Annotated in this window: 82 protein-coding genes, 1 rRNA gene and 1 pseudogene (1 of these 84 cut by a window edge); 36 read left to right on the top strand and 48 right to left on the bottom strand. The window is 63.7% G+C overall.

The genetic code is table 11. From position 1 onward, the window contains the following. Window positions 1-177, bottom strand: a 16S ribosomal RNA gene (locus BSG09_RS08495); the annotation flags it as partial. A gap of 890 nt (window positions 178-1,067) precedes the next feature. On the opposite strand from BSG09_RS08495, the gene BSG09_RS08490 reads away from it, so the two are divergent. Continuing rightward, entirely contained in the window at window positions 1,068-1,445 is a 378-nt protein-coding gene (locus BSG09_RS08490; protein ID WP_092932093.1) for a winged helix-turn-helix domain-containing protein, read from the top strand. Further along, the gene (locus BSG09_RS08485; RefSeq protein ID WP_092932091.1) at window positions 1,442-1,738 is read left to right on the top strand and encodes a DUF7521 family protein; all 297 of its coding nucleotides are present in this window, start codon (window positions 1,442-1,444) and stop codon (window positions 1,736-1,738) included. The genes BSG09_RS08490 and BSG09_RS08485 overlap by 4 nt, the downstream gene beginning before the upstream one ends. A gap of 15 nt (window positions 1,739-1,753) precedes the next feature. Here BSG09_RS08485 and lpdA read toward each other — a convergent pair whose 3' ends face one another. From lpdA to nrfD, 5 genes are all read right to left on the bottom strand, one after another. Continuing rightward, entirely contained in the window at window positions 1,754-3,205 is a 1,452-nt protein-coding gene (gene lpdA / locus BSG09_RS08480; protein ID WP_092932089.1) for a dihydrolipoyl dehydrogenase, read from the bottom strand. Window positions 3,206-3,324: 119 nt separating this feature from the next. Further along, window positions 3,325-5,157: a phage tail protein gene (locus BSG09_RS08475; protein ID WP_223174693.1), complete on the bottom strand. Its 1,833-nt coding sequence runs from the start codon at window positions 5,155-5,157 to the stop codon at window positions 3,325-3,327. A 464-nt stretch (window positions 5,158-5,621) separates the two neighbouring features. Further along, window positions 5,622-6,797: a lamin tail domain-containing protein gene (locus BSG09_RS08465; RefSeq protein WP_223174694.1), complete on the bottom strand. Its 1,176-nt coding sequence runs from the start codon at window positions 6,795-6,797 to the stop codon at window positions 5,622-5,624. Window positions 6,798-6,978: 181 nt separating this feature from the next. Further along, entirely contained in the window at window positions 6,979-8,205 is a 1,227-nt protein-coding gene (locus BSG09_RS08460) for a putative manganese transporter (protein ID WP_092932083.1), read from the bottom strand. Between the two features lie 179 nt (window positions 8,206-8,384). Then, the gene (gene nrfD / locus BSG09_RS08455; RefSeq protein WP_092932081.1) at window positions 8,385-9,719 is read right to left on the bottom strand and encodes an NrfD/PsrC family molybdoenzyme membrane anchor subunit; all 1,335 of its coding nucleotides are present in this window, start codon (window positions 9,717-9,719) and stop codon (window positions 8,385-8,387) included. 193 nt (window positions 9,720-9,912) lie between these two features. Here nrfD and BSG09_RS08450 point away from each other — a divergent pair, with 193 nt between their 5' ends. Next, a complete protein-coding gene (locus BSG09_RS08450) occupies window positions 9,913-10,272 on the top strand; it encodes a hypothetical protein (RefSeq protein ID WP_092932079.1) in 360 nt (119 codons plus the stop codon). Window positions 10,273-10,369: 97 nt separating this feature from the next. On the opposite strand, the gene BSG09_RS08445 is transcribed toward BSG09_RS08450, so the two are convergent. The 5 genes from BSG09_RS08445 to BSG09_RS08420 form a co-directional block, all read right to left on the bottom strand. Then, on the bottom strand, window positions 10,370-10,852 hold the full coding sequence (locus BSG09_RS08445) for a GNAT family N-acetyltransferase (RefSeq protein WP_092932077.1): 483 nt from the start codon (window positions 10,850-10,852) through the stop codon (window positions 10,370-10,372). Window positions 10,853-10,954: 102 nt separating this feature from the next. Further along, window positions 10,955-11,434 (bottom strand): GNAT family N-acetyltransferase, encoded by a 480-nt coding sequence (locus tag BSG09_RS08440; RefSeq protein ID WP_092932075.1) that lies wholly within the window; start codon window positions 11,432-11,434, stop codon window positions 10,955-10,957. 78 nt (window positions 11,435-11,512) lie between these two features. Further along, the gene (locus BSG09_RS08435) at window positions 11,513-11,809 is read right to left on the bottom strand and encodes an SUI1 family translation initiation factor (protein ID WP_092932073.1); all 297 of its coding nucleotides are present in this window, start codon (window positions 11,807-11,809) and stop codon (window positions 11,513-11,515) included. A 552-nt stretch (window positions 11,810-12,361) separates the two neighbouring features. Continuing rightward, complete coding sequence (locus BSG09_RS08425; RefSeq protein ID WP_092932069.1) at window positions 12,362-14,104, bottom strand: excinuclease ABC subunit C; 1,743 nt, start codon at window positions 14,102-14,104, stop codon at window positions 12,362-12,364. A 26-nt stretch (window positions 14,105-14,130) separates the two neighbouring features. Beyond that, on the bottom strand, window positions 14,131-14,829 hold the full coding sequence (locus tag BSG09_RS08420; protein ID WP_175542173.1) for a hypothetical protein: 699 nt from the start codon (window positions 14,827-14,829) through the stop codon (window positions 14,131-14,133). A gap of 172 nt (window positions 14,830-15,001) precedes the next feature. Here BSG09_RS08420 and BSG09_RS08415 point away from each other — a divergent pair, with 172 nt between their 5' ends. The 5 genes from BSG09_RS08415 to BSG09_RS08395 all read left to right on the top strand — a co-directional run bounded on the left by BSG09_RS08415 (window position 15,002) and on the right by BSG09_RS08395 (window position 18,584). Further along, window positions 15,002-15,271: a hypothetical protein gene (locus BSG09_RS08415; RefSeq protein WP_092932067.1), complete on the top strand. Its 270-nt coding sequence runs from the start codon at window positions 15,002-15,004 to the stop codon at window positions 15,269-15,271. 114 nt (window positions 15,272-15,385) lie between these two features. Next, on the top strand, window positions 15,386-16,318 hold the full coding sequence (locus BSG09_RS08410) for an ABC transporter ATP-binding protein (RefSeq protein ID WP_092932065.1): 933 nt from the start codon (window positions 15,386-15,388) through the stop codon (window positions 16,316-16,318). Continuing rightward, window positions 16,315-17,274 (top strand): ABC transporter permease, encoded by a 960-nt coding sequence (locus BSG09_RS08405; protein WP_092932063.1) that lies wholly within the window; start codon window positions 16,315-16,317, stop codon window positions 17,272-17,274. Before BSG09_RS08410 ends, BSG09_RS08405 begins: the two co-directional genes overlap by 4 nt. A gap of 91 nt (window positions 17,275-17,365) precedes the next feature. Beyond that, a complete protein-coding gene (locus BSG09_RS08400) occupies window positions 17,366-18,337 on the top strand; it encodes an ArsA family ATPase (protein WP_092932116.1) in 972 nt (323 codons plus the stop codon). A gap of 58 nt (window positions 18,338-18,395) precedes the next feature. Then, window positions 18,396-18,584: a multidrug transporter gene (locus tag BSG09_RS08395; RefSeq protein WP_092932061.1), complete on the top strand. Its 189-nt coding sequence runs from the start codon at window positions 18,396-18,398 to the stop codon at window positions 18,582-18,584. 41 nt (window positions 18,585-18,625) lie between these two features. On the opposite strand, the gene ligA is transcribed toward BSG09_RS08395, so the two are convergent. The 3 genes from ligA to BSG09_RS08380 all read right to left on the bottom strand — a co-directional run bounded on the left by ligA (window position 18,626) and on the right by BSG09_RS08380 (window position 22,578). Beyond that, window positions 18,626-20,710 (bottom strand): NAD-dependent DNA ligase LigA, encoded by a 2,085-nt coding sequence (gene ligA / locus BSG09_RS08390; protein ID WP_092932059.1) that lies wholly within the window; start codon window positions 20,708-20,710, stop codon window positions 18,626-18,628. Between the two features lie 93 nt (window positions 20,711-20,803). Further along, window positions 20,804-21,169 carry a 2Fe-2S iron-sulfur cluster-binding protein gene (locus BSG09_RS08385; RefSeq protein ID WP_092932056.1) on the bottom strand — a complete coding sequence of 122 codons (366 nt, stop codon included), beginning with the start codon at window positions 21,167-21,169 and terminating at the stop codon, window positions 20,804-20,806. Between the two features lie 8 nt (window positions 21,170-21,177). After that, the gene (locus BSG09_RS08380) at window positions 21,178-22,578 is read right to left on the bottom strand and encodes a selenium-binding protein SBP56-related protein (protein WP_092932054.1); all 1,401 of its coding nucleotides are present in this window, start codon (window positions 22,576-22,578) and stop codon (window positions 21,178-21,180) included. Window positions 22,579-22,723: 145 nt separating this feature from the next. Between BSG09_RS08380 and rio1 the strand changes: the two genes are divergently transcribed. The 6 genes from rio1 to BSG09_RS08350 all read left to right on the top strand — a co-directional run bounded on the left by rio1 (window position 22,724) and on the right by BSG09_RS08350 (window position 29,977). After that, window positions 22,724-23,599 carry a serine/threonine-protein kinase Rio1 gene (rio1, locus tag BSG09_RS08375; protein WP_092932052.1) on the top strand — a complete coding sequence of 292 codons (876 nt, stop codon included), beginning with the start codon at window positions 22,724-22,726 and terminating at the stop codon, window positions 23,597-23,599. A 230-nt stretch (window positions 23,600-23,829) separates the two neighbouring features. Further along, entirely contained in the window at window positions 23,830-25,050 is a 1,221-nt protein-coding gene (locus BSG09_RS08370) for a tryptophan--tRNA ligase (RefSeq protein WP_092932050.1), read from the top strand. 103 nt (window positions 25,051-25,153) lie between these two features. Beyond that, on the top strand, window positions 25,154-25,711 hold the full coding sequence (locus tag BSG09_RS08365) for a KH domain-containing protein (protein WP_092932048.1): 558 nt from the start codon (window positions 25,154-25,156) through the stop codon (window positions 25,709-25,711). A gap of 350 nt (window positions 25,712-26,061) precedes the next feature. Next, complete coding sequence (gene thsA, locus BSG09_RS08360; protein WP_092932046.1) at window positions 26,062-27,723, top strand: thermosome subunit alpha; 1,662 nt, start codon at window positions 26,062-26,064, stop codon at window positions 27,721-27,723. Between the two features lie 422 nt (window positions 27,724-28,145). Next, complete coding sequence (locus BSG09_RS08355) at window positions 28,146-28,913, top strand: methyltransferase domain-containing protein (protein WP_092932044.1); 768 nt, start codon at window positions 28,146-28,148, stop codon at window positions 28,911-28,913. 71 nt (window positions 28,914-28,984) lie between these two features. Next, the gene (locus tag BSG09_RS08350) at window positions 28,985-29,977 is read left to right on the top strand and encodes an ornithine cyclodeaminase family protein (RefSeq protein ID WP_092932042.1); all 993 of its coding nucleotides are present in this window, start codon (window positions 28,985-28,987) and stop codon (window positions 29,975-29,977) included. A gap of 11 nt (window positions 29,978-29,988) precedes the next feature. Here the strand turns inward: BSG09_RS08350 and BSG09_RS08345 are convergent, their stop codons facing one another. The 4 genes from BSG09_RS08345 to BSG09_RS08330 all read right to left on the bottom strand — a co-directional run bounded on the left by BSG09_RS08345 (window position 29,989) and on the right by BSG09_RS08330 (window position 34,726). After that, window positions 29,989-30,750, bottom strand: coding sequence for a YqjF family protein (locus BSG09_RS08345; protein ID WP_092932040.1), 762 nt, complete (start codon window positions 30,748-30,750; stop codon window positions 29,989-29,991). A gap of 195 nt (window positions 30,751-30,945) precedes the next feature. Beyond that, on the bottom strand, window positions 30,946-33,603 hold the full coding sequence (gene leuS / locus BSG09_RS08340; RefSeq protein WP_092932038.1) for a leucine--tRNA ligase: 2,658 nt from the start codon (window positions 33,601-33,603) through the stop codon (window positions 30,946-30,948). Window positions 33,604-33,788: 185 nt separating this feature from the next. Further along, entirely contained in the window at window positions 33,789-34,208 is a 420-nt protein-coding gene (locus BSG09_RS08335; protein ID WP_092932036.1) for an Hsp20/alpha crystallin family protein, read from the bottom strand. 62 nt (window positions 34,209-34,270) lie between these two features. After that, window positions 34,271-34,726 (bottom strand): peroxiredoxin, encoded by a 456-nt coding sequence (locus BSG09_RS08330; protein WP_092932034.1) that lies wholly within the window; start codon window positions 34,724-34,726, stop codon window positions 34,271-34,273. Window positions 34,727-34,867: 141 nt separating this feature from the next. Between BSG09_RS08330 and BSG09_RS20765 the strand changes: the two genes are divergently transcribed. After that, window positions 34,868-35,026, top strand: a complete 159-nt coding sequence (locus BSG09_RS20765) for a hypothetical protein (RefSeq protein ID WP_175542172.1) — start codon at window positions 34,868-34,870, stop codon at window positions 35,024-35,026. A gap of 33 nt (window positions 35,027-35,059) precedes the next feature. Here BSG09_RS20765 and pheA read toward each other — a convergent pair whose 3' ends face one another. Together pheA and BSG09_RS08320 are read right to left on the bottom strand one after the other, a co-directional pair. Then, window positions 35,060-35,875 (bottom strand): prephenate dehydratase, encoded by an 816-nt coding sequence (pheA, locus tag BSG09_RS08325; protein WP_092932032.1) that lies wholly within the window; start codon window positions 35,873-35,875, stop codon window positions 35,060-35,062. Window positions 35,876-36,054: 179 nt separating this feature from the next. Continuing rightward, complete coding sequence (locus BSG09_RS08320; protein ID WP_092932030.1) at window positions 36,055-36,363, bottom strand: non-histone chromosomal MC1 family protein; 309 nt, start codon at window positions 36,361-36,363, stop codon at window positions 36,055-36,057. Between the two features lie 192 nt (window positions 36,364-36,555). On the opposite strand from BSG09_RS08320, the gene BSG09_RS08315 reads away from it, so the two are divergent. After that, window positions 36,556-36,753, top strand: coding sequence for a hypothetical protein (locus tag BSG09_RS08315; protein ID WP_004215684.1), 198 nt, complete (start codon window positions 36,556-36,558; stop codon window positions 36,751-36,753). A gap of 311 nt (window positions 36,754-37,064) precedes the next feature. On the opposite strand, the gene pheT is transcribed toward BSG09_RS08315, so the two are convergent. From pheT to BSG09_RS08255, 13 genes are all read right to left on the bottom strand, one after another. After that, a complete protein-coding gene (gene pheT / locus BSG09_RS08310) occupies window positions 37,065-38,777 on the bottom strand; it encodes a phenylalanine--tRNA ligase subunit beta (protein ID WP_092932028.1) in 1,713 nt (570 codons plus the stop codon). Beyond that, window positions 38,777-40,303 carry a phenylalanine--tRNA ligase subunit alpha gene (pheS, locus tag BSG09_RS08305; RefSeq protein WP_092932026.1) on the bottom strand — a complete coding sequence of 509 codons (1,527 nt, stop codon included), beginning with the start codon at window positions 40,301-40,303 and terminating at the stop codon, window positions 38,777-38,779. Before pheS ends, pheT begins: the two co-directional genes overlap by 1 nt. A 134-nt stretch (window positions 40,304-40,437) precedes the next feature. Next, window positions 40,438-40,584, bottom strand: coding sequence for a hypothetical protein (locus BSG09_RS20760; protein ID WP_175542171.1), 147 nt, complete (start codon window positions 40,582-40,584; stop codon window positions 40,438-40,440). 93 nt (window positions 40,585-40,677) lie between these two features. Further along, window positions 40,678-41,886 carry a hypothetical protein gene (locus tag BSG09_RS08300; protein WP_092932024.1) on the bottom strand — a complete coding sequence of 403 codons (1,209 nt, stop codon included), beginning with the start codon at window positions 41,884-41,886 and terminating at the stop codon, window positions 40,678-40,680. Window positions 41,887-42,025: 139 nt separating this feature from the next. Beyond that, the gene (locus tag BSG09_RS08295) at window positions 42,026-43,606 is read right to left on the bottom strand and encodes a tryptophan--tRNA ligase (protein ID WP_092932022.1); all 1,581 of its coding nucleotides are present in this window, start codon (window positions 43,604-43,606) and stop codon (window positions 42,026-42,028) included. Window positions 43,607-43,671: 65 nt separating this feature from the next. After that, window positions 43,672-44,817, bottom strand: coding sequence for an FtsZ/tubulin family protein (locus tag BSG09_RS08290; protein ID WP_092932114.1), 1,146 nt, complete (start codon window positions 44,815-44,817; stop codon window positions 43,672-43,674). Window positions 44,818-44,932: 115 nt separating this feature from the next. Continuing rightward, the gene (gene endA / locus BSG09_RS08285) at window positions 44,933-46,000 is read right to left on the bottom strand and encodes a tRNA-intron lyase (protein WP_092932020.1); all 1,068 of its coding nucleotides are present in this window, start codon (window positions 45,998-46,000) and stop codon (window positions 44,933-44,935) included. A 181-nt stretch (window positions 46,001-46,181) separates the two neighbouring features. After that, complete coding sequence (locus tag BSG09_RS08280; RefSeq protein WP_092932018.1) at window positions 46,182-46,958, bottom strand: endonuclease NucS domain-containing protein; 777 nt, start codon at window positions 46,956-46,958, stop codon at window positions 46,182-46,184. A 46-nt stretch (window positions 46,959-47,004) separates the two neighbouring features. After that, window positions 47,005-47,235, bottom strand: coding sequence for an Lrp/AsnC ligand binding domain-containing protein (locus BSG09_RS08275; RefSeq protein ID WP_092932016.1), 231 nt, complete (start codon window positions 47,233-47,235; stop codon window positions 47,005-47,007). 65 nt (window positions 47,236-47,300) lie between these two features. After that, window positions 47,301-47,987: a hypothetical protein gene (locus BSG09_RS08270; protein ID WP_092932014.1), complete on the bottom strand. Its 687-nt coding sequence runs from the start codon at window positions 47,985-47,987 to the stop codon at window positions 47,301-47,303. A 162-nt stretch (window positions 47,988-48,149) separates the two neighbouring features. Continuing rightward, a complete protein-coding gene (locus BSG09_RS08265; protein ID WP_092932012.1) occupies window positions 48,150-49,268 on the bottom strand; it encodes a helix-turn-helix transcriptional regulator in 1,119 nt (372 codons plus the stop codon). Between the two features lie 233 nt (window positions 49,269-49,501). Continuing rightward, the gene (locus BSG09_RS08260; RefSeq protein WP_092932010.1) at window positions 49,502-49,873 is read right to left on the bottom strand and encodes a hypothetical protein; all 372 of its coding nucleotides are present in this window, start codon (window positions 49,871-49,873) and stop codon (window positions 49,502-49,504) included. 10 nt (window positions 49,874-49,883) lie between these two features. Further along, on the bottom strand, window positions 49,884-50,549 hold the full coding sequence (locus BSG09_RS08255) for a hypothetical protein (protein WP_092932008.1): 666 nt from the start codon (window positions 50,547-50,549) through the stop codon (window positions 49,884-49,886). A gap of 103 nt (window positions 50,550-50,652) precedes the next feature. On the opposite strand from BSG09_RS08255, the gene BSG09_RS20125 reads away from it, so the two are divergent. The 3 genes from BSG09_RS20125 to BSG09_RS08245 all read left to right on the top strand — a co-directional run bounded on the left by BSG09_RS20125 (window position 50,653) and on the right by BSG09_RS08245 (window position 52,091). Beyond that, window positions 50,653-50,916 carry a hypothetical protein gene (locus tag BSG09_RS20125; protein WP_139246195.1) on the top strand — a complete coding sequence of 88 codons (264 nt, stop codon included), beginning with the start codon at window positions 50,653-50,655 and terminating at the stop codon, window positions 50,914-50,916. Then, entirely contained in the window at window positions 50,913-51,563 is a 651-nt protein-coding gene (locus BSG09_RS08250; protein ID WP_092932006.1) for an HAD family hydrolase, read from the top strand. The genes BSG09_RS20125 and BSG09_RS08250 overlap by 4 nt, the downstream gene beginning before the upstream one ends. 309 nt (window positions 51,564-51,872) lie before the next feature. After that, complete coding sequence (locus BSG09_RS08245) at window positions 51,873-52,091, top strand: hypothetical protein (protein WP_139246194.1); 219 nt, start codon at window positions 51,873-51,875, stop codon at window positions 52,089-52,091. A 116-nt stretch (window positions 52,092-52,207) separates the two neighbouring features. Here the strand turns inward: BSG09_RS08245 and BSG09_RS08240 are convergent, their stop codons facing one another. The 3 genes from BSG09_RS08240 to BSG09_RS08230 form a co-directional block, all read right to left on the bottom strand. After that, window positions 52,208-54,562 (bottom strand): DEAD/DEAH box helicase, encoded by a 2,355-nt coding sequence (locus BSG09_RS08240; protein ID WP_092932002.1) that lies wholly within the window; start codon window positions 54,560-54,562, stop codon window positions 52,208-52,210. A gap of 52 nt (window positions 54,563-54,614) precedes the next feature. Beyond that, a complete protein-coding gene (locus BSG09_RS08235) occupies window positions 54,615-55,214 on the bottom strand; it encodes a hypothetical protein (protein ID WP_092932000.1) in 600 nt (199 codons plus the stop codon). Between the two features lie 75 nt (window positions 55,215-55,289). Beyond that, complete coding sequence (locus BSG09_RS08230) at window positions 55,290-55,805, bottom strand: PH domain-containing protein (RefSeq protein WP_092931998.1); 516 nt, start codon at window positions 55,803-55,805, stop codon at window positions 55,290-55,292. 210 nt (window positions 55,806-56,015) lie between these two features. On the opposite strand from BSG09_RS08230, the gene lipA reads away from it, so the two are divergent. The 4 genes from lipA (at window position 56,016) to BSG09_RS08210 (ending at window position 60,873) form a co-directional block, all read left to right on the top strand. Beyond that, entirely contained in the window at window positions 56,016-56,981 is a 966-nt protein-coding gene (gene lipA / locus BSG09_RS08225) for a lipoyl synthase (RefSeq protein ID WP_092931996.1), read from the top strand. Window positions 56,982-57,205: 224 nt separating this feature from the next. Then, window positions 57,206-58,312: a pyruvate dehydrogenase (acetyl-transferring) E1 component subunit alpha gene (pdhA, locus tag BSG09_RS08220; protein ID WP_092931994.1), complete on the top strand. Its 1,107-nt coding sequence runs from the start codon at window positions 57,206-57,208 to the stop codon at window positions 58,310-58,312. Between the two features lie 4 nt (window positions 58,313-58,316). Continuing rightward, window positions 58,317-59,312, top strand: coding sequence for an alpha-ketoacid dehydrogenase subunit beta (locus BSG09_RS08215; RefSeq protein WP_092931992.1), 996 nt, complete (start codon window positions 58,317-58,319; stop codon window positions 59,310-59,312). Window position 59,313: 1 nt separating this feature from the next. Further along, window positions 59,314-60,873, top strand: a complete 1,560-nt coding sequence (locus BSG09_RS08210; protein WP_092931990.1) for a 2-oxo acid dehydrogenase subunit E2 — start codon at window positions 59,314-59,316, stop codon at window positions 60,871-60,873. A gap of 37 nt (window positions 60,874-60,910) precedes the next feature. On the opposite strand, the gene BSG09_RS08205 is transcribed toward BSG09_RS08210, so the two are convergent. Beyond that, window positions 60,911-61,564, bottom strand: coding sequence for a hypothetical protein (locus BSG09_RS08205; protein WP_175542170.1), 654 nt, complete (start codon window positions 61,562-61,564; stop codon window positions 60,911-60,913). Window positions 61,565-61,595: 31 nt separating this feature from the next. Here BSG09_RS08205 and BSG09_RS08200 point away from each other — a divergent pair. From BSG09_RS08200 to BSG09_RS08180, 6 genes and pseudogenes are all read left to right on the top strand, one after another. Continuing rightward, window positions 61,596-62,909: pseudogene (locus BSG09_RS08200) on the top strand (phage tail sheath family protein); the annotation flags it as partial. A 53-nt stretch (window positions 62,910-62,962) separates the two neighbouring features. Further along, window positions 62,963-63,421, top strand: a complete 459-nt coding sequence (locus BSG09_RS08195; RefSeq protein WP_092931988.1) for a phage tail protein — start codon at window positions 62,963-62,965, stop codon at window positions 63,419-63,421. Further along, window positions 63,418-63,582 (top strand): hypothetical protein, encoded by a 165-nt coding sequence (locus tag BSG09_RS20755; protein WP_175542169.1) that lies wholly within the window; start codon window positions 63,418-63,420, stop codon window positions 63,580-63,582. The genes BSG09_RS08195 and BSG09_RS20755 overlap by 4 nt, the downstream gene beginning before the upstream one ends. Beyond that, window positions 63,579-64,139 carry a hypothetical protein gene (locus BSG09_RS08190; protein WP_092931986.1) on the top strand — a complete coding sequence of 187 codons (561 nt, stop codon included), beginning with the start codon at window positions 63,579-63,581 and terminating at the stop codon, window positions 64,137-64,139. Before BSG09_RS20755 ends, BSG09_RS08190 begins: the two co-directional genes overlap by 4 nt. A gap of 5 nt (window positions 64,140-64,144) precedes the next feature. Then, entirely contained in the window at window positions 64,145-64,399 is a 255-nt protein-coding gene (locus BSG09_RS08185; RefSeq protein WP_223174695.1) for a DUF6760 family protein, read from the top strand. 51 nt (window positions 64,400-64,450) lie between these two features. Then, complete coding sequence (locus BSG09_RS08180; RefSeq protein WP_092931984.1) at window positions 64,451-64,906, top strand: phage tail protein; 456 nt, start codon at window positions 64,451-64,453, stop codon at window positions 64,904-64,906. Between the two features lie 34 nt (window positions 64,907-64,940). On the opposite strand, the gene uvrB is transcribed toward BSG09_RS08180, so the two are convergent. Further along, the gene (gene uvrB, locus BSG09_RS08175) at window positions 64,941-66,998 is read right to left on the bottom strand and encodes an excinuclease ABC subunit UvrB (RefSeq protein WP_092931982.1); all 2,058 of its coding nucleotides are present in this window, start codon (window positions 66,996-66,998) and stop codon (window positions 64,941-64,943) included. Between the two features lie 98 nt (window positions 66,999-67,096). Further along, the gene (locus BSG09_RS08170) at window positions 67,097-67,813 is read right to left on the bottom strand and encodes a DUF4397 domain-containing protein (RefSeq protein WP_092931980.1); all 717 of its coding nucleotides are present in this window, start codon (window positions 67,811-67,813) and stop codon (window positions 67,097-67,099) included. Between the two features lie 276 nt (window positions 67,814-68,089). On the opposite strand from BSG09_RS08170, the gene BSG09_RS08165 reads away from it, so the two are divergent. Next, on the top strand, window positions 68,090-68,362 hold the full coding sequence (locus BSG09_RS08165; protein WP_092931978.1) for a DUF7553 family protein: 273 nt from the start codon (window positions 68,090-68,092) through the stop codon (window positions 68,360-68,362). A 67-nt stretch (window positions 68,363-68,429) separates the two neighbouring features. Here the strand turns inward: BSG09_RS08165 and BSG09_RS08160 are convergent, their stop codons facing one another. Continuing rightward, window positions 68,430-69,560, bottom strand: coding sequence for an ORC1-type DNA replication protein (locus BSG09_RS08160; protein ID WP_092931976.1), 1,131 nt, complete (start codon window positions 69,558-69,560; stop codon window positions 68,430-68,432). Between the two features lie 127 nt (window positions 69,561-69,687). Next, window positions 69,688-71,673 (bottom strand): MutS-related protein, encoded by a 1,986-nt coding sequence (locus BSG09_RS08155; RefSeq protein ID WP_092931974.1) that lies wholly within the window; start codon window positions 71,671-71,673, stop codon window positions 69,688-69,690. A gap of 243 nt (window positions 71,674-71,916) precedes the next feature. On the opposite strand from BSG09_RS08155, the gene BSG09_RS08150 reads away from it, so the two are divergent. Next, the gene (locus tag BSG09_RS08150) at window positions 71,917-72,876 is read left to right on the top strand and encodes a DUF368 domain-containing protein (protein ID WP_092931972.1); all 960 of its coding nucleotides are present in this window, start codon (window positions 71,917-71,919) and stop codon (window positions 72,874-72,876) included. A 6-nt stretch (window positions 72,877-72,882) separates the two neighbouring features. Here the strand turns inward: BSG09_RS08150 and BSG09_RS08145 are convergent, their stop codons facing one another. Together BSG09_RS08145 and BSG09_RS08140 are read right to left on the bottom strand one after the other, a co-directional pair. After that, complete coding sequence (locus BSG09_RS08145; RefSeq protein WP_092932110.1) at window positions 72,883-73,224, bottom strand: hypothetical protein; 342 nt, start codon at window positions 73,222-73,224, stop codon at window positions 72,883-72,885. An 89-nt stretch (window positions 73,225-73,313) separates the two neighbouring features. Beyond that, window positions 73,314-73,874 carry a hypothetical protein gene (locus tag BSG09_RS08140; protein WP_092931970.1) on the bottom strand — a complete coding sequence of 187 codons (561 nt, stop codon included), beginning with the start codon at window positions 73,872-73,874 and terminating at the stop codon, window positions 73,314-73,316. Window positions 73,875-74,021: 147 nt separating this feature from the next. Between BSG09_RS08140 and larE the strand changes: the two genes are divergently transcribed. Further along, window positions 74,022-74,867, top strand: coding sequence for an ATP-dependent sacrificial sulfur transferase LarE (larE, locus tag BSG09_RS08135; RefSeq protein ID WP_092931968.1), 846 nt, complete (start codon window positions 74,022-74,024; stop codon window positions 74,865-74,867). A gap of 212 nt (window positions 74,868-75,079) precedes the next feature. Further along, window positions 75,080-75,436: a hypothetical protein gene (locus tag BSG09_RS08130; RefSeq protein ID WP_092931966.1), complete on the top strand. Its 357-nt coding sequence runs from the start codon at window positions 75,080-75,082 to the stop codon at window positions 75,434-75,436. A 111-nt stretch (window positions 75,437-75,547) separates the two neighbouring features. On the opposite strand, the gene BSG09_RS08125 is transcribed toward BSG09_RS08130, so the two are convergent. The 3 genes from BSG09_RS08125 to tatC all read right to left on the bottom strand — a co-directional run bounded on the left by BSG09_RS08125 (window position 75,548) and on the right by tatC (window position 79,022). Next, entirely contained in the window at window positions 75,548-75,832 is a 285-nt protein-coding gene (locus tag BSG09_RS08125) for an amphi-Trp domain-containing protein (protein WP_092931964.1), read from the bottom strand. A gap of 53 nt (window positions 75,833-75,885) precedes the next feature. Beyond that, window positions 75,886-77,982 (bottom strand): assimilatory nitrate reductase NasA, encoded by a 2,097-nt coding sequence (gene nasA / locus BSG09_RS08120; protein WP_254799173.1) that lies wholly within the window; start codon window positions 77,980-77,982, stop codon window positions 75,886-75,888. 116 nt (window positions 77,983-78,098) lie between these two features. Continuing rightward, complete coding sequence (gene tatC / locus BSG09_RS08115) at window positions 78,099-79,022, bottom strand: twin-arginine translocase subunit TatC (RefSeq protein ID WP_092931962.1); 924 nt, start codon at window positions 79,020-79,022, stop codon at window positions 78,099-78,101. A 140-nt stretch (window positions 79,023-79,162) separates the two neighbouring features. Between tatC and BSG09_RS08110 the strand changes: the two genes are divergently transcribed. After that, a complete protein-coding gene (locus BSG09_RS08110) occupies window positions 79,163-81,517 on the top strand; it encodes a twin-arginine translocase subunit TatC (RefSeq protein ID WP_092931960.1) in 2,355 nt (784 codons plus the stop codon). Window positions 81,518-81,578: 61 nt separating this feature from the next. Beyond that, a complete protein-coding gene (locus BSG09_RS08105) occupies window positions 81,579-81,755 on the top strand; it encodes a hypothetical protein (protein ID WP_008013290.1) in 177 nt (58 codons plus the stop codon). Here BSG09_RS08105 and BSG09_RS08100 read toward each other — a convergent pair whose 3' ends face one another. Then, window positions 81,756-82,532 carry a 23S rRNA (uridine(2552)-2'-O)-methyltransferase gene (locus tag BSG09_RS08100; protein ID WP_092931958.1) on the bottom strand — a complete coding sequence of 259 codons (777 nt, stop codon included), beginning with the start codon at window positions 82,530-82,532 and terminating at the stop codon, window positions 81,756-81,758. 213 nt (window positions 82,533-82,745) lie between these two features. Between BSG09_RS08100 and BSG09_RS08095 the strand changes: the two genes are divergently transcribed. Beyond that, window positions 82,746-83,645, top strand: a complete 900-nt coding sequence (locus BSG09_RS08095) for a polysaccharide deacetylase family protein (protein WP_092931956.1) — start codon at window positions 82,746-82,748, stop codon at window positions 83,643-83,645. Between the two features lie 21 nt (window positions 83,646-83,666). Here the strand turns inward: BSG09_RS08095 and BSG09_RS08090 are convergent, their stop codons facing one another. Further along, window positions 83,667-83,832: the 3' end of an asparaginase gene (locus BSG09_RS08090; RefSeq protein ID WP_092931954.1), read on the bottom strand. Its footprint extends 806 nt past the window's final position; 166 of the gene's 972 nt are visible here — the last part of the coding sequence; the start codon falls outside the window, past its right edge — the gene reads right to left on this strand; the stop codon is at window positions 83,667-83,669.

The following is an 83,832-nucleotide window of genomic DNA, read 5'->3' as shown; positions in this document are numbered from 1 at the left end:
CCATTTCCAGGCTGAGAGCCGTATTCCGGATTAGCCTCAGTTTCCCGAGGTTGGCCGGATCCATAGGGTAGTTTGGCCACGTGTTACTGAGCTATCTGCTACGAGTACAAACTCGTGCAACTAGCATGGCTAAATCGGACTCCAATAGCAATGACCTCCGGCAGGATCAACCGGAATGTAATGCTCTTCCCCAGCAAAGCTGGGGGAGTTGGCGGTGAATGTTAAGATACACTCACACATGGGTCCACACGTTCGCTGACGCAGATCGAATAACCGATCGGGCGTCACCGAACTACCAAGGCTAACATCAGATCCCATCTGTACGGCGGACCGCAGGGGTAGGATCCTCATTTCCTTCCGGACGTATTCATAAGCCATCGGGGGTACATAACCCCTTCGGACCCGAACCGTCCGGGACGAGATGACGGACCGGATTGAACGGCCCGTCAATCACGCGTTCTTCGCGTTTACACCCAACCACCCTGAGACATATAAGGGCGTCGGATCGCCCCCACGCCGGAAACCGTAGCCGGCGTGGGTGTGTGCGATCACAACTGAGTGCCCTGCCACATATAAGGCCACTGGATCGTCACGATCGGAAACCGATCGTGACACAGCCAGTAGTCTGAGCTGTGACAGCCGTCGAGTTGAATCAACGACTGTCCCGAGAGTGGGGGTATAATCCAACCTCCGTGCCGGGAAACGGCCGGAGGGGACGTGGCCGCGTGGGCCACGTCGTTCGCATTCATATCGAGTGTCGGGTGTATATATAAGGCCGTCGAACGAGACCGGTACCAGAATCCAGTTGCATGGAACATCTTTCTACGAGGATAGCATGCCAGAGGCTAGTGGCCAGACGGACAACTCAGAGGTCGAGTCAGCACAGCGAAACTGTCACGCGGGCGGAGGTCGGCCGATCATCCCGCCCTCGAAGGCATGGTCTGGCCGGATGATACCCGCGTGTGTCCTACTCGATGTCCCATGCGCAAGAAGGTATCGCGTTGCGGGTCGTCAAATGGGGGACGCATCGATGCCGATAAACCACACGCGTTGTAAGAGAAAGACGAATGGTCCGGGACCCGTTCGCTTCGGAGTCGACACCGTCCGCAGCGGAGATCTGCGCTGCGCTGGACGATCCCGACTGCCGTGAGATTATCCAAAATCTCGAGGAGCCAATGACGGCGTCCGAGCTAACGAAGCGATGTGAGATCCCGCAGTCGACGCTGTACCGAAAGTTGGAGCTGTTGACCGAGGCGACGCTGCTCGAGGAGTCGACGGAGATTCGACAGGATGGGCATCACGCGAGCAAGTATTCGATCGCGTTCGACGAGATTTCATTCGGATTGGACGATGACCTGTCGCTGTCAGTTCAGATCGATCGGCCGGCACAGACGGCGGACGAGCGGCTTGCGGACCTGTGGTCGGAGGTGCGAAAAGAAACATGAATCCGCTTCTTGCCGGACCGGTAGAGATGACACTCGCGCTCGCGCTCGTCAAGACGCTCGTTCTTATCGTCGGCAGCGTAATCACGTATTTTTCGTTCAAGGCGTACCGACGGACCAGACAGCGAGCACTCGGCTGTCTCACGCTCGGGTTCGGCCTCGTAACGCTCGGGTTCGTCCTTGCCGGGATGCTATACGAGTTGCTCGAGGTGCACCTCGTGACGGGGATTCTCCTCGAGAGCCTGCTCGTGTTGGCTGGCTTCCTCGTGATCGCGTATTCGCTGTACGTCCAGTAGAGAAAGATCCACGGGTTATCGGTTCAGCGTGTGGATCGCGTGTCCGAGTGCGTTTTCGGCTGCTTCCATCACAGACTCCGAGAGGGTCGGATGGGCGTGGACCGTCGCAGCGACGTCCTCGAGGGTCGCCCCGAGTTCGATCGCGAGCCCGAGTTCGGCGATCAGTTCCGAGGCTTCGGGGCCAACGATCGATGCACCCAGCACGTAGCCATCCGCGTCGTCGGCGACGATTTTAACGAACCCGTCAGCGTCGCCGGTCGTCAGTGCACGGCCGCTTGCGCGGAACGGGAACTGACCGATGACAGTCTCGAAGCCAGCGTCCTCCGCCTCGGTTTCCGTCATTCCGACGGTTCCAATTTCGGGGTCGGTAAAGACGACGGCGGGCATCGCCTGGTGGTCGATGGCCGTCGGTTCGTCAGCGATCACTTCGGCGGCGACTTTCCCTTCCATACTCCCTTTGTGTGCGAGCATCGGCTCGCCTGCGACATCGCCGACAGCAAAGATGTGATTGACGTTTGTACGTGCGCGCGAGTCAGTGTCGATGAAACCACGATCGTTTGTCTCGACGCCGGCATCTTCGAGAGCAAGCGTATCCGAGACCGGCTCGCGGCCGACGGCTACCAGCACGTGGTCGGTATCGAGCGTGAGCTGGTCGCCGGCAGCCTGTTCGCCACCATCCGTGGCAGCTGGCTCGGCGATCACACGGATTCCGTCCGCATCGCGGTCGCGCCACGCCGTGGCAGTGTAGCCGAATTCGAAATCGATGCCTAGTTCCTTCGCCCGCTTCTTGACTGGCCGTTTGAGGTCGTCGTCGTACCCGGGAAGAATCGAATCGAGCATCTCGAGGACAGTCACGTCGGTTCCCAGTTTGGCGAAGACGCTGGCGAGTTCCATCCCGATGTAGCCGGCCCCAACGATGACTAGCGAGTCGGGGACAGCGTCAATTGCGAGGGCCTGTCTCGAGTCGAGGACGGGCTCATCGTGGAACTCGAAGTTCGGGATTTCGATGGGACGCGAGCCAGTCGCGACGATCGCGTGTTCGAACTCGAGGGTCTCCGAGCCCTGGCCCTCACCGCTGTGGGAGACGCGGACGGTCTGATCGTCGACGAAGCGGGCGGTCCCCTCGAGCAGCGTTACCTGATTTGCCTTACAGAGTTTCTCGACGCCGCTCGTGAGTTGGTCGACGACGCCGTCTTTCCACTCGATCATTCCGGCGAGGTCGATCGCGGGATCGGCGTGGATTCCCATTTCCTCGGCAGTGGCGGCCTCGTGAGCGAGATCAGTGGCGGTAATCAACGCTTTTGAGGGGATACAGCCGTAGTTCAGACAGGTGCCACCGTAGGCGTCTTTCTCGACGAGCGTAACATCGAGATCGAGCTGTCCGGCACGAATCGCGGCCACGTAGCCGGCGGGGCCTGCGCCGATAACCAGTACATCTGTGCCAGTAGTAACGTCTCCAACGACCATTACGCAGTGTAACGGGCCGGAGGATAGTGTATGTGTTCCTCGTCAACATACAGAAATGAGACAGAATCGACCGACCGTTGTCACACCACGGACCGGAGCGGGCAATATTTCGGACCCGCTCAGTCGACAAGGACCGTGTCCTCGCCGAGCGTCGTTGCGCCGAGTGAGAACTCCCGCGTCGTCAATCGGCTATTGAGCCCAAGAAAGGTCGCACCGTCGAGACGAAGTCCGTCGTCGAGTTCGACGACGGCTGCGCCGACGTGGGCCGGTTTCTCCGACGTGACGATTGACTCGACCGTGGCCCGCTCGCCAGCAGTTTCGAACGGCCCACAGAACACGGCGAACGACCGTGGCCCTGTAGGGAGCGGATACTGGCGACGCACCGACTCACGGTCAATACAGTCGAGATCGTCGCCGTCGAGAAAGAACAGCCGGTGATCAGGGAGTGTCTCGGTGCTCGTCCCATCACCGCCGTCAGTCGTCGCCGTCGATGACGCCGGGTCGTCCACATCCGATGACGCGGCATGACGAAGATAGAGTTCGAGCAGCGACCGAAGGCCCGCTTTCGTGCCACGGCGTTTGTACAGTTCCGGTGCTCGAGAGAGCAGTTCTCGACGCGCGGCTTCTGGCCACCCGTCGTCGGGATCGAGTGCGAGCCATTGCTCGAGCCACGAAAGGGCATCGCTCGGCACGGCGTGAGGGTCGAAATAGCGGCTGATCTGTTCGATCTCCGTCTCGATATCGGCGAAAATCGATTCGAACACGGAGAGGTACTGGGTCAAAAACGCAGCCGAGCGATCGTTCTCCTGATACAGTTCCGGGAGATAGCGGAGATACGACTGACGCGGACAGAACGCCGTAACTGAATCGACGCGCGGCGATGACTGGGGGCTTCCCTCGAGTTCGAGCACGACGAACAGGTACCGACCGACGGCGTTGCGTAATAGGATATCGTCTGGAGCGACCGAATCGGCAGTCGTCCAGTCAGCGTCGGCGTGTGCTGCCAGCGTCTCGGTCGCCGCGTCTTGCCACGCCTGCACGTCCGACCGGGAGTAATCCGAGAGCGTCGACGCGAGCTGGGCAGGATCACTGCTGGCGAGGTCCCAGACGGACGTGATCTGCAGTTCGTACAGGGCGTCGATGGCATCGGTCGGAACGATCTCGAGGTCATCTAGCCCGCTATCGAAGGGGACTGGACGGTTCGTTGCGACGTAGCGAACTCGAACCTGCGTACTCGCGGTCGTCTGGGCACGTTCAAGCGCAAGGCGGTGCCACTCGGTATCGTCCGTACCGGAGTCGTATCGAGTGAACGCAGTGCCGAGGGCGCGGTCCTGTCGTGGATGGCGTGCATGCTGGCGTCGTTCGCGGAGCAGCCGACCGTGCCCGTTCGGACCGGTAGCTGCGTAGATCAGCCGGCCGTTGGATGAGAGCGAGCGTGCGACGAGTGTGCGACACGGACGCTCGAGCCGGTAGCGCTCGTGAAACGATTTCGACTCGGGATCCCGTTCGAACAGTGCTTGACAGCCGTTCTCAAGGCGACCGACGACGAAGAGCGTGTCATCGACCAGCGACAGCGCGGTCGGCACGAACGGACCGGCAGCTGCGACGAACGCGTCGTTCGTGAGCGGAAACCGTTCGTCGTGGTGATCGTCTGCGCCGCCGAAGGATCGAATGACCGGCTCGCTGTCGGTGCGATCGAGTACGTATCCCCGGCCGTCGGCGTCGACGGTGAAATCGGCCGGGTTGACGAGAGCCGTGCTATGCGTGCAACGGCTGATATCGGGTCCGGTATCCAGCCCGACGGTTTGGATCCGGCCGACGCCATCGAGAAGGGAGAGGGTTTCGTTCGCATGGGCGATCCGGATCGGGTCTGTTACGTCCGTCTCGATTGTCCTGATCGGCCGCTGGAGCCGGGCTGAAAGGACGGTGACGGAGCCGTCGGTACCGTCCACGACGAAGATCCGATCGCCGTCGAACCACTCGGCCCGAGAGCGGACGGATTGTGGATCCCGCTAGACTGGTCGGTATAGTTCGAGCGGCTAGATGGGACGACAGACGAACCCGAACGCGTGTGGGCAGCCGTCTGCCCGGAAATCGGAGACGGCGACACGACCGACACCCCCGACTCGTCTCCCAGCCCGTCGTCAGGACGAGCCACGCGGGGCAACCGAACCAACAGCTCGACTGGGCTCCGTTTCCGAGCGATGCGGACACCGAGTCCGCCGGCCAGCCGGCCGGGCGTCAGCGTCGCGATAGCCGTGACGCTGGACTCGAGTCGAGCGGCCGGTCGGCGATTGCCCGACTCGAGCCCCATCGACGAGTCGTTCGTCGTCGGCTGCTGGCGAAGGACGCTGATCTCTCGCAGTGTCGACTCGCACTCGAAATCATCACATAGCATGGTACAATCCGAGTGTGGCTACTCCTGTGGCGTTGGGTCGGCACCTAGTCCGACTGGCTGTCGGGTCGTATCGTGGGTGGAATCACGATCACGCACCTCAGTCCCGCCCTGGAGTACGAACTGCTCGCCGTCTCGAGTGTAGAGCATCGGGTATTCGCTCCCCTGCGTAAGGGTATACCCAAGTGGAAGCGCCATCGTGGCTTCGTTCGGTTCGAGCGAAAACGACGCCGGAACCGCGAACGAACAGCTTGCACCGGGCTTGAGCGTGACGCCGCCATCGAACTGATAGCAGTCACGGTTCGTGTCACGAAGCTTTGCTTGCGCCAGGTCGATGGGATCGGTTCCGGTGTTTTTGATCGTTACCTCGCGGCCGTCCCGCAGTTCCGGATTCGAGACCGCGACGAACTCGAGGTCGGTCCGATCGGTAATCGTAGACGCGTAGCGATTGTAGACGAGCACCGTCGCAAGCAGCCACACGCACACAGCGAGGAACGCAGTCTGAAGCGGTGTGAGGGTTACAGTGAACCACGAGAACAGCGCACGAACGCCGACGCTCCCGAGGATGGCACCGGCAAGCCCCACGATTCCAGCGAGCGTGCGTGTCTGGAGGTGCTTGGCCTGCGCGTATCCGACTGTGATGAGCATCGACTCGAGCGCGGATGAGGAATCGTCCGGGTCGGGGTTGCGGCGCTGGCGGAGCGTACAGACGGTCGCGACAAGCCATGCGATCAGCGACCACACAGGGACGAACACAAGCGGTACCGCTCCAGCGAGGGTGGCGAAGCCGAGACCGATTGCAACGAGCGCCGCACAGACTGTGCCAGCGATGATCGCCTGCGCCCAATTCGACAGTTGTCTCCACTGATCGAGGAGCATCTCCTCGTACCGTCGATAGAGCAGGTACCCACCGATCGTGACGATCGCGAGAACGACGATGCTGCTCCAGAGGACGAGCCGCGGTGATGAAATCCATGCGTCCGCGGAAATTCCCGACGGGAACTCGTATCCGACGACGACACCTGCCACGGCAACCACAACGAGGAGAGTCAGCGCAAAAACCAACGCTGCGATCGGCGATCGAGTAACCGCGGGAAGCCGCTTTTGAACGGCCGTTTTTACCTGTGAGAGCCGACGCATCGTCTCACCGATCCACCCCGATTGTGGCGCTATCGAACGGGCCGTTCTGTCTTCCACCAATCGACCGCAGAAGGAATTTGTTGTCCCTCACGAGTATAGTATACATTGGTTACCATATAATATCTAATTCATACTACTAAAATATAATGCTCTACCGTATCGAATACGCGAACTACGTGACCGATGTGATTGCACCACCGACAGAACCGAACAGGCTGCAATAGCGATCAGAACGGTCTCACAGCACGCCGAATCCGAATTCCGCCATGCCGAAGACGGGGCCCCACAACAGGTCGAGCGCGACACCGACGACGACAGCAGGCAAGAAGTTATAGATCGTGGCAACGACGGCAGCCCTGGCGTCGACGGCCAGCAGCGGAAAGAGGGCGTCCCCGTCTTGAGCGATCGCGTTGGCAGTCAGCGCGGAAAAAGGCAATCCACCCTCGGCGTAGACGCTGGCCAGCAAAATCTGGGGCCCACAGCCGGGGATCAGCCCGACGGCCGCGCCGCCGATCGGAGCCAGTACGCCCGCCGCCGCAGCGAGGGTTGCGACGTTCACGCCCGTTAGGAGTACAGCATACTCGTAGACGAGAAAGGCCACGAACACCCAGACGGTGACGAAGCTAGTCTCCATCGCCGCATGCGTGAGCGCGTCGTAAGCCGAGCGAAAGGAGTCGCGAGCCCGCGCAACCGACCCTTCACCGACGTAGTGGCGGCCGATCAGATAGAGGTACAGCGACAGCACTGCGCCGGCAATGCCGACGACCGTGAACAGGCCATCGAAGCCGACCCCCACTGTGAGCGCGACCTCGGGGCCGCCACGAAGCAAGTAGAGTATCCCGAGGCCGAGGCCGGCGATAGCGGTCCCCCACCACGTGACGTGTGCGAGGTGGGAAAGAGGAGTGAGGACTCGAGAGCGACGGTCCGGCCCCGCCTCGTGAGCGTGAGTGGGGGCTGGCCCGCAGTAGTCGTGAGCCGGGTTCGGCGTGACGCTGCCGTTGACGGCAGTACCGCCGTCAGGCCGTGCGGCAGGCGAGAGGCGCGCGACGGCGGCGTCGACCCGCGAAACGCCGAGGCCGACGGAGTCAACCAGATACCCCGTCGCAACGGAGGCCGCGAAGGCAACGGCGTAGGCGTACAGTGCGGCCTCGGGCGCGAGCGCGAGGATGACGAACGCAGAGTCACCGGCGGTCGCACCGAGCGTCGCGACGACGGTTCCGAAGCTGACCGTCCCGCGGACGTACAGCGGCATGACGACGATTGCACCGCCACAGCCCGGTGTCAATCCGAGCAGGCCGCCGAACAGCACCTGAAGTCGCTCGTTGTCCTCGATGGTGGCGATGAGCGCACCGTCCGTGCGATACTGGACCAGTCCGAACGCGAGCACCGTCATCGCGACGAACGCACTCACTTGGACGTAGCCGTCGCGAAGCGACGCGAAGAGCACGTCCAGCAGCTCGTTCATGCCGTCTCACCTGCTATTTGAGGGCGAGGAGACCAAAGATTAGACATCTCTAAAAAGAGGTTTAGCACCATTGGGTAAATAGTTGCTGATGGTCCGTCTTGATGGCGACTCGAGAGCGCCATCCGTCCGCGTTGGACCCTTTGACCGGTCGAAGCGCGAGAAAACTAGATTTTGCGACGCTATTCGTGGTCGTTGATCGACTCGTGGCCGTCACGCAGGTGCTCGATCGCGTGGAGTTCGACCACGGGGACGATCTTGGCGATCGTGAGGAAGAACAGACAGACCATGCCGATCGTCCCGAGGATCGACAGGATCTCGATCAATCCAGGGACATAGACGCCAGGGACGGCCTCGTAGATGTCGAAGGTGGGATGTAAGAATCCCTCGACGACGAACAGGACTTTCTCGAGGATCGTCGCGGTGAGGACGGCGAGGCCGGCGATAATGGCCCGTCGCCTGGTGAACAGTGCCGGTCGGATCGTCTGGGCGAAAATATACGACAGCGTCACGAAGACCAGCGACATCGACGTGAGGTAGATAGGATTGGTGGCTCTGGCGAGGGCTGCGATGGTCAGGTCGACAGGGGCCTTGAACAGACCAGTGATGTTCTGCTGGAGTTGCAGCCACAGGAACAGCAGACAAAAGAACCCGAGCCAGAGCAACAGTCCGCGGAAGATATCGTCAGTGATGATGTGATCCCAGTCGTACGCGCGTCGGAACGCGAACGAGAGGATGATCACGCCGCTGATGGCAGACGTAAGCGCAATCGTGAGGAACTGCGGGCCCTGCACGCCGCCGAACCAGGTCGGATAGTTCGGCAACACCGCGAACAGCCACGGGATGACGCCACCGTGGAGTAACAGCGGTGCCATGATGATGATCGCGAGCGCAAGCCACCAGACCATTCGCTCGACGATCCGATCTTCCGTTTCGGTGTAGCCGATCGTCATAAACCGATAAATCGGATCGAGTCGATCGGGCAACTGATCGCGCAGCCTGGTGACGTCGTATCGGAGCGTAAGCCCGAGGTAGGTCGCCGTCAGGACGAAGTACGCCGTGATAACGGTCACGTCCCACACCAGCGGCGAGTTGTGGACTGTGATGTGGTAGTGGCCGATGACGCTGGTGACCATCCGGTCGGGGCGACCGAGGTGGACAATGATGTAAAAGCCCGCCGCAGAGAGTCCGCTGAGGGTTAGCAACTCGGCGAGCCGGGCGACCGGCATGTACCGGTCCATGCCCAACAGGCGGACGGCGGCCGAGAGGATGATCCCGCCGTGGGCGATCCCGACCCACCAGATGAACGCGCCGATGTAGATCCCCCATGTGGCACCGCCGCCGCTCCCCCAGTCACCGAGGGCAGTGACGACCAGTCCCTCCTGAAGCTGGTAGGCCCATCCCACGAGAAAGGCGGCAAACGCCAGCCCCGCGATGGCGACCATGATGAAGTACGTTCTCGATGTCGATCCGACCGGTCGCAGGATGTCGGCCTCGCTCGGCGTTTTCGTCCCCATCGTGCTACCGTTAGACACACCGTCCTTCCACTTGCGTCCGTACGGTGCATTTGCAAGGGGTCGACTGATCGGCCTGTTTAGCGTCACCATCGTTGACTCTCTCTCCCCGATTTCGTTCACCGCGAGACCAGTTCGTCGAATCGTAACAGCAGCAGTTCACGTTCCAGTCCGCAGACAATGAATAGTGGTCACAATGGCCGATGACAATCCGTCCGACTCGAGCGAGAGCGACAGAGCGTCCCCACGGCGGCGCACGTTACTCGGCACAATCGGTGCGCTGACAGGTGCGACGGCACTGGCAGAGCCGAGTGCAGCACAGGGCGGTGGAGCCATCCGGACCCGTGGCTGCAACGACACGGCACTGACGGCAGCCGACTGGTCGACCGGTACAGTAACGGTACAGGCGTGTTCAGGCGGCGGTGGTCGCGTGACGGTGCGCGTCACCGGTCGGGTTGGCGAGAACAGATACGTCACGAATCCGGCCAGCCTCCCCTCGAGCCGGAGTCTCTTCGTCCCAGCGGGCAGCAAGCGGACACTGTGGTTTACGGGGTAACTCCTCGAGTTGTCCTGTTCGAACGACGACCGCACCATCGGGATCGCCAACCGATCAGAGGATGGCGATCCGATGCCGTCGGTTCGTTTTCGGTGACTTATAGCTCGAGCGTGTAGACCACCTCGCGTCGCTTTTCGCCGCCGATTTCGACGTCGTCCTCGTCAGTCGGCTCGAAGCCGTGGGTCTCGTAGAACTCCCGGCCGCCCTCGTTCGAGGCGAGATCGATCGCGCGCATGCGTGCCATATTGAAGTCCTGTAAGTCCTCGCGCAGTCGCTCGTACAGCGCGGTGCCGATGCCCTCGTTTTGGTGGGCAGGATGGACGGACATGCGCAGGACATCACCTTCCGCTTCGCTGACAACGCCGTGAGTAAAGCCGACGATCTCCCCATCCCGTTCTGCGACGAGGAAGGCCGTCCCCGGTTTCGTCAACGCCGTCTCGAGTGCTTCGTCGCTATACCACTCCTCGATCGTCTCGTCGATGGTCTCGGCATCGAGTTCGTCGTAGGTATCGTGCCAGGTCTCGCGGGCGACAGCTCTGATCCGATCGCGGTCGTCGTGGCTCGCTGGTCGTATCTCCATACTGCGTGGTACGGGAGCGAACAGCAAAGTGGTTGCACCATCTCAGTTAGGTATCGGCCAGCAGTCGAAACCAGTGATCGAAGATGTCTGTGGCCGCGTTGCTTATGCGAAGTCGAACGTGTAGACCGCTTCAGGGTAGTACTCGCCGTCGATTTCGACTTCGCCTTCGTCGGTCTGTTCGAAGCCAAGCCCCTCGTAGAACGCGCGACTGGCGTCGTTGAACGCGAAGTCAAACGACCGAAGCCGGTCGACATCGTACGAGTCGATCTCCTCGAGGAGGTGTTCGTGCAGGGCCGACCCGATCCCCTCGCCTTGGTGGTCCGGGTGGACATACAGCCGCAGGATATCGGCAGTGTCGCCCTGGGCAACGGCGTGGGTAAAGCCAACGAGGTCGCCGTTTTCTTCCGCGACGAGGACGATCGTGCCGGGTGCCTCGAGCGGCATCGAGTCGTCAGTGTACCAGTCGGCGACGGTCCGGTCGATTACGTCGGGCTCGAGTTCGTCATAGGTCGCGTGCCAGGTTTCACGGGCGACTTCCGTAATCGCTTCAAAATCATCGGATGTCGCGGATCGAATGTCCATACCTCATCATTGAATGGTGGGTATACATAACTCCTTGCCAGAAACACGAGACGAAACCAAATCGGTCGTAGTGTGCGCTCACTCGCGGATCTCGAATCCCCGCTCACGCAGGAGGTCGGGCACGCGGTCGCGGTGGTCACCTTGCAGTTCGATTCGATCCTCGTCGACCGTTCCACCGGTCCCCAGCGCACTCTTGAGGGCTGATGCGGTCGACTTGAGTTCCGATTGCGGGAGGTCGAACCCCTCGATGATCGTCACCGGCTTGTCGTAGCGTCGTTTCTCGATCCGCAGCGATAGCACCTGTTCGGCTGTCTCGAGGTCACCCTGCGTATCCAGTTCCTCGAGCAGTTCCTCGAGGTCGTCTTCGTCCGCCATACAGTCACATGGCTGTGCGCGGCCATAGTCCTGTCCTTGCTGTCGCAACGGGTTAGCTATCAATCGTCTATGACGCGAGCGAGGGCTGTGGCAGGTGTCACAATCGGACTGGTCGCCGCCCGTCGGAGCCACTGACTGTTCCGGTCGCATGACGGCCCCGTCCCCAGTACGAGATTCAGTACAGTCGTTCCGAGAGCGTCCCCTCGGACCGACTGTCGAAAGAACGTGAGTCTCACTCCAACCCTCGATAATGTTAATGGTTGTACACACCACTATCCTAGACAAGGGGGATCAAAAGATGGGTGTGTTGAGAACACTACGCGGGAAACCCGACGACACGGGGCTGTACGAATGCCGAAACTGCGGGACAAAACTCGCGCCTGACCGCGACCGGTGCTCGAACTGCAACTCACGGGAGATCGCTCACTACGAGTTCTGAGCGGTCCACCCCGCAAACGACGGCCGACAGCCCTCAGCCACAGCCATGAGCGGCTGCGATAGGCGACCGCGCGATTCACGGACTCCACCACAGTAAGACGTGTTCAGGCTCCCTCAGAGTCGGGACTTGATCGTCGCGGCGGTCTTCTCGCCGATCCCCTCGACGCTCTGAAGGTCTGCAAGGCTCGCCTCGCGGACGTTCTCGACGCTGCCGAATCGCCCGAGCAACCGCTTCCGGGTCTCGGGACCGACCCCCTCGACGTCGTCTAATACCGTCTTTACCTCGTCGCGAACCGTCTGGTGGTACTGTACCGCAAAGCGGTGGGCCTCGTCGCGCACACGCTGCAGAAGATGCAGATGCGGCGCGTCACGTGGCCACGCGAACTCCCGCTCCGGCGTCACGACGCGCTCCTCGGCTTTCGCCAGCGCGACCGCCGGGACGTCCCAGCCCACCGCGGCGAGTGCGTCGCGGGCGGCCTCGAGTTGCCCCTCCCCGCCGTCGATCAGCAACAGATCGGGGTCGGGCCGGTCATCGCGATCCTCGACGGACCGCCTAGCGCGCCACTCGAGTAAGGCGCGCATGTTGTCGTAGTCGTCGTTTTGATCGGTGAGTTTCTTCCGTCGGTACTCGCGTTTCTCGGCACTGCCGTCGACGAGGGTGACGTTGCTACCGACCGCCGCCGTCCCCTGTGCGTGGCTCACGTCGAACCCTTCGATCCGTCGGGCGGCGTCGAGGTCGAGGGCGTCCGCGAGCATGCCACACTCGTCACGGCGGCCGACGTTGCGCCGAGCGTTTTTCAGCGCGAGATCGACGAGTTTGGCCTCCCGGCCGGCACCCGGGACGCGAACCGCGACACCTTCGGCCTCGAGCCAGGCTGTGACCTCCGCGTCGCCGTGGCGTTCGGGCAACAGAAGGGCGTCTGGCAGTTCGCGTTCGGCGTAATACTGCACGATAAAGGCTGCCAGAACGGCTGGAACGCTATCGCCGTCCTCCGGCGAACCGGGGGCCTCGAGCGTGTGCCGATCCCGGTCGACCAGCTTGCCGTCCTCGGCGCGCAGGCGGGCGACGGTGGCGTCGTCACCCTCGATGGCGACCCCGAGGACGTCGACGGCTCGCTCGTCGCCGACCGACTGAACCGCCTCGCCGCCCTCGCCGTGGAAGGTCTCGACGGTCTCGAGTCGATCCCGCAGGTTCGCCGCGCGCTCGAAGTGCTGGTCTTCTGCAGCCGCTTCCATCTCTCGGCGCAGCGGATCGGCGAGAATTCCGGTTTCGCCCTCGAGGAACCGTTCGACGGCGGTGACGTCCTCGCGGTAGCTTGCAAGATCGATCTCGCGGGTACAGGGGGCGGTACACAGCCCCATCTCGTAGTCCAGACACGGCCGGTCGCGACCCGCATACTTGTGGTCCGAACAGCCCCGGATCCCGTAGGTCTCGCGCAGCGCCTTCACGACGGTCTCGACCTGTCGTTTGCTGGTGTAGGGACCGAAGACGGTTGCAGATTCGTCGGGATCGCGCGTGATCTCGATCCGCGGCGCGTCGTGGTCGGTCACCTGGACCATCGGATACGACTTGTCGTCTTTCAGCCGGACGTTATAGCGGGGCTGGTGACGCTTGATCAGGTTCGCCTCGAGCAACAGCGCCTGCGTCTCGGTGTCGGTGACGGCGATCTCGATGTCGTCGGCCCGCTCGACCATCCGCCCGATCCGCGCGCTGCGTGGGTCAGCATAGGACCGGACCCGATCGCGCAGATCGACCGCTTTCCCGACGTAGAGCGTCGTTTCTCCATCCCGAAACTGGTAGACGCCTGGCTCTCGCGGCAGCGATCCGGCACGCTCGCGAACCCCATCGGCGTTCATCGGCGGTCCTACGGAGCGGGACGGTTTCAGCCTGACTCCTCGTGATCGATCTCGGTCCAGTTCCGGCTGCTGGTACGTCGGCCGTCTTCGGCCTCGAGCGCTGGCGTCGATTCCGGTGCTGGCCGAATCGCAGCCTCGAGATCGACGACCAGCTCGTCCTCGAGATCGACGCCGCTAACGGGAACCACGAGGTCGTCGTCACCGCTGACGCGCACGACGAGCAGCCGCGTGCGCGAGCGAATGTAGTACGTGATGAGGCCGATCGCGGCGACGAGTGCGGCGACACCGGCCAAGAGGACGCTCCACTGCAGCAGTAACAGCCCGGTTTCGATGGCCGCAAGCACCGTCTCGACGAAGCCGACGAGCAGATTGGAGCCGGGCAGGGGCGCGATCCCTTCGAGGTCGACGGACGGAACGGCCGACGAGACGGTGATGCTAGTCGCCATCTCGAGCGTGGCGACGCCGGCAAACGCGGCGATGATCCCGGCACAGAGAACGGCCAGTCGCTGCGACGTCTCGAGGGTAACGGTCCCGACGTTCGGTCGATCGACGTGGCGAAAGGCTGGGCCGGCAGTGGTGGGAACGAACGCCAGCACGCGCTGGGTCGTGACGACGACCGTCGCGCACTCGAGGTCGAGGCGGTGTTCGACGCGTTCGCCGTCGTAACACAGCTCGTCGACGCGTTCGCGCCACTCGTCGATCCGTTCGGTCCGGCGTCCGGCCATCGGTGGTCGTCACCTGTCCACCATCGACCACCAAGTACGTCGGGGCTCGTTCACGCGCATATGGACGTCATTCGCGCGTGTACGCTCGCCGTTCGCATCCGTAGGCCGTCCCTTCGGGACGGACGGCGCGAACGCGGTACATTCTCGGTGCTCGACTGCAAACTCGTCGGCTATGAGCGACTCGACGGTGCAGTGCTGGCTGGTCGAACGGGAACTGGGCGACCGCGATTTCGTCACGCTGGTCTATGCGACGCCGGACGGCTCGCGCTATCAGCAGCGCCAGCGGTCCTCGACGGCGTTGCGAACCGGGACGCAAGTCACCGCAGCGGTCGAGATTCCCGAAGACGAACTCGAGGCGGTGCCCGACGAGGAAACCCGCGACCGCTACGCCACGGAGGTCGACCGAACCGCCGAGCGGTACGATCCCGACGATCCGATCTGACCTGCGGCGTCAGCTCGGACCCCCGAATCCGATCGTTGACGAACTGAAACAGATGAATTCAGCCGCGCTTCGAGTGGCACAAATCTTATCGGGCACGGCTCCGACCACACAGCCATGCCCGCTATCACAGTCGACGAGCTGACCAAGCGGTTCGGTCAGACCGTCGCACTCGAAGCGCTCTCCTTCCAGGTCGAGGACGGCGAGGTGTTCGGCTTTCTCGGGCCCAACGGGGCCGGGAAGTCGACGACGATCAACGTTCTCCTCGATTTCGTCCGCCCGACGTCGGGTTCGGCCAGCGTCCTCGGCATGGACGCCCAGCGACAGAGCCGAGAGATCCGACAGCGAACCGGCGTGCTCCCCGAGGGCGTCGAGTTGTACGACCGGCTCACCGCCCGCCAGCACCTCGAGTTCGTCATCGACTCGAAAGACGCCACCGACGACCCCGAGGCGCTGCTCGAGCGCGTCGGGCTGACCGATGCGATCGACCGGAAAGCCGGGGGCTACTCGAAAGGGATGGCCCAGCGGCTCATGCTCGCGATGGCACTGGTCGGCGAACCCGACCTGCTGATCTTAGACGAGCCCTCCACCGGACTCGACCCAAACGGAGCCCGCGAGATGCGCGAAATCGTCCGCGAAGAAAACGAGCGGGGCGCGACCGTCTTCTTCTCGAGTCACATCATGGAGCAGGTCGAGACGGTCTGTGACCGCGTTGGCATTCTGCGCGACGGCCAGATGGTCGCCGTCGACTCCGTCGAGGGACTGCGCGACTCCGTCGACGGCGGGACGACGCTACGGGTCACCGTCGATCGGATCGACGATGACGCCCTGCAGGCGGTCCGTTCGCTGCCCGACGTCACCGACGCCACCGTTGAGTCCCACGCACCGCCGACGGTCGTCGTCACCGTCGATGGCTCGAAGACGGCTGTCCTCTCGGCGCTCGAGGATCGCGGCATCGAGATCCAGGACTTCGAGACGACCGAAGCCTCGCTCGACGATGTCTTCCAGTCGTATACGACCGATACGGAAACGGAGGTGCACGCGCAATGAGTACCGAAACCGGAGCTGGGACGGATGCGACGGACGCGGGCAACTCGCCTGCGAGTTCGATCGACACAGAGAGTGTCCGCGCGGTCGCGAAGAAAGACTTCCAGGATGCGGTTCGCTCGTGGCTGTTCTGGGGACTGAGCGCGTTTTTCTTCACGCTGATGGCCGCTCTTGCCGGGTTCCTCTCGTGGGCGAATCCGGACAACTTTACGACGATCAGCTTCATCGCCCTCGTCAGTCAGGTGTGTAAGCTGATTATCCCACTGATCGCGCTGCTCCTCGGCTGGAAGGCCATCGCCGGCGAGCGCGAAGCGGGGAGCATCAAGATCCTACTGTCGCTGCCTCACTCTCGGAAAGACGTTTTACTGGGTAAGCTGCTCGGTCGGACGGCCGTGCTCTCGCTATCGTTGCTTATCGGCTTCCTCATCGCGATGGTCGCCGTCGTGTTCGCGGTCTCGGAGTTTTCCTTCCCCGCGTACATCGCCTTCCTCGCGATGACGATCGTCTACGGGCTCGCGTACATGAGTATCGCCGTCTCGCTGTCGTCGCTGACCCGATCGACGACGATGGCCGGCGCGGCGATGTTTGGCATCTTCGTCCTGTTCTATATCGTCTGGAACTCGATCCGGACGGCACTCGGCCTCCTGATGCAACGTGGCTACATCGAGGGCGTCACCTACACGACGACGGGCTTGACCGGCCAACAGATCGAGACGACCAGACTCCCCGACTGGGCGCTGTTTATCGACATGATCGACCCGGGGAACGCCTATCAGAACACGATCACGCTGTTTAGCGCCCTCTCCAGTGACCGGATCGGGACACGGTTCCCGACGGCTGCCTTCCCCGATGGGCTGCCGTTCTTCCTGCAGGACTGGTTCTCCCTGCTGATCTTGCTGTTCTGGATCGCCGTCCCGCTCGCCGTCGCGCTCTACCGGTTCGACCGCGTCGACATCTGAGCGCACCGGCCGGCATCGGCCGGCTCCCATCGAGACGTGCGATTCTAGGTTCGGGACACCGTTTATATCAGCGACCGTGGTAACCGTGGCCGTGACCGACTGCATCTACTACGGCGGAAAAGGCGGCGTCGGCAAAACGACCTGTGCTGCGGCCACCGGACTCTCGCTTGCTGCCGCCGGGCAGCGGACGCTCGTTGTCTCAACCGATCCAGCCCACTCACTGTCCGACTCGTTCGAGGCCGATATTGACTCGGAACCGACCGCACTCGAGCTACCAGGCCCGCTCGAGGGAGAGCCACACGCCGAAGGCGAGCTGTGGGGCGTCGAGATCGATCCGGCAACACAACAGGAGCGCTACGAAAAACTGGCGCGTGCGCTGGCGGCCGATCTGCGCAGTGCCGGTATCAGCCTCTCGGATGCGGAGATCGAACGGCTGTTTTCCGGCGGCATGCCGGCCGGCAGCGACGAGATCGCAGCACTCGACTTGCTGGTCGAATACGTCGACGCCGGCGAGTGGGACGTAATCGTCTTCGACACCGCGCCAACGGGCCACACACTGCGGCTGTTCGATATGCCCGGTATCATGGGCAACGCACTCGAGACGGCCCAATCGCTACGCGGGCAGGCCCGCCGGATCGGCTCGGCCGCCCGCACGGCGATGTTCGGGCCGCTGTCGATGCTCGGCAACCAGGACGACGACGAGAGCCTTGCGTCGTTTCAGGCCCGTCTCGAGCGCGCCCGCGAGTTGCTCGCCGATCCTGACCGAACCGAGTTTCGGGTCGTCCTGATCCCCGAGCAGATGGCTATCGCGGAGACCGAACGGCTCGTCGCGCGACTTCGCGAGGTCGACGTGCCCGTCGAGCGCCTGATCGTCAACCGGGTGCTCGAGGACCCACACGAGGGCTGTCCGCGCTGTCAGTCCCGACAGGCCCGCCACGAGGAGCGCCTCGCCGAGATCCACGAGACGTTTCCCGACCTCGAAATCGTGACGCTGCCGGATCTCGAGGGCGAGGTACACGGGCGGGAGTCGCTGTCGATTATCGCCGAGCGAATGCCGACCTGAATGGACATCTGACAGGGTCGGCCCAGCGCTTATTGTGTTGGTTCGATAACATTCAGGCATGGCACTCTCGATCGGTCGGACCTCGTCGCCGGCCATCACGGCGATCGGCATCGTCGTTGCGCTCGTCGCCATCATCGGGACCCGGTATCTCGGCTGGGAGTGGAGTTCAGGGCAGCTTGTGCCGATGCTCATCGGCGTTGCCGCCGCCGTGATCGCGGTCGTCGTGGTGCTCACTCACCGCGGGTGAGGTCCCCGTTGGTCTGGCTCGAGGCCTGCGTTCTCGAGTGACTACTCAAGGTCGATCCCCCGCTCTGCGAGCAGCGCCCAAAACTCGTCTTCGTCGAGAATCGGCGCGTCGTTGTCCCGTGCGTCCTCCTGTTTCGTCGCGCCCGGATTCTCGCCGGCGATGAGGTAATCCGTGTTGCCTGAGACGCCGCTCGTCGCGTTCGCGCCGTGGGCTTCGACGAGGTCTTGGGCCTCGCCTCTGGTCATTCCCTCGAGCGAGCCAGTGAAGACGAACGTGAGACCGTCGAGTTCGTCGCCGCCAGCACCGGTGTCGGCTTCCTGTGGCGAGACATGCTCGAGGATATCGTCGACCACGACAGCGTTGGCCTCGCTCGTAAAGAAGTCGTGAATCGTCTCGGCGACGGTGTCGCCGACATCGCTGACGCCCTCGAGCCGGTCAGGCTCGTCTTCCGCGGCTGTGCGAAACGCCCCGAAGGTGCCAAACTCGCGGGCGAGTTCGCGGGCCGTCGTTGGGCCGACGTGGGGGATGCCAAGCGCCGAGATGAACTCGGCAAGCTGGGGCTCGCGGCTGGCCTCGATTTCCGACAGGAGGTTCGCGGCACTCGTCTCACCCCACCCCTCGAGATCGGTCAGGTCGTCGCGCTCGAGGTCATAGAGGTCGGCAACGGAGTCGAGCAGCCCGGTGTCGACGAGTTGGCGGACGCTTTTCTCGCCGAGGCCCTCGAGATCGAGACCGTCGTCACCGGCATAATATTCGATCGATCGGCGGAGCTGGGCGTCACAGCCTAAGCCACCGGTACAGAACGCGATGGGGCCGTCGCGCTCGACAGGGCTGTCACAGACAGGGCAGGTGTCTGGCAGTTCGTAGTGGCCCTCGCTGCCTTTCTCGACGACCTCCTCGACGTAGGGGATCACGTCGCCAGCACGCTGGACGCGGACCGTGTCGCCGACGTTGACGTTTTTCTCTGCGATCTCGGCAGGGTTGTGCAAACTCGCCCGCGAGACGGTGACGCCACCGACGTCGACCGGCTCGAGCAGAGCCACGGGCGTCAGCCGGCCGGTTCGACCGACCTGAACGGCAACGTCTGCGATCGTGGTCACTTCGGTGCGGGCGGGGAACTTGTAGGCGTACGCCCACCGGTCGTGGCGGGCCGTCCGGCCGAGTTCCTCGCGGGCCTCGCGGTCGTCGACTTTGATCACGACGCCGTCGATCTCGTAGTCTAACTCGTCGCGGGCCGCGAGCATGCGGTCGCGATAGTCGATCGCGCCCTCGATATTCTCGACAATCTTCACGCGGTCGTTTACCCCCAGGCCATAGTCGGGGAAGGACTCGAGTTCGGCCTGATGGCTGTCCGCAAGGTCGCTGGCCTCGAGCACGTCGAAAAAGAAGACCGACAACGGGCGTTCGGCGACGACCGACGGATCGAGTTGGCGGATCGTGCCAGCGGTAGCGTTGCGGGGATTCGCGAAGGGGTCCTCGCCACGCTCGATGCGCTCGCGGTTGTACGCCTGAAAGGCGTCTTTGGGCATGTAGACCTCGCCCCGCACAGCGAGGAAGTCGGGATAGTCGCCGTGGAGTCGCTGCGGGACGGAGCCGATGGTACGCGCATTGGCTGTCACGTCGTCGCCTTCGCGCCCGTCACCGCGGGTGACCGCGCGCTCGAGTCGGCCGTCCTCGTAGACGAACTCCATGGAGACGCCGTCGAACTTGGGTTCGCAGACGTACGCGACGGTCCCGACCTCACGTTGGACACGGTCGTCGAACGCTCGAACGTCCTCGGCCTCACCACTCGCGTCGATCGACAGCATCGGCGCGACGTGTTCGACCGTCTCGAACGCCTCGAGTGGTTCGCCACCGACGCTGCGGGTGGGGCTGTCGGGATGGGCGAGGTCGAATTCGTCCTCGAGTTCCTGCAGGCGAGCGAAAAGCGCGTCGTAGGTCCGATCGGCGATCAGCGGCTCACTTTCGACGTAGTAGCGGCGGTCGTGTTCGCGGATCGCCTCGCGAAGCAGTTCGACTTGCTGCTCGGCCTCAGTCTCCGACAGTTCTTCGATGGGCGCGAAATCGGTCGGCGGATCCCGGAGATAGGGATTGTCCGCGTCCGCGTTCTCGTCGGCGGCTGGCATTGCTCGAGGGTAGCGGCTCGCCCCCGTTAACGGTACTGACAGCGACGCGATCGAGCTATTTCGATCCGGCTTGGGTCGGGTCGACGAGCAACCTCATTTCCACGGGTTTTCGACCAGTTCCGTATGGACGCTGGGGCCGACAGCGAGCCGGCAGTCGGCTCGCGGCTCGGCGACACACAACAGGACGTAGCCGTCTGCCCGGTGTCGATCCTTCAGCGCTCGCTGGCACCGGCGATACGCGAACGCGTCGTCGACGTCGAGGACCTGCTCGTCGTTCGACTCGTGTCCGGCGGCCTCGAGCAGCCGACCGGTACAGGTCCCGCAGGCACCGGTTCGACAGCCGTAGGGCAGTCCGATCCCGTCGCGTCCGGCCGCTTCGAGGACCGTCTCGTCCTCGCGAACCGTCACCGTCTTCGTCCGGCCGGTGGGCCACTCGAGGCGGACCTCATGGCTCGCCATTGGCGCAGTCACTGCCAGACGTCGCTCGTGCAGTCGCCGTCGGGCCAGCGGATCTCGTGGGCGCGGGCCGGACCCGCCGGACACTCTCCCCAGTCGACGAGGAAGTCTTCATCTAACTCGAGGGTGCCCGTTCGGGGATCGACATCGGCTTTCAACATCACCGAGCCACGCTCTGCCTCCTCGGGGTAGAACTGGTCGTCCCACGACGAGAACAGCGAGGTGGTCCAGTAGAGCCGTTCGCCATCCAGCGAGAGCTGGAGCATCTGCGGGCCAGCGACGATTTCCCGCCCCTGAACTTCGCGAATGTCGCCGAAGGTGCCGCCGACCGAAAGCGAGTCGGCCCGTCGCGGGTTCGACGGGTCCGAAATATCGTACATCCAGACCTCACCGTGGAGCCAGTTCGAGCCGAACAGGTAGCGATCGTCCATCGAGATCAGGATGTCGGTCGTCAGCCCGGGAACGGGCATGTCCCAGTCTGGATGCTCGCGGGCCTCGAAGTCGATCGCCTTCTCAGCGCGGTACTCGCCGGCCTCTTCGTCACGCCAGAAGTGGAACATGTTCGACGAGAGTGCAGTCCCGACGAAGCCGTGCGTCGATTCGGGCGTGTGGAGGAATCGTACCTCGAGTGGAATCTGGCCTTCCTCGCCGAGGTCGATCGTCTGTTCGACGGTGCCTTCCTCCCAGTCCCAGAAATGAATCTGCTGGCCGTACTTCCCCTCCTCGACGTCCTCTAAATCGAAGCCCGGGTAGTAGGTCTTCGGTGCGGCCCACTCGGTCGAGACCATCACGTTCTGGCGTGGCTGATACCAGTAGTCGTAGTTCATTTCGATCTCGCCTGGCGGCTCCCACCGGCCCTCGATCTCGAAGTCTTCGTTTAGCTCGAGGAAGCCGCCGGGAAGGTCGCCGTCGGCGTCGCCGAGCATGCTAATCAGGATCTGTCCGTCCGGAACGCAATGGACTGTGTGCGGTGCCGAGAGGTCGTACTCGAAGACCTCCTCGGGTTCGATCACCTTGACCAGTTCGGGATTGCGCCGGTCGGCCGCGTCGATCACGTGAAGCCGCGAGGACCGCTGACCCGGGACGATCAGGTGTTGGCGCTCGAGACCTTCCATGTGGCACGACGACGAACAGGCGTTCCACCCGAAGTGGTGGAGTTCGTCACCGCGATTAGGCATCTCGATGCGGTCGATGATTTCGCAGTACGTGTCCGATTCGGGATCGAGGTCGACGACCGCAACGAAGTCCGGCGCGTCGACGTCCGTGCCGACGTAGAGACTCATCACGTAGGCCAGTTTCTCCCGTCCGCCCTCCTCGATGGCAGCCTGTGGCGTTGTGTAGCCCGGACCCTCGTGGTGCTGGGCGTGGTCGTGCTCTGACTCTGCGCCACTACCTGTGCTAGCATCACTCATGGTACTCCGTGACTACGAACAGGTAGATAAGTCTGTTCGAGAGTTACAGCAGCCGAACGAAGCCTCCAAGTTACTGTCACCCTCGAGGACACGTCGCCAAACGAGACCCAGTACTTTACCCTTCAGAGCCACTACGACCGACTAGATGGGACAGGGAACGGAGTTCGGACTGGTCGACGTAGATGAAGCCGAGACCCCAGGCGACGAGTGGGAAGAGATCGATGTCTCGGATACGGAAGCAGATCGGATCGCCCGCAAGCGCGATCGCGAGTTCAACCAGTTCCAGGAGCGAATCAAGGACGCCGACCAGTTCAAAGTCGAACAGTCGGTGTTCGACGACGCGACGTTCGCGGCGCTGTATAAGCTCGTCCAGGACGGCTACGTCGAGGCTTTCGGCGGCCCGCTCTCGACAGGCAAGGAGGCAAACGTCTACCACGCGCTGGGCGATGACCGCGAGGTCGCGGTCAAGATCTACCGGATCAACGCCTCGAACTTCCGGCAGATGCGCGACTACCTCGAGGGCGACCCGCGTTTCGAGGGGCTGGGCGGCCAGAAGAAAGACGTCGTCCTCGCGTGGACAAAAAAGGAACTGGCGAACTTACAGCGGGCGAAAGCGGCCGGCGTCCGCGTGCCGGAGCCGATCGCCACCGAGCGCAACGTGTTGGTCATGGAGTACATCGGCACCGAGGACGGCCGCGCGAAACGCCTCGGCGAGGTCCACATCGAGAACCCACAAACCGCCTACGAGGTCATGCGCGAGTACATGCGCCGGCTCTACTCGGCCGGGCTGATCCACGGCGACTTGAGCGAATACAACGTCGTCTTCGACGAGGCTGAGGGCCAACTCGTGCTCATCGACCTCGGGCAGGCCGTCACCGTCCACCACCCCAACAGCCGTGACTTCTTAGAGCGTGACTGTCGGAACGTCGCCTCGTTTTTCTCCCGGCAGGGACTCGACGTGACCGCCGACGAGTTGCTCGCGTTCGTCACGAGTCCGGAGCCGGACCCGTCTCGAGACTGAGACGGACGCCTGTCAGTTAGGTCCGAAATCCTCTTTATTGTCGGTCCGAAATGTAGTCATACTGATGTCCGCTCTCGGCTGGCAGTGGCGATGGCACGCGCCCTCGAGAGCGGACAGTGTCGTCGCGGCGGGCGACGCGGCCTAACCCGGCGGCTGCGGCGGCGATCGCTCCCTCCGCTCGTTTTTGCTGGAACCGACTGCCAGCTGTTGCCGTCGCCGACCCAATGCGAATGTCACCCACTGATCACACCGAAACCGATATCGACGCGACTGAGACACGTACCGCCACTGCCACTGACGACTTCACCGTTACCCCGTATGCCGTCGACGGCGAGATCGACTACGAGAAGCTCATCGACCGGTTCGGGGCCGATCGGCTCACCGACGACCAGCTCGCTCGCTTTCCCGAGCACCCGCTGCTCCGTCGTCGAACGTTCTATGCGGGCCGAGACATCGATGAGTACCTCGAGGCTGCCGAAGCCGATGCGCCGCACGCGATCGTCACCGGACGAGGGCCGTCGGGACCGATGCATCTCGGTCACGTTCTCCCGCTGTATCTCGCCAAGCGGCTTCAGCAGGAGACGGGAGCAACGGTCTACATCCCGCTTTCCGACGACGAAAAGTTCCTCGCGAAAGCACAGTCCTTCGCGGAAATCGGACAGCATACCCGCGAGAATCTCCGCGATGTTCTCGCCGTTGGCTTCGATTCCGACAAGACGAGACTCATCATCGATACCGTCGATGCAGACGTGATCTACCCCCTCGCTGTGCGACTCGCAACGCATCTCACGCCGGCCACCGTCGAGGCCGTCTACGGCGAGCAAGACACCGTCGGTCTCCAGTTCTATCCCGCCGTCCAGGCGACACACCTCCTGCTTCCGCAACTCGTCGGCGGTCGGCAGCCGACGCTCGTCCCCATCGCCGTCGATCAAGATCCGCACGTTCGCGTCTGTCGCGACATTGCTGCGAAGGAGGCACTCCCCGTGGAGAAACCCGGTGCCCTCCTCGGCCGATTCCTTCCGAGTCTCGAGGGACCGGGAAAGATGAGTTCGTCCGCCGATGCCCCCTCGATCGATCTCACTGCTGCCCCGGAAACGGTCGCCGAGACGATTCGAACACATGCCTACACCGGCGGCCGAGCAACCCTCGAGGAACATCGCGAGAAGGGTGGTGATCCGTCCGTCGACGTTCTCTTTCAGTATCTCCGCTTTTTCTTCGAACCCGACGATGCCGAACTCGAGCGCATTGCGGCCGACTATCGGTCTGGCGACCTGCTCAGTGGTGAACTAAAAGAAATCGCGATCGATCGAATCACCACGTTTCTCGCGGCACACCAGCGCCGGCGCGCTGCACTGGGTGAGCTGGCGACTGAAATCCAGCCGTATCGACTCACCGACGCGGAACGACAGCAAGCACTCGAGCGAGCCGGCGTCCCATCGGCACTCGAGTAGCGTCGGCATCGGAGACCGAACGAGACAGGTGCATGGGAGAGACAGACAGTATCCAATACTCGCGGACCAAGGTCTTAACCTCACCCAGCCAGTAACAGACTGTATGCAGCACGTGAAGATTCCGCAGGACCGCATCGGTGTTCTTATTGGCGAAGGAGGCGAGACGATGCGCGAGATCGAGGCGGAAGCGGAAGTACGACTCGACATCGACTCGGAGAACGGCTCCGTCGCTGTCGAGACCGTCGGCGATCCCGTGCTCGGCCTCAAAGGCCCCGATATCGTTCGTGCGATCGGCCGCGGCTTTGCACCCGAGGACGCCCTACGGCTCCTCGAGGACGACATGATGTTATTCGACGTCGTCGATATCGACGCCGCCGCGCGCAACAAAAACGACATGAAACGCAAGAAGGGCCGGCTCATCGGCGAGGGTGGCCGAACCCGCGAACTGATGGAAGAACTGACTGGTGCCGACGTCGTCATCTACGGCTCGACGCTCGGGATCATCGGTGCCCCACAGGAGGTCGACGCCGTCCGCAGCGCCGCCGAGATGCTGCTCGACGGCGCGCCCCACGGCGCAGTCTACTCCTTCCTCGAGGAGAAACACAACGAGATGAAACATCAGGGACTTGAATACCACCGATTCCCTGGTGGCCAGTCCTGAGTTTCCCTTCCCACCCGTTTCCGGTGGCTACTCGGGCTGGTGACACGTGACCGGCTAGTCGTCTTCCACCGCTTCTGACTGAGACTCGAGTCGCCAGCGACGCGTCATACGGTCTGCTATCACTGGGTACCGGCGAACCCGCAGGACAGGTCGCGGGTGCGCCGGAACTGACTGGTCGGAGTCCGTATCAGTCGACCGGTCGTTCTCGAGAATTAGCGGTATAAATACCCGACAACCAGCAATTCGAAAACGACAGACGAAAGGGTGATCACGGGGTTACATTTGGTAGGTAGCAAAAGATTTATATAGAATAGCAATCAATCGTTCGGGTGACTATGGCTCAACAGCAGATGGGCAACCAGCCCCTCATCGTACTTTCGGAGGACAGCCAGCGCACCTCTGGCGAGGACGCACAGTCCATGAACGTCCAGGCCGGGAAAGCCGTCGCCGAATCGGTTCGGACGACGCTCGGCCCGAAGGGGATGGACAAGATGCTCGTCGACTCCTCGGGCAACGTCATCGTCACGAACGACGGTGTCACCCTGCTCTCGGAGATGGAGATCGACCATCCCGCGGCCGACATGATCGTCGAAGTCGCCGAGACCCAGGAAGAGGAAGTCGGCGACGGCACGACAAGCGCCGTCGTCATCTCCGGCGAACTCCTCAGTCAGGCCGAGGACCTGCTCGATCAGGACATCCACGCGACCACCCTCGCACAGGGGTATCGAGAGGCCGCCGAGGAAGCGATCGACTCCTTAGAGGAGATCGCCATCGATGTCGACGAAGACGACACCGAGGTCTTAGAGCAGATCGCCGCGACGGCGATGACCGGCAAAGGTGCCGAAAGCGCCAAAGACCTCCTCTCCGAGCTCGTCGTCGATGCCGTCCGCGCGGTCGCTGACGACGACGGCGTCGACACGGACAACATCAAAGTCGAGAAGGTCGTCGGCGGTTCGATCGAGAACTCCGAACTCGTCGAGGGCGTCATCGTCGACAAGGAGCGCGTCTCCGAGAACATGCCCTACTTCGCCGAGGACGCCAACGTCGCGATCGTCGACGGCGACTTAGAGATCAAAGAGACCGAGATCGACGCCGAAGTCAACGTCACCGACCCCGACCAGCTCGAGCAGTTCCTCGAACAGGAAGAGGCCCAGCTGCGCGAGATGGCCGAGCAGGTCGCTGACGCCGGTGCTGACGTCGTCTTCGTCGACGGCGGCATCGACGACATGGCCCAGCACTACCTCGCCCAGGAGGGCATCATCGCTGTCCGCCGTGTCAAGTCCAGCGACCAGAGCCAGCTCGCCCGCGCAACCGGCGCGACGCCCGTCTCGAGCGTCGACGACCTGACCGAGGACGATCTCGGATTTGCCGGCAGCGTCGCCCAGAAGGAGATCGCTGGCGACCAGCGCATCTTCGTCGAGGACGTCGACGACGCCCAGGCCGTCACCCTCATCCTCCGCGGTGGCACCGAGCACGTCATCGACGAGATCGACCGCGCCATCGAGGACTCCCTCGGCGTGGTGCGAACGACCATCGAGGACGGCAAAGTCCTCGCCGGCGGCGGCGCACCCGAGATCGACCTCTCGCTTGCCCTGCGTGACTACGCCGACTCCGTTGGCGGCCGCGAGCAGCTCGCCGTCGAGGCCTTCGCAGATGCGCTCGAGGTCATCCCACGCACGCTGGCCGAGAACGCCGGACTCGATCCCATCGACTCGCTGGTCGAACTCCGCAGCGCCCACGACGGTGGCGACACCGGTGCCGGCCTCGACGCCTACACCGGCGACACCATCGACATGGATGCCGAGGGCGTCTACGAGCCGCTGCGCGTGAAGACCCAGGCCATCGAATCCGCCACCGAAGCGGCCGTCATGCTGCTGCGCATCGACGACGTCATCGCCGCTGGCGACCTCGCCGTCTCCCACGACGACGACGAGGGCGACGAGATGCCGCCGGGCGGCGGTGGCATGGGCGGCATGGGCGGTATGGGCGGTGGCATGGGCGGCATGATGTAAAACTAAATTTTGCTCTACGGTCCGCCTTCGGCGGCCCTCGGCAAAATTTAGTATAAAAGCCTCCTCGCTCCCGTTGGTCGCTCGTCGGCCCGAGCGCGGAGCGCTCACGGGCTTCGCCCGTTCGCTTCCGCGGTTCTCGCCCTTTGGGCTCCGAACCGCGCTTCGCTCGGTGAACGGCGTCGCTCGGGTTCTTCGAACCGCTCGCTCGCCGATAGTAGACTTGAGCCCCGTCGCTCGCAACGGGAGCTAGTACCGCTTGCATCACTGCACCTCCCACTTCGAGTCGGCCCATCTTTCGTTGCCGGTTCGTCGTCATTCTTGTATTCAATTCTCCCGTCCACTTCCTCAGAACCTCGAGCAGCCAATCGTTCGTCAACACATCACGCGAAACAACCATGTAGTTTTCACTATAAGTAGTGGCAGTGACGAACAACACCGGCAGAAAACGCGACGTCGCGGCGTCTTTCAGCGACGCAACGGACGGCTATCTGGACGGGAACATCCTCAAGCACGGCGCGGACCTCGAGCAACTCATCGACTGGTGTCGCGACGCGACGTGTGCGCTGGACGTGGCGACTGGTGCGGGTCACGTAGCCGGGTCGCTCGCAGATGCTGGCGTCTCGAGAGTCGTCGCGTCGGATCTCTCCCCCGCAATGGTCCAGACGGCGACCACGGAGTACCGGGGGCTCGAGGGTGTGGCAGTCGATGCCGAACGGCTCCCGTTTCCCGCGGATCGCTTCGACGCGGTCACCTGTCGGTTCGCAGCCCACCACTTTCCCGATCCCGAGGCGTTCCTTGCCGAAGTCGAGCGCGTCCTCGAACCGGGTGGTGTGTTCGCGTTCGAGGATCTCTGCGTTCCGGACGATCCCGAGCTGGCGGCCGACATCAACCGAATCGAGCGACTCCGCGATTCGGGACACGTCGAGACCTACTCTCGAGCGCAGTGGCTCGACTGGCTCGCAGCGACAGACCTGACGGTCGAAACAGTCCACGAGACGAGCCGAGAACTCGAGGTCGACGCCTGGCTCGACCGCATGGCTGTCCCCGAGGGAGACCGCCAGCGGATTCGGTCGTTGTTGTCGGACGCGCCGGCCGATCTCGCGGAGGCATTCGAGTTTCAGTACGAGGGCGACGGCGACCGGCTCGCGTCGTATCGAACCGGCGTCGTGTTGCTCCACGCGACGGGCTGACAACACGCAGTGGTGCGTGCTGTCGGTAGCTACTGACGAAATATAAGTAGTCACCACCAATAGTCACCAGTATGAACACGCTGGTTCTGGACAGTGACGATGTCGACGAGTACGCACGCCTCGCCGACGTCATCGACGCCGTCGAGGGTGCCTTCGGGGCCTTCGAGCGCGGCGACACGCAGATGCCCGTCAAGTCCTACATCGACCTCCCACAGTACAACGGCGACTTCCGGTCGATGCCCGCCTATCTCGATACCGGCGAGTGGGACGCCGCGGGACTCAAGTGGGTCAACGTCCACCCCGACAATCCCGAGGACCACGACCTGCCGACGGTCCTGGGAACGATGATCTACTCCGACCCCGAGACCGCCTTCCCGCTTGCGATCATGGACGGGACGACACTCACCATGAAACGCACCGGTGCGGCGGCGGCCGTCGCGACCGACTATCTCGCCGTCGAGAACGCCTCGAGTCTCGGGCTCGTCGGGGCCGGCGTCCAGTCCTATATGCAACTCGAGGCGATCAGCGAGGTTCGCCCGATCGAGGAGGTCGTCGTCTCGGACCCCGACGAAGAGCGCGTCGAACAGTTCGTCGAGACCTACGAGGATCAGTTCGATGTCCGCGGTGGCTCGATTGCGGACGCCGGGAGCTGTGACGTGCTCTCGACGGTGACGCCGGTCGAGGATCCGATCGTGGATCTCGAGGACGTCGGCGAACACACCCACATCAACGCCATCGGTGCCGACGCCGAGGGGAAACACGAACTGGCCGACGCGGTGCTCGAGGCGGCTCGGATCGTCATCGACGACCACGAGCAGTGTACGCATTCGGGTGAGATCAACGTCCCCTACGGCGAGGGGGTGCTGACGGACGCAGATATCTACGGCGAGATCGGCGAACTCGTCGTCGGGGCGAAAGACGGACGGAGCGACGAGACTGGCATCACGGTCTTCGACTCGACCGGACTCGCGATCCAGGACGTAGCGGCCGCACACGTGGTCTACAAGCAGGCGTCGGCCGACGGGGCGGGCTACGGGCTCGATCTGGTCGGTGTCGACGGGTAAGAAGCGGGCCGTCAGCGACCGCGTAGCAGCCACGGAATTGACCCAGTCATCGATACATCATCAACGTAGTGGACGACCGGCTCGCCAGTCGGTGACGGCAGGCCATCGGCCTCGAGCATCGTGTTTTCGTAGATCGTCACCGTGGCAGGCTGGAGCGGCCACGGATCGTGTGCGATGTCGCCGGTCACGATGCCGCGTGCGGTCGGCGCGTAGAACCGTCGGCGAGCAGTGAGCCAGTACTCGAGCGTGTCCGGCGGAGCAGGGGAGACCGCTCCGGTCGGGCGGTAGGTCGCGGCGAAGCGGGCGGGTGTCTCACTCGCTGTCTTCCGTCGCCGGCTCCGAAAGGCCACGCGGTTTTGGTCGGTCGCACCGACCCGCATGGTTGCACTGGAGACTGGCAACCCGATCGTTCGGCCGACAGTCGTCGCGATCAGCGATCGCCCGATGTCGATGCTGAAGAAAAACAGGCCGGGAGTGCCCCGATATCGGACGTAGGTCCGGACGGTGAGGTCACCAAAAGCGAGCCGTGCGATCGACGGCGTTCCGCGGAGGCCGACGTTCGTGAGGACGAACGGGAGCACGCTCACCCAGGCGCGGCCATCCCACGTCTCGAGTGCCAACTGGCTGGGAACGTGCGGGCGAAGTTCGTCCGGGTCGACCGGCCAGTGGGCGAACAACCCATTGCGAAGGGTCATCGTGATACCGTGTGGTGCGTTCAGTGACGACCTGCCTGGGAACGGCCATCGAAATGGCGCTGTGCGTTGTTCGGTCATCCTCAGAACCAACCGGTGCTGTCACGCCTCTACAGCAGGCCAGCGTATAAAATAGATAGTCTGTTGTCAGGTCTGATGGTGGTTCAGGTATCGCCGCCGTCGGTGTGGCCGGTCAAACAGACTGCTGTACGTCAATGGCAGCGCGACCGCGAGCTGTCCACGGTCGTGCCAGTCACTCGGGACAGCAGCCCCGTCTCAGTCCTCGATTTCGATCGCCGGCCGGCCAGGCTCGGCGTTTTTGAGGACGCTGTCAGCTGCCTCGTCAGCACGGACGACGTCGACCGGGGCCTCGAACTCGCGTTCGATCAGCCACGCGGCCGCCTCGAGTGCCTCATACTCTGCGTCGGGCTCGAGGGTCATCGTCAGCGCCTCGCGTTCGGCCTGGAGGTCTTGGCCGTAGTCGGCAGCGGCGTCGCCCTGCTCGCGGATGTGTGACTGCTGCATGAGTTCTCCGATCAGGTTGTCAGCGTCACTCTCGATGGCGATCTCTAAGGCGTCGTACTTCCAGTCAGGGGCGATGACGACGTCGATAGCTTGGGGATCTTCGATACCCGCGACCTCCACGATGTCGCGGATGTCCTCGCGGGTGTTTTCGACCAGCTGACGGCGCTTGGCGACGCGATCGCGGTCGATCTTCGCGGACGGCCAGTCGGCCTCGGCGACGAAGCCGTCACCGCCGAGTTCGTCGTAGAGCGCTTCAGCGAGGTGGGGCGCAACCGGCGCGAGCAGTCGGACGACGGCCGATAGCCCGCGCTCGTAGGTTTCGGCGTGGGGCTCGGTGTAGTCGGCGTACTGGCGCAGCGTCCGCACCAGATCCTGGGTTTCGCGCAGCGCCTTGTTGAACGTCAGGTCGTCGTACTCGCCGCTGGCGATGGCGATCGTCGCGTCGATCTCGGCATCGACGTAGCTGGCGATCGCATCGTCGTCGCCGTCGGGCTGATCCGCGACGTAGTCCTCGACCATCCCCTGTAGCCGGGTGAGGAAGGCATAGGTCGACCGGACGCCTTCTTCGCTCCAGTCGAAGTCACGCTCGGGTTGGGCGGCCTGCATCATGAACAGCCGCGCCGTGTCAGCGCCGTAGTCCTCGACGATCCGCTGGGGCGAGACGACGTTACCCTTCGACTTGGACATCTTCTCGCCCTCGAGCTGGACCATTCCCTGTGCCAACAAATTCGTGAAGGGCTCGCGGTGCTCTAAGCCTTCGTGGTCTGCGAGCACCTTCGTGAAGAAGCGCGAATAGAGCAGGTGCATCACGGCGTGTTCGATGCCGCCGACGTACTGGTCGACGGGCATCCAGTCGTTCGCGCGCTCTAAGTCGAACGGCGCATCCTCGAGGTCCGGCGAGACGTATCGCAGGAAGTACCACGAGGAGTCGACGAAGGTGTCCATCGTGTCCGTCTCGCGGGTCGCGTCGCCACCACAGTCCGGACACGTGGTCTCCTTCCACTCGTCTGCAGCATCGAGTGGGTTGCCAGTGGTATTAATGAACTCCGGCAGTTCGACCGGGAGGTCCTCCTCGGGGACCATGACCGGGCCACAGTCGTCACAGTGGATGACCGGAATCGGCGTGCCCCAGTAACGCTGACGGGAGATGCCCCAGTCGCGCAGCTGGTACTGGGTGGCCTTCTCGGCGCTGTCGATGTCTTCGGTCAGGCGCTCGCGGGCCGTCTCGCTGTCGAGGCCGCTGTACTCGCCGGAGTTGATCAGGACACCGTCATCGGTGAACGCGTCCTCGCTGACATCTGGTGCGTCGGGAACCGTCTCGCCGTCCCAGTCGTCGGGCTCGGGAGCGATCACCGGCTTGATCTCGATCCCCATCTTCTCGGCGAAGGCGTGGTCGCGCTCGTCGTGGCCTGGAACAGCCATCAGCGCGCCCGTCCCGACGTCCGAGAGGACGAAGTCGGCGACGTAGACGGGAATCTCGTCACCGGTGACGGGATTCGTCGCCGTCAGGCCCGTCTCGACGCCGTTTGGCTCGTCGCCCTCGGGGTCGGCTTCGTGCTCGATGAAGTGTCGAACGTCGTCGTCTGCCTCGGCCAGGTCCTCGCTGATCGGATGGTCGGGCGCGAGCGCGAAGAAGGTCGCGCCGTGGATCGTGTCGACACGGGTCGTGAAGGCCTCGACCGGACCGTGGCCCTCGGCCTCGAAGTCCAGTTCCGTCCCGTACTGGCGACCGATCCAGTTGCGCTGCATCTGGCGCACCGAGTTTGGCCAGCCTTCGAGGTCGTCGATGGCTTCCAACAACTCGTCGGCGTACTCGGTGATCTTCAGGAACCACTGCTCGAGTTCGCGTTGTTCGACGGGGGTGTCACAGCGCCAGCAGAGTTCGGCCTCGCCCTCGACCTGTTCGTCGGCCAGGACGGTCTCGCACTCGGGACACCAGTTGACCTCGGCGTCGCGGCGTTCGACCAGCCCTTCCTCGTGGAAGCGAGCGAAGAGCCACTGGTTCCACTGGTAGTAGTCTGGCGTACAGGTGGTGATTTCGCGCTCCCAGTCGTAGCCAAAGCCCATCGACTCCATCTGGTTGGTCATCGTCTCGATGCAGTCGAACGTCCAGTCACGCGGGTTCGTGTCGCGTTCCTTGGCCGCGTTCTCCGCGGGGAGGCCGAAGGCGTCCCAGCCCATCGGATGAAGCACGTCGTCGCCTTGCATCCGGCGGTAGCGAGCGTACGCGTCCGTGATCGTGTAATTTCGGACGTGTCCCATGTGGAGTTTGCCGGACGGATACGGGTACATCCCCAGGACGTACGTCGGATCGTCGACGTCGTCGGGCGTCCGGTAGACGTCTGCGTCGTCCCACGCCTCCTGCCAGCGCCGTTCGACCGTCGCGTGGTCGTATCCCTCGTCACTCATTTGCTTATATATGGGAAAGAGGCCTCCCTATACCTTTCCATACATTGCCCGACAGTCAGCCAAACACCGATATTGTCGGTCGGTCCAGATGCGATCGAACGACCGCGTTACTGCTGCTGTCGGCTAACAGCCAGGTCTGTTCGCAGAACATTCGACACAAGACACGGCTTGTCGTCGTAGCGCAGTCACTCGATGTCGATCTGCTTGGTATCCTCGTCGCTCGACTCCTTCGGGAGTCGAACCGTCAAAACACCGTTCTCGAAGCCGGCAGCCACCCCGTCCTCGTCGACCGGTTCGGGGAGACGAATCCGCCGACTCGCCGATTTCGTGGTCCGTTCGCGCCGCAGATATCGGTCGTCATCGAACGCAGCGTGATCGCGCCGGGTGGCCTCGAGACGCAGCGTGCCATCTGTGAGCGTCAGGTCGATATCATCGGACTCGTAGCCGGGAAGGTCGGCCGTAACGACGTATTCGCCGTCCGTGTCGGCGACGTCGACTGCGACTGCACCCGGTACCTGGAGGCCGCCAGCGGCCATTCCCTCTTCGACCTGTTGGCTCAGGCGGTCGAGCAGCTCTTCGATCTCGGTGAACGGATTGCGTCGCATACTTGCGTGTAGGAGACCGACCGAGATAAATTCTGCCCGCGATATGGCGACAAAACTCGGTGTCACTCCGGGAGGGTGACGAGGCCGTCCTCGAGTGCAGCAAGCAAGACCTCGCGCGCGTGGCCGTCGGGGTCGACGGCTTCGTAGACCGCTTTCACCTCGCCATCGGCCAGCAGGAACGTCGTCCGCGCGGTTTTGTTGTTCTGAACCTCGACGTCGAATGCCTCGGCGATTTCGGCGTCAGGGTCTGCGAGGAGATCGAACTCGAGCCCTTCCGACGCACAAAAGGACTGGTGAGAGTCGACGCCGTCGGTCGAGACGCCGTAGACGGCGACACCTGCGTCCTGGTAGGTTTCGCGCTCGCGCTGGAACTGGTTGGCTTCGATAGTACAGCCGGGTGTATCGTCTCTGGGATAGAAGTAGACGACCGTCGGCTCCGCGAACGCGAGGGTGACGTCCTCACCGTCTTGATTCGGTGCAGTCACGGTCGGCGCGTCGTCACCTGAAGCGAGTGGCATACCAGTGGTAGCGCGGGACCTGAAAAACAGTTTGTGGTCGGCTAACGCAGCAATGTCCGAGACGATACCGGCCCCGTTCGGTAACGGTCAATGCTGCCCACGTCGGTCGAATTATCCACGGCTGCTCGCCTAGAATTGCCAATGATCGATACCGTCCTACACACCGGTTCTGAGCATCCCGACCTCCTGTGGATCCTCGTGCCAGCCTTCCTGTCGTTCGTGGCGGGACTGGGCGTGATAACCTATGCCGACCGCGTCCGAGACTGGATCACCCCGACGGAAAGCACGACCAGCGAATAACCTTTTTTCGGTCTCTCGAGCCGTCTGCGAGCGTTACTCGACGACGTGTTCGGTGTCGTACGAGCCGAGTCGCCGGACCCAGCCGTTTTCGGCGAGGTCCTCGAGGTCTGCGATCGCCTCCTGTGTGCGCGACTCGTAGAGGCCGGCCTCGAAGTCGATGTGGAAGACGTAATCGCCCAACCGCTGGCCGCTCGGCCGTGACTCGACGCGGGTCAGGTTGATATCCCGATCCGCGAAGGGTTCGAGCAACTCGAGCAACAGCCCGGGATAGTTCGCGTTCGGATAGACGACCAGCGAGGTCTTGCCGCCGCCGGTCGAGCGCTCGTCGGCGGGCGCGAGCGCGAAAAACCGCGTCGCATTGGAGTCCTGATCCTGAATGTCCTCGGCCAACACCTCGAGACCGTCGCCGTCGGCGTTCGCCGGATGACCGATGCCCGCGACCGACGGATCCTCGCGGGCGAACTCGACGCCCTGTGCCGTGCTCGCGACGGCCTCGAGGGTCGCGTCGGGGTACTCGCGCTCGAGATAGGACCGACACTGCGCCAGCGCCTGGGAGTGGCTGGCGATGGTGTCGAACTCCGGCCCCTGTGCGAGCAGGGCGTGACGGATCGGGGTGACGATCTCACGGACGACGGCGACGTCGTAGTCGGCGATCGCGTCGAGACTCTCCGTCACGGAGCCCTCGATACTGTTCTCGATGGGGATGACGCCCCGGTCGTACTCGCCGGCGGCGACGGCGTCGACGATCGCCGTCACCGACTGGCGGAAGTCGATCTCGCCGTTGTCGGCGATCGCACTCGTCGCCCGGTGTGAATAGGTTCCTTCGGGACCCAGCGTAACTGCAGCCATTACGGGCCGATAGTGCAGTATGGGTCAAAAGACCGTCGGGTCTTCCAGTTCGATCGACAATACCTACAATCGACACGGGCAACCGCGGGTTGGCTGTCAGGGCTGGTACGCGCCACACGCGCTGGACGACGGCATCGCTATCGGCCGGGCACACGAGAGAAAACAACAAAGCAGACGGACTACTCGTCTAAGTGATCAATTCCTTTCTTCGAGACGTTTGCTTCCGTGATCTCGTCCGGCATCCAGTCAGGCTTGTCGCTTGGAGCCGTCTCCTCCCAGGCCCAACCCTCATAGATGTGTACCTTGTCCGTTCCCTTCTCTCGCAGTTTGAGTTCGACGCGCTCGGCCCCCTCTTCGCTCGGGCCGGGCTCGAGCCGTCGGGCCGCCTTGAGCGCGGCCTGACGGGGTGTATTGCCAGAAAAGACACTCGATTCGTCACCGCCCGATTCACGCAGGGCAAAGTTTCGTTTACCGTCTTCGCGTACCATGATTTTCGCCTCCGTGTCAAACGAGCACACGACCCGACATAAAGATATCCCCGGAAACCAGCCGACTGCGTCGGTATCTTTAAGTACAGCGCTAGCGCCACTCGTCTGCAGGATCCGCAATCGGCGTCATTTGCCTGGGCGTCGAAAACACTTAAGTATATCCTACGGCGAAGTTCGGAATAGAATCCCGCGATGGTACGGAAAAAGAAGCTGAGTCCAAGCGGTGCGAAAGACGAAGACGGTAACTACCACAACGTCCACCTCAATCTCCACGAGGATGAACTCGCAGTCGCGGGCATGGATATCGGCGACGAGGTCTTCGTCCGGGTCCGGGACGGTAAAATCATCATTCAGAAAGCAGACGAGGACGACGTCGAACACGAATTCTAACAACCGACCTTTTGCTCTGCGGGCGCGCCTTCGGCGCACCCTCGGCAAAACGTCGATGAAAAGCACTCCTCCTTCCTCTCCGCTCACTTGACTCGCGGCCCGTAGCGCCGCGCTCTCGTTCGCTCCGAGTCAGTCGTCGGCCCGCTCGCTCGTTTCACTCGCTCGCGGTACAACCGCTTGACCGCTAACCGCAGACGCAACGTCACGCTCGAGAAATCTGCTGTCTTCTCATCCGGACTCCTGTCAGTCAGGTCCGGCCCGCCCACGACCCGCACTGCGGTCCCACTGGGAACTCGTGACAGCAGACCGTATCAGCGCAGCGCCTCGAGATCGAACTCGAACGCAGAGACCGGCACCTCGAGATCATGTTCGACGAGCACCTTCGGGTGCACTTCGCCGATCACGCCGACCTCTTCGCCGTCGATGACGACCGCCGCGGTGCGGCCCGAGATGAAGGTTGGGTGGTCGGTCGGCGGCGTCTCGAGCTCGACATCGAAGTTACGCGCGAGCGCCTGGAGGCGGGCCTTGGCGTCCTCGTAGCCGGCGTCGTGGCTGGCAAGGACGGCCCCGACGCGGCGACCCTCCGTGACGCCGGTGTTTTCGTCCTCGTCGATCTCGGCTGCAAAACCGATCTCGGCGAGGTCCTGCGGGTACGCACGGTGGGTGTTGCGCTCTAAGACCATCAACAGCGACGGCATGACCCAGGTCCGCAGCATGGTGAAGTCCTCGCTGTAGGGCTCTTTGATCGTCGCGGGCTCACCGGCCCCGTAGACGTCTTCACCGGGCGAAACGTCGAGCCGGTCGTAGTTCTCCGCCTCGCTGATCATGTGGAAGTTCAGGAGGTCCTCGAAGCCCAGGCCGACAAGGCCCTCGCGGACCGCGCGCTCGAGGCGAGAACGTTCGTGACGGCCGCCGACGGTTCCCACGTCAGGGTACCGTGGCTCGAGCTCGTTGAAACCGTAGGCGCGTCCGAGGTCGTCGATGATGTCCAGCGGATGAAGGACGTCGACGCGGTAGGGCGGGATCGTCACCTCGTAGACGAGGTCGCCGTCCTCGTTTTCTTCCTTCTCGGCCTCGAGACCCGAGCGTTCGGCGAGATCGATCACCTCGTCGGGGTCGAGTCCGATGCCGAGGATCGTCTCGATGCGGTCGTGGGCAACCGTCTTCGTCTTGGTCGAGAAGTCGGGGCGAACGAGCTCGTGGTCGGAGTATTCGATGGTGACTTCCTCGAGCGTGGCTCCGCGTGCCGCAAGCGCATAGCAGACGATGTTGAGCATCTTATCGATCGTCCACTGGTCGGTGCCGGTCATCTCGACGAACAGGTCCCGCGAGTCCGTCGAGACCTCGGTCCGGCGACCGTTGATCACCGGCGGGAACGAGAACAGCCCGATGTCGTCGTAGATCGCCGGATAGCGTTCGTACTCGCTGACCAGATCGGCGTAGGTCTGACCGGTTTGGTGCTGTTCGAGTACCTCCGCCGGCGTCATCTCCGCGTCGGAATCGAGGGGCACGAACCGGTCGCCGTCGGGTTCGACGCCGACGTATTCGATCGTCGGGTTGCCTTCGGTTGCGGCCGTCCCTTTCAGCATCGTCAGGTCGTGAATCCCGATCGCGCCCTTCGCGCGCTTGCGGCCCATCGTTGCGTGGAGTTTCTCCTGCAGCTGGATGAGCGAGTCGAGACTTTCCTCGTCGAGATCCACGTCGCGAATCACCGCGCCCGTGACGTAGGGGCGCTCGTCGGGCACCGACTCGTCCACTTCAATGGTCCAGTCCGCCGAGTTCGGCGAAGGGACGTGGATCCCCCGCGCGTCGCCGTACTGGTAGCGCATCGAGCGGGCGACACCCTCGACGGAGAGTCGGTCGAGTCGGTCGGGCGCGAACTCGAGTTCGAACGCGCCCTCTTCGGTGCGGCCCTCGAACTCGAGGCCGAGGCCGAACAGGTCGTCTTTCAGCTCCTCGTCATCTTTCTCCTCGTGGCCGGTCAGGTCGCGCAGTTCGTCGGGGTCGATATCGACCGTGGGCATCAGTAGGTCACCTCCGTCTCGCGCAGCAGTTCCAGGTCACACAGCGTTCCGTGGATGTCCCGGATGTCTTCGAAGCCGTACATCAGCATGAGCAGTCGCTCGAGGGCCAGTCCCCACGCCATCACGTCACACTCGACGCCCAGCGGCTCGAGCATCTCCTCGCGGAAGATACCCGAGTTGCCGATCTCGACGAGTTCGCCGGTCGTCGGGTGGGTGCCGAACAGCTCGAAGCTGGGCTCCGTGTAGGGGTTGTAGTGGGGCTTGAACTGGATGTCCGTGATGCCGAACTGGGAGTAGAACTCCTCGAAGGTGCCCATCAGATCGCGCACGGAGAGGTCTTCGGCCATCACCCAGCCCTCGATCTGGAAGAACTCGAGGAGGTGGGTCGGATCGAGCGTGTCGTTGCGATACACTTTCTCGACGCTGAAGTAGCGCTGTGGCGGCTCGAGATCGCCGATCTCCTCGCCGGAGAGATACCGGGTCGACAGCGAGGTGGTGTGGCCACGCAGGGCCAGCGCCCGCGCGAAGTCCTCGTCCCACGGCGAGTGATAGCCATCGCCGTCCGGGCCGACGCCTTCCTTGTGGGCGCGCTCGACGCGGTCGACGAGATCATCGGGAAGTTCGTCGATGTGGGTTGGCTGCTCCAGAGCGAACCGGTCCCAGTGGGTCCGCGCCGGGTGGTCTTGGGGCATGAACAGGCAGTCGTTGATCCAGAAGTCCGCGTCGACGTGGGGGCCTTCCATCTCCTGGAAGCCCATCCCCACGAGGACATCCTTGACGCGTTCGGCAGTCTGACGCAGAATGTGGACCTTGCCGCCCTCGAACCGTTCGGCGTCTGCTTCGACGTTGTACTCGGCGAACTCGACGTCCTCCCACTCGCCGCTGGTGAGCAGTTCGGGAGTGACCTGGCCGACCGTCTCGGCGGTCTCGATCCCCGCCATCAGCTCCGTGACGGCGAGTTCGGTCAGCGTTACCTCACGAACCGTCGACTCGTGGCGCTCGAGTAAGCCGCGCCGCTCGAGTTGATCCAGCGTGTCCGCATCGATATCGACGCTGTCGACTGGCGCATCGTCGACGTCGGCGAGTTCCGCGAGCGCGTTCGCCTCTGTGTCGGCCGCCGGATCAGCGTCGGCGTCGGCCGTGATCTCGCCACTGTCGATGACGCCGTAGCCCTTGCGCGCGTAGTTCGAGAGCGCGATGTCGACCGCACCGCCCTCGAGCCCGGATGCACCGATGACCTGCCCCATCGAGACTGGCTCGTCGTCGGCACCCGCCTCGAGCGCGGCCTCGTAGAGGGCAATCTCGGGGAGTGTCTCGTCGGCGTACTCGCGTCCCTCGTCGGTGAGCGCGATCGTTTCGTCGACACGTTCGCTGACGGCGACCAGTCCCTCGTCCTCGAGTTCGAAGACGGCCCCGGTGACGGTTTCGGGGGGGAGCTCGGTCGCCGCGGCGAGGGCGTCGACGGACGTTGCCTCGTCCGCACTTGCGATCTCTAAGACCGCGACCTGTTGTGCTGGAAGTTGCATTCGCTTGTTTGGATGGCTGCGTGTCGGTCAGTTAGCGGTTCCGATACTGCCCGGGGCGGTCCCGGCAGCGGTGTTGAACGGTCGGTTTCGCCGCGTGCGTCCGGTGTGGACGTACGCAGATCCACCGGCCCGGCTCACCGGGCAAAGAAGAAGTCGAATCCCGTCTGTAGTCGCGGTGGCTGCCCGCCGACACCGGAACACGCACGCCGTTTGCGTTCCGAGCCCTGTCTCCTCGACAGGACACCGGCACGCGCACGTCGGCCGCGGGATTCGAGTGCCATATTCAGGATGATTCGCGAGCGGGCCAAAAACGTTGTGATGCGCGTCAGCACACCACTCGAGTCCGACTGCCGGCCGCGGCCACTCACAGATCGTCACCCGTTCGGCACGCGCGTCGTCTCGAGCGAGCCCGAATCGACCCATTCGAACCCTTCCTCCTCGGCAGTCGCCGTCGCTTCAGGGATCGCCGCGGGGTCGAACTCCTCGGTGAACTCGATGCGGACCTCCTCGGACTCGGTTGCTGGCAGTTCGGGCAGGAAGTCGTCGTCCTCGAGCAATCCCCGCACCGAGACGGTCCCGCCGGCGTCGAGTGCGGCCCCGAGCGCACGATACCGGTCGTCGTCGGACCCGCAGTCGACGTCCGTCCCGAACGCGTCGTTGGTGACGCGTGCGGTCTGGCTGGTGCCCGAGAGCGTGCCGAAGTCGTCGGCGTCCGTCGATGTGGTGCCTTCCGTGGATTTGACGCCATCGGTATCGTCGTTTCGCGAGCGTGCGGGCGTCCCTCGCAGTTCGAAGCCGTCGATCTCGTTCGCGCCGCCGGACACCGACGCCGCGTCCGTATCCGTCGACGGCTCCGCTTCGTCGATGAGCGAGTCGACGCTGTCGCTCTCGGTTTGAGTGCCCGTCCGACGAGTGTCACGCTCGAGCGCCCACGGCGGCCACGGCTCGCCGGTTGCCGCTCCGATCGCGTCGTTAGCCGGTGCATCGGGTACGTACGCTGCGGGCCCATATTCGGGACACAACGGCTGCTCGACGGCGTCGATTCGCGGGCCGTAGCGATCGCGGAGCTGCTCGAGTTCGGCTTTGTCGATGAGGGCAGCCCGCCAGCGGTCAACACCACTCGAGAGAAGGACGAACCGTGCGTCGGTTCCGTCGAGGACGGCGTCGTTGATCGCCCACAGGACGGCCGGGAGGTTGTCGGTTCCAAGCGGCGTGTCGGGGTACGTGACGGTCGTCTCACGCCGTCGATCGTGGTGATCGGCCGCAGTGAGGGCCAGCCCGTCACGCGTGTGCGAGACGGACAACGACCAGCCGATGGCCTCGAAGACAGCGACGAGTTCCGACTCGAGGTCGGCTGTTGCATACCGGGCCGAGCAGGCGAGCCCGCGGTCGCTTCGGGTGATCGTCCGGCGCAACACCGTCGTTCGGTCGACACCTGCCGCGAGCGTGTCGGCAAGCGCCGCTTCGAGAGAGCGATCGCTGGCCGGTGCGTGCTCGAGGTCCGCCAGTGTGACGCCGAACGCACCGAGAACGTCAGCGGAGACCCAGAGGTCGTCGTCCGACGGGCGGAGGGACCGACCCATCAGTACTGTTTCGTTTCACGAACAACCGTATATAGCTTCGTCAGACAGCAAGTCCCGGCCCCGTTCGCGCCCGAAAGAAAATCGGTCGCATGCACGTTGGGCGGTGCCACGACCGGACGGAAACCGCGTGATCACCCTGCTAGCGACGCCGTGGCGACTCGAGTTCGATGTCGACGTCCGCGAGCAACTCCTCGACTTCGTCGCGTTTCTCCTGGTGTTCCTCGAGGAACTCCCGCATCAACTGCGCCGCCTGTTCCTTGCAGTCACCACAGAGGCGCTCGCCGCCGACACACTCGTCGTAGACGCGCTTGGCGAATTCGTCGTCGTCGCCGGAGAGCAGGTAGGCGTAGAGTTCGTAGACGGGACACTCGTCGGCTTTCCCGCCTTTCTCGCGTTGTTCTTCGGCGGTCTCGCGGCCGCCGGTCGTCGCCGCCTTCACCTTGTTGTAGCCGTCCTCGGGGTCATCGAGCAGCGAGATGTGACTCGCCGGGATCGAGGAGGACATCTTACCGCCGGTCAGCCCGGTCATGAATCGGTGATAGATCGACGACGGCGGCTGGAAGCCGTAGCCACCGGTGTCGACTTCGACCTGACGGGCGAGTTCTTCAGCCTCGGCGAGATCGATCTCGAAGGCGTCGACGTGGTTCTCGTAGACCCGCTTTTCGCCCTCGATGGCCTCAATGAGTGCGTCGAACGCCTCGTCGGTCGCCCGCCGATCGGAAAAGCGGGTTCGCGGCCGGATTGGCTCCATGCCGGCTTCGTTCAGCTTCGTCAGGACCGAACTCAGCGTGTCGGCGTCGGCCTCAAGGTCCGACAGCGGCGTCTCCTCTACCGCTTCGGCGACGTGGACACACCGGAGCGTGTCGTCGTCGAACTCGGCGGGCTCGAGTCGGTCGTAGAAGTCGGCGACCAGGTCCCGTTCGTCAGGCTCGAGTTCGAAGCTGGCGTAGGCCTCGCTCACCTTGAAAAAGCGCATCCGCTCGGCCAGGTCGCGAGCCAGCCGGACGTGGGGGTCCTGGTCGGGGCCGACAGGGATGACCGTGGGTTTGGGCTCCTCGAGTTGCGGGTAGAGGATGTCGGCCATCTGGGTGACGACCGATTGCATGTGCGAAACGTCGGTTTCGCCGTCGAAGCCGTAGATCGCCTGGAGCTCCGAGAAGTTGGCCTCCGCGCCGAGTTCGAACGCCAGATCCTGCAGCTCGCGGTTTTCCGATTGGCGGTAGAGTTCACCCTCTTCTGGATCAAATCCGAGCGCGAGCAAGGACAGCAGGTAATCGCGTGCGTGTTCGTCGATTTCCTCCCAACTCATCCCGCGGGCGGAGTTGGCTTCGAGGTCGGCGATCAGGGCGTAGGCGTCGGCCCCCTGTTGCTGATGCCAGATGATCTCGTCGAAGACCAGCTTGTGGCCGATGTGGGGGTCGCCGGTGGGCATAAAGCCCGAGAGGACGGCCGCAGGCTCGTCGTTTTGTAGCGCCTCGGCGACCGGGCGATAGTCCCGGTGGCCGAAAATGACGCCCCGTCGCATCAGGTAGTGCGGGTTTGGAACCTGCTCTAAGACCTCGTCGAACTCTTCGATCCCGAACTCCTCGAACAGTTTGCGGTAGTCGGAGACGCTCGAGGACCCCCAGGGGTCAAGCGCAACGTCGTCGGCACCTGCAGCCCCTCCGTCAGTCAGCGGTTCCCCTGACTCGGACTCCTCGAGTGGGTCGTCTCCGGTCATTACCCGGGTTTGGCTCGGCAGCGCGCAAAAGCCTTCGGCTTCGGCCCTGACGATGCGCTGGTGACTTACGGTTCGGGCGGCCGCTGGGCTGCCGCTCGCAACGCTGTGAGCCGATCCGACTCGACGCCAGCGAGGACAACGCCCGCGAAGACGGACTCGCCGTCGGGTCGTGGTGCATCACCGCCGAGGACGCCCGCCCCATCGAGTGCCGACTCGAGGGTTTGTCGCCCCTCGGCGATCGCCTGGCGGTTGAGCCACGCCGGCGGCCCGCCGACGACCAGCAGGCCGCGTGCGGCCGTTTCGAGGTTACACTCGAGGGAGAGTTTGCCGTGGATCCCCTTTCGGACCACGGTCTCGATGGCGCTGACCGCCTCGCTCGTCTCGACGTCAGGCGGCGACGAGAAGAGTCCGAGACCAAAGCGCGACCCGCCCGTTTCGACAGCCACGTCGTCGTAGCCGAGCGTGACGATGGCAGACTGGTCGCCGACGATCCGCCGAACGTCGCTCGCGTCGATGACGGTCTGGGCGACCGCTCCAGCCGATCGCTCGCCGGCAGCGAAGACGGCCTCGACTTGCGTCGCCAGTTCGCGGTTACAGCGATCGCGAGCGTCAGCGAGCGATTCAACGGGATGGAGCCACGCCTCGTTGTCGAAACAGATGATGGCGCTTGCGACCCCATCGAGTCGCTCGAGGGTGGCGACCGCGTTCGCCGCTGCGTTCGGTCGTGGTGGCGTCTCACTGCCGGCAGCCGGGTCGCTGACACGATGTCCAGGTCCCGACGCGTCGGCCGTGGCGGCGAACTCGCGGTCGGCCGGCAGCGTCGCGAGGACGTAGACCGGTACGTCGTAGCGCTGTTGGAGTGTCGCGACGAGTGCAGGGGCCGTTCCGCCGCCGGTCGCCCCACCTAGGCCGACCGCGACGAGAACCGCGTCGGCCGTCGGAGCGTCTCGATCGCGCCGCTCCAGAAGGTCGTCGGCGTGCTCTCGACCGATCGTCAGTCCCCGCTCGAGGTCACCGTCAAGTCCGCCGTCACTGGCCGGACCGTACTGCACGCGGTGAGATTCCGGAATAACGGTTCGGTTCAGATCAGCCTCGTCGGTGTCGAAAACCGTGACGTCGGTGAGAAACGAGTGTTCTGCCGGCTCCGCCGCGCGGATCGCATCAGCGATCCGACAGCCTGCGCCGCCGACGCCGAGTACCTCGAGTTGCATGATGCGATCCTTGTCCGTCGGGGCTTTCATACTGTCGGACGCCACGGTTCGCACACTGGCCGCACGCGAGACACGGTCGGGCCAGACACCCGCCACTGACAATTAGCCGATAGTATTAGGGCGTCAGCCGCTCGAGCGACCACCACTCGATACCGTCGCTGCCGTCGGCGTCATCGTCGACCAGCGCGAACACCATCGTCTTCCGAACGCCGTGGGCAAGCCGCACGTCCAGTGCCAGATCGCGCGGTTCGAAGACGTACTCGGCTGGATGGACTCGGACGAGTAACTCTGAGTGACCCAGGTTTTCGACTGACTCCACGTCGGCGTACGTCCGGAAGTCCGCGCCGAACTTATAGCCAGTTTTGGGAACGACGTTGCGGTCCCGGAGCTCGGTGTAGACCGTCAACCGCCGATCGAACCGCTCGCCTTCGACATCGCGGCCCCGCTCGCGAACCGTCGCGGGATCGAGGTCGATTGCACCCCGTTCGGCCAGATACGCTGCCTCGAGCAGCGAACACTGCAGCGTCGGCTCGTCGTACTCCCTGCCCTCGAGCGGTTGACCGTAGAACGTCCGCTCGTAGAGCTCAAGCGGTGGCTCCCAGACGACGACCCGATCGGCCAGCAGGTCGGCCCCGCAGTTGTCGGGCAACGTCGCGTCGGTGCCGGAGGTCCCGGTCGGATCGCGACGATCGACCTCGAAATAGGTGATCTCACTCTCTTCGTCGACGACCGCTAAGACGCCTTCCTGAAGCTCGCTGGCGGGAACGTCGGTTCGCTCTCCGATGACCCGCAGGGCGTATTCGATCTCACCGTCTCGAGGCCCTTTCCCACGCGGAAAGACCGCGAAGTCGGCCGCGCCGCCGGGCGGGCTTGGAACCCACGGTTCGGCGGCCGGTGAGAGATAGAAGCCACGCGATCGCAGGTCCGCATAGACCAGAAACCGCACGTCGAAGTTCTCGCCGGGCTCGCGCGCGACGAACTCCCGAAAGGAGAGTCGCTCGCCGCTCTCATCGATCACCGCCTCGAGATCGCCCCGATACAGCAGGTGGGCCGCCTCGACGGGTGCGAGAGCGATCTCGTTGCCCTCGAGTGGATAGCCATACCCCCGCGAATCGTGATACCGCTGGCGTGCGTCGCCGCCAACATGGACGACGCCGTCGTCGAACCGCCCCTCGAGTGTCATAGCGGGTGTTGGGCGGCCGCGACTAAGGGGCTGCGGATCGATTCCCGTCCGTCAGTCGTGATCCTGTTTGGGTTGGATCGCCAAGTGCAACTACCTCGGAAGCCCCTTTCAGTCCCACCCACCGCAGTGGCGGCTGGTCAGGCAGCTATCGCGCGATGGCTGGTCCGGTATCGACTGGTGATCAGTCGTCAGCCGCGGGCTCGGGCGTGAGCGTCCCCTCGAGCGCGCGCTCACAGGTCGCGTCGAGACACCGGATGCCGCTTGCGGTCTCGAAGGTCGGCAGGCCACAGCCACACTCGCCGTCGACGACGCCGGCGGGGACGGCAAAGCCGGTGTCACAATCGGGATAGTGCTCACAGCCGGCGATAAGACCGCCGCGACGGAGAATCCGAAGATCACCGTCACAGTCGGGTTCCGGACAGGCCCACTCACGATCGAACGCTTCCGTGACTGCCGCGTCGAGGGATTCACAGCTCCGGTCGAGACAGACGTTGAACGCACGCCCGCGCTCGACGCGCATCTTCGGGAGGCCACACTCACAATCACACTGGTCATCACGAATCGTCGCGTCGGCCGGCACGCCGTAGCGATCGCCACACCCCACACAGTGGACATCGTTCGAGCGCACGAGTGCCCCGCCACAGTCCGGACACGTTCCGACAGGCGTCCCGGCCGCCGAGGAGGGGTAGTGGGCAAAGCCGTCCTGCTCGTGGGCGGCGATCCGCAGCGTCTGGGTGTCCTTTTTCGCGACGAGGGTGAAGCCGTCTCGGCGGTCGCTCGAGACGCTATCGGCGCGGGTCAGCCACGCGACTGGCTGGTAGCCGTCGGTGTCGTGGACGAGGACGGTGTTGTCGGGTTTGACGATCGTCGTCACCCGGCCGCGGTACTCCTGGCGGTCGTCAGCCTCGGCGATGACGGTGCAGTCACCCGCGAGGACGCGGATCGCGTCGTCGATCATAGGCGGGCTGGCCGCGGCTTCGTATGTAAACCCGCGGACAGCAGTCTCAGTCAATACAGACGTACGTTCGTGTCGTCCCGACGCCCTCGAGCGGCCGGATCGTGTCGGTGACCGTCTCGAGGAGATCGCGAGGGTCGTCACCCGTCAGCTCGACGATGACGTCGAAATCGCCCGCGATAGCGTATACCCCCGCGATGCCCTCTGCATCACGCAGGGCCTGACACACGTCGTTTTCGGTTCCGGCCGCGGTATCGAGCATCGCATACGCGTCGACCATCCCGCCGAACTACAGTCTCAGGGATCAAAAAACACGAGTGCAGTCGCACTCGCGAGTCGACGGTGTCAGTTCTCGTTCGGCGGGGCGGCAGTTCCGTTCTGGCCGCCCGGCGACTCAATGGCACTCCGCTGGGGCCCGCGGGGTTCTCGGCCGTCGCCGATCGACCGGCCAACGTCGTCGCCGGCGATCGAGCGCGCGATCGACACGGTGTCAGGCCCGCCGAGATCGGCTGCACGGTCACGCAGCGTTCGGATCGATTCGATATCGATGCCACGTTCGTCGCGCACGTCAGCAGGGAGGTCGGCTGCCGTCGACGCGGCGATCGCGGTCTGGCGCTCGATCGTTCGCATCTCGGCTGCGGTCTGTGCGACTTCCGCACGGTAGCGGCCCTCGCTTAGCTCGCCGGCTTCGCGGGACTCGTTCAGCCGCTCGAGTCTGGCTTCGAGTTCCGTCAGCCGCGTTTCACTCGTCTCGAGGTGGTCTGCGATCAGGGACGCTTTCGTCGCGTTGGTCTCGGCGTTTGCAAGCCTGATATCGATGGCCCGCGTCGAGACATCGCCCTCGAGTTCGGCGTGCTGGACGCCGACGGCCGCAGCGAAGCGTGCGCCGGGTTTGATCGATTCGGTCTCGGCGTTCGATTCGGGATCGTCCTGGGCAGTGGCACTCGAAACGACGCTCGCCGCCGCGACCGGAACTGCGACCGTCGCGACGACGAGGATCGCTGCCAGTGCGATCGAGAGAGATCGGTTCATTGGTGGCTATCGTATCTGTATGATGATATACGTTCGAGACGGTGTCCTGGATTCAACGACGGTTAACGCCGTTCAACGCCGTTTTCGATCCGATGCCGTCCGTCGGTTTCGACGAGTTTTGCCGTGGCGCACTCGCCGTTCGGTTCGCGCAGTGGGAGTGGATCATTGTTCGCTGTCACTATCGGGTTCCATCGTGAGCTCATCGGCCTCGGGCAGCGAGAGTACGTTCTCACGGCCGAGGCGGAACGACTCGAGTTTGCCTTCCTCGCGTAAGCCACTGACCACCTTGCTGGTCTTCGCGTCGGTCCAGCCCAGTTCCTCGACGACCGCCTGCTGTTTCATCCGGCCGCCGTTATCACTGACGAGTCGAAGGACCTGCTCTTCGTTACTGAGCAGTTCCATATCAGGTGTGGCGGTCGCGCTCGAGCCCGCCGATTCGTCGGTCGAGTCCGGTGACGTCGTCGCGGAGCCAGAGTCGGGGCCACGATCCGGGCGTCCGTGGCCGTCGGCTGTCGGCCCCGCTGTCGACAGCCGATTGCGGTACCACCACATGCCGACAGCGCCGGCCCCGGCTGCGGCGAGCGCGACGGCTGCGATCGTCGTCGTGCTGACTCCGCTGCCCCCAGCAGTGACAACGATGCGCGGCTCGCCGGAGATGAAATCGGTCGATTCGCCGCGCCAGATCACGACGGTCTCACGGTTCTCGTCCGGATCAGGCGTGACCGACGTTTGCTCGTAGCCGTCGGGCCACTCGAACAGCAGTCGCGTCCCGTCGTCGAGGTAGATTCCCTCGATGGCGTCGCCTGCTCGGAGTTCATCGCCATCGACAGCGGCGAACCCATGCCAGCGAAACGTGTATCTGACGACGCCGTACTCGCGGGCGAACGACTGGCGCTCGGTCTCGACGGCGAATCCGTCGGCGGACATCTCGCGGCCCGTCGCGTTCTGTGCCGCAGCGACCGTCTCTGTCATCCGATCGGCGAACGACTGCGTGTAATTCCCGGGATCATCCTGGATGTCATCCCGGAGCGATTCGAACGCCGTCGTGCTCTCGGTATCGTCGAGCCGGACCCAGAACTCGAGGGTCCACTCGGCGGTCCCGTTCGGCTGGAGCGCCACGTCCATTCGGACCTCGTCCGCATCGAGTTGCGTGTCCTGCAGCACGAACGGGTTTGATTGCGTGCGGCTGGGGTTCGTCGCCCCGGTCGCGGCCGCAACCGGCCCCGTTCCGGTCACAAGCAGTATGACGACCACGATCGTCATGCCGACGCGACTGTTCATATGCGTCGGTTCTTGCCACCTCAGTTAAAACATGCGAAAGTAAGAAATCGTGCGTTCACTGCGCTTTATCCGCCCTATTCGTCCGATACTGAAGAGAAGTATACTATAGTAATCATGTTGTTTGGCCAATCACAGACACCCCAGAGCGAACCGGTTCAGTCGGTTCGAACCGCCAGCAGTTGGCAGCGAAAAAAGCGTCAGCGGGGTGGGAAGGGAGCGCCAGCAGGGATACTTCAAGCCCCCGGCACGCCGAGTGCCGAGATTTGGCCGATACCGAGCAACTCGAGTGCCGCGAGGATGACGACCGCGGCCATCCAGGCGACGACGGCGACGCCGGCCGAGTGCAGCCAGCCGAGCTGGGAGCGCCACCTGACGACGCCAATCCACGCGGCGATCGCCAGTAACTCGCCGAGCAGCGGCACTGGCTCGAGGAGGGCCCAGGCGATCGCACCGAGCAGTGCAGTCAGCACCGCGTGGGCGAAGTCTTGCCCGTCAGAGACGACGTGTGTGCCGACGTGGAGGGCACCGCCGCCGACGAGCAGGCTCACGGCGAATGTCAGCAACCGATGTTCGATGCCGACCGAGGCCGGCGGCGCTGGTGTCATGGGACGTCAGTTAGGCGCTGGTCTGCGTGTCGTCCGATGCTGTCTGGTCGCCGTCGGGCTGCGTGTCGGCAGTCTGCTCGTCGCTCGACTGACGCTGTTCGCTGTCAGTCTGTGTGTCGTCCGACTGGGCCTGTCCATCGTCGGTCTCTTGGGACTGGTCGGCGGTGTTATCGGCGTTTTCGGTGTCGGTCGGCTGCGCTTCGTTGGTGATGTCAGTCGCGTCGGTCTCGTCGGTGTTGTCGTCGCCCGGCGTCACTGCGCTGATCGCCTCACCGAGCCGACTCCCGAGGTCACCACTCAGGAACGACGAAATCTTGTCGTGGACCGCGGAGACGTGATCCGGAACCTGCGCAGGAAGGTCGACGGCCGGTCCCTGTCCGTTACCGTTGTCAGTGTCGGCAGCGGCGCTGTTCTCGCTGCGCTTGTCGGCAGCAGCACCGTTCTGGTTGCGGTTGTCCGAAGCGGCACTGTTCTCGCTCCGCTCGTCGGCAGCGGTGCTGTTCTCGCTTCGATTCGCGTTGTCGGCTGCATGCTGTGCGTTGCTCGCTGCGTGGTCGTCGATACGATCCGCGCCCGTGTCAACGTCGACGGGTGCGTTTCCGGGTGCCGCGGCGGCGAACCCGCTCGCTACGATCAGTGCTGCGAACACGGCAGCGATGAGCGTCGTTCGTTTCATAGCTTGCAACCGATGCCCGGTGGTCGGATGGACTTGAAGGGGGATCGTGGTGAACGCGGTTTGCATCCGTTTACGGCCATTTAACGGACGTTTTCGGGGGTTTGTGACCCGTTCAACGTGGATCGAGCAGGCTCGAGCCGACGGCGAACAGGAAACCGCGATTCGGATCCGATACCTCGTCAACCGCGCCGCCGGCGCGCGTCGTCGCGACACGAGGCGAGCACGTCACCCTCGAGCACCAGCGCCACAGGATCGCCACACGTCTCGCGTCGACGTGATCTACAGTCGGGCGGTGACGTCCTCATCGCCCTCACTGCTGCGTGCCAAACGGCTATACGGGCCGATCAACTACCACCGGCGTACATGACCGCTGTGTTGTTCGATATGGACGGCGTCGTCGTCAACAGCGAAGACTTCTGGGTCGACTTCCAGCGCGAAGAGATCCTGCCGGCGACGGTCCCTGACACGGATGTCGCCGTCGCCGAGACGAGTGGCATGAACTTCCGCGAGATCTACGACTACCTCGAGGCAGAGTACGGGACCGCCATCTCCCGCGAGGAGTTCATCCAGCGATTCAACGCCGCCGCTGAGGAGATCTACACCGAGCGCGCGGCCCTCCTCGATGGCTTCCACGACCTCCTCGCCGAGCTGGACGCTCGCGGCGTTCCGACGGCGCTCGTGTCGTCGTCACCCCACGACTGGATCGGCATGGTCCTCGAGCAGTTCGCGCTCGAGGACTCGTTCGATCGCGTCATTAGCGCCGACGACATCGACGCCGCGAGCAAGCCCGAACCGGACGTTTTCGAGTACGCCGCGGGCGAACTCGGCGCCCCTGCCGCCGACTGCGTCGCCGTCGAGGACTCGGCAAACGGGATCGAGGCGGCTGCGCGGGCAGACATGACCGTCGTCGCCTACCGGATCGACGCCCACGGCGATATCGACCGCTCGCCGGCTGACAAAGTCGTGGACTCGCCTGCGGAGCTACGGGACGCCGTACTCGGGTTGACCTCGTAGCAGTACACGGACTCACAGAGTTCGTTCGACAGGGGAGATTTCACGGTACTCTGGACTGAATTGACTGATAAGTATATCTGATGATAGACCGTCAGGAGAGGCTCACGCGGACATACTTCTGGCCGATTGACTTAGTGCTACTAACCGTTCGAAAAAACACCTCCAAGAGAAACTCTCTCGACGGAATTTAGATGATACGAGTATTGAGTTAGCAGAACACATCTCACTCAGATGTCGATATTTGGGGGTTTGAGCGGCTACACCTGCATGACCCCTTCTCTTATCCGTGACAACAGGACTTACTCTTGTATGGGATTTATAACAATCTTACAGGTTGTATCGACATTGGGCGTCCTTGTGACCGCTTCAATTGCTGTTTTGGAGTGGCTCGGGCACGATGACGGAGATGATGACAAAGGCAAAGATAGCGAAAATGACGACACTGATAATCAAGAAGCCTCAGAAGCTGGAGCGGCAGTCATCGCTGGTGGAGACGGCTCCAACTGGCCGTACAACAACGGACGGTGATATCGCTCAGTGCTGTCTGTGCACTTACCGTTCATCGGATTATTACACGAAGTTATGAGAATAACTCTCTGTCAAGCTTAACGAAGCAATAGCAGAGCCGCCGTCGGGAGTCGTCGCTACCGGACCTCGACCGTCCGGGTCGCTTCGACCGGCACCAGCGGCTCCTCGGGGAAGGCGACGCTGACGGTAAACTCGAGTTCGTCGGCATCGGCTCCGAAGACGCCCACCGGGACGGTTTCGGTGTCGCGCAGGTAGGTATTCGTGCTCGTCATCTCGACCCCGTTGACGGTCACGCGGATGCCGGCACGAGCGGGTTCGCCGACGTTTCGGACCGTGACTTCACAAACCTCGTTTTCGCCGGTCGCGATGGTGTCGGGGAACTGTCCCCACTCGAGGTCGATCGCGGGCAGCGACTGGGCTCCCTCGTAGACAGCCTCGGCGACGCCCTCCGAGAGGCCGGCGTCGACGAGCCCCGCAACGCCCGCGTCGACGACGTCGCCAGGGGTCGACAGCCCCTCTTTCGCTAATTTGCTCGCACGACCTGGACCGACGCCGTCGATGGCGGTGAGTCCAACCGCGTCCTCGGCGACGCCGTTCTCGATGCGGGCCTCGACTCGCCGCGCGAGGTTCGACGCATGAGGGCCGACGAAGCGATCGAGGAACGCCTCGAGCGCCGAGACGAGCCGCGTGGCGTTTTGGCGGATGACCCAGGCGTCGCTACGCAGTTCCGCAGGCGTCGAGCCACTGGCTGCACCCCGAAGGATCGCGAGCACCTTTCGTTGGCCTGCCTCGAGGTCGCCCGTCTCCTGGCCGACCAGCACCGCGCTGATCGCGTCGCGTTCGTCCTGACGGGCCGAAACGGAGTCGAATTCCGCGGCGGTGGCGATCGTCTCGAGGACGTCGCCGGTCATCAACTCGTCTCCGTCGTCGACGCGATCACATAGTGCCGCGAATCGGGCTGCCGTGTCGAGTCGGAGGTAGTACTTCGAGGTCAACACGCCCCGCGGCGTGGCCTCGATCGAGAGGTCCTCACCAGTCTCGACGAAGCCACGGTCGACCAACCCCTCGAGACAGTCCCGGACACGCTGGCGGAGGTTTGGGAAGTCGTAGTCGTCGGGTTTGGACTGCCCGCGGACGTAGTAGAAGGTCGTCTCGAGCCAGTCCATTACGTCCTCGAGATCGGTGATCGTGCCCATCGCGATCTCGGCGTTGAGGTGGGTCGCCAGACTCTCCGCGAGACGGGACTCGATCTCCTTGCCATCACGCAGGAGGCGGCGGTACTTGTCTGCCTCCGCGGTATCGCAGACGACCCAGCCATAGCCGATATCGTCGTAGCCCGGACGCCCCGCGCGCCCGAGCATCTGAAGTACGTCGAGGGGGCTCATGTCGATCTCACCCTCGAGCGGATCGTGGAGTTTCGTATCCCGGATCACGACACAGCGGGCGGGCAGATTGACCCCCCAGGCCAGCGTCGACGTCGAAAAGAGCAGTTCGACGTGGCCCGTCTTGAACCACTCCTCGACGAGGTCGCGGTCGTTCTTCGAGAGGCCGGCGTGGTGGAAGGCCACGCCGTCGAGCACGGAATTTCGAAGGGTGTCGTTCTCGAGGGCTTTCGATTCGGTATGAAAGTCGTAGTCGCCGCGTGCACCCATCGGAATATCGCGTTCGGCGATCTCGTCTCTGGCCTTCTTGGCGGCCTGGACGGTGTCCTGTCGAGACGACACGAACACGAGCGACTGTCCGTCCTCCCGAAGGTGTGGCTCTGCAAGATCGAGTGCCCGATACAGCCGGCGGTACTTGTCGGCAAAGGAGTTCTCGCCGTGCGTGTAGGTCTTGACGCCCGCGTTGAGGTCGACGGGACGGTACTCCTCGCCGAATTCGAAGGTACACTCCTCGGGCGCGTCGAGCCACGCCGCGACATCACCGACATTGGGCATCGTCGCGGAGAGCGCGACGATCCGGGGCTCACAGAGCCGGCGCAGCCGCGAGATCGTCACCTCGAGCACGGAGCCCCGTCGATCCGCGTCCAGCAGATGAACCTCGTCGATTACACAGACGTCGATGTCTGTGACGAAGTCGTACCGCCGCGAATCGTGTTTGCGGGTCGCCGAGTCGAGCTTTTCGGGGGTCATCACGAGGATGTCCGCCCGGCGCGCGCGGCGAGGATTCAGCTCGCGCTCGCCGGTGACGACGTACACCGAGTACTCCAGATCCTCGAACCGGTCCCAGTCGTCTTCTTTCTCGTTCGTCAGCGCTCGCATCGGGGCGATAAACAGCGCGGTGCCGCCGTCGGCGAGTGCCTTACAGATCGCCAGCTCCGCGAGTGCCGTCTTCCCCGAGGCGGTCGGCGCGCTCGCGACCACGTTCTCGTCGGACTCGAGCAATGCGGGCAGGGTCTCGCGTTGCATCCGGTTGAACTCCTCGAACGCGAACGCGTCGGCAAACTCCGGGAGAACCTCGGCGACCTCCATCACACAGAAACGAGGTGTGACAGGTCAAAGGCGTTTCCTTCGAGTTCGCCTTCTATCGCGTGGTGACGACGGCGGCAATCGCGGCCCCGGCAGTCGCGAACACCAGCGGGTACAAGACGCCGCCGAGGACGATCGCTGGCAGGAGCGCCGGTGCGATCGAACTACTCGCTTCGATGCCGAGCGCGGACGTTTCAGTGGTCGATTCAGTGGCGACAGTTCCGAGACCCATGACGACGGCATAGCCGATCGCCACCGGCGCACCGGCGACGACGGCATCACCGAGATCGGTCACGTTCCACTGCAGGGCCAGCACCGCACCGGCCGCGAGCAACACGAGCGGCGGCACCACGTACAGCAGGGTCGCGCCCGCAGCATCCGATTGTGCGATGAGATCGAGAGTACTCATCCCGGCAAACGAGCCGATTTGACCACTGACCTCGATATCGACCAGGTGCGCCTCGTAGAAGAACCAGGCGACGGCTTTCCACTCGGCGACGGTGTCGCCGGCAGCCTCGCGGGCCTGACTGGCGACCAGTAGGTACGTCAGGAGATAGCCGATCGCGGCGGCGAAGACACCGACCCCCGCACTCGCTGCGACGCTCGAGCGACGCGAGACCGTGGGCTCTTCGGAGGGAGACAGCTGTGGGGACATCGTACCGGTTCTCGAAGCCGAGTCGACTAATGGGTCTTGTGGTTTCTCGAGCAACTGGGACCGACCGCGCGCCGATCAGAGCGCCGATTCGTCGGTCGCGACGGCCTCGAGCTGGTCGCTAAGCCGACTGCTGGCTACCTCCGGGTTTGGGACGCGTTCGAAGGTCAGCTCTGGATCGCCGGAGCCGGCGGTGTAAACCGTCAGGTCGCCGTATCCCAGCAGGCGACCGAGCCCGCTCTGACTGAGACTAGTGTTTTGGACGCGCTCGAGGCGAAACTGGGTGACGTCTCGCGAGATGACCCCGCGTTTCTTGTAGAGTTCCGAAGAGGTGATGACGTAGCGGGTGTTCGTCCAGACGAGATAGCGGCCGACCGCGACGGCCACGCCGACGACGAGTAGGCCGAACCCGAGAAGCGTCAGAAGGCTGGGGCCGTCGATCACGCTCCAGCCCGCGACGAGCAGGCCCGCAAGCGCGAGTCCAATCCCGACTGGCAGTCTGGCCCCCATCGTAATCGGATGGGGGCGGCTCTCCCAGACGATGTCCTCGTCCTCACTGATGTGAAACCAGTCGGGTGTCGAGCCGAAGGCCATCCGTCGCTGGTAGTCCGTTGTCGCCTGTAAAGCTGTCGGGAGAATGGGGCCGCTTACCGGCTCTTTCCTCTCATTAAGCGGGTTTGGGGCACCATACAGCGCTATCCGCTCGCCAGCTGGCAGCCGCCAGACTGATACCTGTCAGACATCGGGTGACGAACCGGACCTGTGACCGACATGGTTTTTCACCACGCGGTCCCATGACACACTATGAGCCGCGCGCGAAAACCTGACTGGCTGAAGAGCCGTCCGCCGTCGGGACGGGAGTTCGCCGGCATCCGGGAGACGCTACGGGACCACGGGCTTCACACCGTCTGTGAGGAGGCTAACTGTCCGAACCTGGGTGAGTGCTGGTCCGGGCGCTCCAAGGCCGGCAGTCAGGACCGCGGTGGCACGGCGACGTTCATGCTCATGGGCGATCGCTGCTCTCGAGCCTGCAATTTCTGTGACGTGCAAACGGGCGGGATGGAGCCACTCGACCCCGACGAGCCCGAAAACGTCGCGAGCGCCATCGCCGAGATCGGGCTGGATTACGTCGTGCTCACGAGCGTCGACCGCGACGACCTCCCCGATCAGGGCGCAGGCCACTTCGCGGAGACGATCCGCGAGATCAAGGCCCGCCATCCGGGCATCGTAGTCGAAGTGCTGATCCCCGACTTTCAGGGCGAAGCACACCTCGTCCGGAAGATCATCGATGCCGAACCGGACGTGATCGCCCACAACGTCGAAACCGTTGAACGGCTCCAGTTCCCCGTTCGCGACCGGCGTGCGGGCTACGAACAGTCCCTCTCGGTGCTCGAGCAGGTCGAACGCGAATCCGACATTTACACCAAGACCTCGATCATGCTCGGTCACGGCGAGTACGACCACGAGGTCTACCAGACGCTTGCGGACCTGCGCGAGCGCGGCGTCGACATCGTCACGCTCGGCCAGTATCTGCGACCTTCGAGGAATCATCTCGAGGTCAAGCGCTACGACCACCCGGACAAGTACGAGACGTGGCGGCGCGTCGCCGAAGAGGAACTGGGATTCCTCTATTGTGCGAGCGGGCCGATGGTTCGGTCGTCGTACAAAGCGGGCGAGCTGTTCGTCGATGCGGTTCTGCGCGAGGGCAAGAGCGTCGCGGAGGCGCGAGCCGACGCACGCCGGACACAACCACAGCAGACCGAGACCTAACCGGCAGTCGAGCGCTATTTTGTCCAGTCTCGTTCCAATCTTTCGTCTGAGATTCGACAATCAGCAGTAAATAGCCACTTCCGTTCATTTCCGTCCAGGTTCGTCCGGATGAGTATGAGACTTCTGTGGGCCGCTGGCAAGAATCTCTCTGATAGTAAACTATTTTGGGAAACTCCTTTACCCTGAGCGGTCGTGTGCTAGGGTATGTATAGGTGGGTTCTCCCGTGAGTACGATACAGCGCGATCCCCGCGAGCGAGTCCAGATACTCGACGATGCGGGCCGGGTCCGAGAGGGTGCCGACGTCCCCGACCTCACCGAGGACGAACTCGTCGAGATGTACGAGCAGATGCGGCTCGTGCGCCGCTTCGACGAGCGGGCCGTCAGCCTCCAGCGCCAGGGGCGGATGGGTACGTATCCGCCGCTGTCCGGCCAGGAAGGCGCACAGGTCGCCAGTGCTCACGCCTTAGACACCGAGGATTGGGTCTTCCCCAGCTACCGCGAACACGGCGTCGGCCTCGTTCGGGGCCTCTCGCTCGAGCGCACCCTGCTCTACTGGATGGGCCACGAGCGGGGTAACTACATGCCCGAAGACGTCAACATCTTCTCGGTCGCGGTTCCCATCGCCACCCAGATCCCCCACGCGACGGGGGCGTCCTGGGCATCGAAACTCGACGGCGAAGAGAAGGCGTTCATCTGTTACTTCGGCGACGGGGCCACCTCGGAAGGAGACTTTCACGAGGGGTTGAACTTCGCCGGCGTCTTCGATACGCCGACCGTCTTCTTCTGTAACAACAACCAGTGGGCCATCTCAGTCCCCCGCGAGCGCCAGACGGCGAGTGCGACCTTAGCCCAGAAGGCCACCGCCTACGGCTTCGACGGCGTCCAGGTCGACGGGATGGACCCACTCGCTGTGTACAAGGTCACCCGCGAGGCCGTCGAGAAAGCCAAAGCCCCCGACGGGGACGAACCCCGACCGACGCTCATCGAGGCGGTCCAGTACCGATTTGGGGCTCACACCACCGCCGACGATCCGTCCGTCTACCGCAGCGACGAGGAGGTCGAACGCTGGAAGCAGAAAGATCCCATTCCGCGCCTCGAGACGTACCTGCGATCGAACGGGATGCTCGACGACGAACAGGTCGACGTGATCGAAGCGCGGATCGAAGACGATGTCGCGGATGCCATCGATTCGGCCGAATCGTTCGAACGACCCGACCCCGAGGAGATCTTCGCCCACGTCTACGAAGGGATGCCCCGCCGACTGCACCGGCAACTCGAGTACTTCGAATCGATCCGCGAGAAACACGGCGACGACGCGCTCCTGGAGTGAAACGATGGCCACACAATCACAAACTGAGAACCTCACGCTGGTCGAGGCGGTTCGCGACGGATTACACACGGAGATGGAACGCGACGACGATGTCATCGTCATGGGGGAAGACGTCGGCGAGAACGGCGGCGTCTTCCGTGCAACCGACGGCCTCTACGAGGCGTTCGGCGAGAACCGGGTGATCGATACGCCGCTTGCGGAATCGGGGATCGTCGGCACGGCGATCGGAATGGCAGCCTACGGAAAGCGGCCGGTTCCCGAGATCCAGTTCATGGGATTTATCTACCCTGCATTCGATCAAATCGTCTCGCACGCGGCGCGCCTACGGACGCGCTCGCGCGGTCGATACACGTGTCCCATGGTCGTTCGCGCCCCCTATGGCGGTGGCATCCGCGCACCCGAACACCACTCAGAGTCGACCGAGGCGATGTTCGTCCACCAGCCCGGGCTCAAGGTCGTTATTCCCTCGACCCCCGCCGACACCAAGGGACTGCTGACCAGCGCCATCCGAAGTCCGGATCCAGTGATATTCCTCGAGCCAAAGCTCATCTATCGGGCCTTCCGCGAGGAAGTTCCCGACGAATCGTATGAGGTGCCACTCGGCGAGGCCGCGATCCGCCGCGAGGGATCCGATATTTCGGTCTACACGTGGGGCGCGATGACCCGGCCGACGCTCGAGGCAGCCGAGAACCTCGCCGACGAGGGAATCGACGCGGAAGTCGTCGACCTGCGGACGCTCTCGCCGCTAGACGAGGAGACGATCGTCGACTCGTTCAAAAAGACCGGCCGCGCCGCGGTCGTCCACGAGGCACCCAAGACCGGTGGGTTGGGTGCCGAGATCACCGCGACCCTCCAAGAGGAAGCACTGCTCTATCAGGAAGCGCCTGTCGAACGCATCACCGGCTTCGACACGCCGTTCCCGCTGTACGCACTCGAGGACTACTACCTGCCAGAGCCAGCGCGCATCGAGGACGGCATCCGAGACGCCGTGGGGTTCTGACATGGTCAGAGAGTTCGAACTTCCCGACGTTGGTGAAGGCGTCGCCGAGGGAGAGTTGGTCTCGTGGCTGGTCGATCCGGGTGACGAGGTCACGGAGGATCAGCCGGTTGCGGAAGTCGAGACGGACAAGGCGCTCGTGGAGGTGCCAGCACCGGTCGATGGAACCGTCCGCGAGTTACACGCCGAAGAAGGGGAGGTCGTCCCGGTCGGAACCGTGATCATCTCGTTCGATGTCGCAGGCGACGGCGCGGCCGAAGCGACCGAAACGGCCGCCGACGCTGCCGAAAGCCCCGGCGCGACTGGAGCCGAGAGGGACCAGGGCGAGGCGTACGACGAACGGATCTTCGCACCGCCGCGCGTGCGTCGGCTGGCCCGCGAGGCAGGACTCGATCTCTCGAGCATCCAGGGAAGCGGTCCTGGCGGTCGGATTACGACGGTCGACGTACGGGCGACCGCCAGCGCCGCCGAGACGGGACAGGAGCAATCCCGCTCCCAAGAACCTGTGGCCGATACCGAACCCGCGACTGCTGACACGGGCGATAGCGACACCGCGACGGCCGACGAGGCCGCGTCGACAGCACCCGATCGAGCCACAGCACCGGCGCGACTCGAGGCCACCGATCGCGAGACGACCCTGGCAGCACCCGCGACTCGGCGGCTCGCCGCGGAGGAAGACGTCGATATCGACGCCGTTCCGGCGACCGAAGAGCGTGACGGTGAGGCGTTCGTCACGCCCGAAGCGGTTCGAGAGTACGCCCAGGCCCAGCGCCGGGCCCAAGAGGCCGATCGCGAGGCAATCGAAGCGGGCGAGCCGGTCGGGACGGCGGAGGCCGACTTCGCTCCCGGCGAGCACGAACGTCGAGAGCCGTTCCGCGGCGTTCGCAAGACGATCGCCGAGGCGATGGTCGAGTCCAAATACAGCGCACCCCATGTCACCCACCACGACGAGGTCGACGTGACCGCACTCGTCGACGCACGCGAGGAACTCATCCCTCGCGCCGAGGAGCGTGGCATCCGGCTGACTTACATGCCGTTTCTCATGAAAGCCGTCGTGGCGGCGCTGAAAGAACACCCCGAGATGAACGCCGTCATCGACGAGGACGCCGAAGAGATCGTCTACCGTGACTACTACAACATCGGCGTCGCGACCGCGACCAACGTCGGACTGATGGTGCCAGTTGTCGAGGACGCCGACCGGAAAGGACTCCTCCAACTGTCCTCGGAGATGAACGAACTCGTCCAGAAGGCCCGCGACCGAACGATCAGCCCCGACGAGCTCCGCGGGTCGACGTTTACGATCACCAACGTCGGTGGCATCGGTGGCGAGTACGCCACGCCCATCATCAACTACCCCGAAGCAGGCATCCTCGCGATCGGCGAAATCAAACGCAAGCCACGCGTCGTCACCGACGAGCACGGTACGGAATCGATCGAACCCCGCTCGGTGCTGACCCTCTCGCTGTCGTTCGACCACCGGTTGATCGACGGTGCCGTCGGTGCTCGGTTTACGAACACCGTGATGGAATATCTCGAGAACCCCAATCTCCTCTTACTCGAGTGACTCGCATGTCCGTCAGCGCAGTACCGACGGCCTGTCGTCACTCGTCCGGAACGATATCCACGAGCACGTCGAGTGCGTCCGCGGCCTCGCAGACGCGATCCTGTGTTTCTGCCATGTCGAGAATCGAGCCGTCGTCCTCGAGCGTCTCCTGAAGGTCGGAGACAGATCTGAGATAGCGCTCGAGACTGGCTTCGGTCGTCGCTCCCTCGAGTCGGTCACCGAGTTCGATCAGTTGCTCGAGGACCTGCCGGACGTGACTGCGGTAGGCAGCCTCGTTCTCACACACCTGTCCGCTGGCTGTGCGAGCGGCCGTCGCGATCTCACGAGCGAGTCGGCTGGCGTCGCCCTCGCTCGTCCGCCGTTCTAACCGCTCGGCGAGGGCGTCGAACACGCGCGCCCGCTCTGTGAGTGTATTGCGCATGATGTATCGGGTCAGCGTCGCCTGCTTTCGTGTGACGCGCTCGACTTCGTCCTCGAGCGCGTCGAGTCGGTCCGAAACCGCCGTAATATCGTCCGGGATGTCGGGCGGCTCCCGTTCGACCGGCGTTCGATGAGGGTTGTCGGTGTCCGTGATATGATCGATGATCGTCCCAAAGAGCAGGTCGTGATCGTAGACGAACTCCCGAGGTGCCGACGCCTCCGAATCCGTCCAGCCACCGTCGGGCGTCCGCTCGAACGAGCCGAGAAACACGCCTGTCTCCGAGTCGGACTGAAGCGAAGATCGGTACTGGTCGTGTGATCTCGAGGCGGTCAGCAAACCTGCATCCGATCAACCTGATCCCGCGCCCGACATCGAAGAAGTCTACGAGGACATGTCGGCCGATCCCGAATCCAGCCAGTTCTACGAGAAACAGATCCCGGGATCGGTGCTCGTCGACCTCGAACAGCAAGCTGCGGGCCGCCCCGCCGAAGGGCTCTCCTGGCTCTCTCGGGATGTCCCCGAGGAGTACGCCGACGGTGGGCTAATCGAGGTCGGCGACGAGTCGGAGACTGCTGCCTACATCCCTGACGATCTCGAGGAACGAGCGTACACCGAATTACAGGGGATCGCCAAACCGTTCGACATCGACGCGTCACAGTCTCAGGAGGATCTGCAGGCTGCTCTCGAGGAGATCCGTGCCGGCGAAAAGGCGGTCGACGTCGACGTGGTCTCCGATCTCTCGGCAGTGCCCGAGACAGAGAGCGTGTCGCTGAGTGACTACGAAGGGATCGACAAGCCCGGGATGCGAACCGGTCTTGCGGCGTTCAGGGAACTCGACGATGTCTCACTCATGTGTGTCCCTGACGAAAACGATATCGAGGGGTTGACTGAGGCGCTCGTCGCTCACTGTGAGAACATGGGTGAGCGGTTCGCGATCTTGCAGGCACCGCAGAACGCGGGTGCGATCTCGGAGCTCGAGACGCCGGTTGATTCCTCATATGCAGCCTATTACTATCCGTGGGTCGAGGCGACGGATCCGCTGACCAACCGAAAGCGGCTCGTCCCGCCTGGCGGCCACATCGCTGGAATCTTCGCGCGAAGCGACGTCGAACACGGCGTCCACAAGGCACCCGCAAACGAAGTCGTTCGGGGCATCCTCGGCACACAACACACGATCACCAAGGGCGAACAAGACGTGCTGAATCCGAAGGGCGTCAACTGCATTCGGAGTTTTCAGGGTCGTGGCATCCGCCTCTGGGGTGCGCGGACGACGTCCAGCGATCCGTCTTGGAAGTACGTGAACGTGTGGCGGCTGTTCCTCTACATCGAGCAGTCGATCGACGAGGGGACCCAGTGGGCGGTCTTCGAGCCCAACGACGAGGACCTGTGGGCCCGCGTCCGCCAGTCCGCGGAGAACTTCCTGACGACGATCTGGCGAGACGGCGGACTACAAGGCAGCACCGCCGACGAGGCGTTCTACGTCAAATGCGGCGAGGAAACGATGACACAAGACGATATCGACAACGGCCGACTCATCGTCGAGATCGGCATTGCGCCCGTCAAACCGGCCGAGTTCGTCGTCTTCAGGATCAGTCAGGATACCAGCGACACATAGCACTGCCCACCCATAGCTGACAGCTCCAAAACCAATACGCAACTACCACGACAATGCCAGATTCACACGGACCACTCAGACAAACCGAATTCAAGGTTGAACTCGACGGCGTCGGCGTCCCCGGATTCGTCGAGGTCGAACTGCCAGCGATGCGAACCCAACAGGTCGAATACCGCGAAGGCAACGATCCATCACACAACCGAAAGCTCTGGGGAGACACCCAGTACGACGACCTCGTTCTCGTTCGCGGTGCAAACGAGAAAAACGAGGCGCTCTACAAGTGGCGAAAAGCCGTCGACCAAGGGAAGATGGACGACGGCGGCCGGAAGAACATCGCCGTGATCATCATGAACGAAGTCGGTGACTCGGTGCTTCGGTTCGAGTTCACGAAGGCATGGATCAAAGAGTATCGACCGCCGACGCTCAACGCCCACGGCGGGGGCGGGCAGGGTAACCTCGCGACCGAATCCTACGTCGTCACGTTCGACGAGATGGAGCGCAAGAACGTATGACACGGCCAGCCAATCAGTTCCCGGATGCAGATACCGTTTCGCCCGCCCGGTTTGATTCGGACTGGTACGTTGACGACGAGGGTGTGGTTCACACCGGTCGGGCAGCACCGTTCGCCGAGCGCGTCGTCGTCGGCTGTGACCGTCGGGGTGATCGACAATGACCGGCGGCACGCTCCAGACCGAGTTCGAATTTACCCTTCCGCAGGGGTACGTCGACGACGAGGGAACGCTCCACAAGGAGGGGCGCATGCGCCTCGCGACGGCAGCCGATGAGATCGAGCCACTACAATCCCCTCGCGTCCAGTCGAACTCCTCGTATCTCACGCTCGTCTTGCTCTCGCGGGTCGTGACCGAACTCGGCGACCTCGAGACGATCGACGTCAGCGTCATCGAGGACCTGTTCGTCTCGGATCTCGAGTATCTACAGGCGCTGTACGAGCGGATCAACAACCAGGGGGTAAACGCCGTCGAGACGGCCTGTCCAGAGTGTGGCGAGCGATTCGAGGTCGACGCCGAAAGCGGTGCCCACCTCACGACTGACGGTGCAAGCAGTCCCATGACTCAGGTTGGAAGGGACGCCGGCGCGACCGGCGTCGGCGGTGATCTCGGTGGAATCGGTACGATCGACTCGTCCGGACTCGAGGCCACCGAAATGCAAGCGGCCAGCGTCGACTCGAACGACGGTGAGGAATCAACGCCGGGAAATCCAGTGGAGTAATCCGGTTGTACGAACCGGATCGCCTCTACGAGGAGATCGCGTTCGTGGCCTACCATTTCGGGTGGAGCCACGAGACGGTGTTGAACATGCCCCATTGGGAACGACAGCGCTGGTGTACGGAGATCAGCGAGATCAACGATCGAATGAACGAGACACCGTCGGAGCGGGGCCGTGGCCACCGTGGCAGTCGTGGTCGCGGCCACAGACGTGACGACGCTGGCGGTGGGATCATCCTCCGTAACCCGCCGGAATCGGGCTAACTACGAACCACGGTATCTGGGGTGCAGATACCACCGCGCAGTACCGAAGTGATGGCAACAGACACGCACGAAACCGATCCCTACGCACAGTACAACTTCGAGGTCGAGGTCGACGGCGAGCCGGTCGCTGGATTCGCCGAGGTCGGCGGGATCACGATGGAACTGGAAACCGTCCCGTACCGAGAGGGTGGCGTCAACGATCGCGTCCACCAGTTACCCGGCCAGTTCGCACACGCGAACCTCGTCCTCCGACGCGGGTTGACCAAAAACACGACCTTCTGGGAGTGGATTCAGACGGTCATGAGTGGGACACTCACCAGGAAAAACATCGTCGTCACGGTGAAAGACGGCTTTCAAGGCAAGAGTCAATGGGGGTGGGAGTTCGACGGTGCGTATCCGACGAAGTGGTCTGGGCCGGGCCTCGTGAGCACCGATCGAGGGATGGCGATCGAGTCGATCGAGTTGGCCTACGAGCGCTTCTCGACGCTGTCAGGGATGCCGGACTAGCGGTCACAACTGGTGCAGTTGTCCCCGCGTCCTTTCAGAACTCCTCGGTCGGCGGCGCGATTCCCTCGTCGTCACCACCATCGAGATCGAACTCGTCTCGAAGTTCCCGAATCCGATCTCGGATATCGGCCGCCAACTCGAACTCGAGGTTGTTCGCTGCCTCCTGCATCTGTGCCTCGAGTCCGTCGATATAGCGCGCGGCGTCGTCTTCGTCGGTGAGTTCACGACCGGAGACGTCGCTGGTGTCGGTCTTCGACCCAGGGAGGTTGGTCTCGCCGATTTCCTTGTCGATGGTGGTGGGCTCGAGACCGTGGTCCTCGTTGTACTCCTGTTGGATCCGTCGGCGACGTTGTGTTTCCTCGATCGCAGACGCCATCGCGTTCGACGGCTCGTCAGCGTAGAGGACGACCTCGCCGTTGACGTTTCGCGCCGCACGACCCATCGTCTGGACGAGCGTCGTCTCCGAGCGCAGGAACCCTTCCTGATCGGCGTCCAGAATCGCCACCAGCGAGACCTCGGGGATGTCCAGGCCCTCCCGCAAGAGGTTGATGCCGACGAGCACGTTGATCTCACCTAATCGTAGCGAGCGGATGATCTCGTGGCGCTCGAGCGTGTCGGTCTCGTCGTGCATGTAGGCGACGTCGACGCCTGCTTCCTCGAGGTACTCGGTCAGGTCTTCGGCCATCCGTTTGGTCAGCGTCGTCACGAGGGTACGCTCGTCGCGAGCGATGCGCTCGTCGATACGATCCATCAAGTCGTCGACCTGCCCGGTCGCGTCCGCGACCTCGACCTGTGGGTCGACGAGGTGGGTGGGCCGGACGATCTGTTCGACGATCTGGTCGCTGTGGTCGGTCTCGTAGTCGCCCGGCGTCGCCGAGACGTACAGCGTCTGGTCCGTTTTTTCCTCGAACTCATCGAATGTGAGCGGGCGATTGTCATACGCTGTAGGAAGCCGAAAGCCGTTCTCGACCAGCGAGTCCTTGCGGGACTTGTCGCCGGCGTACTGGCCACGGATCTGGGGCAGCGTGACGTGGGATTCGTCGACGACGGTCAGGAAGTCGTCGGGGAAGTAGTCCAGTAGGGTGTAGGGCGCGTCGCCGGAGTCGCGATCGGAGAGGTAGACCGAGTAGTTCTCGATGCCCGAACAATAGCCGGTCTCGGCCATCATCTCGAGGTCGAACGTCGTTCGCTCTTCGATGCGCTGGGCGGCGACCAGATCGCCCTGTCGCTCGAAATACGAAATTCGGGAGTCTAGGTCGTCGCGGATCTCGTCCATCGCGCGCTCGAGTTTCGTCTCCGGAATCGAGTAGTGCTCTGCGGGGTGGATCAAGACGGCTTGCTGGTCGCCCTGGGTCTGACCCTCGAGCGGGTCGACCTTGACCATGCGGTCGATTTCGTCGCCCCAGAGTTCGACACGGACGGCGTACCGGCCGTACATCGGGTAGATCTCGATCGTGTCGCCCCGAACGCGGAACGTGCCCTGCGTGAAATCGACGTCGTTGCGCTCGTAATTGAGGTCCACGAGTTGGGCCAGCAGGTCGTCACGGCCGATCTGTTCGCCGACCTCGAGGCGAAGCGACATGTCGACGTAGTTGCGCGGGTCACCGAGCCCGTAGATGGCGGAGACGGAGGCGACGACGATGACGTCCTCGCGGGTCAGCAGTGACCGAGTCGCGGAGTGTCGGAGGCGGTCGATCTCGTCGTTGATCGAGGCGTCTTTATCGATGTAGGTGTCGGTCTGTTCGACGTAGGCCTCGGGCTGATAGTAGTCGTAGTAGGAGACGAAGTACTCGACGGCGTTGTCCGGGAACAGATTCCGAAACTCCTCGTAGAGCTGGGCCGCCAGCGTCTTGTTGTGGGCGATGACGAGTGTCGGCTTCTGGATCTCCTCGATCACCCAGGAGACGGTGTTCGTTTTCCCGGAGCCGGTCACCCCGAGCAAGGTCTGTTTGTCCATCCCCGATCGGAAGCCATTGGCCAACGCCTCGATCGCTTCGGGCTGGTCGCCCGCGGGCTCGAAGGGAGCGTCGACCGCAAAGGGGCGATCGACGTCTGGACGGTCCGGCTGCAGCGGGCCTTGCGCGTCGCTCATTGTCGGCGTCAGGGGCTCGAGCCACTTGACCCGCTCGCATACCCGGCCGGAGAGGGATGGCGAGTTGTCTAAAAAAGGCGTCTCACCGAACCAGGTAGCTACATATCGTCGTCGGTTGTCGGACCGTCGACGGTCACCTCGACAGTGAACTCGCGGTCCATCGCGTCTTCCGGTGGCTCGAGGTAGCCGATCGCGTAGCCGGTGTAGGCCATCCCCCGCTCGAGCGTGACGTCGAACGAGGCGACGGTCGTCTCCGGATCGCCGGCCGGCCGGACTGAGAGGGTGTACGACCCGGCGGGAACCGGGACGTAGTCGGTCGCATCGGTAAACGCGACGTTCTCGAAGAGCAGTTCGCCATCGGCGTAAACGTCGACCGCCGGCGCGTCAGGTGCGGCGTGAACGAGACGGGCGAGTGCCGAGCCCGCGTCCACGAGCACCGCCGGCTCGAAGGTACTGGCCCCGAGTTCGCCGATCGCGGCGACGGTGTAGTACGCGGCACCGAAGGTCACGTCGCCCTCGAAAGCGACCGTCTTCGGGTCGCCAGCGGCCGTGATCGTCACCGTGTAGGTGCCCGGCTTGAGCTCTAAGTACGGCGAGACGTCACCGTAGGCGACGTCTGCGAGTACCTGCTCATCGTTGACATAGACGTCGACGTTTGGCGCGTCCGGAGAGAAGTGTGCGACCCGGACGGCCGCACCAGACATCTCTTTCGACGTATCGACCGAGTCCGCGTCGCTCGAGCGCTGGTCGTGTTCGTATTCACCGCCGGCCAGAACGGTGGCACTCGCTGCAGTCAACCCACCTGCGGCACCCATCGATTTCAGTGCCGTGCGTCGTGATACTGGCATGATGCACGTGATGGGGAGAACGCGACAAGAAAAAAGCGCCCAGTCAGTATCACAGGTAGTTTTGACGTTTCTCGAGGCGCTGCTCGTGTATGAGGGGCCTGCCGTCTGAAGGCCACCCATACACCGACGAGTAAGGAACGCCAACACGAGTAGCGGTTGCGAACACCCTGGTCCATTCGGAGACGCTGGGACGTGGCCACTGCTCGCCCAACCGTTATACAGCGACTCGTGGTGGCTGCAGCGATGTCCGAGAAACTCCAACAGGCTCGCGACGAGCTCGAAAAAGCAGCGAAGGCAGCAGACAGCAACGATGTCCGCGACGATATCCACGACACAAGGGAGTCGTTCGCGGACTACGTGCGAGGTGACCGCCAGCCCGACCACGCTGTCCTCGACGAGCAGCTGAACACGCTCCGACAGGCCCGCACACGGGCCAACGGCACCACCGCGACGGAAATCAACTCGGCCATCGAGGTGGTCGAAGACTACCGCGAATCCATCTATCAAGACCGATAGATCGCCGTCGGAGACGGCTCACGGGCCGAGTAGGCAAGCCACCATCGGGAACGAGGCGGCGCGGTGCTTACTCGAGGCGTTCTAACACCGCCGCTTTCTCATAGGATAGCGACAGCGACCGCGAGCGACCCCGCCCATCGACGTCGGTGTAGTCGGCGTCGATCAGGCCGAGTTGGTCGAGTTTGTTGACGATCTCAGAGTAACGCGTATAGCCCAGATCGGTCCGCTCGTGGAACGCCTCGTAGACTGCGCCGGCCTGCTCGCCGTCATGAGTGGCGATCACCTCGAGTAATGCCTGTTCGGTGTCGCTGAGTCCCGACAGCGACCGGGTGAGGTTGATATACTTGGATTTCTCGTAGGCATCCTCGACGTCCTGGCGCTCGACAGTGCGGCTGGCTCGCATCTCGGCGTTGAGCCCGGCCCGGCGGAGCAGGTCGATCCCGACCCGAAGATCGCCGCTTTCGGCCGTGAGGTCGGCGACGTACTCGAGGGTATCTCGTGAGAGAACCCCGTCGTGGAAACCGCGTGTGACGCGTTCGGCGAGGATGTCGACGATCTCGGGCTGGTCGTAGACCGGGAAGTAGACGTCTTCGGGGCGGAAGACGCTCTGGACCCGGGAATCGAGTTCGTCGATGACGTCCAAGGCGGGGTCGGAGGAGACGACGATGACGCCGATCTTCGCACCGGGGTACTCCTCGTGAGCCCGCAGCAGCGAATAGAGGGTGTCGCTGGCCTCGTTCTCGTAGAAGAGGTAGTTGACGTCATCGAGTGCGACGATGAGGACCTTGTCTTCCTCGACGAGCTTCTCGGCGATCTGGCCGAACAGCTTCTTGAACGAGATACCCGACGAAGGAGGCTCGTAATCAAACGTGCCCTCGAACAGTCGCGAAAAGACCGAGTACCGCGTCGCGTTGACCTGACAGTTGACGCGAATCGTCCGGACGTCGCTCGTCTGCGTCCCGATTTCGTCGAACAGCTTCTGGACCGCCGTCGTCTTCCCCGTGCCAGGTGGGCCCCGCACCACGACGTTGAGCGGTCGCGACCCCCGCACCGCCGGACGCAGCGCATACGTCAGGCTCTGGGTCTGGCCCTCGCGGTGCTTGAACGTCTCGGGGACGTAGTCGATCTCGAAGACGTGCTCGTTTTTGAACACGGATTCGTCCCACGACAACATCCCCTCGTCGGGGTCGTCTGCCATCACTTTCACCCTGCTTCCGCAGCATCTTAACCCTTCGGTGGGTCCACATCCCGGACAGAGTCTATGTCAGCTGTCCTTTTTTGACATAGTAACAAGGATATTCATAAATCACACCGCCACGGCTCGGCTACTCGAACTTCTCCAACAGGTCCCCGTAGAACGCGCTGTCGTGTTCACCCGCGAGCTTCTCGACGATCAGCTCCGGCGTCGACCGCGCGAGGTGGTCTTTGACCGGCGAGCGGTTCACCTCGAGTTCGCCATCTACCAGTCCGACGGCTTCGATGCCGTCGACAGTCACGTCGAAGGCGGCCATCTCGCGGATCTCGCCCGCGAGGTGTGAGACGAACACTGCCGTCGCGCCGTTCTCAGAAAGCGCCTCGAGAATGCCGGCGATGATCTTCGCCGACGCGCCGGGCTCGGTGATACTCTCGAGTTCGTCGACTAACACGAGCGACCCCTCGCCGCCTTGCGCGAGGTCGGCGAATTCGCGAACGGTCGACTCGAACGCGCCTGCATCCAGCGTTCCCTGAGTCTTGGCGTGGTAGTGGAGGTCGTCGAACCGCCGCAGGCGCACGCGCTCGGCGGGGACGGGCAGCCCCATGTGGGCCAGCACGACCACGCTCGCGACCAGATCGAGCGTGGAGGTCTTCCCGCCGCTGTTGACCCCCGAGAGCAGGGCAACGCCCGAGACCGCGTAATCGACGGGATCGATTCGCTCGAGCGGTTCGTCGAGCAGCGGCGAGCGGCCGCCCTCGATGTCGAAGCCGACAGCGTCAGCCGAGTCGACAAACGCCGGCATCACGCAGTCGAAGTCGTCGGCAAACCGGGCAATTGCGAGTTCGACATCTAGCTCGAGGGCGTCGCGGACGAGCTGTCGGGCCCCCTCGCGCTGGTCGGCCAGGTCGGCTGCGAGCTCGCGTTTGAGCCGTCCCGCGCGGCGCTCTTTCGCTGCCGTGAGTTCATCGCGCAGCCGACCGACGACGTCCTCGTCGCGCTCGACTGGAAACGTGGGCTCGTCGCCGAACGCACGACGGGCGATCTCGGCCTCGCCGGCGTCGAGGTCGAGAGCGTCGATGAGGTGCTCGCGGGCCGCATCGACTGCCACAGCGTACTCGTCTGCGAGTTCGCGAGACAGCAGGGAATCGACGCCGGCCCCGCGCTCGACCAACGAGAGCAGGTCCGACCCTTCGATGGTGACATCCTGTTCGCGGATCGCCTCCCGGAGCTGGTCGTTGGCGACGCTCTCGGCTGCACTCGCGACCGTATCCAAATCGTCGACCGCCGTCGTCAACCGGTCGAGTTCGTCGTCGCCCGCAACCGTGCCGTCCTCGGCCAGCCGCGAGAGCCCATCCTCGAGCGCCACGAGATCGCAAGGGGCTTCGAGATCGGCGGCTCGATGGACCGCGATGGCCGCCTGCAGCCGATCGCGGTTGCGCGCGAAAAACGCAAGCGGTCGCTCGGGGACGATCTCGGCGGGGTTCTCGAGTGCGTCGGGGCGGACCTGCACGTCCCCGTCGAGTGCGACGCCGGCGAACGATTCGTCGAGGGCGATCACCGTCGCGTAGCCACGTGCAAGTTCCGCCAGCCCCTGGGTGTCCTCGACGACCTCGACGGAGAGTTCCGGAATCGCCTCGCGGGCCTCGCTGTAGCGTTCGGCGTCGGTCGTCGCCAGACAGCGCTCGCGGACCCGCACGTCGCCGGGTTCGCGGAGCGGTTCGACGCCCTCGAGTGCCTCGAGTACGTCGGGGGTGGGCTCGCGTTCGAGTGCCTCCCGGGCGAACGCCTGCACCTCGTCGATACGCGAACGCCGTGGGCTCGGATAGAGTGTCTCGAGGCGCTGGGCGGCGTAGTCGGTGACGGTACGGTCTTTGAGCAGGCCGAGGACCTCGCGGTAGATTTCGCGGGCGCGGTCGGTCGCGAGGAAGCCACCCGGATCGTCGTGCTCGAGCCGGATTGCCCCCCGTGCGATGCGGGCGGCCCGGCCCTGAGAGATCCCCGGTGCGGTCGCAAGCGTCGCCACGTCGCCCGTCCGCAGCGCGCGCTCAGGATCGTCGAGAGCAGCGAGTGCGCGAGCCGTCTTCTCGCCGACGCCCGGAATCGACTCGAGGTCCATGTCTCGAGGTGCGTATCAAACCGAAGCGAGAAAAAGTTCCCGCCCGGATCGGGCGAATTTGGCCCGCCCAGCCGTACATGAGATGTGCCGACATCCCCCGTAGCATGGACTGACAGCGGTGTCGAGGGTTTATACGGACACGTGACTAGCGTCCGGACGTGCAACCGAAGCGGCAGCCCGAATGGCCCGATCGGGGACAGTGGCAGCGAACGGACCCACGTCAGGACCGACCGACCCGAACGCATGGAGTATGAACGTTCGGACGCGGTCGACGACCGCCTCGAGTGGCTGCGGACCTACGGCTACGGGCTCTGTATGGGAACGGCAGACGCTCTGCCCGGCGTCTCCGGCGGGACCGTTGCGCTGTTGCTCGGCTTCTATGGCCGGCTGATCGCCGCGGTCACCGCGTTTACGCCCTGGCGGGCGGCCGCCGTGCTCCGGGGCTACCATCCCGACCGGCGGACGAAAGCACGGGAAGCGCTGCTCGAGCTGGATTTGGGATTCTTACTCCCGCTCGGCGTCGGCATCATCACCGCGGTCGTCGTCGTCGCCGACGCCGTCTCATCACTGGCACAGTCCCACCCGGTCGCGATGTTCGGCTTCTTTACCGGTCTGATCGCCGCCTCGGTGATCACGCTCGGCCGAAGCCTTACGATCGACTCGCCGACACACGTCGGCGTCGCAGTGACAGGGGCCAGCCTCGCGTTGCTGGTCGCCGCCGACATCGTCTCGCTGCCCGGAAGCGGCCCGATGGTGATCGTCCTCGCCGGTGCGATCGCCGTCAGCGCAATGATCCTCCCGGGGATCTCAGGATCACTGATCCTAATCTTACTCGGCCAGTACGTCTTCCTCTCGTCGGAACTGAGCGCGTTCGTTCACGCGCTTGGTTCCCTGCCCAGCGGAGGCTCGCTGGCGGCCGTCACCGATCCGGGAACGACCGTGGTGCTGTTCGTCGTCGGTGGTGCTACCGGGCTCCTCACGATCGCCCGCGTCGTCCGCATCGCATTAGATCGCCACCGCGGGCTCACGCTCGTCTTCCTCGTGAGCCTTATCGCCGGCTCGGTGCCTGCTCCCCTAACCAACATCGCCAAGACGCACGCGTGGACGACAGAAACCATAACACTGACCGCCGCATGGGCGGTTGTCGGTGCGATCGCGCTGTTCGGCCTCGAGTATCTCGTTGGCGGCTTCGAGCCGGAGTAACGCCGCTCACTCCCCGAAATCGGCGTTCTCGAAGCCCTCGTTCGCGAGATTGTCGATCAGCTCCTCGAACGATTCCTGTTTCTCTTCGTCTCTATCGTCGATCGCGCCAGCGCCGTGGCCGCCGCTTTTGGCCGTCTGCAAGGCGTTCTTGTTAAGGTCGCCGTCGGGCTCGACCACCGGAAGCTTGAGGTCAGTGAAGTTCTCCGGCGGGAATCCCGACGCCAAGAGGATGAAGTGATCCGCGACCTCGCCTATATCGTCGGTGTCGAAGTCCTCGAGTTGTGGCTCATCCCATTCCTCGGTCGTCGTCCCCGAAACGTCGGGTTCGTGCACCGAGTAGTCGGTCACGACAGCAGCTAGACGACGGTGACTGATCGGCGTCCGGCTTGCGTGTTCAGTCACCTCGAGCCTGCGTCACGGACAACGATGGACGACAATCAGTTGCCACCGGCGTACTCGTACTCCCGGTCAGGATCGTCCACGCCCTCGGTTCGGGAGCCGACCCAGGCACCCAGCGAGAGGCCGTAAACGAGGTGGCCGGCGTGGAAGAGCGCGAGTTCGTCGGCCTCGAGGCGGATGTCGAGGAGGTCCTGTAACACGACCTGCACGCCGACGGCAGACAGGGCCAGCCCATAGATCGATCCCCAGACGAGCCCGCGCTGTTCGGGCTCGATGGATCGGCCGGCATCGTACCGGGCAAAGAGGACACCGAAGATCGCACCGGACCCAACGCCATAGAGTATGTGCAAGACCAGAGAGATACGCGGATGATTGCCGGGGGTATCACGGCTGACGTACTGTGACCAGAAGTTCGCCGACGGGGGCAGCGATCGCAAGAGTGGCAGGCGAAAGGCGGTCATAATGAGCGTCGCGACGAACCCGCCCTGAATCCCGCGAACGACGGCGTCGGCGACGTGTTCTTTGCGCGGGCGGTCGTCTGCGGCTTCAGTGTGCCCCTCGGTCTCGGAAAGCGAGCGGAGGCGGTCGACGAGGATCATAGTCGTCTCAGCAATCCTCCGCCGGACAACGCCTTAACCACCGGGCGCGCTACTGACTGCAGCCGTCCACTGTGTCGGCGACAGACGATCGAGACCGCACGGCATCGTGACAACGTCCTTTTGGCCGCGCGGCCCGAACGACGGGTCATGACATCGGTCGAGGCGAAACGCGAGGCCGCCCGCGACGACCTCGCGGCCCGCGATGGGGTCCTCGTGGCCTTCTCCGGCGGGGTCGACTCGAGCGTGGTGGCCGCACTCGCCCACGACGCACTCGGCGACGATGCCGTCGCCTGCACTGCAAAGAGTGAGACGCTCCCCGAGGCAGAACTCGAGGACGCCAAACGCGTCGCCGACGAGATTGGCATCCGCCACAAGATCGTCTCCTTTTCGGAACTCGACAGCGACGCGTTCGTCGAAAACGACGACGATCGCTGCTATCACTGCCGGACGATGCGCCTTGGCGAGATGCAAGCGACCGCCCGCGAACTCGGGATCGGGACGGTCTGTGACGGGACCAACGCTGACGATCCGGGCGCTGGCCACCGGCCCGGCCTGCAAGCGGTCGACGAACTCGACGTTCACTCGCCGCTGCTTGCCCACGACATCACGAAAGCAGAGGTCCGCGAGATCGCCGCCCACTACGGCCTCTCGGTCGCCGACAAGCCCTCGATGGCCTGTCTCTCCTCGCGCATCCCGACCGGACTCGCAGTCACCGACGACCGACTTACGCGAATCGAACGGGCCGAGGCCCTGTTGCGCCAGTGGGGCTTCGACCAGTTCCGCGTCCGCGACCACGACGGCCTCGCCCGGATCGAGGTCGCGCCCGAGGAACTCGAGCGTGCGTTGACCCGTGAGTTCGCGGAGACGGTTCGCGAGGAACTCTCGCAGTTGGGGTTCGAGCATGTGACGCTCGATCTTCATGGCTACCGGACCGGCAGCGTCAGCCCCGCGGGCGACGAGGAGGCCACGGCGGAATCCTCGAGCGACGACTGATCGCGCTCATTAGCCCGGCTGCCACCGACATCATTCGATTCGGACCGGAGATTCGTCGATCGTCCGCCACGACGTAGTATCGATAGACGAACAGTCAGAATATAACCGCATTTTGTAGCATGAACTCTCCAATAGTGAAGATAGCGGCATTGTGTTCGGGAATATTGCACGTTGCGATACGGACGTAGCTTTTGGGCCAATAGGAGTGATCGATGGACGCTGACGTGCCGCTCGAGTGGACGACCGAAGAGTCTCGGACCTACACCCCGACGCATACCGACCGAGAGATGGAGTATCGAACGTATCGCCACGAGTCAGGAGACCTCCGCCTCAAAGTCGCCCCGGCCTCGCTCGACGGCGAGGACCACCCCGGCTACGCACTGACCGCGACGAGCTATCCGGGGCTGGATCTCTCGGACACGATGCGAGTACGACGCGTTCTGACGTTCGAACGGTGTAAGCAGATCGCTCGGCAGTTCATGGCTCTCTTTTCAGCCAGCTACGACGGTCCCGGTTCGCTCGAGGACGCGCTCGAGTACGCCTACGAGCGCACCCGCGAACACCGGTAGGGATCCTCCCGGACAACCGTCAGTGACTACTCGATCGCGTCCTGACGGCTGTCGCCGACGGCGACAGCGTCTCGAATGCAATCGATGTCTGAACCGTTCTGTCCGGCAGTATTACTCGATCGAGAGGTCGCCACCGCCGCCACCGTCGCCGCCGTCTTCGTCCCACTCGAGTTCGAACTCGATTGACAGTTCACCGGGTGCGTCGGTCGGTCCTTCGCGTTCGGCTTTGACCTCGAAGGTCGGCCGCGCCGGCGGGTCGAGGGTGACGGAGTCGGAGCCAGCCGAGAGCGTGATCGCCTCGCCGGCATCCAGATTGTCCGCGACGCGACGGAGTAACGACGCGATTTCGCCCCTGTTCAGGTCGCTTTCGGATTTGAACAGCACTTCTTCTGGCATACATCCCAATACGTTCCGGTAGTTGATAAATACGTGCCCGGGGTTAGCGGCGGTCAGGAATCGTCGAGGCCGCTCTCGCCGACCGGATCACGGGGCGGCTCGAGACGAACCGCACACTGCTTGAAATTCGGCTCCTTCGACCGTGGATCGACGGCAGCGATCGTGAGGGTGTTGACGCTCGAATGATGGATCGGCAGCCAGACGACGCCATCAGGGATCGCCGCGTCGGATTCGACGCGAACAGTGACCGCGGCTCGCCGAGAACAGAGCCGTGCCAGTCGGCGCTCGTCGTCAGCGGGTCCGTCGGCGGGCTGCTCGAGGACAGCCGCGAACGCGGCCGCCGTCGCCGGACTGAGCCGCGCCGTCGGAACGTCGTCCGTGTCAGTTCGCACCCCGGTGTTGTACGCGTCCGACCGGCGTGCGGTCGTCAGCGTAAGCGGGTAGGCGTCGTCTGGCGGGTCGGGAAGCGGTCGAGTCTCGTTGCTCGAGAACCGCGCCCGCCCAGACGGCGTCGGGAACGTCCACGATGCGTCGGCATCCGCGCCATCGTCGGGTCCGCCGTCGTAGTACCGGTAGCCGACCGACCCGTCCGCAGTCGGTGCCGGCCAGCGGACGGCACGTTCGGCCGCGAGTCGCTCATAACTGAGCCCCGAGCAGTCGGCCGGGGTACCGGCGGTCAGCGCCGCGAACTCGTCGAAGACTGTGGCGGGCTCGAGCTGGTCATCGAACAGGTCAGGAACGAGGCGCTCGGCGAGCCGACCGATGAGCTCGAGATCCGTCCGAACACCCGCCGGCGGCTCCGTCGCGGCCCGCACTCGCGAGACAGTTCGATCCATGGAAATCGTCGTCCCCTCGGTCTCGCCCCACGTCGCCGCGGGAAGGACGACATCGGCGTAGTCGACCGTCTCGCCCTGGAAGGCGTCCTGGACGATGAGAAAGGCATCCGCGAGTCGCTCGCGGACGCGCGTTGCGTCCGGCATGCCCGCGACGGGGTTCGTCGCGACCGCGTAGACCGCCTCGACCTCGTCGCCGATCGCGTCGACGAGGCCGACCGGGCCTGGGCCCGGATCGCTGGGGAGTCGCGAGACCGGGACATCCCAGGCCGCAGCGACTGTCCTGCGATGATCGGGATCGTCGAAGGGGCGATGGCCGGGCCAGGTTCCCTTCGCAGAGCAGACGCGGGTGCCCATCGAATTGGCCTGGCCAGTCAGCGAGAACGGCCCCGACCCTGGCCGGAGGTTGCCGGTCGCGAGACACAGATCGATCAGCGCACCCGCAGCCGCGGTCCCGTTGACGCTCTGGTTGATTCCCATCCCCCAGTACAGCAGCGTCGGAGCCGCGAGCGCGTCGGCCAGCCGTTCGATGTCGGCCATCGAGACACCCGCCCGCGTGGCGGCGTCGGCTACGTCGGGCAGGTCCGCGCAGAGCGCCTCGAACCCGATCGTCGCCTCGGCGACGAAGTCCTCATCGACCCGATTTGTTTCGAGGACACGAGCGAGGACCCCTCGAGCGAGCGCGCGGTCGCCGCCGGGCTCGAGCGAGACGTGGAGGTCGGCGGCCGCGGCAGTCTCGCTGTGGACGGGGTCGACGACGATGAGTCGAGAGTCGTCTTGGGCCGCGGACTGGCGAATCCAGCGGAACAAGACGGGATGGGCGACCGCGGGGTTCGCTCCCCAGACAACGTGGCTCTCGGCCGCAGGAATGTCGTCATAGGTCGGTGGCGGCGCGTCGCTGCCGAAGGCGTCATCGTAGGCAGTGACCGCCGACGCCATACACAGCGTCGTGTTCGCATCGTAGTACCGCGTGCCGATGCCACCGCGGGCGAGTTTCCCCAGCGCGTAGGCAGCCTCGGTGGTTTGCTGGCCGCTGCCCAGGACGGCGACAGCATCGCTGCTTCGAGCGAGCGCGGTTCTGAGTCCATCGGTCGCACGCTCGAGGGCGACCTCCCAGGTCGTCGCGACGAGGTCGCCGTCCTCGCGAACGAGTGGCTGAGTCAGCCGCTCGCCGTCTGGATCGGCGGTCTCGCGGATGCCGCGCCGACAGGCCAGCCCCTGGCTGATCGGATGCGTTGGATCGCCACTGACGGCCCTGAGGCCGTTGCCCTGGTCGGCGGGCTGCTGGCGGAGTCCACAGCCGACCGCACAGCGCATACACGTCGTCGGGACGCGGTCAGCCACGGCGGTCACCTCGCTCGAGCAGCGTGGCTCGAGCGTGTGACGAACCGAGCCAGCGACCACCGACAGCGAGTTGCCGCGACATCAGTCGATTATCGGCCGACCCACTTCAGGACGAACAGCGTCCCTTCGAACAGCAGGATCATGGTGACGGCGACGAGGATGGGTGCCATCCCGGTTGGGTCGAGCGTGAACATGAATGCCAGGCCCGCGAACGCCGCCCAGAAGTACAGCCGCTTCTGGGCCAGCCAGCGCCGGGTCGTCACGCCCATCATGATCGCCAGCATGATAAAGAGCGGAATCTGGAAGACGATTGCGAGAAAGCCCATCAACGTGATGATCAGGTTGAACGTCTCGCCGAGTGCGTACGCGACGATGGCGCTGCCCTCGGCGTAGTAGGTGAAATACTGAAAGAGGATCGGCAACACGAGCACATACGAGAACAACATCCCGATCGCGCCGAGCACGACGCTCGTCGGGACGGCCGCGAGGTAGTATTTACGCTCGTTTGGATACAGCCCTGGCCGCATAAACAGGTAACACTCGTAGACGAACGCCGGCAGCGCGACCATGATCCCCAGCAGCGACGCGACCTTGATCCGGGTCAGCCACAGCTCGAGGGGCTGGTAGACGTGCGGTGGCGGCGCGTTGCCGCCGGACGGGAAGACGGAGAACCAGACGAACTCGATTGCCTGGGAGGCCCACAGCAGGCCGATCGCCGTCCCGCCGGCCGCAAAGAGCAACACGACCGCCAGCCGAAGCACCATCTCCTCGATGTGATCGGCCAGTGGCATCTCCTCGTCGCCCGGCGGCGTCGAGACGCCCCCCAGGTCGTCATCGGAGTCGGGATAGGTCGGCTCGGGAGACGGGTGATCGCCGACGACGCCCTCGCCGTCGGTCTCGAGGGGCGGCGACGCCGCGTCTGCGTCCGCGAGGGCTGGCTGGGGCTCATCGGAGCCCTCCTGTGGCTCTGGCGGACCCTCGCGGTCGCGGTCATCGACCGGCTCGTCCGACATCTACGGGTTAGTGATAGGCCACCGGTTATAGGCCTTTTTCTTACGGTGACCGCGAGAGGGTGAGAAGGGCGATCGATCGGGCTTCGAGCCCGCATATCCACTCGAAAGGTTGATAACTGGATGTCAGTTACCCCAACCCAATGAGTTCTGCCCTCGACGAGGATACCGCCCGCGCCATCAATACCGGCCGGGAGACGGTCGGCACACTCCTCTCGAGCGCCCAGCAACACCTCCAGAAGGTGTTCATCGTGTTCCTTGTGGGCTTTATCGGCTCCTTCTATGCCCTTCGCATGGTCATCTGGGACTTTCTCGAGGCGACCGCGACAAAGCAGATGGGCCAGACGGTCGCTGGTTCGACCGATATCATCACGCGGACGCCGTTCGAGGTGATCCTGTTACAGGCGAAAATCGGGATGATAACGGGGATCATCGTCGCCATTCCCGCATTGATCTTTTTCTCCCGGGACGCGATCCGCCGTCGTGGCTACCACAGCGTCGTGCCGATCTCGAAAGGCTACGTCGCCGGCTTCGTCGGGCTGTCGCTGTCGCTGTTCGTCGGTGGGATCGTCTACGCCTACAGCGTCTTCTTCCCCTTCGCGTTCGCGTTCCTCGCAAAGAACGCCGTCAGCGCCGGCATCAAACCGAGCTTCGGCATCACCGAGTTCACCGAGTTCATGGCGCTGTTGACGCTGTCGTTCGGACTCGCCGCCCAGTTGCCGCTCGTGATGAGCATTCTGGCCTACACCGAGATCATTCCCTACGAGACGTTCCGCGACCGGTGGCGACACGCGTTCGTCCTCATCGCCGTTTTCGGGGCCGTGTTCTCGCCGCCGGACCCGTTCACACAGGTCATGTGGGCGATGCCGATGATCACCCTCTACGTCTTTAGTCTCGGCCTCTCGAAGGTCGTCTCCAACATCCGCCGACGCGGCGCGGCACACTCCGAAGGGTCGGGCACTGATCACGTCAAGCGACGCCTCCTCCAGTTCGGCGGCTTGCTCGCTGCCATCGCGGCCATCGTCACCGCCGCCGTCAACCAGGGCGCGTTCGACTACCTCCACGCGTCGGTCTTCCCTGCCCTCCCCGATCTGATTCGGCCGACGGGACCGCTCGGCCTCGAGCAAACGGCGAACACGCACGGCCTTGCCGGCGATATCGCGGTCGGGATGATCGTCGCCGCCGCCGTCGGCTTCGTCGTCCTGCTCGGCTACACGATTCGCGTCCTCCAGGGCCCGGTCTATCCGCGCGAAGACGACATTCGGCGCGCCGACACCCACGAGGACGTCGACTTCGAGACGCTTGCGGCCGAGGACATCGCCGACATCCCGACACCGGTCTTCCAGAATATGAGCGAAGACCAAGCGCTCGAGTACTCCCGAGAGGCGATGTACGACGACGACCGGGAGAAGGCCCAGGCCATCCTCGATCGGTTCGACTCGCTCGACGCCGCCGGTGAAAGCGGTGACGGCACGGCGACAGGCGACGCCGGTAGCGCCACAGCAGGCGGTGAAGGCGGCGGCAGCGGAGGCGGTGGAGGCGGCGGAGGTGGAAGCCTGCTTTCGAGTACCGCCGCGGGCATGCTCGATCCCTTCACCGAGGACGAGACGACCGAAGACGACATCGGCGGCTACGGCTACGACATTGCCTTCATCCTCAGCAGTCTCACCTCGAAGATGTTCTACATCGTCGGCCTGTTCATGCTCGTCGCGGGTGGCACCTTCTTCTGGCTCTATTCGGGCGGGCTCCGGGACGTGTTCGTCCTGTTTCTCCGTCGGGTTCCCCAAGACGTCCTCGCGAAAGTCGCCGTCCGCAACGACGTCGATCCCGGCGGGATGACCCTCCAGCAACTCATCAACGAGATGGACATCGTCGTCGCGTTGCACCCAGTCGAGGTGCTCATCTTCGAGGTGAAAGTGAGCACGCTACTCGCCGCCGTCGCCGTGTTGCCGATGATCCTGTACTTCGTCTGGCCGGCCGCCAAAGAGCGCGGGCTGGTCTACGGCGACCGCCGCACGTTCGTCGTCTGGGGTGGCTCCCTGATCGTTGGCTTCGGCGTCGGCACCTATCTCGGGTTCTTCTGGGTCGCACCGTCGATCATCTCGTATCTGGTCTCCGATGCGATCAGCAACGGGATGGTCATCTCCTACCGGATCAAGAACTTCTTCTGGCTCGTGATCTTCACGACCGTCGGCATCGGCTTCCTGCTGAATATCATCGTCACGATGGCGCTGTTCCACGTCGGCGGGATCGTCAGCTACCGCTCGATGCTCGAGCGTTGGCGGCCGGTCGTCGTTGGTATCTTCGTCCTCGCCGCCTTTGCCAGCCCGGAGGGCGTGCTCACGATGTTCATGGTTGCCTTCCCGATCGCGCTCACGTACCTGCTCGGCCTCGCAGTCCTCTACGTACTGACCGGCGGTGGCCGACTGTTCGGCGGTGGCGGCGGGTCTGCAGCCGACCCCGACGCCGAGGACGCCGAGATGGCGACCGCGGAGTGACGATCCGACGACGCGACCAACTACCCTTAAGTCCGGACCGTGCGAACGTGTTTCCAGACTGATGCCCAAGATCAGCGTCGAAATCCCACAGGAACTCCTCGATGATCTAGACGATCACGTCGGCGACGACGGGAAGTTCGTCAACCGTAGCGACGCGATTCGGTCCTCGATCCGCAAGAACCTAGATATCTTAGACGAGATCGACAAGCGCCACGATCGCCTCGAGAACCAGGAATAATTAGTCGCGGTCGAGACGCTGTGCGAACCCGAAGTTCGGTTTCATATCCTCGACGCAGACGGCGACTGTCTCGCCGACCTCGGTCCCCGGAACGAACAGCCGGTAGCCCTCGACCGACGCGATGCCGTCACCTTCGCTGCCGACGTCGACGATCTCGACCTCGAGTTCGTCGCCCGGTCGCACCGGCGCGGTGAGTCGCCCCTTCCCGATGAGATAGATTTCGGAGGACTCGTCGCGGCTCGCTTTGGGAGACGTTGCACGGACGTACTGAAACTCCTCTTCGACGTCGGCCCGGAAGTCGTCGACGTCCGGTCCTTCGAAGACCTTCACGACGAAGTCCCCGCCACTGTCCAGCAGTTCGAGGGACGTCTCGAAGGCCTGCCGTGCGAGATGGAGCGAGCGAGCCTGGTCGAGCGAGTACTCGCCGGACATGTTGGGTGCCATGTCCGAAATCACGGCATCAACCGAGCCATCGGCAGCATCGATCACGCGGTCGCGCGTTTTTGCCTCGGTCATGTCCCCGCGGAGCGTCTCGACGTTGTCGTGGTCCTCGAAGTCCTTGATCCGCTGGAAGTCGACGCCGATCACGTTCCCCTGCGGGCCGACCTCCTCGGCGGCGACCTCGAGCCAGCCACCCGGTGCAGCCCCGAGGTCGACGACCGTCTCGCCGCGGTCGAGGACGTGCTCGAGGTTGTCGAGTTGTTTGAGTTTGTAGGCCGCTCGAGAGCGGTAGCCTTCCTGTTTCGCTTTGTTGTAATAGTGATCTTTTCCTGCCATAGAGACTCTCGTCAGTTAGTACGGGCGTAGGGAGTCACCGCGGGTAAGTATGGCGGATGCCCGGGGAGACGTGTCCGGCCCCGGGGTGCCGAGCCGGTCATCTCGAGCCACTGTTCAGTTCGAGAGAGTGTCATCGGCGGATTGAATCGGTCGATATCTCCGGCAGGGAGGACCACTATTAGCCGGCGGGTCGAAGCCGAGAGCGGTGTTACCATGGGTGATATCGACGTCGCGATCGGTGTCGACGCGGACTGCGTCGCCGGCTGGTTAGGCTCGTACGGCGGGGCGGATTCACCAGCAGACCTATCACGCGGGCTCTCGGCGGGAAACGAGGGCATCCCCCGCCTCGTGCAACTGTTTGAGGACGAGGACGTAGAGACGTCGTGGTACGTGCCGGGTCACACAATCGAGACGTTCCGCGACGAAATCGAGGCGGTCGCAGCCGCCGGCCACGAACTCGGCGTCCACGGCTACTCCCACGAGAACCCGACGGACCTCTCGCGCGAGCAGGAAGACGCGATCCTCGAGGTCTCGATCGACCTGATCGAGGACGTCACCGGCGAGGAGCCGGTCGGCCACCGCGCGAGCTGGTGGGAGTTCAGTGAGAACACGCCCGAGCTCGTCGAGAAACACGGCTTCCTGTACGACAGCAGCCTGATGGAACGAGAGTTCGAACCCGGCTGGATGCGAAAAGGCGACGACTGGACGCCGATCCAGTACGAGCAGGATCCGGAGACGTGGATGGAGCCCTACGAGTACGGCGAGGAGACGGACGTGGTCGAGATTCCGATTAGCTGGTACCGTGACGACATCCCGCCGATGCTGTTCATCAAACAGCCGCTCTACCACGCCGGCTACAAGGACCCGAAGATGATGTACGAGCAGTACTACAAACGGCAGTTCGACTTCCTCTACAACCGCCGCGGCGCGGGCGTCTACACGTTCACGATCCATCCCGACCTCCACGGGCTCCCCCACATGATCTCACACCTAGAGGAGTTTATCCAGTACGTCAAGAGCCACGAGAACGCTGACTTCCAAACGCTGGAAGCGATCGCTCGGAAGTACGAAGACGACCCATCGGTCTACGAGAGCGAGGGCGACTACATCTAAACGTGATCGGACGGCGGCCGGTCAGTTGGCGAACACGCGCCGAATCGCCGCCTCGTCGTCGAACGCGGCCAGCGCCAGCGTCAGTTTGATGCGGGCCTTCTGTGCCGGCAAATCGCCCGCAAAGATCGCACCGTACTCCCGAAGTCGTTCACCGCCGCCGACTCCACCGTAGACGGGCGCGGTTCGG

This window comes from Natrinema hispanicum, from assembly GCF_900111485.1.
Lineage (GTDB): Archaea > Halobacteriota > Halobacteria > Halobacteriales > Natrialbaceae > Natrinema > Natrinema hispanicum_A.
Note: the sequence above shows the minus strand (reverse complement) of the source record. Positions and strands in the feature narration are given on the sequence as shown.

Excerpts from the sequence above, each read along its gene's own strand:
- BSG09_RS08490 (WP_092932093.1), top strand. The coding sequence starts at position 1,068 with ATGGTCCGGGACCCGTTCGCTTCGGAGTCGACACCGTCCGCAGCGGAG.
- BSG09_RS08485 (WP_092932091.1), top strand. The coding sequence starts at position 1,442 with ATGAATCCGCTTCTTGCCGGACCGGTAGAGATGACACTCGCGCTCGCG.
- lpdA (WP_092932089.1), bottom strand. The coding sequence starts at position 3,205 with ATGGTCGTTGGAGACGTTACTACTGGCACAGATGTACTGGTTATCGGC.
- BSG09_RS08460 (WP_092932083.1), bottom strand. The coding sequence starts at position 8,205 with ATGAACGAGCTGCTGGACGTGCTCTTCGCGTCGCTTCGCGACGGCTAC.
- nrfD (WP_092932081.1), bottom strand. The coding sequence starts at position 9,719 with ATGGGGACGAAAACGCCGAGCGAGGCCGACATCCTGCGACCGGTCGGA.
- BSG09_RS08450 (WP_092932079.1), top strand. The coding sequence starts at position 9,913 with ATGGCCGATGACAATCCGTCCGACTCGAGCGAGAGCGACAGAGCGTCC.
- BSG09_RS08445 (WP_092932077.1), bottom strand. The coding sequence starts at position 10,852 with ATGGAGATACGACCAGCGAGCCACGACGACCGCGATCGGATCAGAGCT.
- BSG09_RS08440 (WP_092932075.1), bottom strand. The coding sequence starts at position 11,434 with ATGGACATTCGATCCGCGACATCCGATGATTTTGAAGCGATTACGGAA.
- BSG09_RS08435 (WP_092932073.1), bottom strand. The coding sequence starts at position 11,809 with ATGGCGGACGAAGACGACCTCGAGGAACTGCTCGAGGAACTGGATACG.
- BSG09_RS08425 (WP_092932069.1), bottom strand. The coding sequence starts at position 14,104 with ATGAACGCCGATGGGGTTCGCGAGCGTGCCGGATCGCTGCCGCGAGAG.
- BSG09_RS08420 (WP_175542173.1), bottom strand. The coding sequence starts at position 14,829 with ATGGCCGGACGCCGGACCGAACGGATCGACGAGTGGCGCGAACGCGTC.
- BSG09_RS08415 (WP_092932067.1), top strand. The coding sequence starts at position 15,002 with ATGAGCGACTCGACGGTGCAGTGCTGGCTGGTCGAACGGGAACTGGGC.
- BSG09_RS08410 (WP_092932065.1), top strand. The coding sequence starts at position 15,386 with ATGCCCGCTATCACAGTCGACGAGCTGACCAAGCGGTTCGGTCAGACC.
- BSG09_RS08405 (WP_092932063.1), top strand. The coding sequence starts at position 16,315 with ATGAGTACCGAAACCGGAGCTGGGACGGATGCGACGGACGCGGGCAAC.
- BSG09_RS08395 (WP_092932061.1), top strand. The coding sequence starts at position 18,396 with ATGGCACTCTCGATCGGTCGGACCTCGTCGCCGGCCATCACGGCGATC.
- ligA (WP_092932059.1), bottom strand. The coding sequence starts at position 20,710 with ATGCCAGCCGCCGACGAGAACGCGGACGCGGACAATCCCTATCTCCGG.
- BSG09_RS08385 (WP_092932056.1), bottom strand. The coding sequence starts at position 21,169 with ATGGCGAGCCATGAGGTCCGCCTCGAGTGGCCCACCGGCCGGACGAAG.
- BSG09_RS08380 (WP_092932054.1), bottom strand. The coding sequence starts at position 22,578 with ATGAGTGATGCTAGCACAGGTAGTGGCGCAGAGTCAGAGCACGACCAC.
- rio1 (WP_092932052.1), top strand. The coding sequence starts at position 22,724 with ATGGGACAGGGAACGGAGTTCGGACTGGTCGACGTAGATGAAGCCGAG.
- BSG09_RS08370 (WP_092932050.1), top strand. The coding sequence starts at position 23,830 with ATGTCACCCACTGATCACACCGAAACCGATATCGACGCGACTGAGACA.
- BSG09_RS08365 (WP_092932048.1), top strand. The coding sequence starts at position 25,154 with ATGCAGCACGTGAAGATTCCGCAGGACCGCATCGGTGTTCTTATTGGC.
- thsA (WP_092932046.1), top strand. The coding sequence starts at position 26,062 with ATGGGCAACCAGCCCCTCATCGTACTTTCGGAGGACAGCCAGCGCACC.
- BSG09_RS08350 (WP_092932042.1), top strand. The coding sequence starts at position 28,985 with ATGAACACGCTGGTTCTGGACAGTGACGATGTCGACGAGTACGCACGC.
- BSG09_RS08345 (WP_092932040.1), bottom strand. The coding sequence starts at position 30,750 with ATGACCGAACAACGCACAGCGCCATTTCGATGGCCGTTCCCAGGCAGG.
- leuS (WP_092932038.1), bottom strand. The coding sequence starts at position 33,603 with ATGAGTGACGAGGGATACGACCACGCGACGGTCGAACGGCGCTGGCAG.
- BSG09_RS08335 (WP_092932036.1), bottom strand. The coding sequence starts at position 34,208 with ATGCGACGCAATCCGTTCACCGAGATCGAAGAGCTGCTCGACCGCCTG.
- BSG09_RS08330 (WP_092932034.1), bottom strand. The coding sequence starts at position 34,726 with ATGCCACTCGCTTCAGGTGACGACGCGCCGACCGTGACTGCACCGAAT.
- BSG09_RS20765 (WP_175542172.1), top strand. The coding sequence starts at position 34,868 with ATGATCGATACCGTCCTACACACCGGTTCTGAGCATCCCGACCTCCTG.
- pheA (WP_092932032.1), bottom strand. The coding sequence starts at position 35,875 with ATGGCTGCAGTTACGCTGGGTCCCGAAGGAACCTATTCACACCGGGCG.
- BSG09_RS08320 (WP_092932030.1), bottom strand. The coding sequence starts at position 36,363 with ATGGTACGCGAAGACGGTAAACGAAACTTTGCCCTGCGTGAATCGGGC.
- BSG09_RS08315 (WP_004215684.1), top strand. The coding sequence starts at position 36,556 with ATGGTACGGAAAAAGAAGCTGAGTCCAAGCGGTGCGAAAGACGAAGAC.
- pheT (WP_092932028.1), bottom strand. The coding sequence starts at position 38,777 with ATGCCCACGGTCGATATCGACCCCGACGAACTGCGCGACCTGACCGGC.
- pheS (WP_092932026.1), bottom strand. The coding sequence starts at position 40,303 with ATGCAACTTCCAGCACAACAGGTCGCGGTCTTAGAGATCGCAAGTGCG.
- BSG09_RS20760 (WP_175542171.1), bottom strand. The coding sequence starts at position 40,584 with ATGGCACTCGAATCCCGCGGCCGACGTGCGCGTGCCGGTGTCCTGTCG.
- BSG09_RS08300 (WP_092932024.1), bottom strand. The coding sequence starts at position 41,886 with ATGGGTCGGTCCCTCCGCCCGTCGGACGACGACCTCTGGGTCTCCGCT.
- BSG09_RS08295 (WP_092932022.1), bottom strand. The coding sequence starts at position 43,606 with ATGACCGGAGACGACCCACTCGAGGAGTCCGAGTCAGGGGAACCGCTG.
- BSG09_RS08290 (WP_092932114.1), bottom strand. The coding sequence starts at position 44,817 with ATGCAACTCGAGGTACTCGGCGTCGGCGGCGCAGGCTGTCGGATCGCT.
- endA (WP_092932020.1), bottom strand. The coding sequence starts at position 46,000 with ATGACACTCGAGGGGCGGTTCGACGACGGCGTCGTCCATGTTGGCGGC.
- BSG09_RS08280 (WP_092932018.1), bottom strand. The coding sequence starts at position 46,958 with ATGATCGACGACGCGATCCGCGTCCTCGCGGGTGACTGCACCGTCATC.
- BSG09_RS08275 (WP_092932016.1), bottom strand. The coding sequence starts at position 47,235 with ATGGTCGACGCGTATGCGATGCTCGATACCGCGGCCGGAACCGAAAAC.
- BSG09_RS08270 (WP_092932014.1), bottom strand. The coding sequence starts at position 47,987 with ATGAACCGATCTCTCTCGATCGCACTGGCAGCGATCCTCGTCGTCGCG.
- BSG09_RS08265 (WP_092932012.1), bottom strand. The coding sequence starts at position 49,268 with ATGAACAGTCGCGTCGGCATGACGATCGTGGTCGTCATACTGCTTGTG.
- BSG09_RS08260 (WP_092932010.1), bottom strand. The coding sequence starts at position 49,873 with ATGACACCAGCGCCGCCGGCCTCGGTCGGCATCGAACATCGGTTGCTG.
- BSG09_RS08255 (WP_092932008.1), bottom strand. The coding sequence starts at position 50,549 with ATGAAACGAACGACGCTCATCGCTGCCGTGTTCGCAGCACTGATCGTA.
- BSG09_RS08250 (WP_092932006.1), top strand. The coding sequence starts at position 50,913 with ATGACCGCTGTGTTGTTCGATATGGACGGCGTCGTCGTCAACAGCGAA.
- BSG09_RS08245 (WP_139246194.1), top strand. The coding sequence starts at position 51,873 with ATGGGATTTATAACAATCTTACAGGTTGTATCGACATTGGGCGTCCTT.
- BSG09_RS08240 (WP_092932002.1), bottom strand. The coding sequence starts at position 54,562 with ATGGAGGTCGCCGAGGTTCTCCCGGAGTTTGCCGACGCGTTCGCGTTC.
- BSG09_RS08235 (WP_092932000.1), bottom strand. The coding sequence starts at position 55,214 with ATGTCCCCACAGCTGTCTCCCTCCGAAGAGCCCACGGTCTCGCGTCGC.
- BSG09_RS08230 (WP_092931998.1), bottom strand. The coding sequence starts at position 55,805 with ATGGCCTTCGGCTCGACACCCGACTGGTTTCACATCAGTGAGGACGAG.
- lipA (WP_092931996.1), top strand. The coding sequence starts at position 56,016 with ATGAGCCGCGCGCGAAAACCTGACTGGCTGAAGAGCCGTCCGCCGTCG.
- BSG09_RS08215 (WP_092931992.1), top strand. The coding sequence starts at position 58,317 with ATGGCCACACAATCACAAACTGAGAACCTCACGCTGGTCGAGGCGGTT.
- BSG09_RS08210 (WP_092931990.1), top strand. The coding sequence starts at position 59,314 with ATGGTCAGAGAGTTCGAACTTCCCGACGTTGGTGAAGGCGTCGCCGAG.
- BSG09_RS08195 (WP_092931988.1), top strand. The coding sequence starts at position 62,963 with ATGCCAGATTCACACGGACCACTCAGACAAACCGAATTCAAGGTTGAA.
- BSG09_RS20755 (WP_175542169.1), top strand. The coding sequence starts at position 63,418 with ATGACACGGCCAGCCAATCAGTTCCCGGATGCAGATACCGTTTCGCCC.
- BSG09_RS08190 (WP_092931986.1), top strand. The coding sequence starts at position 63,579 with ATGACCGGCGGCACGCTCCAGACCGAGTTCGAATTTACCCTTCCGCAG.
- BSG09_RS08180 (WP_092931984.1), top strand. The coding sequence starts at position 64,451 with ATGGCAACAGACACGCACGAAACCGATCCCTACGCACAGTACAACTTC.
- uvrB (WP_092931982.1), bottom strand. The coding sequence starts at position 66,998 with ATGAGCGACGCGCAAGGCCCGCTGCAGCCGGACCGTCCAGACGTCGAT.
- BSG09_RS08170 (WP_092931980.1), bottom strand. The coding sequence starts at position 67,813 with ATGGGTGCCGCAGGTGGGTTGACTGCAGCGAGTGCCACCGTTCTGGCC.
- BSG09_RS08165 (WP_092931978.1), top strand. The coding sequence starts at position 68,090 with ATGTCCGAGAAACTCCAACAGGCTCGCGACGAGCTCGAAAAAGCAGCG.
- BSG09_RS08160 (WP_092931976.1), bottom strand. The coding sequence starts at position 69,560 with ATGGCAGACGACCCCGACGAGGGGATGTTGTCGTGGGACGAATCCGTG.
- BSG09_RS08155 (WP_092931974.1), bottom strand. The coding sequence starts at position 71,673 with ATGGACCTCGAGTCGATTCCGGGCGTCGGCGAGAAGACGGCTCGCGCA.
- BSG09_RS08150 (WP_092931972.1), top strand. The coding sequence starts at position 71,917 with ATGGAGTATGAACGTTCGGACGCGGTCGACGACCGCCTCGAGTGGCTG.
- BSG09_RS08140 (WP_092931970.1), bottom strand. The coding sequence starts at position 73,874 with ATGATCCTCGTCGACCGCCTCCGCTCGCTTTCCGAGACCGAGGGGCAC.
- larE (WP_092931968.1), top strand. The coding sequence starts at position 74,022 with ATGACATCGGTCGAGGCGAAACGCGAGGCCGCCCGCGACGACCTCGCG.
- BSG09_RS08130 (WP_092931966.1), top strand. The coding sequence starts at position 75,080 with ATGGACGCTGACGTGCCGCTCGAGTGGACGACCGAAGAGTCTCGGACC.
- BSG09_RS08125 (WP_092931964.1), bottom strand. The coding sequence starts at position 75,832 with ATGCCAGAAGAAGTGCTGTTCAAATCCGAAAGCGACCTGAACAGGGGC.
- nasA (WP_254799173.1), bottom strand. The coding sequence starts at position 77,982 with ATGCGCTGTGCGGTCGGCTGTGGACTCCGCCAGCAGCCCGCCGACCAG.
- tatC (WP_092931962.1), bottom strand. The coding sequence starts at position 79,022 with ATGTCGGACGAGCCGGTCGATGACCGCGACCGCGAGGGTCCGCCAGAG.
- BSG09_RS08110 (WP_092931960.1), top strand. The coding sequence starts at position 79,163 with ATGAGTTCTGCCCTCGACGAGGATACCGCCCGCGCCATCAATACCGGC.
- BSG09_RS08105 (WP_008013290.1), top strand. The coding sequence starts at position 81,579 with ATGCCCAAGATCAGCGTCGAAATCCCACAGGAACTCCTCGATGATCTA.
- BSG09_RS08100 (WP_092931958.1), bottom strand. The coding sequence starts at position 82,532 with ATGGCAGGAAAAGATCACTATTACAACAAAGCGAAACAGGAAGGCTAC.
- BSG09_RS08095 (WP_092931956.1), top strand. The coding sequence starts at position 82,746 with ATGGGTGATATCGACGTCGCGATCGGTGTCGACGCGGACTGCGTCGCC.